Below are 115,343 nucleotides of genomic sequence, written 5' to 3'. Positions count from 1 at the left end.
GATAGCCATTCCGTATTCCTACCACTCACCGGATACTTATGTGGATACAAATATTAAGGGAACATTAAATGTACTTCAAGCTGCCAGGGATTTGGGCGTACAGAAAGTGGTTCACACTTCTACAAGCGAAGTATACGGAACTGCACAATATGTGCCAATAGATGAACAACATGAACTGCAAGGTCAATCTCCTTACTCTGCGTCCAAAATTGGCGCTGATCAAATGGCGCTGGCTTTTCATCGTTCTTTCCAGACTCCGGTAAGTATTATTAGGCCTTTTAATACTTATGGTCCCAGACAGTCTGCGCGTGCTGTGATTCCGACCATCATAACCCAAATAGCAGCAGGAATGGATGAAATCAAGCTGGGGGCCGTTACCCCCACCCGGGATTTCAATTATGTACAAGACACAGTATCCGGCTTCATTTCCATACTGGAAAATGAACGTTCGGTAGGTGAAGTTATTAATATTGGCAGCAATTATGAGGTGTCTATACAAGAGACCGCGGAAACAATTGCTGAAATTATGGATACAAATATTCAAATCACCAGTGACGAAATAAGGCTGCGCCCGGAGAAAAGCGAAGTGGAGCGGTTATGGGCCGATAACAGCAAGGCGAAGCGCTTGTTGAACTGGGAACCGAAATTTGGCGGGAAGGAAGGGTTTCGGCAAGGCTTAAAATCAACCATTGAATGGTTTTCAAATCCCTCTAACTTAGCACGATATAAAGCAGATCAGTACAATATTTAAGTGGAAGGTTTGTGTGAATATGATGTACAGCAATGATTTGCCGAACCAAGTTGTTTCTATATTCAGAGGAATACTATCTAATGAAACCCAAAATGTCTCTTTGCATGAGCCTACATTCAAAGGGAATGAATGGAAGTATATCAAAGAATGCTTGGATACTGGCTGGGTATCGTCTGTGGGAGCATATGTAGACCGTTTCGAAAGAGATTTGGCGGCTTTTACCGGTTCCGCCAATGTTGTTGCAGTAGTCAACGGAACGGCAGCCCTGCATATTTGCCTGCTTGTTGCAGGGGTCCAGCCTGAGGATGAGGTACTCATTCCTTCTTTGACATTTGTAGCCACTGCTAACGCTGTGACTTATTGCGGTGCAATTCCACATTTGATTGATGTTGCTGGAGATACTTTGGGAGTGGACGCTAGTAAATTGGGAGAATACCTGAAGGAAATTGCAGTTATACAACAGGATGGACGTTTTTATAATAAAAATACGGGTAGAAGACTTAGTGCTGTAGTGCCGATGCACACATTTGGCCATCCGGTAGAGTTGGAAGGATTAATGGAACTATGCGAGAAGTATCGCCTGGTTCTCGTGGAGGATGCGGCTGAGTCTTTAGGATCCTACTACAAAGGGAAACACACAGGGACTTTCGGACATATAGCAGCGCTGAGTTTCAACGGGAATAAGATTATTACTACCGGGGGCGGAGGGGCAATACTGACTGCAAACCAGGAGTGGGCCAGGAGAGCCAAACACTTAACGACTACGGCCAAAATACCGCATCGCTGGTTGTTTATACATGACGAGACAGCTTACAATTACCGACTTCCGAACTTAAATGCTGCACTGGGCTGTGCGCAGCTCGAACAACTCCCATTGTTTTTGGATCAGAAAAGGAAGCTTGCTGCTCAGTATGTCCAGAAATTCAGTGGAATCCCGGGGATAAGCGTTGTCCAAGAACCGGCGCATTCGACCAGCAATTACTGGTTAAATGCGCTAAGACTTGATGCTCCTGATATTAATTTAAGAGATAGCATCTTAGAGAGAACTAATGGTTCGGGTTTTATGACCCGGCCAACCTGGACACCTATGCATAAACTTGAAATGTATAAAGCTTCACCTCAAATGGACTTGTCAATGACTGAAAAAATTGAGTCAAGCGTAATTAATATCCCCAGCAGTCCTACCCTTGTTAATTCATTTTATAAGGAAGAGTAGATGAATATGTTAAGAACCATTTGTGTGGTCACTGGGTCACGCTCGGAGTATGGCTTATTATTGCCGCTGTTGAAGCGCATTGTTGCGGACCCGGATTTGTGTCTGCAGATTATCGTAACCGGCATGCATCTTTCCAATGAGTTTGGTCTGACATATCTTGAAATTGAACGCGATGGTTTTTTTATCAATGAAAAAGTTGAAACGGTGTTGTCCTCTGACACACCAACCGGAATCCTTAAATCTATGGGCCTGGGGTTAATTGGATTTGCCGATGCCCTTAACAGACTCAAGCCGGATATTATGGTTGTTCTAGGAGATCGATATGAGATTATGGTGGCTGTACAAGCTGCAATGATTCTGTCTATCCCGACTGCTCATATACATGGCGGAGAAATCACAGAAGGTGCAATTGATGATTCCATCCGTCACGCGATTACAAAAATGTCCCATCTTCATTTTGTATCTACATCGGATTACCGCAACAGGGTTATCCAATTGGGAGAATTGCCTGAGCGCGTATTTAATACAGGGGCTATCGGGATTGACAATATAATTGAATTGAAGCTGCTGGATCAAAAGGAATTTGAAGAATCGATTGGATTTAAACTGGGGGAACAAAACTTTCTGGTCACTTATCATCCTGTAACATTATCCGATTCTAACTCCGATATGTTAATTAAAGGATTGTTGTCGGCCCTGGATTCATTTCCGGAAGCGACAATTATTTTCACAAAACCCAACTCTGATACAGATGGACGTATCATTTCCCAGATGATTGATGAATATGTACAGCGGAATACCAAGAGAGCCGTTGCGTATACTTCACTTGGACAATTAAGATATCTTAGTGCCATTCGTCATGTAGATGTGGTAATTGGAAATTCTTCTAGCGGTATTATAGAGGTTCCTCTATTCCATAAACCTACAGTCAATATTGGTCCAAGACAAACAGGGAGAATAAAAGGTGCTTCCATAATTGACAGCGGTGAATCAAGTGAAGCGATTGCTGAGGCGGTCGCCAAAGCGTTATCGGGCACTTATTGTGAAGGCGACAGCCAATTGCAACCCTCTCTATATGGAAACGGGAATACAGCTGTTCAAATCATGGATATACTAAAGCATGTTACATTAGAGGGGATAGTTTATAAAAAGTTTTACGATCTTAAAAGAACTGATAGAGAGGAGGAATAATCATTGTACTTTGTAGAGAATGACACAAATAGGCAACCAGTTTATATTATTGCAGAAGCTGGTGTAAACCATAATGGTTCAGTGGAAATTGCCAAAGAGTTAGTTAACACAGCTGTTAAAGCAGGAGCGGATGCAGTTAAGTTTCAAACCTTTCGGGCAGAAAAGCTGGTAAGCCGAACAGCCTTGAAAGCAGATTATCAGAAGATGACAACAGGCAGCGAGGGCTCGCAGCTTGAAATGCTAAAAAAGCTAGAGCTGACCTACAGTGATCACAGAATCCTTTATGAATATTGCAATCAAGCGGGGATTGAGTTTTTATCTACTCCTTTTGACATAGAAAGCTTGGGATTCCTCACTACACAGATAGGTTTAAATACAATAAAAATATCGTCTGGAGATATTACTAATCTTCCCTTATTATACGAAACAGCAGGTACAGGAGCTAAGATTATTCTTTCCAGTGGCATTTCTACATTGGGTACTTTAGAAGACGCGCTGGGAGCCATTGCTCTGGGTTACACATTGTATGAAGGCAATCCAACAGTCAAAGGTATGGAAGAAGCTTATTATTCCAGAGCAGGACAAGAGATGCTCCGTGCTAAAGTGACTCTCCTTCATTGTACTACCGATTATCCGACTCAGTACAATGATGTTCATTTAAATAAAATGCTTACCATGAAGCGCGCTTTTGGACTACCCGTAGGGTATTCAGATCATACAATCGGTCTGGAAATATCTCTTGCAGCTGTTGCAATGGGAGCAGAGGTTATCGAGAAACATTTTACACTTGATAAGCAAATGGAAGGTCCTGATCATAAAGCTTCCATTGAACCAGAGGAATTAACTCGGCTGGTGAAGCAAATTCGAAACATTGAGCAATCCTTGGGTATATTCACCAAAATCCCGGCCTTCAGTGAGATGAAAAATGCTCATGCAGCCCGCAAAAGCGTTGTTGCTGCAAAAACCATTCAACAAGGAGAGATTTTCAGTAAGGATAATCTTACCATAAAGAGGCCCGGCAATGGATATCCGCCATCTTCATATTGGGCCTTATTGGGACGTAAGGCGGAAAAAACATTTGAAGCGGATGATTTAATTGAATGAGCTCCCTTCCGCTTATTGTACTAGGTGGCGGAGGGCATGCCAAGGTTTGTCTGGATCTGATAAGTCGACAGAATTTACGTTGTTTGGGGTATGTTGCTCCAGCCCCCTCTCCGGAACTTGATGCCCGGCATACCTACATGGGAACAGATGAAATCATTAATAACTTCCTTCAAGAAGAAATTCTTCTGGTGAACGGGGTCGGGAAGATTTCAGGGTCAGCTGTAAGAAAAAGGATTTTTGAGAATTTTAAAAGCAGGGGATACTCATTTGCTACGATTATCCACGATTCTTGTATCATAGCTGACGATACATTGATTCAGGAAGGCGCCCAATTAATGGCTGGAGTTATTATTAATACGGGTTCAATTATTGAAGCTAACGCGATTATCAATACACGAGCTGTAATAGAGCATGATTGTTTTGTAGGAAGACATTCTCATGTGTCACCAGGTGCTGTAGTTTGTGGTGGATGCTATATAGGCAGTCATGTCCATGTCGGTGCAGGCAGTACTCTGATTCAAAAAATCAAGGTTGGGGATGAATCAATAATAGGTGCAGGCTCTTTAGTTTTAAGGGATGTTAAAGAGGACTCTCTTGTTTTTGGTGTGCCGGCCAAAGAGGTGATTACATGAAAAACGTTCAGCATCTTTTACTATCACCGGAATCTAAGATTATTGAAGCACTAGAGGCCATTGACCGCGGAGCTGTTCAAATTGTTCTTATAGTTGATAGAAATAATCGGTTGTTGGGTACGGTAACTGATGGAGATATTAGACGCGGAATACTGAGTGGTATCAAACTTGAACAGGAAGTCCGTCTAGTTATGAATTCGCACCCTTATACTGCTTCCCAGGATGAGAGTAGAGAGACTATTCTCACCAAAATGAAAATAAGCAGTCTACGTCAAATTCCAGTTATTAATGATGAAGGCATCATTGTTGGTCTAGAGCTCTTTAATGAGCTTTTGGAGAATAGAAAAAGAGATAATTGGATCATACTCATGGCTGGAGGACTTGGCACCAGGCTTGGTGAACTGACTAAAGATACTCCTAAACCATTATTAAAAGTCGGCAGCAAACCTATCCTGGAAGTTATTATGGAAAATTTTATATCCAGCGGATTTTATCGGTTTTATATTAGTGTTAACTATAGAGCCGATATGATTATGGACTATTTTGGTGACGGGGCCAAATGGGGAGTAGAAATCAGATATATTAATGAGAATAAAAGAATGGGAACCGCTGGTGCTCTAAGTTTGATGTCGGAGCTGCCGGATCAGCCGTTTTTTGTAATGAATGGAGATCTTTTGACCAAAATCAATTTTCAGCATGCTCTTCAATTTCACCTGGAGAATGATTCTATGGCAACTATGTGTGTACGTGAGTATGAGTACCAAGTTCCATATGGAGTCGTAAAGGTTGATAGGAATCAGCTCTGTTCAATTGAAGAAAAGCCGATCTATCGTTATTTTGTTAGTGGTGGAATTTATATTTTGAATCCCGATGTGCTTTCATACGTGCCGAAAGATACATTTTATGATATGCCGACATTATTTGATGCGATAATGGCTGACAAGCAAACAACCTGCGCTTTTCCTATTCATGAATATTGGTTGGATATAGGGCGAATAGATGATTTTAACAAGGCCAACGGTGAATATCCAGAAGTGTTCAAATTGCCATAAATATCCACTTAAGCAAAAATATATTTTGATGAATTTTATCGGTTTTTAGGGATTTTTGGAAAGAACTTCATCAGATAGGCAAAGAAAACTGAGGGATGGGTGAGAGATGTCGAGAATATGCACTATTTGCGCACGTGGAGGCTCGAAAGGAGTTCCTAATAAAAACTTGAAATTGCTTGCGGGGAAACCGTTAATTTCGTATAGCATTGAACAGGCACAACAAACCGGACTGTTTGAATATATCGCAGTGAGCAGTGATTCAACAGATATTTTAGAAGTATCGAGGCAGGCCGGAGCAGATTTTATGATCCGCAGACCTGAAGAATTAGCCCAGGATACTTCAGCAAAGTTGCCGGCTATTCGTCACTGCCTACTGGAAGTGGAAAAAAAGCTGAATACAACCTTTGATGTAGTGGTGGATCTGGATGCAACTTCTCCATTGCGATTTCCGACAGATATCTCAAATGCTCTGGAATTATTAAGCTCAGCAGAAATCAATAATGTAATTACAGGGATGAACTCTAGACGTTCGCCGTACTTTAATTTAGTTGAGTTGAATGAACAAGGATATGCACATATCTCTAAGAAGCTAGAGGGTCCTGTCTACAGGAGACAAGACGCCCCAAAATGTTATGACATGAATGGCTCCATTTATGTATGGAGAAGAGATGTCCTGTTGAATGAGGAGAATGATACGGTGTTTAACTCCTCTACTTTACTCTATGAAATGCCAGAAGAACGATCCATAGATATCGACAGTGCATTGGATTGGAAAATCGTAGAGTTGTTAATGTCAGAAAGACTAAACAAGAAATGGGAAGAAATAGTTTAAAAGATTTTGTCGGATCCATGCGCGAAAATTGTCTTATTTTCTTGTACCATGTGTGTTACCAGTTTGATGATTTTTAAGTTCAAAATTTCTGTTTCACATGAGGAGTAAATGGGTACTATTTTACCATCTGCTCCTTTTTGCTTCGATATATTACTTTCAGAATGCTTTTACGTTAGTTATTAACGTATGGTAAATTATTGCAAGTAATCATTTGCTATTCCAATTGACAATGGAGAAGCAGCGGTGGTATAGTCGATTTGTGAGCAAGACTCACGTTCATCTGATGACGAAGGGAATGTTTAGTCAATGGAAGGTAAAGTTAAATGGTTTAACGCAGAAAAAGGTTATGGTTTCATTGAAACTGCCGATGGTGGCGACGTATTCGTACACTTCTCCGCGATTCAAACTGACGGTTTCAAGACTTTGGATGAAGGCCAATCCGTAGAGTTCGATATCGTTGAAGGTGCACGCGGACCACAAGCAGCTAACGTCATCAAATTATAATCATCCGGCGCAGCCGACCTACATATATGGTAGATGGTTAGCAATTGAGACAACGCTAGCGTAGACTCTGGGGATTATCCCTGGGGTCTTTTTTAATGCTGTTTTTTTACAATAAGTCATTCTGGATATAGCGAAATTGAGATGAGGTTAGACAAAGTGTAAAGTTTATTGTCAAGAAAACGTTAACAACCTCCAAAAATTGGGTAATAGAAGACGTTGGGCTTTCTATCTTGCCTCGACGTACATTCTTTATGCTTAGGCGTATGGCTTTCCCAAAGAGATAGTTGTAAGAAGCGATACAGCAAGCCTATGCCCATCAAACACTCAGGAGGATGAAAAGCAAAATGAAGAAAACATGGCGTGGATTAATGACAGGAATACTGGGTGCCAGTATGCTGCTAGGGACTCTTGGCGGTGTCTCTGCCGCGCCTGTGCCGAAGGATATTCAAGGACATTGGGCGCAGGCACAATTGCAGGACTGGCTTAACAAGGGTTATCTGGGCGGTTATCCTGACGGCACGGTGCAGCCTAATAAAGCGATTACCCGCGGTGAATACGTGGCGCTGATTAATCGTCTGTTCGGGTTCACGGATACGGGATCGGTCAGCTTCACCGATGTCAAAAGCAACAGCTGGGTATACAGTGAAGTAGCAAAAGCCGTAAAGGCCGGTTATATCGGCGGATATGAAAATAATACGTTTCGTCCTGCTAATGCGTTAACCAGACAAGAAGCAGCGGTCATTGCCGCCAAGGTGCTTAGCCTGAATACAGCTTCGGCTTCCACGGCATTCAAGGATAATGCTCAAATTTCCGCCTGGGCAAAGGGCGCAGTGGCTGCGGCTGCCGACAAAAAAATCATCAACGGCTATCCGGACGGAACCTTTGGTCCAAAGAGATCCCTGACCCGGGCTGAGGCGGTGGGGATTATCAGCAATTCGGTTGTGTTTAAACCGTCAAATCCCGGAGGTACAGTAACTCCTACCCCGACTCCGGCGGCAACCCCTGCTCCTACAGCAAGTGCAACACCAACTCCTACACCAACTCCGGTTACAGGCGGCGGTGGCGGCGTTATTACTGCTCCAACCGTGAGTGGTCTTACCTATGGACATGTCGGTTCAGTCACGGCGGACGTGTATCTTACTCCTTCGGTAACCGGCGCAGTGTATTATGTGGTTGCGCCTTATAGCAGCAGTGCAGCGTTGCCGAGTGCAGCACAGGTCCAGGCAGGCGTGACCAGTACTGGAACTGCAGGTGTGAATTACGGGACAACAGCTGCGTCAGCCGGAACAATTGCGGCTTTCTCCATCTATGGTTTGTCTGCTGATACGGAGTATGCGGCCTATATAGCGGTTGTGGATACCGCAGGGAATTGGTCGGCTGTGTCATCACTTCTTTTGACCACTGCTCCAAGCAGTACAACATCGATTACACTTGTTGAGCCAGGGCAACCGGGAACAGTAACAGCGGATGTTTATGTAACCTACGGACAGGCAGGCGGTCCTGCAGCACCGGTAAGATATGTTGTATTGCCGGCTTCTTCCGCTGATCCAACTGCAGTGCAAATCGCTGACGGACAAGACAGCTCGGGCACGCAGCTTACAGCTCCTTGGACAGGCTGGATCACTCCAGCGCCATCGCCGGCGGTAAGGCAGACACTAAGTCTGACTGGGCTGACAGCCAACACCAGCTACAAGGTTTACTTAATTACAGGTTCCGGCAGTATCTGGTCACCAGTAGAAATTCTGCGTATCCAGACGAAATGACTGGAGAGCACTTCCAGTGTGTCTTGAAGTGAAATTATTCGGGTGGTGAATATTAATCTCTTGTCATAATCATCGCCGAAACAGCAATACTAAATGTGGCTATACTTGGTCCGGTCAGGGCGGTTTAAGTTTCTCTGGCCGGACTTGTTTTGTTGATCAGGAGCTATGACATCTTTTGTTAGCTGGATGTAAAGGCTGTAATGATTTGTTTTTTACTTAGCCCTGACAATTTGGTATAATGGCAATGTAAACAAAGGAGGAGTGCCCATGCAATTTAGCATTCGAGGTCAACAAATTGAAGTGACCGACGCTTTGAGAGACTATGTTGATAAGAAGCTCAGCAGACTTGAGAAGTATTTCGATGCACCCCCTACCTCAGAAGGATATGTGACGCTTGGCGTTGTTCGCGGCCTTCATACGGTGGAAGTTACAATCCCGCTGGCAGGTGTAACGCTTCGTGCGGAAGACCGCAGCGATGATATGTATGCATCCATCGATGCCGTAGTGGACAAGCTGGAACGCCAAATCCGCAAGCATAAGACCAAGCTCAATCGTAAATTCCGCCAGGAAGGAAGCCTGAAAACGCTCTTTGTGGAGGGAGCGCCAAGCAGCGTTGCTGTAGAGGAACAGGATTACGATGATTTGGAGGTCGTGCGGAACAAGCGCTTCACCTTGAAGCCTATGGACGTAGAAGAAGCGATCCTGCAAATGAACATGGTTGGACACAATTTCTTCGTGTTCTCCAACATTGACACTTCTGAAGTTAGTGTTGTTTACAAACGCAACGACGGCAAATACGGTCTGATCGAACAGGACTAGGTTTGATGTCTCAAGCTGGACCAAGACCTTGACCTGGTGAAGAAGATTTGCTTCAGTCTGACGTTGAAAATTAACCGAGTCCCTATTCGCCTGAAGCGAATAGGGCTCTTGTGCGTGTATATGAGTGTGTATATTGAGTGCTTATGTCAAAATAGCGTCACTTTACCTGCAATGAGCCAACTTGCAAAATAAGGTTGCGGTTGCTTGTATTGCGGCTTCTCTTACAAACTGTTACAATTTATGAAGCAGCGGAATCGAAATAATATATGGCCCTTTCAATATTAGTGAGGATGGGCTCGGTTCCACCATCTGTGTTGCATGAAAGGGGTTAACCATGCTAGGACTTGTTAAAAAAATATTCGGCGACACCAACGAGCGTGATGTCAAACGTCTCATGAAGACGGTCGATGTAATTAATGGGCTTGAGCCTGATTTCGTATCACTTTCGGATGAAGAGCTCAAAGCCAAAACCAATGAATTCCGTGCCCGGATCGAGAAGGGTGAAACCCTTGAAGAGATTCTCCCCGAGGCATTTGCAACCGTACGCGAAGCTTCCAAACGGACGCTGGGCATGCGGCATTTTGACGTTCAATTGGTTGGAGGCATGGCGCTGCATGAAGGCCGGATTTCCGAAATGAAAACGGGTGAAGGCAAGACGCTGGTAGGCACACTGCCGGTCTATCTGAACGCATTGCTCGGCAAAGGCGTGCATGTGGTAACGGTCAATGACTATCTGGCTCAGCGCGACAGTGCGCAAATGGGACAAATCTACAACTTTCTGGGCATGACGGTTGGGGTGAACCTGAACGGCATGGACCATGCTGATAAACAAGAAGCTTACGCCTGCGATATTACGTATGGCACAAATAATGAGTTCGGCTTTGACTACCTGCGCGACAACATGGTGCTCTATAAAGAGCAGATGGTTCAGCGTCCGCTCTATTTCTGTATTATTGATGAAGTTGACTCCATTCTGATTGATGAAGCGCGGACTCCTCTTATTATCTCCGGACAAGCTGAGAAATCGACTGAGCTGTACTATGCGGCAGACCGTTTCGTCAAAAGACTGACTGCGGAAGAGGATTATACAGTTGATATTAAGGTGAAATCCGTGGCTTTGACCGAAAAAGGTGTGGCTACGGCTGAGCGCGCTTTTGGAATTGAGAACCTGTATGACCACAGCCATGTAACCTTGAATCATCACATTGTACAAGCACTCAAGGCAAACGTAATTATGCGCCGTGACGTAGACTACGTAGTGAATGAGGATGAGGTTGTTATCGTAGATGAGTTCACTGGCCGGCTGATGGCGGGTCGCCGTTACAGCGATGGACTGCATCAGGCCATTGAAGCCAAGGAAGAAATTCAGGTGCAGAACGAGAGCATGACACTGGCAACGATCACGTTCCAGAACTATTTCCGCATGTACCGCAAGCTTGGCGGTATGACGGGTACAGCGAAGACCGAAGAAGAAGAATTCAAGAAGATCTACGGCCTGGAAGTTTTACAGGTGCCAACCAATAAACCAAATCAGCGTATTGATATGCCGGACGTCGTGTACAAAAGCGAAAACGGCAAGTTTAACGCGGTCGTAGCGGAAATTGTGGAGCGTCACAAAAAGAACCAGCCCGTGCTGGTGGGTACGGTTTCCATTGAGAACTCGGAACGTGTCTCCGAGATGCTGAAGCGCAAAGGTGTCAAACACCAGGTGCTGAATGCCAAGCATCATGCTGCGGAAGCTGAGATTATCTCTTATGCCGGTCAACCCGGAACGGTAACCATTGCTACGAATATGGCCGGACGCGGGACAGATATCGTGCTGGGTGAAGGCGTGACCGATCTCGGTGGTCTGCATATTATTGGTACAGAGCGCCATGAATCCCGCCGGATTGACAACCAGCTGCGCGGACGCGCGGGTCGTCAAGGCGATCCGGGCTCCACTCAGTTCTACTTGTCGCTCGGTGACGAGCTGATGAAGCGTTTTGGTGCTGACAACGTGCTGAACATGATGGACCGTCTTGGTTTTGAAGAGGACCAGCCGATTGAGAGCCGCATGATTACGCGCGCGGTTGAATCCGCCCAAAAACGTGTCGAAGGCAACAACTTCGATATCCGCAAGGTTGTCCTGCAATATGATGATGTAATGAACCAGCAGCGTGAGATTATCTACAAGCAGCGCCGCGAAATTCTGGAGTCTGACAATATCAAGGATATCGTGCTGGAAATGATCAAGCCGGTTATTGACCGCATCGTTCATGCCCATTGCAGTGACGATATTCCCGAGAACTGGGAGCTGCAGGAGGTTGCTGATTATGTGAACAGCAAGCTTTTGGAGGAAGGCCAGGTTACCCGTGATGAGCTGTGGGGCAAGGAAGTTGAAGAGATCGTTGAATTCATCTTCGCCCGTGTGCTGGAGAAATATGCAGCCCGTGAAGAACGTCTGGGCTCTGAGCTGGTACGCGAATTCGAGAAGGTTATTGTACTGCGCTCCGTAGACAGCAAATGGATGGATCATATTGATGCGATGGATCAGCTTCGCCAAGGGATTCACCTGCGTGCTTACGGCGGTACAGACCCGCTTCGTGAATATCAATTCGAAGGCTTTGAAATGTTCAATGCCATGACTGCAAGCATTCAGGAAGAAGTAGCGACCTATATTATGAAGGCGCATATTGAGACCAACCAGGAACGGCAATCCGTAGTGGAAGAGAATAAAATTTCCACCAACGGGGAGCCTGCCGAGAAGCAACCGGTGCATGTGCAGGCTGCTGTCGGCCGTAACGATCCATGCCCATGCGGAAGCGGGAAGAAATACAAGAACTGCCACGGCCAGAACGCGTAAGAACAGGCGCACTTCGGTTTTGGCGTTGCGTTCTTAGTGACCCAGAGAGCAGGCATTCAGCTGCAAGCGCTGTTTACACTGTACACCTCATGTCTTGTTCAACAGTTCATGGGCTATAATGACAATAAAAAGCGGCTCGGCCCGGGGATTCCCCGTTTGCGGCCCGGCCGCTTTTTTGGGCTTTGGGAGCTCAGGTTATAATGGCGCGGAGCAGGAGCTGGGTTTGGCAAGATGATTTTATTTTGAAAGGTGAAGTGATTCCACATGATTGATCCTAATGTGAAGCAAGACCTGCGTGAAATAGGCAAGAAACTAACCGACCTTAGGGGGTCTCTTTGACTTAGATCTTAAGCAGGAGATGATCGCGAACTTTGAGGAGAAGATGGCTGCGCCCGGCTTCTGGGATGATCCGGAGAAGGCGCAGAGCGTAATCGCCGAGATGAATGCGGTGAAATCCTCCGTGGATCAGTACGAGAAGCTGCAGCAGGAATATGATGATGCGGCGATGATGGCGGAGCTGGCGGATGAAGAGGGCGATGCGGACCTTGCGGCAGAGGTTGCCGGAACGATCCGCAGTGTGGCCGGCAAGGTCGATGACTTTGAGCTTCAGCTGTTGCTGAACCAGCCGTATGACAAGCTTAATGCGATTCTGGAGCTGCATCCGGGTGCCGGCGGAACGGAGTCCCAGGACTGGGGGCAAATGCTGCTGCGCATGTACACCCGCTGGGCGGAGAAACGCGGCTTCAAGGTTGAGGTGCTGGATTATCTGCCAGGTGACGAAGCGGGCATTAAAAGTGTTACTTTACTGATTAAAGGATACAATGTCTATGGTTATCTTAAGGCGGAAAAAGGGGTACACCGGCTGGTGCGCATTTCCCCGTTCGATGCTTCGGGCAGACGGCACACCTCCTTTGTGTCCTGCGATGTTGTACCGGAGATAGCGGATGACGTTGAGGTGGATATCCGTACAGAGGACTTGAAGATCGATACGTACCGGGCCAGCGGCGCAGGCGGACAGCATATTAACACGACGGACTCTGCGGTGCGGATTACCCACTTGCCGACAGGTGTGGTGGTGACCTGCCAGAATGAGCGGTCCCAGATCAAGAACCGGGAGCAGGCGATGAAGATGCTGCGTTCCAAGCTCTATGAGCGCAAGCTGCAGGAGCAGCAGCAGCATCTTGATGAGATCCGCGGCGAGCAATCCGATATTGCCTGGGGCAGCCAGATCCGCTCTTATGTATTCCATCCCTACAGCATGGTGAAGGATCACCGCACTTCTGTAGAAACAGGGAATGCGGGAGCGGTAATGGACGGCGATCTGGATGCTTTCATTGATGGATATTTGCGCAGCCAGATTAAGACAGAAGCTGAATAAGGGTATACTAATTCCTACGCGTCTTCGGAGGTGTAGGGATTTTTTTCGAGAATATAAGGATGTATATGCTTCAGGCATATTGTTTAAGGAGAAGCGCATGCGAAAAATCAATTCACGAAACAAACCCCCGCTGATTCCCCTGAACGGGCCACTGCGCCATACGGTGGATATTTTGCTGATCCTGGCGGGTTCGCTGATTACAGGGCTTGCTTTTAATTTGTTTTTTCTGCCCAACAGAATCGCTTCCGGAGGGGTATCCGGCCTGTCGGTGCTTGCAGAAGCCTGGTTGGGGGCTGAACCGGCGTTTACCCAGTGGGCGCTGAACATTCCGCTGTTCATCCTGGGCGTTGTATTCCTCGGCAAACAATATGGAGTCCGTTCGCTGCTGGGAAGCTTTGTGCTGCCGCTGTTTATCTTTTTGACCAGAGATGGACCGGTTCCGACCACAAATCCGCTGCTTGCTTCTATTTATGGGGGGATTGGCGTGGGGCTGGGTCTTGGGCTGGTATTCCGCGGCCGCGGCTCCACGGGCGGCTTGACAATCCTGGCGCAGATTATTCAGAAGATTACCGGCTTCAGCTTCTCGCTGTCTGTCGTGCTGCTGGATGGTACGGTGATTACGCTGGCTGCTTTTGTGCTGGGTATGGAACAGGCGATGTATGCCCTGATCGGCTTGTTTGTTACGGGCAAGGTGATCAATGCGCTGGAGGTAGGCTTCAGTACTACCAAGGTAGCCTACATCATTTCCGGGCAGACGGAAGAGATCTCACAGGCGATCTTGAACGATCTGGACCGTGGCTTGACCAAGCTGAACGCGCAAGGCGGATATACAGGCGATAACCGTACGGTGCTGATGGCGGTTGTGGGCCAGAATGAAATAACCCGTCTCAAGGCTATTGTCCGCTCCGTAGACCCGGGCGCCTTTGTGATTATTACCGAGGCGCATGAGGTGCTGGGCGAGGGGTTCAAAAGAGAAGCGCAGTCTCCTTAGGGGAGTCTGCGTCTTTTTTTGCAAATCTTAAAAAAAGACGGTAAAAACCGTTCCTGCTCGATCTAGTGATAATCCAATAAAGTTCACGCTATGTGTTGTATTTATATTAATTCGGTCGTATAATAATACATATTTCCAAGGACGGTATTCATCATATCCATAAGAAGCAGGAAGCGGGGATGACAGTGACAGGCAAGCTGAGAGCGGCAATTGTTGGATCAACGGGTTATGGGGGCGTGGAGCTGATCAGGCTGCTCCAGGGCCACCCTGATATAGAGATTACTTCAGTGATTTCTTCTTCAAGCGCGGGTGCGCCTATTGAGGAAGGCTTTCCGCATTTGACGGGGATTGTGCAGCGCAAGCTGGATGGGGTGGATGCGGCGGAGATCGCCGGCAGGGCGGATGTGGTGTTCACGGCAACCCCGTCCGGGGTAAGTGCGAAGCTCGTGCCGCAGCTGCTGGAGGCAGGCCTGAAGGTTGTCGATCTGTCCGGTGACTTCCGTCTGAAGGACGGCGCGGAATATGAGCAGTGGTATAAGCATCCGGCTCCGCCTGAAGCGTACCTGCAGCAGGCTGTATACGGATTATGCGAAGTATTCGGGGAACGAACGGCCGGGGTTGGGTTTGTCTCCAATCCGGGCTGTTATCCGACAGCTACACTGCTGGGACTGGTTCCTGCGCTTCAGGCGGGCCGGATCAAGCACGATAGTATTATTATCGACGCCAAATCCGGTGTGTCCGGCGCTGGCCGGGGAACGAGCCTGATGGTCCATTACGCCGAGATCAACGAGAATTTCAAAGCCTACAAGGTGAATAAGCACCAGCACATACCGGAAATTGAACAGACCCTAACGGAAATTGCCGGAGAAAAGGTAACGGTAACGTTCACCACTCATCTGGTGCCGATGACCCGGGGGATTATGAGCACAATGTACGCCGGGATGAACGGGGAATATACCGAGCAGGATCTGGTGGAATTATATCGTAAGTATTATGCAGGCCGCCCGTATGTGCGGGTTCGTGATGCAGGTGTGCTTCCGGCGACCAAGGAGGTCAGCGGCTCCAATTATTGTGATATCGGCTTCGCCACAGATGCCCGTACAGGTCGGGTGACCATTGTATCCGTCATTGACAATATCGTTAAGGGCGCAGCAGGTCAGGCGATTCAGAACCTGAATTTGATGATGGGATGGGAGGAAACCCGCGGCCTGGGTTACACACCAGTGTATCCTTAAGGCGCAGCGGTCAACAATACAATGACTGAGAAGCAAGCTTTTACCGTCGTGGAAGGCGGAAGTGTCACCACACCCAAAGGATTTACGGCTGGAGGGCTGCACTGCGGCCTCAAAAAGACCGAGCGCAACGACCTTGCGGCCATCCTCTGCGAAGTGCCGGCTACGGCAGCGGCGGTGTATACAACGAATGTGTTCCAGGCTGCGCCGCTGAAGGTGACGCGGGAGAGTCTGGCAAATGGTACACTGCAGGCGGTAATCGTGAACAGCGGAAACGCCAATGCCTGTACGGGTGAGCAGGGCGAAGCCGATGCCTATGAGATGCGCGGAGCTGCTGCAAGCCACCTGGGAGTGAATGAACAGGATGTCGCGGTTGCTTCTACCGGCGTCATCGGCGAGCTGCTGAAGATGGACCGTGTGCGCAGCGGAATCGCCGGGTTGCCGGAGAAGCTGGACGGCGGAGCCGCCGGGGCGGAGGAGTTCTGCCAGGCGATACTCACAACCGACCTGGTCAAAAAGGAATGCTGTGTGAAAGTCATGGTCGGCGGTGAAGAAGTAACGGTTGCCGGAGCGGCCAAGGGATCAGGCATGATCCATCCCAATATGGCGACCATGCTGGGTTTCATGACCACGGACGCTTGGATTGACGGCGAGGATCTGCTGAGCCTGCTGCGCACGGCGACCAATTCGACTTTTAATATGATTACGGTGGATGGGGATACGAGCACCAATGACATGCTGGTCACGATGGCGAGCGGGCTGGCGGGAAATGAGAAGCTGACAAGGCTGCATGCGGACTGGGATGCTTTTGCCGCTGCGTTTACGCATGTCTGCAAGAGTCTGGCGATGGCAATCGCCCGTGACGGTGAAGGGGCAACGAAGCTCATAGAGGTCCGGATCAGCGGTGCGGTGCACGACGAGGCTGCCGGGGCGATTGCCAAGACGGTGGTGGGCTCAAGTCTTGTGAAATCGGCGATTTTTGGTGCGGATGCCAACTGGGGAAGAATTATTGCCGCAGTCGGACGGGCCGGGGTGCCGGTATCGCCGGAACAGGTGGATATTTCACTTGGCGGGATCGAGGTGCTCAGGCAGTCGCGTCCGGTGGCTTTTGATGAAGAGCAGGCCTTGCATTATTTGCAAAAGAGCGATACCGTGCTGATCACCGTAACGCTGTCTGACGGAGACGGGAAGGCTACCGCCTGGGGCTGCGACCTGACGTATGACTATGTGCGCATTAATGCCGCATACCGTACCTGATTCACGGCCGGCACTCGGCTTACTGGGAGGATTTTGATATGATGGCGTTAGAACCTATTGAGGATCGCAAGGCGGACGGTTTGTTCGTGATGAAATGCGGCGGCAGTACGCTGGCGGCGCTTCCGGATTCATTTTTTGACGATTTGCGGGTGCTGCAGGAGAACGGTGCCCAGCCGGTCATCGTACACGGCGGAGGGCCTGCGATATCCGGAAATCTGGAGAAGCTTGGCATTGAGAGCAGCTTCGTGAATGGCCTGCGGGTGACGACCGAGGAAGTGCTGGATGTGGTGGAGATGACGCTGGCCGGAAGCATTAACAAGGCGATTGTCCGAAGGATTCAGGGCAGCGGCGGGCAAGCGCTCGGATTATCCGGTGTGGATGGACGGCTGATTACGGCCCGGCAGGTTGCAAATGGCGGCGAAGTGGGGCTGGTTGGTGAAGTGACCGAGGTTAATGCGGAGATTGTAAAAGGTGTACTGGCCATGGGGTATATTCCTGTAATTGCGCCGGTCGGTGTGGATGCCGGGGGCCAGCGCTACAACATTAACGCGGATACGGCGGCTGGCGCAGTGGCTTCTTTTGTCGGATCGTCCAAAATGATTGTCGTCACGGATGTGCCCGGCATTATGCGGACGCTGGACGGCATCAAAACCGTGCTTCCGTCAGTGACGGTAGGACAGATTGAAGACCTGATTGCGAACGGTGAAATTTACGGCGGGATGATTCCCAAAGTGCGTGCCGCGATAGACTGCATTCAGGGCAGCGTGTCTGAAGTAGTGATCGTTGACGGCAAGGAGCCGCGGGTGCTTAGCCGGGTATTGCAGGGTGAAGAGCTGGGAACACGGATTATTCGTTCATAATTAAATGACAAGCGCTGACGGGAATACCGGAAGCAGCAGGTGGGAGAGTGACTAAGAATGAGTGAGCTTACGCAAGCGGAAAAAGATTCTTTGACAGGGGCGCCGCAGGACCGTCCAATAGAGACGGAGGTTCAGGGGGCTGCTCCTGCCAAGCTGACTGCGGTATTCCCGTCCTACGCCAGATACGGCATCAGCCTCGTCAAGGGCAAGGGCAGCTGGGTGTGGGATGACCAGGGCAACAAGTATCTCGATTTTATGTGCGGTCTGGCCGTAACGAGCCTGGGGCACGCCCCCGAGAAGGTTGGCGCGAAGCTGAAGGCGCAGATTGATACGCTGTGGCATGTTTCGAACCTGTTCCACATTCCGGGACAGGACCGGGTGGCGGCGCTGCTTACGGGCAACAGCTGTGCGGATCAGGTGTTCTTCTGCAACAGCGGGGCGGAAGCGAATGAAGCGGCGATCAAGCTGGCGCGCCGTTACCACCAGAAGGTGAAAGGGACAGGCCGCTATGAAGTGATTACGTTCGAGCAGTCATTCCACGGACGTACACTGGCTACGCTGACAGCTACCGGGCAGGACAAGGTTAAGGAAGGCTTCCTGCCGCTCCCGGCAGGCTTCAAGACCGTGCCTTTGCATGATCTTCCGGCGCTGAAGGCCGCCATTTCCGAGAATACTGCAGCAATTATGCTGGAAATGGTATTGGCTGAAGGCGGCGTGCTGGAGGTGCGGCAGGAGTTCCTGGATGCGGTGGTGGAGCTGTGCAAGGAGCATGGCCTGCTGCTGATCGTGGACGAGGTGCAAACCGGCATGGGCCGCACAGGCAAGCTGTTTGCGCATCAGCACTACGGCATTGAGCCGGACATCTTTACCCTGGCCAAAGGCGTGGCCAGCGGGTTCCCTGCCGGTGTGATGCTGGGCAAGGGATATCTGCGCGACGCGTTCAGCCCGGGTGCTCATGCGAGCACCTTCGGCGGGACTCCGCTGGCCGCAGCGGTGATGGAGGCAACGATTGAAACGATGCTCGAAGACGGGCTGCCGCAGCGTGCCGCCGACATGGGCGGGTATCTGAAGGGACTGCTCGGAGAGAAGCTGGCGGATACGCCGTTTGTGAAGGAAATCCGCGGCAGGGGCCTCTTGATTGGCATCGAATGTGCAGCTCCGGTGGCCGATATCGTGCTGGCCGGACAGAAGCGCGGACTGCTGTTCGTGCAGGCCGGACCGAATGTCATTCGGCTGCTGCCGAACCTGTATGTAAGCGCCGATGAGATTCACCAGGCGGTGGACATCCTTTCGGAACTCATTCATACTTATGCTAATAATGGAAAATGGGAGGCAGGTTCATGAGCCAGGGAGTACAAAGCGATACCGGGAAGCTTGCGCAGCAGCTCAAAGGCCGTGATTTGCTGGAGCTGAACGACTACAGCCCGGAGGAAATCACGTATCTGATTGATTTGGCGGTCGAGCTGAAGCGGAAGCAGAAGAGCGGGGAAGCCTTCCAGCCGCTGAAGGGCAAGACGATTGGCCTGATTTTTGAAAAATCCTCGACCCGCACACGCGTGTCGTTTGAAGTGGGCATGTACCAGCTTGGCGGTCATGCGCTGTTCTTGAGCAAAAATGATATCCAGCTTGGACGCGGTGAAACGGTAGGCGATACAGCTCAGGTAATGTCGCGTTATCTGGACGGGATTATGATCCGCACCTTCGGCCATGACAAAGTAGAGGAGCTGGCCCGTTATGCTTCGGTGCCTGTCATCAACGGACTGAGCGATCTGGCGCATCCGTGCCAGGTGCTGGCCGATTACCAGACCGTCTACGAGCACAAAGGCAAGCTCAAGGGCCTGAAGCTGGCCTATATCGGCGATGGCAACAACATGGCGCATTCTCTGCTGATCGGCGGTGCCAAGCTGGGCGTGCATGTCTCCATTGCCGGGCCGGAAGGCTATGAGCCGGATGCGGCTGTAGTGGCGGAAGCGCGGGAGATTGCCAAAGAGAGCGGCTCTGCCATTGTGGTTACCCGCAGCCCGCAGGAAGCCGTGCAGGATGCCGACGTGATCTATACGGACGTGTGGGCGAGTATGGGCTTCGAAGCGGAGCAGCTGGCGCGTGAGGCGGCTTTTAAGGACTATCAGGTCAATGAGGAACTGGTCAAAGGCGCGAAGAGCGACTACCTGTTCCTGCACTGCCTGCCGGCCCACCGCGAGGAAGAGGTCAGCACCGGCGTGATCGACGGCCCGAACTCGGTCATCTTCGATCAGGCGGAGAACCGTCTGCATGCGCAGAAAGCGCTGATGGCCGCTTTGATGGGCTGAGCCAAGTTAGCTTAGGGCTTAGAGTAAATCAGGATTGATCTTGCAAGGCTCTTGCTGGGTCTTATACTATATAAAATACTATATAGGTTGAACTTAAGCATGGGCGTTAGAATTCCGGTGCGGAGCAACGGAGTGAAGGTTTGGAACTGCAGGAGCGTAGCGTTCGCCTTTGTCTGCGGATTTCAACCGCGAACAGCGGTGCAAATCAGGAAATCTGCAGACAACAGCGGCCGGAAGTCCACACATTTCACGCAGTTGCTCGCTCTCTATCACCGGTATACCCCCACACGAAAGGAAGTTGCACCCCCCATGGCAAAAGAAAAAATCGTGCTCGCCTATTCCGGCGGGCTGGATACCTCGGTCATTCTGAAGTGGCTGAAAGAAACCTATGACGCGGAGATTATTGCTTTTACAGCCGATATCGGCCAGAAGGAAGAGCTGGAAGGCCTGGAGGAAAAAGCCCTCGCCACCGGCGCTTCAAAGGTCTATATCGACGACCTGCGCGACGAATTCGCAAATGACTTCATCTACCCGATGTTCCAGTCGGGCGCTTTGTATGAAGGCCAATATTTGCTTGGTACAAGCATCGCCCGTCCGCTGATTGCGAAGCGTATGGTCGATATCGCCATTGCCGAAGGCGCTACGGCGATTGCCCATGGCGCGACAGGCAAAGGCAACGACCAGGTGCGCTTCGAGTTGAATGCGGCGGCCTTGTCCCCAAGCATCAAGGTGATTGCGCCTTGGCGGCTTGAAGAGTTCCGCAACCAGTTCCCGGGCCGGGCGGAAATGATCGCTTACGCGGAAGCAAACGGCATTCCGGTACAGGCCTCGGCGGCCAAGCCGTATTCCATGGACCGCAACCTGCTGCACATCAGCTACGAGAGCGGCGTGCTCGAAGATCCCTGGTTCGATCCAAGCGCACCGGAGAACAAAGAAATGTTCCTCCTCAGCAATGCGCCGGAGGATGCCCCGGATCAGGCGGAATACCTGGAGCTGGAATTCCTCAAGGGTGACTGCGTCGCGCTGAACGGCGAGCCTCTGTCTCCGCTCCAGGTCATGGAGAAGCTGAACGAGCTCGGCGGCAAGCATGGCATTGGACGCGTCGATATGGTGGAGAACCGGTTTGTCGGCATGAAGAGCCGCGGGGTGTATGAAACCCCGGGCGGAACGATCCTGTTCACAGCCCACCGCAAAATGGAATCCATTACGATGGACCGTGAAGTAATGAATCTGCGCGACAGCCTGATTACCCGTTACAGCACACTTGTGTACAACGGCTTCTGGTTCGCGCCCGAACGCCTTGCGCTGCAGGCACTGGTGAAGGAAAGCCAGAAGAACGTTACAGGGACCGTACGCGTCAAGCTGTACAAGGGCAACATTATCGGAGCCGGCGTGAAGTCGCCGGTCAGCCTGTACAATCCGGACATCGCCACAATGGAAGCCGATCCGACCCAGGCCTATGATCAGGGGGATGCTACAGGCTTTATCCGCCTGAATGCCCTGCGTCTGAAGGTTTCGGCAGGCGTTGCGGAATCGAAGAAATAAGTCATCGTATGTATGACAGCAGGCAGGGGCTATACCCGTAAACATAACCAGACAGCCGAAGGCCGTTCCTCCCGTCAGGACAGGAGCGGCCCTTCTAACGTCAACAGAGGAGGATACAACAGGTGAGCAAGCTGTGGGGCGGTCGATTTACCAAAGGAACGAACAAGCTGGTGGAGGAATACACAGCCTCCATCGGATTCGATAAAGCTTTGGCCGAAGAGGATGTGCAGGGCAGTCTGGCCCATGTCACGATGCTGGGCAAATGCGGCATTCTTCCGCAGGAGGATGTAGAGACGATCAAGAACGGACTGAACAAGGTACTGGACAAGGTTCGTGCAGGCGAGATTATTTTTACAGTGGCGGACGAGGACATTCATATGAATATCGAAAAGAATCTGATCGAGGAAATCGGTCCGGTCGGCGGCAAGCTGCACACGGGACGCAGCCGCAACGACCAGGTGGCGACCGATATGCATCTTTACCTGCGGAACCGGGTGGTGGAGCTGGTTGCCCTGCTGCATGAGCTGCAGGAAGCGCTGATTGGACAAGCCAAGGACAATGTCGGGACGATCGTTCCGGGCTATACGCATCTGCAGCGTGCACAGCCGATCCTGTTCGCCCATCATCTGCTTGCCTACGTGTCGATGTTCCGCCGTGACGCAGAGCGCCTGACAGACAGCTACAAACGGATCAACGTGCTGCCGCTGGGAGCCGGAGCGCTCGCGGGAACGACATTCCCGATTGACCGTCATTTTGTGGCGGAGCAGCTTGGCTTTGACAGTGTCTATGAGAACAGCCTGGATGCCGTCAGCGACCGCGATTTCATCGTCGAGTTCCTGGCGAACGCTGCGCTCGTTATGACTCATCTCTCCCGGCTCAGCGAGGAACTGGTGCTGTGGAGCAGCACGGAGTTCAGCTTCGTGGAGCTGGATGATGCCTTCTGCACAGGCAGCAGCATCATGCCGCAGAAGAAAAACCCCGACGTGCCGGAGCTGGTGCGCGGCAAAACCGGACGTGTATACGGGAACCTGATCGGCCTGCTGACCGTGCTCAAATCCCTGCCGCTGGCCTACAACAAGGATATGCAGGAAGACAAGGAAGGCATGTTCGATACGGTAGCTACCCTGACAGGAGCACTGCAGCTGTTCGCGCCGATGATCTCCACCATGAAGGTCAACAAGGGGCGGATGCGCGAAGCGGTCAACACGGACTTTTCCAACGCGACCGACATCGCCGACTTTCTGGTGGGCAAAGGCCTTCCCTTCCGCCAGGCGCATGAGGTTATCGGCAAGACGGTGCTCTACTGCATCAACGAAGGCAAATTCCTGCTTGATCTGACACTGGAGGAGTTCAAGCAGTTCTCCCCGCTGTTCGATGAGCAGATTTATGCCGTGCTGGAGCCGGAGGCTGTGGTGAACGCCCGCAATGTTTACGGCGGCACGGCCGCCGTCCAGGTCCAGGCCGCGATTGAGCGGGCTGAGGCTGCTCTGCAGGCAACCGGTGCATGGATTGGGCAGCATGTGAATACTGTGGGCTAAGAGCCATTGGGCAGAACAGAAATGGCCTGCTGAAATAAGTAGAAACGGCTAACGCCGTCCTTGTGAAGGACGGCGTGTTTTAATGAGAAACAGGATCATTTCATGTGCCGAGCCTATACATTCTGCCTGTGTCAGCACGTATCTGGGCCGCTGCTATCACGCGGCCACAGACAGTTCGTTCCCCAGCGGCGCCGCACAGGGCTTTACCGGTTACTTGCCCAGCGGCAGCCATTTCAGCACATCTTGAATTTTAGTATCCCAGTAGCCCCACTCATGTTCGCCTGGACCTTCTTCATAGGTCAGTGACAATGAAGTCTTGGCGCAGGCCTTGCGGAAGCTCTGATTGTCTTCATACAGGAAATCCTCCGTGCCGCAGCATTGGTAGAGAAGCGGTTTGGCGCCTTTGGAGCGTTCGGCCTCCCTCAGCAGCCAGAGCAGATCATTAGGGGTTCCGGCGATATCCTCTTGACCAAAGATGAGTTCGTATTCCTTCGATTTCTTTGCAGGGTCTTCCCCGTTCATGAAATGATGCGCCATATCCAGCGCCCCGGAAAGACTCGCAGCCGCAGCAAAAGCCTCAGGCTTGCGCAGCCCCAGCTTGATCGCTCCATAACCGCCCATTGACAGACCGGCCACAAAGTTATCCTCACGCTTCGGCGACAGCGGGAAGAATGAACGGGCCAGCGCCGGAAGCTCTTCACTGATAAAGGTCCAATACCGTCCTCCCTCCGCCATATCCGTGTAGAAGCTGCGGTGAACCTGCGGCATGACCACGGCAATCCCCATTCGCGCCACATAACGTTCAATGGAGGTCCGGCGCAGCCAGATCGAGTCATCATCGGACAGGCCATGCAGTAAATACAGAGTCGGGTGCAGACTTCCGTGTGTTACATTTTGCATGCCGATTTGCGTTGTGGTCTGCTGCGGCAGAATAACCGTCATTGAGGTACTCAGTCCCAGCACTTCTGAATAAAACTTGCATTCTATCAAAGCCATTAACCTCGCCCCTTTCCAGCACAAATCATAGCACAGCACAAAATGGATATAAATTGTAGAAAACTCCAGAATTATTACGCGCAAGGATTGCTGGGTGCAGAGCGGAAAGAATATAATGGAAGTAGGTAGAAAGATTCAGAGAGGCGGAAGCAGAACCGGGACTGTAGACCGGGGTTTCCTTTTGAATACATACATCAGAGTAACGGAAAAGACAGAGCCGCTGGATAAGAATGGATGACAGCCAATATAGCGCAGGGGGCGAACAGGATGCGTTGGAAGGAACGGAACATGTTCAAATGGAACATGCAGCAGGGCTTCACCTTAATCGAAGTGCTGGCGGCCATCGTCATTCTCTCGATCGTCTCTCTGGTGCTGACCTCCTATTTCACCAATGCCATGTCCTACTCCAAATCGAACCAGAACAAGACAATTATGGTCAACCTGGCGCGGAATGCGCTGTTTTATATGGAGAAGCAGGATTTTGAGAGCTTAAGCGAGTATTTTCAGAAGGATGGCAATGAAGAGATCGAATGTGCAGCAGCAGATCCTACAGTATCGGCAGATCCAACAACTGAACCTCCGGCAGTATCGGCCTGTACGGTGTTTGAAGGCATTGCCGGAGATCCCGAAGTTCTGGAGAAGGTGCTGAACCCAAGCATTAATGGGATCGATTATCATATCCGAATCGTGTATCAAAGAGCTGTATATAACGATTTGCGCACGAGTACGGATCCTATTGATATTGCGACTGCCGAGTATTTGCTGCCTGTTGAGGTTATGGTTTCGGATGTCCGGGATACCAGCCTGGTTAAACAGACGGTTGTGGAGGGATATATCACCAATGAAGAAATTCGTTAATTCTCTCCGCAGTGAAAAAGGGGTTACCCTGATTGAGCTTGTCGTAGCTATAACGCTATTTACAACGGTTGCCGGATTAATTTACGGAGTTATGATGTTTGGAATACGCAGCTATAACCAGATTACTGTTGAAAATAGGCTCCGGGATGATGGCGATTTGCTTATGTCGGCGATCATTACCGAGATCTACACGTTTGCCCCGGATATGATCTCCAGTGACAGTGGACTGGATTCAGACGGGAACAACTGGAGTCTTATTACTTTACGGCATAGCGGTTCAGGCGCCGATGATAAAGACATTGTCATTAGGGAGGGAGCGCTGTACATCGTTCCTTCCGGGTCGGTAACCGGAGAACAGGATTCCAGGATAAGTATTGATGCCGAGCTATCACCAACTTCCAATATTATTTTAAATTGCAACGATGTGGGGACCTGTGAAAGCGGCCTGATTAATATTAATTTAAATCTGCTTAAATTGTATGGCGGCAAAGACTACACGTTGAACTTGGAGAGCACATTCGGATTCTAGGAGGGAAGCTTGTTGTTCAAGAAAAGGTTAGATCTTATGCACCTTGGAAAAATAAAACGAAGCTTACAGCTCCACAGCGAGAATGGCTCGGCACTCTTGTTGGTAATGTTTCTGGTTCTGCTGCTCTCCGTTCTCGGAATGGCTGTAATGGGAGCGGCCATCGGCGGGGCAACAAGAACAGAAACGCGGGAAAGCGACATACAGAGCCTGCATCTGGCTCAAAAGGGATTAAACGAAGCAACGGCTTATGTAGCCTCTCAGCTTCCTGAGAATATCAATCCGGACCAACTGGCGGGTATTTTAGGAGAACTGACTCTTCCCAATGATACCGACCATATGATTTCAACAAATCTGGGAACGCTGGGCAATGATGCGGAAGGGATTATTACTTCAATTACGGGTACACCCGATGTACTGAACAGCAGAATTTATTATATCGACGTTACTGCTACAGCTGAAGTGAATGGTGTCAACCGGAATCTAAGACAGCGTATTACACTCGACAGCTATCCTGACTTTTTGAAATATGCATTTGGCTCAGAGCATAATTTGATCCTTAACGGTGCACCTCATCTTCAAGGGAATGTTTATGCAGGAAACCAGCTGATTATCCGGAACATTGCGAACTATACGTATAACGGCTTCGACAATCAGAAGCAAACCTCGTATCCACAGATCTCCGCCAATAGTGTGTCAGCGGGTGAGGTGCATGTGCAGTCATGGGATAGCATTAGGCATGGGATAAGCCAGACACCTTTGGCAAAGGAAGCGGGAAATTTAAACGACACATTGAAAGAGATCCTTGACATTACTCCTGACCGGGTAAAGATCAAGGAGAAAAAGAAGTTTGTAGAAATCAACGTTACACAATCATTTGGAGACAAGCTGGAGGAGGCAGGAGTGCTCTCGCCAGAGGATATGGCGAAAGCCAGAGCATTCATTCAAAATAAAAATATCTCCGGTTTGAATGGTCTGCTGATAGGGGCACACCCTACAGAGGGACATCTGGAAACTCCGGTTTTGTTGCGCAGAGATTATCCTGAGGGTGATCAAGATCATGATTTAATCAAAGAGATAGATGATTATAATGAAACGGAATTAAGGATTTACAACAGTAAGCTTGCGATGCTGAGCACTCTGTATGACTCAATGATATTTGATAAGGATTTGACCGTAGATAAGATTGGTTACAAATCATTGGAATATGCTTCTGAGGACATCAAGAACGGTGATGCGGCTAACCCTCCGAAATGGCTCATTGTTGCCGGGGATTTAAATCTTGCGAACAATTCAGCGGATTTTTTAAATGTTCGCGGCAATATTTTGGTCACTGGAGACGTAACGATCAAAGGCAAGGTAGCCTTCAATTCCACAATGCTTGTACTGGGGAAAACAACAATTGAGGACGCTGAAATCGAGCGGATGGATGGCAAAGAATTGGTCCTTATCTCCAGCGGGAGGGTTTTAGTGAACCGGTTTGACGCCTTTAAGGAAGTAAGTACTGCGGAGGGGACTTCGGCTTCTGAAATGAAAATGAAGGGTTTCTTCTATACAGAAGCAAACGGGATTCTCTACGGGGTTGGTTCGAAGTTCTGGCTGGAGGGAGGTTTTTTTGCCAAAGGCGATTTGGAGGTCAATGCAGTTACAGGATCAGTTAATGCTTCTCTAGTTTCTGAGTTGGATATTGCAGAGGATGCAAAGAGGAGGAGATTCTTCGTAGACTATAATAATAAGGTATATGAAGACCAGAAAGCTAGTCTGCCACGTGTAACCAATGTAAGCGTCAGTGTAGGGCCGGTGGAACTGCTGAAATGATATGTTTGGATGACAAAATAGGAGCTTGCCTACAATCGTAGGTAAGCTCCTATTTTTAGTGTGCGTTAATATTTATCACCGTTGGTGCTGATATCTACGACCTGAATATCTACGGTACCCTCCACATAATGATCAGCTGAAATTTGATAGGTTACTGTCACTTTAACGATCCCCGGCTTCTTGCCTTTAATCTCTCCGCGGTTAGAGTCGTTAACCGGTTTATCAAAATCGGCGATAGACGGATCGGAACTTGTCCAGTTCAGCTTATCTTTTGGAATCGTGACCGGGTACAACTTTAGAAGATTATTCAAATTATAGGCAGGACCGCCGGCGGCTACAGGTTCAGGTGAATTAAACCGGATGTACATTGGCGAAATGGTGACTGCATATTCTGCCGTATCTGACCCGATCTGGGCAACGGCAGTAACCGCAGTCTCAATGGGGATATCTTTGTCAGCAGTCAGAGAATAGTTCCTGCCGGTAGTGTCAGCAGCTTGCAGGCCGGCGTAATCCTTGCCATTTCCGGATAAACTCCAGGTAATGTCCTCTGGTTTCACAGCGGCGCTCGCAGGGGTTATCTCTAAAGAGAGGTTTAGACTCTGGCCCGCGTAAATCTTAGTGCCTGTCCCTGTAATTTTAAAGCTTATCACCGTAATGATTTTGGTCTGTGCTACAGGTATAGGATATTGATCACTCTGGGCGGTTACTTGAATTGTGTATACGCCTGGAACCCCGGCTTTGAAAGACGTAACCGGTGCGTCAGCTCCGCCTGGAAACCTGCCGCCCTCAGGACCATCTAGTATGGTCCAGCCATAAGTGAGATTAGTCTCCACAGAAGACCCGGTGTAAACGGCTTTAAGATCCAAAGGAGTGTTTTTAGCTGTCCAGTCAGAGTATGTCACAATGTCAAGGGTTCTGATCGTTGTCGGCGTCGGTGATGGAGAAGCTGAAGGTGATGGCGATGCTGAGGGTGAAGGTGCCAACACGGTCAGCGTCAGCGGCGGGAACGTCAGCGATGGATGCGGCACTGCAGTCGGCGCCGGTGTTGCAACTGGCGATGGCGTTACAGCCGGAGCCGGCGTTGGCATAACCGGCAATTGACCTTTATAAGGCAATATACCAATGGTTGAGGATGAGTTGATCGATGCAGCGATGATATTGCCGTGAATCTGGCCATTTGTGAAGCTGATTGCGGCTTTTGGCGCCAGAATGGAGCCTCTGTATTCACCGCTCGAAATGCTTACCGATGTGGCATCCGGAAAATTATAAATAACATTGCTTCCGCTGACTCCGTTTGGCAGAGCGAAGGCCTTGGTGAAATTAACAGTCGTGCCGCGGATATTAAAGATTAATGAAGCGCCGGAAGGAGCCGTTAGATTGGTCCAGCCTGCTTCATTGTAAAAGTCGGATGTAAAATCGAACACGCTCACCGCCTCAGTTGCCGTAGCATAGAGTCCGCCCCATTTCAGCTCAGTCGTTGTTCCTACGGCTTGAACAGAGGCCAGACTGGCGGAGTAAGCCTCATAATAGCTGCGTGCGGCATTAAAATCTATCAAGGTCCCCTTGTTATAGGTTCCTCCTACGATGTTACCGGGATCATTTTTGAGATACTCTCCCTGATGAAGGATATTTCCATAGACTGTACCGTTGGTGAAGTTAAGATCTCCGCCGGTGACGATGGCGTAGGGAACGTTAAGCCCGTTGCCTTGGTTGAGGGAAACCCCGCTTGTGGTTGTAGTGCCGCCCGAAGCAAGATTGCCCGCAAGCGAAGCGGATATTTTGGCATTTCCGAAGACAAATACATTGTAATCGCCCGCTACTCCAAGTAACGAATTGGAGGTTGAGGTGCCCGGATTAAAGGTAGCTGTAGGTACTGGAGTTGCAGTAGCAGCTGGTACAGGGATGTCAGTTGCCGCAGGAACAGCATGGAGGTCGTCAAACTGGACTGCGGCACTGCTGAAGGTATATTCCCCCGTTTCATCGACTTGCGCGGGAATGGAGAAGAAAATGATTTTTTGCGTTTGGTCCGGATCAGGATTTGCAGTATAGGCTTGCTTGTCATTACTCCAGGTATAGGTAATGTCAGCCAGATTGCCTGAAATAGTGTATCCCCCAATCAGTGTGCCGCTCATGCTAAACCCTGCAGGCAGGTCTGTATTTTTAATACTGACGCCGGCAGGAAGCTTCTCAGTAAAGACAATATTAGAGACAACCTGCTGCTGAATGGCAGCTGCATTGGTATCAGCTATATTCTGGGGTGTAATGGTGTAATTCAGATGGATCACTTCGCCGCTCTGAATGCTGGCTGTTACAGCTTCACCTGAATAATCTGTGATGGAGCGGCTCATTTGCAGACTTGCTTTTGCTATAGTGCCGGTTGTTTGATCTGCAAACACATTGATTACAAGATGCCGCAGAGAAACTATCAGCACAGCCAACAGGACAAGGCCTGAAATGAAAGCCAATCTTTTCTTCTTTACAAGCATCATCACATCACTCCCTGGCCGATATATATTACGCATAATATGTAAAATTCGGATTAACAATGTAAAATTATAGTAATTATTGACGGTGTTTTCATTGTAAATATATCCAATCTATGCTATATATCATTCTAGGACATATTTAGTAGATAGGCAATTAAAAGATGTGCGTATTTTCCTGAAAATTGAGTCTATATAACTATAAAATTTGAAATATTTTTACAATATACATAGATTGATTCCGCAAAACTGCAAAAAATTAAGCATTTTGGAGTGAGAATGAGATGGCTATCATGAAAAAGAGGCTGGGAGACCTACTTGTTGAGAATGGAATTATCTCTCAGGAACAGCTTGAAGAAGCGTTGGTGGAACAACGCAGATCCAAACGCAAATTAGGGGACCTGCTGATCACCCAAGGCTATATCACCGAGCAGCAGCTGATTGAGGTGCTGGAATTCCAGCTTGGCATTCCTCATGTCAGCTTGTTCAAATATCAGATTGATCCTGCTATTACGCAGATTATTCCCGAGAGTATGGCCAAGCGTTACCAGGTGCTGCCGTTCATGAAAGAAGGAAGCAAGCTGATGGTGGCTATGGCGGACCCGCTGGACTATTTTGCAATTGAGGACTTACGCATGAGTACAGGATTTCGCATTGAGCCTGCCATTTCCAGCCGGGATGAGCTGACCCGGGCAATTGCCCGCCACTATGGCATGCGTGATTCGATGAGCCAGATGATGGTAGAGCTGCCTACGCAGGAAGAGATTGAAGAAACTGAGATTACTGATGAAGACTCGCCGATTGTGCGGCTTGTGAACCAGATGATCCAGCAGGCCGTCTCGCTCAGAGCATCGGATATTCATGTGGACCCGGGTGAGAACAACCTGTCCATCCGTTACCGGATCGACGGAACGCTGCGGACCGAACGGATCATCCCAAAGCAAATGCAGGGTTTCATCACAGCTAGACTGAAGATTATGGCCAAGCTGAACATCGCTGAGCGTCGTTTGCCTCAGGATGGACGGATCAAAATGCAGTTTGATTACAAAATGGTTGACATCCGTGTATCCTCACTGCCTACCATGCATGGAGAGAAGATTGTGCTGCGGCTGCTCGATTTGAGCGCCGGAGTGAAATCAGTCGATAGCCTGGGCTTCAGTGATGGGAATGCGGAGGCTTTTCAGTCAATGATCGGCAAGCCTTACGGAATTCTTTTGATTACGGGGCCTACAGGAAGCGGGAAAACCACAACCTTATATGCGGCGCTTAACCAACTGAACACCGAAAGCGCGAATATCATAACCATCGAGGATCCGGTGGAATATCAGCTTGAAGGCGTTAATCAGGTGCATGTGAACCCGGCAATCGGCTTAACCTTTGCGGCCGGGCTGCGTTCAATTCTACGGCAGGACCCTAATATCGTCATGGTGGGTGAAATCCGAGATACCGAGACGGCTGAAATAGCCGTGCGTGCCTCACTCACAGGGCATCTGGTATTATCAACTCTCCACACAAATGATGCCATCAGTACGATTTCGAGACTGCGGGACATGGGAGTTGAGCCTTATTTAATCGCATCCTCTTTGCTGGGAGTTGTTGCCCAGCGTTTGGTGCGCAAAATCTGTCCGGACTGCCGGGAAGAGCATAAGCCAGCCGAACAGGAATCCATTATGCTGCGAAGACACGGACTGCCGGATCATGTGATTTATCATGGCAGAGGCTGCGGCAGCTGCAACAATACAGGCTATAGAGGACGGATCGCCATTCATGAGGTACTGGCGATTAATGGCCGGCTGCGCCAGCTGATTACGGATTCGGCGTCGATTGAAGAACTCCGTGCAGCGGGGGATGCGCAAGGTATGGTGCATTTGATGGAAGATGGCTTCCTCAAGGTCTCCAAAGGGATAACCACATTGCAGGAAGTTATGCGCGAGACGGTTTCGCACTAGATGTTAGGGGGAGACGAGGGTGCAATCTTTTTCACGGGATATTGTTCAATTGCTGCATCTGGCGTTTGCTTCCAAAGCCTCTGACTTGCATGTTTCCGTTGCTTCACCGCCAGTCATGCGTATCGATGGGAAACTTCATCCGGTGGACGGCGGAAATGTCAGTTCTGAAGAAGCGGCCGCTATGGCCGGGGTATTGCTTGGCAGCGACAAAAGCAAAGAGTTCCTTCGTTGCGGGGAATTGGATTTCTCCTATCCGCTGGACAGCGGAGTAAGGTACCGTGTCAACGTGTACCGCCAGCGTGGCGAGGTAAGTATTGCGGCACGGGCTATTCCGGTTGAAATTCCAACCATGGAGCAGTTGTCTTTGCCTTCAGAGTTGTCCAGTCTGGCGATGAGGCCCCAGGGGCTGATTCTGGTGACGGGGCCAACGGGGAGCGGAAAATCATCGACGCTTGCCGCTATGCTGAATTACATTAACCGCACTGCAAGCAAACATATTGTTACGCTGGAAGATCCGATAGAATTTCTGCATAGCCATGGAACCTGCCTGATCGAACAGCGCGAAGTGGGCAGTGATACAGGCAGCTTTGCCAGCGGGCTTAGAGCAGCGCTTCGCCAGGACCCGGATGTCATCCTGGTAGGCGAAATGCGTGATCTGGAGACCATCTCCGCTGCCGTTACCGCTGCCGAAACCGGCCATCTTGTGATGGCTACCCTCCATACCACTGATGCGCCGCAGACAATTGACCGGATTATCGATACTTTTCCGGGACATCAGCAGGGACAGATCCGGTCGCAGCTGGCTTCTGTTCTACTGGCAGTTCTTTCGCAAAGACTATTCCCAAGAGCCGGAGGGCGGGGTCGCTTATGTGCAACGGAGCTGCTGATTAATACACCCGCGGTAGCCAATCTTATCCGGACCGAGAAAACCCATCAGCTCAAAAATATAATGCAAACCAGCCGTTCGCTGGGCATGCACACGCTGGAGATGAACATCAGGGAACAATTGCAGCTGGGACTGCTTCAGCCTGAGGCCGCCAGAGGCTACCTCCCGGAGGTGAATAGCTGATGCCCCAGTTCGAATATCAGGTTAGGACCAATGCCGGGAAGCAGTTGAAAGGCAAGCTTACGGCTTCGGACAAGTCATCGGCGATGGACGAGCTGCGCAAGCGGGGACTCACAGTGTTCTCGCTTGTAGAGCAGAAAACCTCATTCCTTTCAATGGAAATCTATATCGGCAATCCGGTGAAGACGATTCATTTCATTATTTATTGCCGCCAGTTTGCAACTTTGATGCGTGCAGGAGTGTCCATTGTGGATGCCACACGTATTTTGGCAGAGCAAACGGAGAGCAAACCGCTGAGCAAAGCGCTGCATGATGTGAATTCAAGTCTGCTGCGCGGAATTTCGCTGTCGCAGTCCATTCAGGATCATAAGAAGATTTTCCCCGCGCTGTTTGTCAGTATGATCCGGGCCGGAGAAGAATCCGGCGATTTGGAGGGGACGCTTGAGCGGCTGGCGGTGTACTTTGAGAAGCAGCATACGACTACGGAGAAAATCAAGTCAGCGCTGACTTATCCGGTCACGGTCGGCGTTATGGCAGTTGCTGCTGTAATATATCTGTTATGGGCAATTGTTCCGCAGTTTGTAACGATGTTTGAGTCGATGGATGCTAAGCTCCCTGCAATAACCAAAATGGTGCTGGCCCTCAGTAAAAGTATCCAGGGACAATGGTACATCTGGGTGATCGCCGTTATCCTGCTCGTGGCTGCTTTTCAGGTGGCTAAGCGGACAGAAAAAGGTGCCTATGCACTCGATTATGCCAAACTGAAAATTCCGGTCTTCGGCAAGCTGAATCAAAAAGGCTCGATTGCCCAGTTCACCCGCACCTTCTCATCACTGTATGCCAGTTCCGTACCAATTCTGCAGGCGCTCTCCATTGTGGAAGAGGTTGCCGGAAATAAAGTGATCGGTGGTTATATCCGGAGTGCCAGTGAATCGTTAAGGCAAGGCAAGCCTCTTTCTGAGCCGCTCAAGAAAGCCTGGGTATTTCCGCCGCTGGTTACACAGATGATTGCGATCGGTGAAGAAACAGGGGCACTGGATCAAATGCTATCGAAAGTGGCGGACTTCTACGAGATGGACGTGGAAAACACCGTTGATCGGCTTAAGTCGCTGCTGGAGCCGCTGTTGATTGCCTTTCTGGCAGGCATAGTCGGCGTGATCGTCGCAGCGATTATGCTGCCGATGTTTAGTCTGTACAGCAACATGTGAGCTATGTGCTCCTTGCACATAGCTTGAGAGGGGTGACGCCAAGCAGTCGGACAGGGAGTGAAGAAAGCGTCCCTGGCTTGCCGGGATAGGGCAAATACATTTCCATTAGATTAGCTAAGAGGCATGAGAATTTTAAAATGACGTAATGTCGGTCTTATCCAAAATCATTATTTCTAAGGGGGAAATGGCATGCTGGCACAAACGATTCGAAAGAAGCTGGGCAAGGCGGCGAAAGAGGAAAAAGGATTTACGCTGATTGAGCTATTGGCGGTTATTGTAATTTTGGGGATTATTGCGGTTATTGCGATTCCGATGATTGGGAATGTAATTAGCAATTCTAGAAAGGAAGCAGATTTGGCGACTGCGCGGCAATTATATGATGCAGCCCGTCTCTATGTAATAGGGGAAGCGAACGGTGATTATAGGGAACATACCAAGGTTACTCTAACAGAACTGAAAGCAGGTAATTATGTTGATCAGAATATTGTTCTTCCAAGCACTAAAGCCCCTCTCGTAGAGGCGACTACACTTATTAATTTTAATGATGATGGGACACTTCTGAATGTAGTGCTAGATCCCCATGCTGCTGATATTACTGATGGTACTTATACTGCAACTAAAATTCTAACTGAATAATAATGAAAATATATATTCGAAAAAAGGAACGAAATTCCCGAATCCTTTTTCAAAATCCACCGGATAGGAACCGATGATTCATGACGATTGTTCTCGCAGTTTACATCACCCTTACCGGCCTGATTCTGGGCTCCTTTTATAATGTAGTGGCGCTGCGGGTGCCAGTGGGAGAGTCGCTGCTGCGGCCTTCGTCGCGTTGTACAAGCTGCGGGACGCAGCTTACGGCGCGTGATCTGGTGCCGGTGCTAAGCTATCTGCTGTCCGGCGGCAAATGCAGGCACTGCGGGGCGAAGGTATCGCCGCTGTATATGCTGGGTGAAGCAGCTACGGGGTTGTTGTTTCTGGGGGTCTACATGCGATTTGGCCTGACCGGCAATGGGGTTATCGGCTGGATGCTCGTCAGTCTCTCCGTCATTGTAACGGTAGCCGACCTAAGGTTCATGCTGATCCCGAACAAGGTGCTGCTGTTTTTCCTGCCGCTGCTGCTTTGGTTGGTGATCGTTTTTCCAGGGGGTCCACTGTGGTCCCATTTGCTGGGTGGAGTAGTTGGCTGTGTAATTGTGCTGCTGCTAGCCTTGTTGGGGGGAATGGGCATGGGGGACGTGAAGCTGTTCGCGCTGCTGGGCTGGGTAGTCGGCTTTCCCAATGTATTATTGGCCTTCTTGATTGCTTGTGCGCTGGGAACGGTAGCTGGAGGCACGTTAATGCTGCTTGGCAGGGTGAAACGCAAGCAGCCGATCCCGTTTGGCCCCTGGCTGGCAGCAGGCTCAATGATTGCTTTCTCTTACGGTTCACATCTTATCAGCGGTTATCTCGCGCTCATCCGTTAGGAGGAACTTTATAGCATGTTTGGAATGGGTCATAAAGCGGCCGGTGTCTCCATTGAGCAGACTGGAATCCGCTATATCAGCTTCAAGAACATTCAATCAAAACAAGTTCATAAAAAAAGATTCATGCCTCTGCTGCCGGGAATGATCGTGGAGAACCAGATTGCCGACAGTGAGGCGCTTTATGACCGGTTAAGACAATGGGTGAAAAATAAAGGATTACGAGGGAGTGCGGTGAATCTGTCGATCCCGCCTTCACAGATGATCATCCGTAAAATGGCCATTCCCAGCACGGCTGAGAAGCAGATCGACCAGTTGGTGAAGCTGGAGGTCGAGACCGGGCTGCATCTGCCGTTTGAGAATCCGGTATATGATTATGTCATTGCCGGGCAGGATGAAAATGAGAGCCAACTGATTATTTTTGCCGCACCGCGCAAAGTCATCCAAGACTATGTGGATGTGGTAGAGGATGCCGGACTTCGGGTCAAAAGTGTAGAGGTGTCGGCAACAGCACTGGCGCGCAGTATTGTGGCCGGGTATGGACATGCGTTCAACGAGACGATGCTGATCCATCTGGAACAGTCGCTACTCGATATTTATATGTTCCGCAGCGGTAATCCGGTATTCATGCGGACAATTAATTTGGTTGACCTGGAGCACGAGCTGCCGCCGAATCTGAGCAAGGAGCAGCCTTTACTGGCAGAAGCCGAGGTGGCTGCAGCCTCACAGGATTATTTGTCTTCCGAACAGATGCTGGAGATTACGGCGGAAATTTCGCGCATGCTAAGCTTTTATCAGTACAGTCTGCATGACGGGTCGACCCGGATCACAGAGCTGCTGATTACCGGCTTCCCGGGGTTGCGCAATCAGCTGCAACAGGAGCTGCAAGCCGCTCTTCCGGAGCTGGCCATTGCCACGCTCGCCGTTGACCAGTTCGCGGAAGGGGCTAAGACAGACCTCAGTCTGAACGATTACCGGGTAGCGGCCGGGGCGGCATTGCGCGATCACAAAATCCGCAACATCAATCTGCTGCCGCGCGAGGACCGCGAGACAATTATGTTTCCGTATATAGCTATTATGTTGACAGCTGTCTGGATATTGGGGATTACCGGTACAGGGATATTATATACCTCTGTCCATGGGGAGCTTAGTGACCGGACACAGCAAATTCAGAAGGTTCAGGATCGGAATATAACGCTTCAGTTGGAATTAAGCAGCTTGAACGTGAACTCTGGATCAGATAGTGTTGACCGGGCGGCTGTTCTCGAAGCTATAACAGCCAAGCGTGCCGATGCGGCTGCCATTCTGGATGAGCTGGAAGCAAAACTTCCTTACGGCGGGGTGATCCGGGAAATTAATTATACATTCCAAGGCAATTTGATACTGACACTGAACTTTACAGCGATGGAGCATAGCTCTGCTTATTTGGCGGCACTGCGCCAGATGTCCTTTGCGACGGAGGCCTCGATCCTGAAGCTGTCCCAAGGTGCCGCCAATTCCGCATCATTGGCTGCCGCAGGTATTTCTACGGCCATATTGCAATATACGGCTAATTATACGGTAGATATGAAGCCTAAACCGCGGCAAACGTCAGCAGATGTGCAGGCCTTTGCGGAAGGGGGAGAGGGAAGCAGTGGAACAAATTAATAAATACCGCTCCTCCATCGTTCTCGGTTTGCTGTTGATGTTTTTAATTTTGTTTGCTTTTTATATGTTGGCTATACATCCGGCCAATAGTGATCTGAATTCCCGAAATGTCGAATTGTCACAGCTTCAGCAGGAGCAAGCGCTGCTTGAGAACAAAATTAGCGAGCTTTCGGGAGCAGGCACAGTATCTCAGGATCAGGAACAGGCGATGGCTGCAATCACGCAGGGAGATGATACAGAGGGGCTGATTCTCGACCTGCAGCGGATCAGCAAGAGCACCTATGCCAGCGTAAGGGACATCAGCTTCTCGCTGGCCGATGCAAGCAATATTGCAGCCTGGACAGGTATTAAGCCAGCTTTGCTTGCGGGTCTGAAAGAGGTTAAAATGACAGCCACCGTTGAAGGCTACTACGCAGAAATTCACGAGTGGCTTAAACAGTTGAATGAGCTGCCGCGCATTATCAGCATTGATAGTTTTAACTTCCAGCAGCCTTATGAGCTGCGGACTCCGCAAAAGCCTGGCAGCGTCCTGACAGCCACAGTATCCTTCACAGCCTTTTATGAAGATATACAGCAGACAGAGGCTGCACAAATAGGGCAGCAATAAGATCACCTGTCATGAATATCGACGATATTGACTTCGTGTCCCGCTTGGAGGGGGAAGCGAAGTTTTTTTTACTGTGAAATCGCTAGTTATATTAGGGAGTAAGAAATTTGAAAAAAGATACAGAGTGGAAAACGCAAAATAACAGGGGAGGATTAACCGTAGAGACAGGTACTGCATCAGCTTCTGCCTTACATTAATGAATCAAATCTGAAGCATAGACAACCCCGGCAAATGTTCCGTTTTCAGTCACAATAATGCAGTCATTCTTCATCATTTCCGGGCGTTGCGAGGCTTTCAAGGCTACAGATTCCGGCGGGGCAGAGATGTCGGCAATCAGCGGCTTGCGGTTCATCAGCTTGGTGACTGATTCACGGTAGAAGTGATCCATGCCCATGCGTCCGGTAACCTTGAGGAAAAAGCGTTCGCACATCAGCAGTCCAACCGGCTCGTTGTCTGTATTGCAGACAACGATGCATTTGGCTTCCGGGTGCTGGAACATCACACGGAGGGTTTCGCGGCAGGTATAAGAGGCGGGGACGGATGGGGCGATGCGGACCATAGCGGAATATTCATTGGCAGCAATTGTGCTCATAGCAGTTCATCCTTTCTGATGCTGTTCTATCTTCAATGGTAATGCTCAATCGTAAACTGCAATGGCTGCAATGGTTAGCGCAATGTAAAGCGGGAGCGGAAACTTCTGCACCAGTTAAATTATATCCAAAAGACGGCCGGACAATGAATGTCCTGGCCGTCACTTGAAGCAGGCTTAAGGTTGCCGTATGTCCTGGAAGCGGTGTTAACTGCTTCATTCCGACAAAATCAGCCGCGTACGCCATCCTCCACCACCGGTGTTTTGCGTGGGTCAGGTGAAGTGGATTTGCCCATGCCGCCCCGGTTGATGGCAATGATGCGTTTCTGCGCGTAGTAGGTGTCGCGGGAGAGCAGCTTCTTCTCCACGGCTTTGCCGTCAACCAGCCGGGTGATGTGGGTTTCAACCACATAGCCGGTTTTCCCGTTCTGGATAACCCGGGTGCCGCCGTTCGGGAGCGAAGGGTCGCTCACGTACTTGTCGGTGGGCGCAAGCACCTCCACCGTCCGGGATTGGACGAGGAAGGTTACGTTCTTCGGGAATGTGCCGAACAGCTTCACGGTTAAGGTTCTGCCCTGGACAGCGGCATGGATAATCAGGTATTTGCCGGTATTGTTGCGGAAACGGAAATTGATATTGCCCTCGGAGAAGGTGGCATCCTGCCCTTTGGGCAGATAGCTGACCGGCAGGGAATGATTGCGCCGCTCCACAATCTCCAGGCCCGAGCGCAGTGCGGCGTTGTACAGGGTGCTGGATACCTGGCAGATGCCTCCGCCCGTACCGGGCTGCAGCTTGCCGTTAACGATGACCGGCGCTTCGCGGAAGCCGGTGTCCGCCTGGGCTTTTTGAATGGCCTTGCCGTAATCAAAGACGGCGCCCGGCGGCAGCATGGTGCCATTAACGGCCTCTGCGGCGGCGGCAACGTTGAAGGTGCGTCCGGGTCCGCTTGCGCCGAGAGAGGTGCTGAACTGCGAGATTTTGCGCTCAACGCCCTGCTCCTTCAGCGCCTTCAGAGTCACATCCGGCTGTTTGATGCTGAGCGGAACCTCAAGGACAATCCTCTTGCCCTCAAGGCTGTCCGCACTGCTGAGCGACATCGGTACAGCCGCCCGCAGGGTAAGCTCCAGCGCGCGCCAATCCACCTCATAGGAGGTTTTCTCGGGCGTGTATTCCACGCGGTCATCAGCGGTGATGCGCCGCACGGCATCTACAGGATCGCCGAAGGTTTCTTTTTCCCAGGCCGGACTCAGGCTTTTCCGCAGCTGTGCAAGGTCCAGATGAACCCCGAGCTCCCAGGTGCGGGGAAAGCTCCGGCGGGCGCGGACCCGTTCAAGCAGGCTTCCTTCCGTCAGCGTGCTCAGCCCCTGGAGAAATTCCTCCGCGTCATACGACATTCCTGCCTGCTGCAGCGTGACCGTCAGCTCGGTGTTGGTTTCCGCCTTGAGCACCAGGGGGACTGCTTCCAGCGCTTTCAGCCTGGAAGCTAGTCCGGTGCGGACCTCGGAAATCTCTATGCCCCCGACATCCCAGCCGGCCACAAAGGTCTTTGCCGGCAAGGTGTGCTGAGTGCCATATAAATGAAGCCCTCCGGCTGCAAGCGAGCCGGCTAGGATCAGGCCAATCACCGCAATCAGGGCGGCGTGAATTTTTTTCATGGATAATCTCCTTCTGCCTGGGCGGAATTTGCGCTGGGGTGGCGCAGGCCAGGGGGCCAAGCTTAATGAACGGCTTCGCCAGCCGATATAATAGATAGAACCGGCGGAGAACGGGCGCACTGGTTTCAGCGGTGCCGGGGATTCTTTTATGGGCAATTATCGAAGCTTTTTATGTATATGTGCGATATCGGTAAAACTTTCGGGTACTCAAGCAGTTACGGATTTGTTACAATAGATACACTTGCGGTATTCATGCAGTTTATGGAAGCTTCCGCGGTTTACTGCGGAATATGTCAGAATCGGGAAGTGATGAATTGATCGAAATGCAGGATGTCTGGAAGACCTATTCCAACGGGACCCATGCGCTTCAAGGCGTATCCGTCAAAATCGACCGCAATGAGTTTGTCTATGTCGTCGGACCATCCGGGGCAGGTAAATCAACGTTCATGAAATTAATCTATAGAGAAGAAACACCGACCAAAGGACAAATTTCAGTGGGCGGGTTCAATATAGGCAAGCTGAAGCCGCGCAAAATTCCTTATGTCCGCCGCAATATCGGCGTGGTATTTCAGGATTTCCGCCTGCTGCCGAGGATGACGGCCTATGAGAATGTAGCATTTGCGATGGAGGTTATTGAGGCTCCGAAAAAGATTATCAGGAAGCGTGTTCCTGAAGTGCTCGAATTGGTCGGCCTGCGCAGCAAAGCGAACCGTGAGCCCTCGCAGCTGTCAGGCGGGGAGCAGCAGCGGATTGCAATCGCCCGGGCGATTGTCAACAATCCTTCCGTCATTATTGCGGACGAGCCTACCGGCAATCTGGACCCCGAGACCTCATGGGGAATTATGCAGCTGCTCGACGAAATCAATTTTCGCGGGACAACCATTGTCATGGCTACACACAACAGGGATATCGTCAACAAAATGCGCAAGCGGGTACTGGCCATTGAAAACGGAAGTATTGTCAGAGACCAAGTGAGAGGGGAATATGGCTATGAGTTTTAAAACCTTCTTGCGGCATGTGCGGGAAGGCTTCAAAAACGTATTCCGCAACGGCTGGATGTCGGTGGCTTCCATCACCTCCATTGTCGTCTCCCTATTCGTGCTTGGTGTCTTTATATTGCTTGTGCTTAATGTGAACGCGGTAGCCGACAAAGCGGACAGCCAGGTGCAGATCAATGTGCATCTGACGCTGAATACCGACCAAAGAATGCGTGAAACGCTGGAGAATGAAATCGGCAGCATGCCGGAGGTCAGCAAGGTGGAATTCGTCTCCAAGGAGCAGGGGCTGAAGGAATTCCGCGAGGATATGGGGCCGGATGCCGCCGAGCTACTGGAAGGCTTTGATGAAGATAACAACCCGCTGCCGGACAAGCTGCTCGTGGAAGTGATCGAGCCGACAACGGTTCCCTTCGTGGCGGAGAAGATAGAAGCACTGAACCAAACCCATGAAGAGCAGCCGATTTACAAAGTGAACTACGGCAAAGGCTCGGTGGAAACGCTTTTTAAGGTGACGAAGGCTGTAAGGAACATTGGATTTATTTTTGTAGCGGGTCTGGCACTGATGTCAATGTTCCTGATCTCCAATACGATCCGGGTTACGATTCTTGCCCGCCGCAAGGAGATCGGCATTATGAAGCTGGTGGGTGCGACGAATTATTTTATCCGCTGGCCTTTCTTTGTTGAAGGAGCACTGATTGGCCTGATCGGCTCGCTGGTCACCTCGGGTGCGCTTTATGTGGGCTACAGCAGCCTGGTATCTTCCGTGCAGGGAGACCCGATGCTGGGGCTGCAGCTGATTCCCTTTGGGGATATCTGGCTTCTGCTCTGCGGGCTGCTTGTTGGCCTGGGCGTGCTGATTGGTGTATGGGGCAGTACCGTATCGATCCGCAAGTTCTTGAAAGTATAATCCATTTATGCGGGTGCAAGATGACCATCATATAAGACAAAGGACGGGGAGTGCGAGTTGAAGAAGATTGCCGCAGGATTGGCCGCTGTGTTGCTGGCTGCCACACTATTCCAGCCCTCTGACGGATATGCCAAAAAAACTACGCTCGAAGAAATCGACAAGCAGCTGAAGCAGCTGCAGCAAGAGGTGCAGGAAGCCAAGGCCGCGCAGGAAAAGGCCGCTTCACGCAATCAGGAAGCCAAGCATTATTTGAATAAAACGAATCTTAATCTCCAGTATGTTCTGGAGCAAATTGATCAGGTGAAGGGCGAAATGACGGTAATCTCCGGCAAGATCGCCAGCACAGAGGAATCTCTGAACGTTACAGCGACCGAGCTGGATGAGGCGGAGGCACGTGTGGCTTCCCGCGAGAAGCTGCTGGAATCCCGGATCCGCCTGATGTATACCGATGGTGCCGTTTCCTATTTGGATGTGCTGCTCTCATCGACAAGCTTTTCCGATTTCCTGGACCGGGCGGACTCGCTCAAGATGATTGTGGATCAGGACCAGGACCTGCTGGTGCAGCACAAGCTGGACAAGCAGACCATCATTGCCAAGAAGCAGGAGCTGGAAGGGCAATACGCCCAGGCCAAGCAGCTCTATACGGATCTGGAATCCCAGCGCAGTGTGCTGAAGGAGAAGGAGGCGGAGAAGCAGGAGCTTATTGCTTACTATGACAAGGAGATTCAGGAGACCGACGGCCTCACGGAAGAGCAGGATGCCAAGCTGGTGAAGCTTGCCAGCGAGCGTTCGGCGCTGGAGAATCAGAAGGACCAGATCAAAGCCGAGGAAGCCGCTCGCAAAGCGGCGGCAGCCAAGGCCGAAGCGGATCGCAGAGCGGCAGCGGCCGCCGCGGCGGCCAAGGCCCGGGCCTCCAGCAGCAGCTTGAGCTCAGTCAGCAGCGGCAGCTCCGCCGAATATGCCGGAGGGAACGGACCGTTCCTGCTTCCGGTGGGATCGGCGCGGATCTCTTCTCCTTACGGGGTGCGGACGCATCCCGTAACAGGTGAGACTGGCAAAATGCATACCGGGGCGGATTTTGCTGTTCCGCAAGGAACGAGCATTCATGCTGCTGAAGCCGGTACAGTCATTGTGGCTGAATGGTGGAGCGGCTATGGATATGCTGTGGTAATCGACCATGGCGGCGGAGTGTGGACGCTCTATGGACACATCCGCGAAGGCGGCATCAGGGTTCAGGTGGGCGACCGGGTGTCACGCGGCCAGACCATTGCTGAATCGGGAGCCACAGGCCGTGTCACCGGCCCGCATCTGCACTTCGAGGTGCGGATCGACGGCAAAACGGTCGATCCGATGCCTTATCTTTGATTTTATTGATTCATAAATATTAATCTGGTTTGCGGCATATACTGGAAGAGATACCGTTCTTTGTGGAACGGGCAGACTCCAGGCTTCATGAGATGGACAAGAAGGGACGGTGGGAGCATCATGTTGAAAAAAAGCACAGCGGCGTTTATGATTGTCGCCGCCTTGCTGTGCGGCAGCCTGCTGACCTTGGGCGTCACCGGCTATGCGAGTATATTCGGACAAGCTGCGGGTGAGGGAGCGGCGGCAGTCGTGGCGGCCGGCGGCCTGCAGGAGAAGGAGTCGCAGAAGCTCGGTACCGCGCTGAGTCTGATAGAGGGCTACTATTACGAAAAGGTAGACCGGACCAAGCTGATCGACGGTGCCGTCAACGGTATGATGGAGGCACTGGGCGACCCTTATTCGAATTATATGGGCAAGGAAACAGCGGAGAAGTTTGAAGAGAGCATCGAAGGCTCCTTCTCGGGAATCGGAGCGGAGGTCTCCTCGGATAACGGCAAGGTCGTCGTGGTCTCCCCGATTAAAGGCTCACCCGCCGAGAAAGCCGGTATCCAGGCCAAGGATGTAATTCTGTCGGTGAATGGAGAAACGCTCGAAGGCATGGAGCTGAATGCTGCAGTAGCCAAGATTCGCGGACCCAAAGGAAGCAAGGCCACGCTGAAGATTCAGCGTACCGGAGCTGCGGAGCCGCTGGAATTTGTGCTTACACGTGATGATGTGAAGCTGGAAACCGTCTACGCCAGGCTTGAGAAGGATGGCGTGGGCGTTATTGAAGTCACCCAGTTCTCAATGAATACCGCCGAGCGGTTTAAGGAAGAGCTTGGCAAGCTGGAGAAGCAGGGGATGAAGGGACTTGTCATTGATGTCCGCAACGATCCGGGCGGTGTACTGCCGGTGGTGATTGAGATGGCGGAACAGTTCGTTCCATCGGGCAAGGTCATTGTTCAGGTGGAGGAAAAAGATAAAAAGCCTGAAGTCAGCACCTCCAAAGGCTCAAGCAAAGATTATCCGGTCGTTGTGCTGATGAACAAAGGCAGCGCCAGCGCCTCGGAGATTCTGGCCGGAGCCCTGCAGCAATCCGCAGGAGCCAAGCTGGTCGGAGAAAGCTCCTTCGGCAAAGGTACCGTTCAGACGAGCTTCGACAAGCAGCTTGGGGACGGCAGCCTGCTGAAGATCACCATTGCCAAATGGCTGACGCCAAACGGCACTTGGATCCACGGCAAGGGCATTAAGCCGGATATAGCGGTAGCCCAGCCGGATTACTTCTCGGTGGCGCCGATTAACAAAAGTGCAACCCTGCAATACAACATGAACAGCACGGATGTCAAAAGCGCGCAGACAATGCTGGACGGTCTGGGCTATAAGCCGGGCCGCAAGGACGGATACTTTGATGCCGCGACGAAGGATGCGGTTAAGAAATTCCAGAGCGCGTCCAGGCTGCAGGCGACCGGCATTATTGACGCCAAGACTGCCGAGGCGCTGGAGCTGGCGCTGATCAAAATCATTCAGGACCCTGTCAACGACAATCAGCTTAACAAGGGAATTGCCGAGGTTCAGAAGGAAATTCAGGCGGCGGCGTCGAAAAAGTAAGAAGGCTGATTCCAGCCTTCTTTTTTTAAAAATATAGAATTTATATGCTTAGCACACTAAATGATCCTTCTATTTCTCGCTGAAACACCCCGTCCCTTATAAGGACGGCGAAGCCGTTTCCACTTGAATAGTATTACAGAGTGAACTTAACCCTTATATAGAGCTTATTTGCTTCAACGTCATAAATTATCCTTACCGGACTTTAAAGGAGTGTGACGAACGGTTTGAATGGGATGCTGGAACTGCTTACTAGCTGGGGCTCGGCGGTATTACATCTGCTGATTCAGCCCTATTACTATATAGCCATTCTCTTTATTGCTGTCTATTACCGCAGGCAGGTGGCGCTGGAGCGGAAGCTGATTCATGTGAAGCTGCACAGCTGGGGCCGGGAGACCTGGCGCACCGTCTGGAGCGGCCTGGTGATGGGGCTGGCTGTTTCTCTCGCTGCGGTGGCGCTGGGGATTTCGTTAACGGGCACGGCGGTGGCCTGCATTTGGGTCGTCAGTCTGGTGCTCATGCTGTTTCGTGTGCGCTATTTGTGTTTTGCCTATTCCATAGGTCTGCTGGGAGTAGTGCAGTTTATCCTGTCCTTTTTTCCCGATACGCTGCAGGGCGGACCGGCAGGAACTGTTGCCGCTGCGCTGCGCGGAATGGATATTCCGGCGCTGCTGGTGCTGGCCGCGCTGCTGCATCTGGCCGAGGCGCTGCTGGCGCGCTGGCAGGGCGCAGGGCTGGCTACGCCGCTGTTCCTCAAAGGCAAGCGCGGCAAGGTTGTCGGCGGCTACCAGCTGCAGGCCTTCTGGCCGCTGCCGCTGTTTCTGCTGATTCCCTCCGGCGCGGGAATCGGCGATTTGCCCTGGCAACCGCTGCTTGGCGGCGGGCTGGGCGTGGTGTCCCTGCCGGTCATCATCGGCTTCAGCGAGATGACCCAGGGCCTGCTGCCCGGGCGCAAGGCGGCCCGCACAGCAGGACGGCTGCTGCTGTACAGCAGCGTCCTGCTGTGCCTGAGCCTGCTGGCCGCCTGGTGGAGCCCGCTCACCGTGCTCGCGGCGCTCGCCGCGGTACTGCTGCACGAAGGGCTTGGCTGGTACAGCGCTCTGGAGGAGCGCAGTCTAAGCCCGGTCTTCGTGCATCCCCCGGCCGGCCGCAAGGTGCTGGCCGTGCTGCAAGGCAGCCCCGCGCAGGAGCTGGGCATCCTGCCGGGCGAGATCCTGCTGAAGGTCAACGGGGTCCTGTTGACCGAGGCCGCGCAGCTGCATGAGGCGCTGCGCATGAATCCTGCATTCTGCAAGCTGGAGGTGCAGAACCGCGAAGGCGAGAGCAAGTACCTCCAGCGGGCGATCTATGATGGTGACCACCATCAGCTGGGCATCATTCTGGTGCCCGAGCCGGATGAATCGGTCACCGCAGAGGCCAAGCCCTCCAGCATCTTCAGTATTATTGCGATGAAGACCGGGCAAGGCCGCCGGAGCCGTCCGTCCGGCGGGCTGGGACGCGCCAAAGGCGCGGCTGCGGACGGCAAGCAGGAATCTGCCGGAGTCTAGTCTAGTGAGTCAGGATTTTTCAGCCTCGGACAGCGGGCAATTCCACTTTTGCTGCCCTTGAGAGAGAAGAGTCCAATCGAAACAAGCCAAAGGCCAGTGCCTCCTGATATTCAGGAAGCACTGGCCTTTTTCATGGAAGATAGGAGAGGTGCAGCCATAATCCTTACAGCCCGTCTCCACGCTGGTTCTTCAAATAGAAGATAGCGATTTGTGTCCGGTCGCGCAGGCCGAGCTTGCTGAGGATATCGGTGATGTAATTTTTGACGGTGCCTTCGCTTAAGAAGAGCTCTGCGGCGATCTCCTTGTTGGTATGGCCCTCCGCGATGGAGGACACGACAGCCAGCTCGGCTTTGGTCAATCCGTACGTTTCCAGCGCCTTGGGCGGAACGTCTTTCGGACGCGCGGCCGGCTGCAGAAAACCCGCCAGCTTGCGGGCAATGTCGGGGTGGATGAGCAGATTGCCTTCATGTACAGTTTTGATGCCCTGGATAATCCGGTCCGGCGGAATATTCTTCAGCAAATACCCGCTGGCCCCGTTCCGCAGCGCTTCGATAATGTATTCGTCGTCGTCGAAGGTCGTCAGCATCAGCACGGAGATATCGGGGAAGAATTCCTTGATGGATTTCGTACCCTCGACACCGCCGCAGTTAGGCATCCGGATATCCATCAGCACCACATCGGCATGAGGCAGCTGCTTCAGCAGGGCCAGAGCTTCATGGCCATCGCCCGCAGAGCCCACAACCTCGATGTCCGGGTCCAGTGCGACCAGCACCTTGAGACTTTCGCGGATAAATGAATCATCGTCAACGATTACTACTTGGATCATAAGAGGCTTGTCTCCTTTACCCGGAATGGACATTCATATAAATTTTATACCGCTATATAAATTGAACTTGTGATTGTTATAGTTTAGGTTCGGCCGTGACTTCTGAAACGTTGGAAGAAATTTCCTCTTGGTAACATAAGGGAGGAGCTTTTGCGACACTGCACTAGATGGATTGAACCTGCAAAAGATATCCACCGCAGAACCCTGAATCTGCAAGGGGAGGGCATAGCGGATAATTGCATTTCCTGCAGTTAACAGACGGGAAGATAGCAGTTTAAGCCATACCCATATACATATGTTTTACAAGTTCAGAGCGGGCGCTCTCTGGGCTGACTAAGCAATGGCACCCTGGTGATTACAGTGAACTCCGGGTCAAGCCGGAGCTCCAGTGTCCCGCCGACCCAGCGGGTCCGCTCGCTCATTCCCTGCAGGCCCATGCCTCCCTTGCCCCGGAGCCTTGAAAGAAGCGGGTTCTCTTCCGGCTGCTCTCCGTTGTTGCCAACCTCCATAACCATCTCGTGCTCGCTGAAACACATTTTGATCCATACTGCGGTGGCATGACCATGGCGGAGAGCGTTGGTGAGCGCTTCCCGGGCATTTTTGAAGAGTGTGACCTGAACACTGGGATACAGCGGATATGGCATGCCGTGTACCTGATAGGAGGTGTCAATGCCGGTATCGCGGCCAAGCTCCTCCAGCAGCCGGTCCAGCGCATAAGCTCCTTCGAGCTGCGGGGCATGGTTGATCCGCCTTACCGCTGTACGCATATCATCCATACTGGCGGCGAGCTGGTCACGGATCTGGCTCATCATGTCCATTCCAGTCTCCGGCGAATGCGGCAGAGTATGGATGGCTGCCTCGGTCATCATTTTGACCCGGATCAGCCGGTGACCGATATCGTCATGCAGCTGGCGGGCAATCCGGACCCGTTCCTCCGCCTGCGCAGCTGCTTCGATCTGGGAGTTGAACTGAAGCAGGCGGCTGCGGGCTTCCTCCAGCTCGAAATGCTTTTTGCGCAGCTCATCATAGAGGAACAGGGTATCGGCGCGTCCGCGTCCGGATTTCAGCAGCAGCCTGTTCAGGGCGGCGGACAGCAGGAAGGTGAGATTCATATAAGCCGTGACCCTTGGCGTTGAGCCGATGAATGCCGCATTTAGCGCCGCCAGATGAAGAATCAAGAAGACAAACGCCACAGGCCTTCGCTCCAGTCTGGAGTAATAGATCAGCGCAGAAACCGCCGGGAAAATCATCAGCTCCCCATACTGCCCGCAGAGCCAGGCGGTGTAGAGCAGTTCAACAGCTCCTGCCAACGCGGGAAGGAAACCCGGCAGACGCCCGCCCAGAGTCACAATCAGCAGCAGCAGCAGGAAATGAAGGGTGAACAGCTCATAGTCGGCATAGTCATAGACGTATATGGCTATCAGTGCAGGAAGGATAATGAGCGCGTAGCGCAGGACGTTCGTTTCTCTGTTCAAATGGGGGTCATCCTTTATAGAGTTGGTATGCTTATCTTAGCATAAGAAGCCGCTGCTTCAGGAGATGACTTAAGTCACCTCCAAAGAATGACCTTTCGTACCTTCGGCCGGACCGGTCTTTAAGCTACAATGAATCCATAGAAGCCTCAGGGAACAGGAGAGATGGACGATGGCGTTTGCGGTTCTAAATAATGTAGTGAAACGGTATGATCAAAAACTGACGGTGGATCACGTGAATTTCAGCATACAGGAAGGCGAGATCTTCGGCCTGCTCGGCCCGAACGGAGCGGGCAAAAGCACCACAATCAGCATGATCTGCGGTTTGCTGAAGGCCGACGGCGGCGATATCATGATTGACGGACTGTCGGTAATGAACAAACCGCTTGAGGTGAAAAAGCGGATCGGTCTTGTTCCCCAGGAGCTGGCTTTATATGAAAATATGACAGCGGCGGAAAATGTGAGCTTTTTCGGCAAGCTCTACGGGCTGCGCGGCAGGCTGTTGAAGGAAAGGGTTGGGGAGGCGCTGGCCTTTACCGGACTTAGCGAACGGTCCAAGGACAAACCGTCCACGTTCTCCGGCGGAATGAAAAGAAGGCTGAACATCGCCTGCGCAATCATGCACCGTCCCAAGCTGATTATTATGGATGAGCCGACCGTGGGAATTGATCCCCAGTCACGGAATCATATCCTGGAATCGGTCAAAGCGCTGAACAAGCTGGGGTCCACGGTGATCTATACAAGCCATTACATGGAAGAGGTAGCCGCCATTTGTGACAGGGTAGCGATTATGGATCAAGGCCATATCATCGCCTGCGGCACCGAACGCGAGCTGCGGGAACGGGTAGCCCATGAAGAAAAGATAGTTGTGAAGGCATCCCATATTACACCTGCCCTGATCCGGGAGCTGGGGCAGCATCCGCGGATAAGCCGGGTTGAGCTGAATGAAGATACGGTAGAGCTGTACCTGCCTTCCTCACAAAGTGAACTGCAGGATATTTTATTTATCTTTGCCAAGCATGAAGGGATTATAGCTTCACTGAACATTGAAGAGCCGGATCTGGAAACGCTGTTTCTCAGTCTGACCGGACGGACCTTGCGGGACTAGGGGAGAGAGGAAGGCTTATATGAACATTTGGACGATTATGAGCTATGAACTGCGCAGATTATTCCGCTCACGCTCCTTGCTGATCAATTTGTTTTTGCTGCCGCTGGTGCTGATCTTTCTGCTTGGGACTTCACTATCCGGAGTGGTCGGTGTCAAAAGCGCGGCCAAGATAGAACCCGTACGGGTGGCGGTAGTCAGTCCCTCAGGCGGAGAGGCTGGGCCTTCGGCCATGATTGCAGCCTTTCTGGAGTCGCCGGAGGTTCAGGAAGTGATTATTCCGCATGAAGCAGAGAGCCGCGGGGCGGCAGAAAGCGGTCTGCGTACCGGAAAGTATGGTTATGCGATAATTGTTCCATGGGATTTTGACAGCAAGGTGCAGAACGGCGAAAAAGCTCAGCTGGAATTTATTCTCGGCAAGGACCATACTGACAATATGGTGGCGGGAACAGCCTTTGACAATTTCCTCAGCACAATAAATTATAAGCAGGCGGCAGCGGCGGCGCTTGGACCGCAAGCACTGGCGGTGACTGCATCCTCTTCCGCAGACCATGAAGCGGTCAAGCTGGGCGATCTTAGCAATGGGGGCAGAACCTATACGGCTTCCCAGTTCTACGCCGCCTCCATGCTGCTGATGTTTCTGCTGTACAGCGGAATAACGGTAACCAGCTCTCTTTTCAGCGAAAAGGATAACCATACCCTCCACCGCATCAATTCGATGCCGGTCAAGGGCTCCGAGCTGTTTACCGGTAAAGTCCTGGGCATCGGCCTTGTGTCCATTGTTCAATGCCTGGCGATTATTCTGCTCAGCGACTGGCTGTTCGGAGTATACTGGGGCAACCGCCCGGGACTGCTGCTGCTGTTCTGCCTGCTGATGATTATCGCCTCGATGATGCTCTCCATTGTCATCTGCTTGTTCAGTAAAACCGCAGCAAGCGCAAGCAGCGTCATCAGTGTAATCACGGTATGCATGACGTTTCTCAGCGGGGGGATGGCTCCGCTGCCCGACTCCTTAGTGAATACTATCGGCGCGGCTACCATTAATCACTGGGCGCAGCAGGCGATAATCCGTATGATGCTGCATGCTGAACTGCCGCAGCTGCTGCCGAATCTGCTCGTCCTGTCTGTCATCTGTCTAGTGATGCTCAGCGCAGCGATGTTCTCATACCGGAAGGTGGGGTACCATGAATAATATTCTGACGATTGCCTGGAATATGGTCATGCGGTCTATCGCTTCCCGCAGAGGAATGCTTACGTATATTCTGCTGCCGAGTATCGTAGTCGCCATAATCATATTTGTCACCGGAGGCGTGGAAGGCAGCACGCCAACCGTATTATACACCAATATGGACACTGGAGCGGCTGGGAAGCATTTACTTGCTGAACTGGAGAACACGGGGGATTACAAGCTTGTATCACGAAGTGATGAGGCGGCGCTGAAGGAAGGCATCACCCAGCAGGAAGGGGAAGCGGGAATATGGATTCCTGCCGGGTATACCGCACAGCTTGCGGGAGGACAGCAGCCCCAGCTGAGTATCTATGAGCTTAGAGCAACAGAAGCTTCGATTATGGTCAAAATGAAAGTGAATGCCATCGCAGGCGAAATGCTCGGAACTGCTCAAACGGTGCAGGCTGCCGGCGGAGGAACGGGCGATGCTGAAGCCGGGCTCGGCGCGATTCTGAAGCAGGCGGAGCAGCATAACGTAGGAAGCACACGCACGGATTATGACTTGTATCCGCGGGAGACGCTTGGCGTGATTACAGGCCTGACGCTGATGTTCCTTATGGGGCTGGTAACTAGTACCGTATCCCTGATTATGGACGACCGCAAGGGGCGGACAATGATGCGGATGTTCAGCGCTCCGGTCCGTTCTTACGAAATTGCCCTGGGCAATTTTCTGGGCAGCTTCATGATGGGGGTCATTCAGATTGCCGTTGTGCTTACGCTTGGGAAATGGGTGTTCCGCTATGATTATGAGGTTCCTATGTACCTGTATTTCCTTGTCCTGGCAGCCTTTATGCTCGTATCCATGGGAATCGCCAGTACAGTAGCGGGACTCGTCCGCAATCCGCGCAACGCCGGCATGCTGAACTCGCTCATTCTTACACCGACCTGCATGCTGGGCGGCTGCTTCTGGCCAATTTCGCTGATGCCTGACTATATGCAAAAAGCGGCCAACTTCATGCCGCAGAAATGGGCAATCCAGGCGGTGGATATCGCGGCAACCGGCGGCGGCTGGGATGAGCTGTGGCTGCCTTTTGCCATCCTGGGCCTGATGGCCGTGGTTCTGCTGGCTATCGGGTCTGTCATTCTCCGGCCAAATGAGGCCGGAATCAGCGCGTAGGCATGCAGCCGCTGCGCAGTATAATCAGCCGGCTGTATCCGGACACAAGCCGGAGCGGCCGGCTGATTTTTGCAGAAATCAAGAATAGGACAGCCAAGCCATTTCTGCTTGTAATGCAAAGTAAGGCAATTATGGTATAATGCTTGCAAAGGTAGATTCAGAAATCGATTGCGGAAACACAGTTGTAAGCGATAACATAGCGAGGCTTGTTCGAAGCTTAATTAAGGGAAGCTATGCTCACAAAACCTTTAGGAGGATGAGAAGATGGGCAGCAACAAATTGGCTTGGACCTGGCGGGTGAAAGAGGAGAGCCTGCAGGAGTACGTGCAGCTGCATCTGAACCCCTGGCCGGAAATTTTGGAGGAGCACTCCAAAGCGGGAATTACGAATTATTCGATTTTTCAGAACGGCAATCAATTCTTCTATTGCTTTGAATGCAATGACCCGGAAGCGGCTTTTGCCTACATAGCGCAGAGCGATGCCTGCAACAGATGGAACGCCATTACCTCGAAGATGGTCGAAGGCTCTTTTGACTTCAATGACGAAGCGCCGATGGTGCCGCTGCGGGAGGTGTTTTATCTGGAGTAGATCAGTTTACAGTCCTCTTATTTATAGTTATAATTTAAACAATGCATAGCTGAATACGTAAATGTTTTTTGGAGGATCCTGTCACCAAGGCTCCTTTTTGTTCAAAGATAAGAATTTATATGTTTCACGCTATAAATTAGCCTTATCTTTCTCGCTGAAACGGATACCGTCCTTATAAGGGCGGCGCAGCTGTTTCCACTTGAAAGATAAGATTTTATCCTGAATTTCGAAATTAAGTATCCACAAACCCTCTAAAAAGCTCTATGCGAAGGGATGTCTTGCTACAAACAGCTTGCACCCAATGGGTGAAGGAAAAAGGGGGGTTATCCCTTGTCCGATCTGGATGGGTTCCATTCACTTTCGGAATTCAGGATGAATTGAACCGGAGAGCCTGAACAAGCTGATGAAAGGCAAGGAGTTCATAAGGAACGAAAGCGAAGTGGAAAAAGTAACACTAATGGGCTGGAATCCTGGCTTGAACGGGCTTTAGTGGGATTTTGTACACCTAATGGAGGCCCGCTCCCCCCATATGCCTGATTTCAGCCGGATTAGGTGTACTTTTTCCCACTAGGGATGATCCAGGAGCCGAATATGTTGGATTAGTTATACTTTTTACCACTAAAATGGCTGCCCTTTGAATGAATGGTTCAAGTTCCATCTTAATGCAGGCGAATTCCTCTGCAAGGGAGAGAACCGGATCGATGAGCCTTTTTCCCGCTAACCCTTGCGAAATAGCGGCTGGGGGAATATGAAGTGACCGTTTCCACCTGGCTTCCCGCCTGGCTTCAGCAGCCAGCCTTACACCTGAAATGCAAACAGCTGCGCTGCCCGGTCAGGGAAGGCGCAGCCGTTTCCACTTGTTTTTTAGCCTTTAGGAAGCTTTGGGGGCGGGTCCTTGCACAGAGAAAAGGAGTGGAGAAACAAGTTATGGAATTTATTTTATATCTGATGCTGATTCTGCTATTTACCAAGCTGGCGGGGGATTTATCCGTACGTCTGAGGCAGCCTGCGGTGCTCGGCAAGCTGATTGTCGGCATTCTGCTGGGTCCGGCCGTGCTTGGCTGGGTGAAGGACAGCGACTTTATTCATTACATGTCGGAGATTGGCGTGCTGCTGCTGATGTTCATTGCCGGGCTGGAGACGGACCTTGCACAGCTGCGCAAAAACTGGAAATCGGCATTCGCAGTGGCAGTCGGCGGCATTCTTTTGCCGTTCTTCGGCGGGCTGGCGGTTGGGGAGTGGTTCGGCCTGGCCTATGCCAACGCATTGTTCCTGGGGGTTGTGCTGAGTGCGACCTCGGTCAGCATCTCCGTACAGGTGCTGAAGGAGATGGACCGGCTGAACTCGCCGGAGGGATCGACGATTCTCGGTGCGGCGGTAGTGGATGATATTCTGGTGGTTATTCTGCTGGCAGTGCTGATGAGCTTTCTTGGGACGGGGACAGAAGTGTCCTTGGGCCTGATGATCGGCAAAAAAATTGCATTCTTCGCCGCAGCCGTTCTGGCGGGATGGCTGGTTGTGCCCCGGGTGATGGGCTGGCTTGCACCGCTCCGGGTGACGGAAGCCACGATTACGGCGGCTTTGGTGCTGCTTTTCGGCTACGCTTATTTTGCAGAGCTGATGGGAATGGCCGGTATTATCGGCGCTTTTGCCGCCGGCATTGCCATCGCCCAGACGTCCTTTAAGCATGTAGTGGAATCCAAGGTGGAGCCGGTTGCCTACTCACTGTTTGTCCCGGTGTTTTTTGTGGGTATTGGACTTAGTGTCACTTTTGGGGGCGTAGGCAGCCAAACCGGATTCGTGGCCCTGCTGACTTTGGTCGCCATCCTGGCCAAACTGCTTGGGGGCGGATTGGGTGCCCGGCTTACCGGCTTTGGCACACGTTCTTCAGCGGTGATTGGCGCAGGAATGATCTCCAGAGGTGAGGTTGCGCTGATTATCGCTGCTGCCGGACTGGAGAACGGCCTGCTGCCGGAGCAGTATTTTACCCCCGTCATTATTGTTGTGATTCTGACCACGCTGGTAACGCCGCCTTTGCTGAAAGCCGTGTTCCGGTAAACCAGGTGCATACAGCTCTCCATCGGATGAAGGAGGGCTTTTTTGTTATTTAGGAAATTATGAATTGCTTTTTCTGTGGATAAGGTGTGTATAGAGTTTAGGATAAGTTGAAATATATGGGCATCGTGCTGAACCTGTGGATTGCGCTTTGCAGGAGGAACAGCGGAATTTGAGGAGCTAACCGGGATCGCGGGATGGGGAAGTGGAGTATAATGAAGTGAAGTGGAATTCCCCTAATTTCCTGTACTCTCATACTTTGAAAGCCCATAGCGGAACACGCCGTAGGCTGCCGCTGCACTGGCAGCTGCTGCGGCGGGGGCCAGCATCCACCAGCCGGACCACTCGCCTTTGCCGAAAACATATGTCGCCGGATAGAAGCTGATGAACGCATAAGGCAGCACGGTGGAAATAACCACCCTTATCGCCTGCGGAAACAGCGTGATCGGGTACTTGGCCAGATCGGCCAAATTATGCACCATCAGCGGAAAGGCGTTTCCGGCATTGCGAATCCAGAAGGCCGCTGAATTACCGGCCAGATTGATCGACACGCGGATAATGACCGCCGTCACGAGTAATAGTATAATGATCGCAGCCTTGGACAGGCTCCAATGGATATGGCTGTGGACCAGCGATTGCCAGACAATGACTCCGCCGATCAGCAGATTGCCAAGACCGTTGATGCCGATGCCGCTGCAGAATACCTGGAGTACAACAGGCACCGGCCGCAGTAAATATCGGTCCAGCTCTCCCATGTTCACCAGCCGCCCGAGCCGCCAGGTGCCTTCGAAGAACAAAGAGCTGATCCCCTCCGTAAGAAAGATCATCGCATACATGAAGGTGACCTCCCAGAACTGCCAGCCTTTAATGTCGGGAATCCGGTCATAAATCACCCAGAGGAATATAAAACCAAGCACCTGTGTCAGCGCAGCCGAACACATTAATATGTAGAAATCCTTGTTGTATTCCAGAATCGCTTTCAGTTGCTGGATATAGAACCTTTTATATAGATAGAACATTCGTGCTAAAGTCATTGTATCTTCTCCTCCCGGCTAGCCTCCATGAATTGTCACCTGGCGAACGGCCCAGCTCCACATGAATTTCCCGGCGATCCAGAGCGCCGTTCCCCAGAGGCATTGAATGCCGATCAGCTTAAGACTCTCCAGGGTTCCCGCCTGTTCCAGAAATATCATCGTCGGCGTATGGATAATGCTTTGAAATGGCAGCAGCAACGCTGTCCGCTCCAGCCAGTCCGGGAAAAAGGCCAGAGGCACCAAAGCCCCCGACAGCAGATTGGTTACGGCAATCCGGGTCCAGACAATGCCCATCGAGCCAGTGGACCAGAAGCAGAGCAGGGCTGCCAGATAAACCACGCCAAATTTCACCGCGATGGCACCAAGCAGGCTAAGCATGAACAGCACGTAGACCAGCGAGGAATGCGGAAGCGTCAGGCCAGTAATGAAAAAGGAGAAAATCACAACCAGAATCGCACCCATTCCTCCTTCAAGCAGACTTGCGCCCAGTGTTTCGGAAAAACGGGCAGTTTGAAAATCAATCGGCTTCAGCAAATCCACGGCGACGCTTCCATCGAGGATCTTTCCGGAAATTGCGGTTTCGGAATACCAGGACAGCACCGAATTGGCCAGGAAAGTAACGAGCAGATAGGTTTTCATCTCATCCCAGGTATATCCGCCCACGGCATCACGGCCGCTGTAAATTCCTGCCCACAAAAAATAGATCGCCAGCAGACTGATCGTATTGGATAAAAGGGTGACGACGTAGGAGAACCGGTAGGAGAGCACATTTTGCAAGGATCGGTTGGCAATACTGCGGTATTTCTTAAGCTTGGCTGCTGGCACGGCTGCCGTCCTCCTTTCTTACTTCCCGGCTTGATTCAGGTCCAAATTGCCATCATAGACCGCTTTGATGACCTGTTCGATATTGGCATCCTCCATGCGGAAGTCAATCACCTCGCCAATCTTCATCACCCGGCTGACCACCTCGCTGGCTGTATATTCATACCGGTCGAAGGAGACGGAGAACTCCCGGTCATTTTGCCGGTCCAGCTTCATTCCGGCGGTCCGGGACAATTGCGTGTACAACTCCGGTACGGGCGAGCCGACCTGAAAGAAGATAACGCGGTTTCTGGCAAAACGGGATTTCACCTCGCTCAGACTTCCGTCATAGATGATGGAGCCGTGATCAATAATGATCAGTCGTTTGCACAAATCCTCAATATCGCCAAGATCATGGGTGGTCAGCATGACTGTTGTTTGCTGCTCCTGATTGATCTTTTTGATGAATTCGCGGATTTTTTGCTTCACGGATACGTCCAGACCGATGGTGGGCTCGTCCAGATAGAGGATCGGCGGATTATGTAATAGGGCAGCTGCCAGGTCCGCACGCATGCGTTGGCCCAGAGACAGCTTGCGCGCGGACAGGTGAATGAATTCATTCATGCCCAGCAGCTCTGTGAACTGCTCCAGGTTAGCCTTGTAGACGGGCTCTGGAATCTGGTAAATATCCTTCAGCAGCGAAAAGGATTCTACAATCGGGATGTCCCACCACAGCTGTGTGCGCTGTCCGAACACGGCTCCGATCTGCGAAGCGTTCTCCATCCGTTTCTTATACGGATTAATACCGTTTACAGAAATGCTGCCTGCCGAGGGCATGAGGATGCCGGTCAGCATTTTGATCGTGGTGGACTTGCCTGCGCCGTTCGGGCCGACATAGGCTACCGTCTCGCCGGCTTCCACACTTAGATCAAGCGGCTGCACCGCAACCTTTTCAATATGCTTCGGGACGAACAGATGCCTGACCGCTCCCGCAAGTCCGGGCGCCTTCACCGCCTGCATGAATGACTTGGACAGCCCGCGGGCTTCAATAATACTCAAGAATAGACCTCCTTCATCACAAGCTTCCAAAGACGTATAAATAAATATAGCACCAGGCGGATGTCGAAAACTATCACTTTAGCTCGAGCGGCATAAATAACTTTATAAGATTATGGCGAATTTTGAAAAAGGGGGCTAAATGCAGTTTTGCTACAGACATGATGCCCGTGAAAAAAGCGGCTGCCCTTGAAGCCGGAAATGACTTCGGGGATAGCCGCTTTTAGTCGGGTGCAATGCTACTGGCCCTTGGAGGGGTTCTTATACTTGTACAGTCAGCTTAGCCGCAAGAGCAGTTAAGCACCGGCTTCCGCGCAGCCTGCGTCTCGTCGAGACGGCTGATCTCCGTGGTGTGGGGGGCATTAATGACGATCTCCGGGGTTTCCCGGGCTTCCCTCACGATCCGGATCATCGTTTCAATGAAGCCGTCGAGGGTTTCCTTGCTTTCGGTTTCCGTCGGCTCAATCATCATGCATTCCTCTACCGTCAGCGGGAAGTAGACGGTCGGCGGGTGGTAGCCGAAGTCGAGCAGCCGCTTGGCTACGTCGAGCGTACGTACCCCGTACTGCTTCAGATTTCTGCCGGACATGACGAATTCATGCTTGCAGACACCCGGATATGGAATTTCGAAATGCGGCGCCAGCCGGTGCATCATATAGTTGGCGTTCAGCACGGCGTTCTCGGAAACCTCGCGCAGACCGTCCGGTCCGTAGGTGCGGATATAAGCATAGGCACGGACCAGGATGCCGAAGTTGCCGTAAAAAGCCTTGACGCGCCCGATAGATTCCGGCCCCCCATAGTTCAGCGAGTAACTGTTGTCCTGTGCTTGAACCACGGTTGGCTGCGGCAGGAACGGAATCAGCTTCGCCTTCACGCCGACCGGTCCGGCTCCCGGACCGCCGCCGCCGTGCGGGGTGCTCATCGTTTTGTGCAGATTCAAATGCACCACGTCGAAGCCCATGTCGCCGGGGCGGGTAATGCCCATAATCGCGTTGGAATTCGCTCCGTCGTAATAGAGCAGACCGCCGGCCTCATGCACGATCTGGGCGATCAGGGTGATTTGCGTCTCGAACAGCCCTAATGTGCTCGGGTTGGTCAGCATCAGGGCGGCGGTGTCGCTGCCGACAGCCGCTTTCAGCGCTTCAAGATCAACCATCCCTTTGTCGTTGGAAGGGATCGTTACGGTTTCCAGTCCGGCTGCGGACGCGCTGGCCGGATTGGTGCCATGCGAGGAATCAGGCACGATGACCTTGGAACGGGTCTCGCCGCGGCTCTCATGGTAGGCGCGGATCATCATCAGCCCGGTCCATTCGCCATGGGCGCCGGCAGCCGGGTGCAGGGACACGGCATCCATGCCTGTCAGAGCGGTCAGGTCCTTTTGCAGAGTATACATAAGCTCGAGCGCGCCCTGGATGCTCTCTTCCGGCTGGTAGGGATGAATCTTGGCCAAGCCGGGGAAGCGGGCAACGTCCTCGTTGATCTTCGGATTGTATTTCATCGTGCAGGAGCCGAGCGGATAGAAGCCGTTGTCCACGCCGAAGTTGCGGCGGGAAAGTGCAGTATAGTGGCGGATGACATCCACTTCCGATACTTCCGGCAAGACTGCCGGCTCGCGGCGCAGCAGCCCGGCGGGAATCAGTGCATCAATGCCCTCTTCCTGCGGAACATCGCACTGCGGCAGGGAATAGGCCGAGCGGCCGGGGCGGCTAAGCTCAAAGATCAGACTTTGTTCCGGATTCATATACAGCCCTCCAGTGCGCTTGCAAATTGGTCGATTTCCGTTTTGCTTCTTTTCTCCGTGACGGCAACCAGCATATGTCCGGCCAGCTCGGGATAATCCCGGCCCAGATCATAGCCGCCCAGGCAGCCTTCCTTCAGCAGCCTGGAATTGATCCCGCTTACGCTGCTGCCTTCCGGCAGCTTCAGGACAAATTCATTGAAGAACGGTGCGGTGAACGCAGGGGCAGCACCGGCTAACCCGCCAAGCTTGCCTGCTGCGTAATGGCTCTTGCGGATGTTCAGCTCCCCAACCTCGCGCATGCCCTCCTTGCCCATCACGGACAAGTAGACGGAAGCGCACAGCGCCAGCAGCGCCTGGTTGGAGCAGATGTTCGAAGTCGCCTTCTCGCGGCGGATATGCTGCTCGCGGGCTTGCAGCGTAAGCACGAAGCCGCGCTTGCCGCTGCGGTCAACGGTCTGGCCGACGATCCGGCCCGGCATGCGGCGCATGAGATGCTCGGCTACAGCGAAGAAGCCGCAGGTTGGTCCTCCGAGGGATGCAGGAATGCCGAGCGGCTGGGCATCGCCGACTACGATATCGGCACCGAGCCTGCCCGGCGTTTCGAGAATGCCGAGGGCGAGCGGGTTGGCGCTGACCACGAACAGGCCCTTGACGGCATGAATCAGCGGCTCGATGGCTCCAAGGTCTTCGATCGCGCCGAAGAAGTTCGGAGACTGCACCAGCACGGCGGCAGTGCCGCCGTCAATCGCTGCGGCGAGCTTGGCCTGGTCTGTTACTCCGTCTTTGTAGTCAATTTCTATCACATCAAGGCCCCATGCATTCGCAGAGGTGCGCAGCACCTGGCGCGCTTCAGGATGCACGGTGCGGGAGACAATCAGCTTCTTGCGTTTTGTCGCACCGGCGGCAAGCACAGCGGCTTCCGAGAAGGCGGTCGCACCGTCGTACATGCTGGCATTGGCTACCTTCATGCCGGTCAGCTCACAGATATAGGACTGGAATTCAAAGATCGCCTGCAGCTCGCCCTGGCTGATTTCCGGCTGGTAAGGCGTATAGGCGGTATAGAATTCCGAGCGGGAAATGACATGGTTAATGACGACGGGAATATGATGGTCATAGAGGCCTGCGCCAAGGAAGCTGGCATGGGTGTCGAAGCTGGCATTTTTATCAGACAGCTCTTTCATATGGCGCAGCAGCGCGTACTCATCCAGCGCCTCCGACATCGGCATCGTTCCCTGATAGCGGACAGCTTGCGGGATGTCGGCGAACAGCTCCTCCAAGGACTGAATTCCGACAGCCTCCATCATCTCCTTGCGGTCCTGCTCGGTCATCGGCAGATAACGGTGCTTCATTGCGGCTTCACTCCTTGGCTCTTTTTATAAAATGGCGCTTTGACCACGGCCGCCTTAAGCTGCTTGCCGCGGATTTCCACGTAAACCTCTGTTCCAATCTCAGTGTAGGCGGTATCCAGCAGGGCCAGGCCCAGATTGCGTTTCAGCGTCGGGGACTGGGTGCCTGTGGTGACCTCCCCGATCTTCACTCCGCCCGAATAGACCGGATAATGGGAGCGCGGTATGCCGCGGTCAATCATTTCCAGGCCCGCGAGGCGGCGGGACAGTCCGGCTTCCTTCTGTTTCACAAGAGCGTCCCTGCCTAGAAAATCGCCTTTGTCCAGCTTCACGAAAAACTGCAAACCCGCTTCCAGCGGCGTGATGTCCGCCGACAGCTCCTGGCCGTACAGCGGCAGCTTGGCTTCGAAGCGCAGAGTATCGCGCGCGCCAAGACCCGCAGGAGTCAGGCCGTGCGGAGCACCGGCAGCGAGCAAGCCATTCCATAGCGCAGCGGCCGTTTCCGCCGGGGCGTACAGCTCAAAGCCGTCCTCACCGGTATAGCCGGTTCGGGAGAGCAGCACTTCCACACCGCAGACCGCGGCGCGCTCGATGAAATGGAAGGGCGCAAGCCCCGCGATGGGTGCTGTGGTCACTTCGGCCAGAATGGTCTCGGCCAGAGGGCCCTGCAGCGCAAGCAGCAGGGTTTCCTCCGAGACATTCTTCAGCGTTACGCCGCTGAATTCAGCGGTGAGATGCTCCTGCAGCCATTGAAAGTCTTTGTCGATATTGGAGGCGTTGACGACAAGCATATAGCGTTCCTCGCCGAGGCGGTATACCAGCAGATCATCGACAACTCCGCCGCCGGGGTAGAGCATCAGCGTATACTGCGCACCTCCGTCGGCCAGGCGGGTGACATCGCCCGTGGTCATTTGCTGCAGAAAGGCCTCCGAGCCGCGGCCGCTGACCATGAATTCTCCCATATGCGACACATCGAACAGTCCGGCCTGCCGGCGGACCGCCTCATGCTCCTTCACGATTCCGGTGAACTGCACCGGCAGCTCCCAGCCGCCGAAATCAATGCATCTGGACTCCGCATAGGCGGAGTAGAGGTCGTAAAAAGGCGTTCTTTTCAAAGCATCCATCTGCTCACTCCCTTATCTGATTACATGCGAAAAAGGACAGGCGGAAGACAAATATGCATACACGCATAAATAGCCTTCCGCTCTGTCCTTTGTACCTGAGAGTTACCCTGCTGTGAGGCACGCAGGTTTCCCCGTTGGTGATCCGAACACTGCTATACAGGTTCAGACAGCTCTCCAGAGATGCGTCCGGCAAAGGTCCTTTTGCCTGAGAGATTCACCCTCCCGGGCTTACTCCTTCGGCGCTGTCTTCCTGTGAGACAGTCTCTCCCTGTGCCATCATTCGCAAACCGTATTGTTTTCTACTGTCTCCATTAAACCGGGTATACAACTCTGCTGTCAACAAAAAAACGTCAAAAAGATGACAAATTTTATTTTCCTGTCAGTTATATTGACATTGAGCGGCGCGATAACTTAGTCTATAACTAAATTTACAACTCCTAATTTGGAAAAGAGGCGGCTTAAGAATGAGTGAGGTGCTAGACAACCTGCTGTACAGCGAGGAGCACGAGTGGGCACAGCAGGGCGAAGGACGCGTAGTACGTGTTGGGATTACGGATCATGCCCAGCATCTGCTTGGCGATATCGTATTTGTGGAATTTCCGGAGATCGGTGCGGCCATAGCGGCAGGCGAGAGTGTGGGCAGCATCGAATCCGTCAAAACCGTTTCGGAGCTCTACTCCCCGGTATCGGGAACAGTGACCAGAGTCAACGATGCGCTGGAAGCCAGCCCGGAGCTGATCAATGAACAGCCCTATAGCGGCGGATGGATTTTTGAACTGGAAATCACTGGCGGATTCGCTGAGGCGACCTCCGGACTGCTAGACGCGGCGGCTTACCGCGAATTGGTCGGAGAATAAATCAGCCGGAACGCAGCAGGTTTCGGTTTTCTTTAAAGGCAGATCTCACATGTAACATTTGGCGTTACTAATGTGTGAGTTCTGTCTTTTTGTGATTTTTAATGCGTCTCCTGGAAAAAAAAGCACACACAGCCGGATCAATTCGCCCGTCGTATACGTATTTGCCCTTTTCCCCGGAAGATGGAGGAGGGTGAAGACAGCAGCAGCGCCAAAGCGGCGCAAAACCTATCAGTGGGGAAGTGAATAATTGGCAAAAAATTAAATTAAAGGAAAATACAGTATTAAACCATCTGCCGGGCTCTGCGCTGAAAGCTGAGGCTATTCCTCATCCTGAAGCTGCCGCAGCACCGTGATTTCGACGCGGCGGTTCTTTTGCCGTCCCTCTGCGCTGGAATTGCTTGCAGCAGGGCGGGTATCCGCATAACCAGCATATTGAAAAGTATTCGGATCGAGTTTCCCGCTGTCCAGAAAGAAGCGCAGCACCGAGAGGGCGCGGGCGCCGGACAGCTCCCAGTTGTCGTTATAGCGTGAGCCGGCCGACACCGGGGTGTTGTCCGTATGGCCTTCGATGCTGATGGTCGCGCCGATTCCGCGGAACAGGCCGGACAGCTGCCGCAATGCGGGAAGCGCAGGCGGCTTCAGATCGGCCTGGCCCGCATCGAAGAGAAAACGGTCGCTGAGCGTGATTGCAATCCCCTGCGGCTTGTCTGTCACGAAGATCTGATCCTCCAGATTATTGTCGGCAACATATTGGGTAATGACGCCCATCAGTGCGGCCAGCCTGGCTTCCTGCTCGCGGAAGGCCAGCTCACGCGCCGTGGGCTGGCGGTCTTCCGCCGCATCTGAAGGGGGAGCGCTGGCCTGTGAACCGTCCCCTGTGTTTCCCTGTCCGGCTTCAGCATTGTTTCCGGTCCCCGCGTCCTCTGCTCCTTGTTCGCCGTCGAGCACACCGTTTCCGCCATCCAATACAGAGCTCCCGGTTTTAAAGGTGTCCGATAAGGAGCCTGTAATAATATTGAATTTTTGTGTGTCCAGGCTGCTCATGGCATATAATACCACGAAAAAAATCAGCAGCAGTGTAATAAGATCCGCATAAGTGATCATCCAGCGGTCGCTGCTCTCCCGTTCCCCCCAACGCGGCTTTCTCCGGTTTCTATGTCTCATGAGACGCCTCTTGAGTCCTCATTGCTGCGCTGCCGGGCGGACCCGGCCAGGAAGGAGCGGAGCTTTTTTCGCACAAGCTGCGGATGATCCCCATTTTGCAGGGCAAGAATGCCTACCATAAGCATTTCCATATTGCCAAGCTCGCTCTGGCTGCGGGATTTGATTTTGGAGGCAATGGGTAAAAATATTAAATTAGCACTGGCAACTCCATACAGCGTCGCCGTAAAAGCTACCGCGATGGAAGCTCCCAGATTGGAGGGATCGGTAAGATTGCCGAGCACGCGAATCAGACCCATGACCGTGCCGATGATGCCCATGGTAGGCGCATAGCCGCCTGCGGCTTCAAAGATCTTGGCATAGCCTTCATATTTCAGCTCCTTGGCGTCCATCTCCAGCTCCAGAATCTGCCGGACCTGCTCGGGGTCCGTTCCGTCAACAATGAGCAGAAGACCTTCGCCGGTGAAGGGATCGGGATGCTCTTCGGCCCGTTTCTCCAAGGTCAGCACGCCGCTGCGTCTTGTAACGGCAGCCATGGAAATCAGCTCCTCGGCCTGTTCTTCCGCAGTGTCCGCATGCTTGCCAAAAGCCAGGCGCAGCGCCGCCGGTACGGAACGCAGCCCGGAGGCAGGGAAGCTGATCAGCACGGCGCCGAGCGTGCCTCCGAAAACGATTAGCGCGGCATTCAGCTGCAGAAGGCCGGAGAGGCTTCCGCCTTCCCAAAAAAAACCGCCGACAAGCGCGGCCAGACCGGCCAGCAGGCCGATAATTGAAGTAATATCCATGGGTTCTGGCTCCTTAAATTTCTATATATTATGGTTTGCATGAATCTGGGCAACACTGTATAATAAACGGGAACAAGCATTCTTATCTTCCATATATTTCAGTTTTTTATGGAGAGAGAATTATCTGGGCCACAATTATAATATATTCATATATTTTAGACGATAGAGGGGAGACGGGCAAATGAATGATCTTGTCGTCAGTACGCAGACTTTTCAATTGGAGTCCGAGTATACACCCCAGGGCGATCAGCCTCATGCCATACAAGAATTAGTGGACGGCATCCGGCAGGGCAAGAAGCACCAGACGCTGCTGGGAGCGACCGGTACCGGGAAGACCTTTACCATCGCACAAATGATATCCAAGCTGAACCGGCCTACGCTGGTTATCGCGCATAACAAGACGCTGGCTGCGCAGCTGGCTAGTGAATTCAAGGAATTTTTTCCGAACAATTCGGTAGATTACTTCGTCAGCTACTACGATTATTACCAGCCAGAGGCGTATATTCCTTCCTCCGATACCTACATCGAGAAAGATTCCAGCATAAATGAAGAGATAGATAAACTGCGCCACTCCGCAACCAGTTCTTTGTTCGAACGGCGTGACGTCATTATTGTAGCCAGTGTGTCCTGTATTTACGGTCTCGGCTCGCCGCAGGAATATGGAAGCCTGCTGCTGTCGCTGCGCGTAGGGATGGAGAAGCCGCGCAACCAGATTCTGAGCCGGCTTGTGGATATCCAGTATCAGCGCAACGACATTAACTTTGTGCGCGGCACATTTCGTGTCCGCGGCGATGTGGTGGAGATCTTCCCCGCATCCCAGGGCGAGCATGCGATCCGTGTGGAGCTGTTCGGTGATGAGGTAGAACGGATCACCGAAATTGATGTATTGACCGGCGAGTTGATCGGTGAACGCGACCATGTGGCGATTTTCCCGGCTTCGCACTTTGTGACCAAGGAAGAAACCATGCGTGTGGCCCTGGTCAATATTGAGCGCGAGCTGGAAGAACGTCTGGCTGTCCTGAGGGACGCCGGCAGGCTGCTGGAAGCCCAGCGGCTGGAGCAGCGGACCCGTTACGACATCGAGATGATGAAGGAAGTTGGCTTCTGTTCCGGGATTGAGAACTATTCCGGACCGCTCACCTTCCGTGAGGCCGGAGCAACCCCTTATACACTCATGGATTATTTTCCGGACGATATGCTGATTGTCATCGATGAATCCCATGTGACCCTGCCGCAAATCCGGGCGATGTACAACGGTGACCGTGCGCGCAAGACGGTCCTTGTGGAGCATGGCTTCCGCCTGCCGTCCGCACTGGACAACCGGCCGCTGCAATTCGAGGAGTTCGAAGACAAGGTGAACCAGATCGTATATGTGTCTGCGACACCCGGACCTTATGAGCTTGAGCATTGCGACACCATGGTTGAGCAAATTATCCGTCCTACCGGTCTTTTGGACCCGGTTATTGAGGTGCGTCCGACTGAAGGGCAGATCGATGATCTGATCAGTGAAATCCGTGACCGGGTGGAGCGTGACGAGCGTGTGCTGGTTACGACCCTGACGAAGAAAATGTCCGAGGACCTGACCGATTATTTCAAGGAAATCGGCATTAAGGTGCGTTACATGCACTCTGATATCAAGACACTGGAGCGGATGGCGATCCTGCGCGATCTCCGGCTTGGCACTTTCCATGTGCTTGTGGGAATTAACCTCTTGCGCGAAGGGCTGGATCTGCCGGAGGTTTCTCTCGTTGCAATTCTCGATGCCGACAAAGAAGGCTTCCTCCGCTCCGAGCGGTCGCTGATTCAGACCATCGGACGCGCGGCCCGCAACTCCGGCGGCCGCGTGATCATGTATGGCGACCGTATCACTGATTCTATGGAAAAGGCTATAAGCGAAACCCAGCGCCGCCGGGAAACTCAGATGGCCTACAACGAGAAGCATGGCATCACACCGACAACGATCAACAAGAAGGTGCGGGATATTATCGAGGCCACTAAGGTTGCCGAGTCCAAGGCCGAGTATCTCACAGGCGTGGGCGGCAAGATGAGCAAGAAGGACCGCCACAGCCTGCTGCAGCGTCTGGAGGCCGAGATGAAGGACGCCGCCAAGAACCTGCAATTCGAGCGCGCCGCCGAGCTGCGTGACGCCCTCCTGGAGCTGCGGGCCGAATAGCGCCCCTTTCCTGCACTTGATCCGCCAGGCAAGAACAGGACGGCGCTGTTCCAGGCCGTTCTTTTTGAATAAATTACTCGTCACCCAGCGTATCCCGGAGGGACAGCGGTTTTTCTTTTTGGAGCGTCTGCATTCCAGCGGTCCCGTCAGGGACAAGCGCTCCTCGCACCACAGCAACTAAGTCCGTTCCCGCCTAACTTCTACGATAACGTTGCGGGTGTCCAGAGGGTGCAACCCTTGGGGCCCTCCCTTGGCTAAGGGAGGGTTTGGGAGGGATCGAAAATATTTATAAAGGAGAGGTACCGTTGGCGAACGAAAATATTGTAATCAAAGGTGCGCGAGCGCACAATCTCAAGAACATTGACGTAACGATTCCGCGTGACCGTTTCGTCGTGCTGACGGGACTTAGCGGCTCCGGCAAATCATCGCTGGCGTTCGATACGATCTACGCTGAAGGACAACGCCGTTATGTGGAATCCCTGTCGGCGTATGCACGCCAGTTCCTTGGCCAGATGGAAAAGCCGGATGTCGATTCCATTGACGGGTTGTCCCCGGCAATCTCCATCGACCAGAAGACAACAAGCCGCAACCCGCGTTCCACTGTGGGTACGGTAACGGAGATTTATGATTATCTGCGCCTGCTGTTCGCACGGGTGGGGCATCCGCATTGCCCGGATCATGGCATAGAAATCACTTCCCAGACGGTTGAGCAGATGGTAGACCGGATTATGCAGTACCCCGAGAAGACCCGTCTGCAGATTCTGGCACCTGTGATCTCCGGCCGCAAAGGCGAACATAAAGGTCTGTTCACCGATATCTCCAAGCAGGGCTTTGTCCGCGTGCGCGTAGACGGTGAGCTGCGTGAAGTTACCGAGGATATTGTGCTGGAGAAGAACAAGAAGCATACCATTGAGGTTGTGGTGGACCGGATCGTCATCAAGAATGATGTGCAGACGCGCCTGACGGATTCGCTTGAGACCGCTCTGAAGCTCTCCGGCGGCCAAATTCTGGTTGATGTCATCGGCCAGGAGGAGCTGCTGTTCAGCTCGAGCTTTGCCTGTCCGGTATGCGGGTTCAGCATCGAGGAGCTGGCGCCGCGGATGTTCTCCTTCAACAGCCCTTTCGGTGCCTGTCCGGAATGCGATGGACTGGGCGTGAAGATGGTTGTCGATCCGGACCTGTTAATTCCGGATCAGGAAAAAACGATTGAAGAAGGCGCGTTCCTGGCCTGGACAGGAAGCACCTCGAACTACTACCCGCAATTTCTGAAATCGGTATGCGAGCACTTCAAAATTCCCCGGAATGTTCCGGTCGGCAGTCTGTCACCGGAGCATATGAACAAGCTGCTGAACGGCACAGGCAGCGAGAAAATCCGGTTCCGGTATGAGAATGACTTCGGCCAGCGTAAGGATGCGCTCGTGGCGTTTGAAGGGATTATTCCCAATCTGGAGCGGCGCTACCGTGAGACGGCTTCAGAGGGCATCCGCGAATTCATTGAAGGCTTCATGAGCGCCAAGCCTTGCCATGTGTGCAAGGGCAAAAGATTGAAGAAGGAAATTCTCGCGGTAACGGTCAACGAACGGAATGTGGCCGATGTTACCGATCTGTCGATTGGGGATTGCATGCAATTCTTCGAGAATATCGTCCTGAGTGAGAAGGAAACGGCCATTGCCCACCTGATCCTCAAAGAAATCAGCAGCCGTCTGGGCTTCCTGGTGAATGTAGGGTTGAATTACCTGACGCTAAGCCGTGCGGCGGGCTCGCTCTCCGGCGGGGAAGCGCAGCGGATCAGGCTGGCGACCCAGATTGGCTCCAGTCTGATGGGCGTGCTGTACATTCTGGATGAGCCGAGCATCGGCCTGCATCAGCGGGATAATGACCGTCTGATCTCTACACTTGGCCATATGCGCGATCTGGGCAATACCCTGATCGTGGTTGAGCATGACGAGGATACGATGATGGCTGCGGACTACATTATAGATATTGGTCCGGGTGCCGGAATTCACGGTGGTCAGGTCATGGCGCAAGGCACGCCGCAGGAGATTATGAATGACCCGAATTCCTTAACCGGTGAATATCTCAGCGGACGCAAATTCATTCCGGTTAGCTCCAGACGGCGGGCAACCGATGACCGCTGGATTGAAATCCGCGGCGCCAAGGAGAACAACCTGAAAAATGTGAATGTCAAAATTCCGCTCGGCGTGTTTACGGCAGTAACCGGCGTATCGGGTTCAGGCAAGTCGTCTCTCATTAACGAGATTCTCTACAAGAGTCTGGCCCGTCAGCTGAATAAGGCCGTCAAGGTCCGGCCGGGTCAGCACAAGGAAATCCGCGGACTTGAGAACCTGGACAAAGTCATCGAGATCGACCAGTCGCCAATCGGACGCACGCCGCGTTCCAATCCGGCCACCTATACCGGCGTTTTCGATGATATCCGCGATTTGTTCTCCAAGACAAACGAGGCCAAGGTGCGCGGCTTCCAGAAAGGCCGCTTCAGCTTCAATGTCAAGGGCGGGCGCTGTGAGGCCTGCCGTGGAGACGGTATTATCAAGATCGAGATGCACTTCCTGCCGGATGTTTACGTCCCCTGCGAAGTGTGCAAAGGCAAACGCTACAACCGCGAAACGCTGGAAGTGAAATATAAAGGCAAAAGCATCTCCGATGTACTGGAGATGACCGTGGAAGACGCTACTGAGTTCTTCAAAAACATTCCGAAGATTCACCGCAAAATGCAGACCCTGCTGGATGTTGGACTGGGCTACATCAATATTGGCCAGCCGGGAACAACCTTGTCGGGCGGTGAGGCACAGCGCGTCAAGCTGGCTTCCGAGCTGTACCGCCGCAGTACAGGCAAGACATTGTACATTCTGGATGAGCCGACAACGGGGCTGCATGTGGATGATATCGGCCGCCTGCTGGAGGTGCTGCACCGTCTGGTGGACTCGGGCGAATCCGTTCTCGTCATTGAGCACAACCTTGATGTGATCAAGACCGCCGATTATATCATTGATATGGGACCGGAGGGCGGCAGCGGCGGTGGGACGGTTCTCGCTACAGGAACACCGGAGAAGCTGATTCAGGTGAAGGAATCCTACACTGGTAAATACCTGAAGCCGGTTCTGATCCGCGATACGGAGCGGACCAAGGCTCTGGAGCTGCAGACCTCGAACATAGGGTAACAGACATCACTTTCTGTGCGGAGAGGGATAAGCGTTCTGCCGGGGAACAGAAGAACACGAAGGGCCGTGGCAATACACCGCGGCCCTTTTACATACTATACAAGCTTGCGATTTAATGGCTGCTGATTCCAATACGCATCCAGATTCTTATATACAATATATTTCAGAAGACCTTGATCCGCATTGTGAGATTACAGCTCGGCCGCCAATATCGCGGTAAGCCGCTCTTGAAGAGCAGGCACTCCCACCCGGCCTGTAAATGCGTGGAAATTCTCCTGCTCCTGCCGCTGTTCAGTATAGAACGAAATCAGCTGCTCCAGAACCGGTCCCACCCGGTCCCCCTTCACGCGTCCTTTTAGAGGGCGGGCGAATTCGGCCGCAGGGCCGCGGTCCCCGCAGCCCAGTGTACCGCCGACGGCGATGTCGAATGCATCGGTCATGCCGTCCGGTGTCTTGATCAGTGTGCCCTGCAGGCCGATATCGGCAACCTGCTTTTGCCCGCAGGCATTGGGGCAGCCGATGAAATGTATCCGCAGCTTCTCTTCAAGCCGGACATGCTCATCCAGGTATGCGGCAACGCTGATAGCGCGCTGTTTGGTCTCCACGATGGCCAGGTTGCAGAATTCATTGCCTGTGCAGGCGACGGTGCGGCTGATGAAGTTTTTGGCTGTTGGAGACAGCCGCTTCAGAACCGGTGCTTCCAGGAGTGCTTCAAGCTTCGCATCCGGTACACCGCTGATGATTATATTTTGCGACATGGTAGTGCGGAGTTTGCCTTCGCCATATTGATCGGCAAGCCCGGCAAGCTGTACCAGCTCATCGCTGTTCAGCCGTCCGACTGGAACATTCAGCCCCACATAATTGAGGCCTTCCTGAACCTGCGGATGGACTCCGTCAAAATAAGCGGCCTGCCAGCCAATCGTCTGATCTTCACCGCGCGTGGGCAGCTCGCCGACTGCTTCAATAAGCTTCTCTCTGAATTTCTCCGCGCCCCAGTCGGCGACGAGGAATTTCAGACGGGCATGATGGCGCTTTTCACGGTAGCCGTAATCCCGGAAGAGCGTGATTACCCCTGCCGCAACCTTAAGCGCTTCTTCCGGCTTCACGAAGACATCAAGCTTTTGCGCCAGATGGGGCTTGGCCGACAATCCGCCGCCCACCATCAGATGGAAGCCGGGAACTTCCAGGCCGCCGATGACTTTTACAGCGGGGGTATAGGCCAAGTCGTTAATTTCCGCTTGCGCATTGTTGTACTTGTTGGCCGACACAGACATTTTGAATTTGCGCGGCAGGTTCGAGAAATCGCGGTTCAGCATGAAGAAGTCATTCAGCTGCTCCACAATATCCGTTGTGTCGAACAGCTCATCTTTATCAATGCCTGCCAGCGGGTTGCCGACAATCGTCCGCGGACAGTCGCCGCAGGCTTCGAAGGAATAGAGTCCGGCAGCTTCCAGGCGCTTGAAAATATCCGGCAAATTCTCAACGGTCAGCCAATGGAACTGGATAGCCTGGCGTGTAGTCACATCAATCAGGCTGCGTCCGTAGAGTCTGGCAATTTCGGCCAGCGCTCTGGCCTGAACTGAGCTCATAATACCGGTGTTGATGCGTACACGCATCATGAAATAACCTTCACGCGGCTTTTGCTGGTACACCCCTGCCCATTTGAACAGATCCATATCATCGGGCGGGATGGAGCTGTAGCCCTCCAGGGCATATTTTTCAATAATGGTACGGATCACATCGAGTCCGTCCTTTTGCAGTTTGACGAATTCGAACTTGCCCAATTTCTCGGGGCTGGCACTCCACAACGGTTCGTAAGCCATACCTAACATCCTCTCTGCTTATGTAGTTATCCTGCGAAATATCAGCTGCTGATGGTTCCGCGAAAAGAGCGGGGTATCTGCCCAAGCCAACAGGCAATTAGGATCACAAGCCCGATGGTAACATAGCCGGCAGCCGCCCGGCAGTGAGGGTTGTAGCAAACGGTATAACGATTGTTTATAAATAAATAAGGACTTGCTGATAGTTCAGACAGGCATATGCAGAGCATGTCCGCCGTAAGATTCAAAGAGAGGCATTTTCGTTGAATACTTAATAAGGACTTCAAAGCCTCTGACCCATGGAGCCAGCCCTTTGATAAGAATGCACAAGCGTAAGTATCAATGATAAAAATCGCTGATGTGCAGCATATACACACCGGGAAAAATATTTTTCGTGACAATTACATAATTTTTTAAGGATTTTCTATTGCGTCACTGAAATGGTAGCGATAACATAGAAGAAGATATGGATTAGATGAACTTGCTTGACAATACTCTCGGGGAGGTAATGCCATTGCTGCTTGCTGAAGCTGCCGTGCAGGAGCCGTCTAAATTTCATACCTTCGATGTATTTATGATTTTGTTCACCATTCTGATCTTCATTGGAGTGGTCCGGCTGCTCCGGGCGCCCCAGAAGAACAAATTCGCCATTGCCTTTGGAGTGGTGAGCCTGCTGGTGTTTGCGGTTTCCGACTACGCGATGGTGATGAACTGGTTAAGCTAGTACGCAAGAGACAATCGCAGAGCTTCACATTTCCCAAAGACACCTTTAACCGCCGCTGGCGCTGCTGAAGGCGTCTTTTTATCATTACTGGAGAATTCCGGTTTATATTTCAGTTATTTATAGATTATGAAAGGGAGGTGAAGGCGGATGCGGAAGGATCGTTTGTATAAAAGATGCCTTGGCTTGCTGCTGAGCGGATTGCTGCTGTTAGGTGCGGGAGGCGGTACATCTTCAGTGCTTGCTGCGGCATATTCGGAAGGACGCCCGGCTGCGGCCGGCGGCTTCAAGGACGGGGTTATCAGGCAAGCAGCCGCTACAGCAGCCGCCGGCAAAAAGAATGCGGTGGTCACAGCTGACCCTGTGCCGCAGATTATCAGGGAGGTGTCCCCGTCAGTAGTGGGCATCATCGGCAAAGATAACGGCGGCCGCAGCAGCGGACCGGATGACCGGTACAATCTGACCCATGGCTCGGGAATCATTGTCAAAGCGGACGGCTGGATTATTACCAATGCGCATGTCATGAAAGGATTGCAGAACGCCGTAGCGGTAACTTCAGATGGAAAAAACTACAAGATTACCGCTTCCTATTTCGATGAGGTCAGTGATCTGGCACTGGTTAAAATCAACGCCAAATCCCTGAAGCCTGCCAAATTTGCCGGCTCACCGGACAAAATCCAGGTGGGGGAAAAGGTGATTGCCATCGGAACTCCCATATCTTTTGCGTTGCGGAATTCGGCTACCGTGGGTGTGGTCAGCGGGCTGAACCGTGCGGTGGATGCCGCCTACAGGCTGATTCAAAGTGATACGGCGATTAACCCCGGGAACAGCGGGGGGCCGCTGATCAACATGAAGGGGGAAGTGCTTGGCGTGAACAGCCTGAAATACGCTGCGGTTGGTGTGGAAAATATGGGCTTCTCCATTCCGGCGGATACGGTGCAGTATATTATGAACCAGCTGTTCAAATACGGCGAGGTGAAACGTCCAAGTCTGGGTCTGGAGCTGGAGGAAAGCTGGTCCGCCATTGTCAGCCTGCCTGCCCAGGACCCGTTGACTGTAACGAAGGTCGTATCTGCGGAAGCCCAAAAAGCAGGCGTTGCCGCAGGTGATGTGCTGTATGCAATTGACGGCCACCGTGTCGTTTCGCTGGTAGATATAAACGAATGGTTCAAAAGCTACAAGCCGGGCGCAGCAGTGACGCTGCTGATGCAAAGTGACGGGGATATCGTGACCCGCAGGCTTGTGCTGGGACAGGGTGATCCGCTGCTCGGCGGAGAGGAGGCGGAGGGCGATGAGGCTGCAGAGTCACCACAAGCAGAGAAGTAACACGTTTCCGGCGGCAAAAGGAATAATGGCTGCATGCCGCAGGATGCGGAGAGGGGTTTGCGCATTGCTCGCATTGCTGCTGCTTGCGTCCTTGCTGCCGGTGCGGGAAGCGCAGGCGGCGGAGCAGAAGCTGCTGCAGCTGAATATTAAGGTCGGGAGCACAGCCGCCACCGTGAACGGGGAGAAGATCGTGATTGCTAAGCCCATAGTGGACAACGGGACTGTACTCGTGCCGCTGGGCGTGTTCAAAAAAGCCTTCGGCAGCGCCGTTTCCCTTGAAGGGGACGATGTGGTCAAGGTGATGTACGGTCCCCATACCGGGGCGATGACCATAGGCAGCACGACGGCCTGGAAGGATGGAACCAAAATTACGCTTGACGCTCCGCCGCGTATGGTTTCCGGAACACTGCTGGTTCCGCTGCGTTTCGTGGCCGGGGTGCTGGGAGCGCGGATAGCCCAAGGCAGCGGCGGCGGACTGCTGGTGACGCTGGCGCCTGAGGAGAGTGGTGAAGAGGATACGCCGGAGACCGGCGGCATTGACAGCGGTGCCGGCAAAACACGGATAGGCAACAGCTACTTTGAATGGAGCCTGAATTATCCGCCCGGTCTTGTTGTCGGCGACAGTGGCGGCAATGAGAGCGTAGCGACCTTTATGAGCGCCGAGAATCTGTATTATCTGGAGATTCATGCTTCACCGCTGGAAACAGCGGCAGATCCCGATGAATTGCAGGAGAGGCTGGTCCGTGAGGCGGAGGAAGGCGGGGAGACCATTCTGGACCGGGCGACTTTTCCGGATGCGGCGTTTCCATACGCGCGTATTGTCAGCAAGGATACCAGCGGCGCATTGTGGGAAGGCCGGCAGTATTACAGCGGCGGAAGATTATACGAGCTATATCTGACTGACGATACTGCCGCCAATTACAAGGATCTGAACAAATACGCGCCGCTGCTGGACTCATTCACCCCTTCGTTTAACGCCGGTGACCGAAGCATCCGCGACCTTTCCACCGTCAAAAACGGAATGCGTGAGGGCTACAACGACGATTACGGCATATCGCTGCAGATCCCTGCGGACTGGAGCATGGATGATCAGCGCCTATACTATGAGAGCAGCCAGGGAAGCCATCTGCGTGTAAAAGTTTCTTCCGCCCCTTCCGGAGCTGCGCTGGAGAGCTGGAGCAAGGACCTGGAGGCGCAGCTTAAAGACAGCTATGTGCCGGATGCCTATGCGCTTCAAGAGGATGTGAGGTTTGAGGTTTCCGGCGAACCGGTTCTTGTGAAGGAAACGCGGCTGAATCCCGGCAGCGGCTGGAGCACGCAATACCAGATTCTATTGCAAAAATCCGGCTACCGCTACTATATAGAGTATCTGGCTGCGGCGGGACAGGATGAGGATAAGGAGAGATTCGGGACGATCTTAAGCTCCATAGATATTGATTTTGCCATGGTTAAGGAGAATTTCGGCAGGCTGGAGACGGATGACTACACTGCGCTCCGCAGCAAGGCTGCAACCAAAAGCTCCAAAGCCTACGGCTACAGCATCGACATTCCCCGGCTATGGACGCCTTACCAGGATATTTTCGAGACCCAGACTGTGGAATACCGCTTCCCCGGCGGGCGGTTCCAGATCAATGCAAGCCCGGAGGGGTCGGTGGAATACGCCGTGAGCTTGCTGCAAAGCTACTACAAGAACAGCAAAAACGATCCCAAGGGTCCCCGTGTAATCCGTATGGAAGAGACTCTTTTCGCGGGAGTTCCGGCTACTGAGCTGACTGTCCGCCAGACCAGGGGCGGCATTTCCGGCCAGACCCGGCAAATCATTTTTGGCAAAAATGATCTGGTCTACACCCTCACCGCCACCCTGAACGATGCCAACGCGACTCCTGCGCAGCAGGCTGTTCTGGAGCAGACGCTGAATTCCTTCCGACTGGCGGAGGGTGGGGAGTAGATTTAAAAAGGTCAAACGTAGAACGTCCCATTGCCATTTTGGCAGCCGGGCGTTTTTTTTGTGAATTTGTGAAAAGGCAGCCAGGCTGCTTTGTATTCTATATAAATCTTGGCAAACCGATGGCGCGGAGGTGTGATATTTGATACAATTAATAGGTTAAAAAGCTTTAAATGACCCGCCGGCAAGGCGGTTTGGGAGGATATAAATGAACGAGCAAGGAATACGCAGGGAAGACGTGGAGCTGCTGGCACCGGCGGGCGACTGGGACTGCATGCGTGCGGCGGTGGCGAACGGGGCGGACGCTGTCTTTTTTGGCGTAGAGAAGTTTAATGCACGGGCGAGAGCGAACAACTTCCGCATGGACGAGCTGCCGGAGATTATGGCATTTCTGCACAGCTACGGCGTGAAGGGGTTCCTGACCTTTAATATATTGGTGTTTGAGAATGAGCTGTCTGATGCCAAGGAACTGATCGGCGCTTGTGCGGATGCAGGTGTGGACGCGGTGATTGTACAGGATTTGGGGCTGGTCAAAATGATCCGCGAGATCTCCCCGGACTTCCCGATCCACGGTTCCACGCAAATGACGATCACATCGCCGGAGGCGGTGGAATTTACGAAGCCCTGGGGGCTGGAGCGCGTAGTGCTTGGCCGCGAGAATAACCTGAAGCAAATCCGCACCATTGGGGAGCAGGCCCGCCTGCCGATGGAGGTTTTTGTGCATGGCGCGCTGTGCGTCTCCTATTCAGGCCAGTGTCTGACTTCGGAAATGTGGGGCGGACGCTCCGCCAACCGCGGTGAATGTGCGCAGGCCTGCCGTCTGCCGTATGACCTGATGGTGGATGGCGAGATTAAGCCGATGGGCGATGTAACCTATCTGCTGTCGCCTAAGGATCTGGCGGCAATTGATCTCATGCCGGAGCTGATCGAAGCAGGAGTAACCTCCTTCAAAATTGAGGGCCGTCTCAAAAGCCCGGAGTATGTGGCGAACGTGGTGGGCAAGTACCGCAAGGCGATTGACCGGTATTTTGAGGGGAATTGGTCACCTGCCTCCAGGGAAGACATCCGTGAGCTGCAGCAGAGCTTCTCCCGCGGCTTCACACATGGGTTCCTCGAAGGAACGAATAACAAAAAGCTGGTGGACGGCACTTTCCCGAAAAGCCGGGGTGTGTACATGGGGACCGTTGAACAAATTCTGCGCGATGGTGTAGTTTGCCGCATTCATGCTCCGCTGAAGCGCGGGGACGGCATCGTGTTTGACGCCGGTGATCCGGCGAAGAAAGAAGAAGGAGGCCGTGTCTACGATCTGCGCCGCAAAGGCGTGAAGCTGGAGGGCGAAGCCGGGGAAGGCTGGATCATCGATATCGTGCCTGGCCGGAGCGATGTGGATCTGCGCCGTTTGCATGTGGGCGACCGCATCTGGAAGACGAATGACCCGGCGCTCGACAAGGCGCTGCGTCAGACCTATGAGACCGGGAAGCCCTACCGGGTCTTCCCGGTGCATGTGAAGGTGGAGGGGCGCGCAGGCGCGCCCCTGGCCACCTGGTGGACGGACGTTCAGAAGAACGTCACCGTCCGTGTGGACTCGGAGCTTCTGCTGGAAGCCGCGCAGAAGCGTCCGATGGATGCCGCCCTGCTGGAAGAGCAATTCGGCCGCCTGGGCGGGACCGTGTTCCAACTGGAGGCATTGGAGCCGCACCTGGAAGGCGGCGTGATCGTGCCTATGCGCGAGTTGAACAGCATCCGCCGCCGCGCGGTGGAGCTGCTTGCGGGCGAGCGCCCGAAGCCTCCCGTGTACGTGAAACGGGAGGTGGAGGTCTACAGCGGCGCCTCCCGCAGGGGCGCCGCGGGCCTGCGCGGTGAAGCGGAGCTTACCGCGCTGTGCCGCAGCCTGCCGCAGGTGCAGGCTGCGCTCGAAGCCGGCGTAACGAGTATTTACGCCGATTTCGAGTTCATCAAGCAGTTCCCGGCAGCGGTGGACGCTGTACGGGCTGCGGGGGCCAGCATTGCGCTGGCCACGCCGCGCATCCATATGCCCGGCGAGAACGGGTACCATGCCAATATCCTGCGGTTGCAGCCGGATGCGGTCCTGGTACGCAATACAGGCGCGCTCTATTACTATCTGAAGCGCCGCATGGAGCAGCCGGATGCCGTGCATCCGCGCCTGATCGGCGATTTCTCGCTGAATATCGCCAATCACAAAGCGGTGGACCTGTTCCTGAATGCGGGCTGCGATGCCGTAACGCCGTCCTATGACCTGAACATCCAGCAGATGGTAGACCTGCTGGAACACAGTGATACCTCGCGTATGGAGGTCGTGATCCACCAGCATTTGCCGATGTTCCACACGGAGCACTGTGTGTACTGCACCTTCATGAGCGAAGGCACCGACTACACGAACTGCGGACGCCCCTGCGAGGAGCAGCGTGCTTCCCTTCAGGACCGGATCGGCATGGCTCATCCCGTCCGCGTAGACGAAGGCTGCCGCAACACCGTGTACAACGCCGTAGAGCAGTCCGGTGCGGAATACCTGAACAATTTCCGCGAGCTTGGGGTTTCCTCTTTCCGGGTCGAGTTTCTGGAAGAAACGCCGGAGCAGGTCGCTGAGGTTATCAGCCTCTACAGCCGTGCGCTGCGCGGGGAGATTTCCGGCACGCAGGTATGGAAAAGCCTGAAGGCAACCAACCAGCTTGGGGTAACCCGCGGACAGCTGGTTAACGCGAAGTAGCCTGAAACTATTGCACAGCGGCGCCTTGCCGTTTTTGCCATTGGAATTTCGCCGGCACTGGCACTATCGCTGCTGAATTTCTGTCCATGGCCAGTGTGCCTGGAGGGCCTTGCAGACAAGCCCCCGGCACATTGGCCCTTTTTGCAATATAGCTGTCTCGCTATCATTATCCTTCAATCCTCACTGGAACTGTACATGCAAGTCTTGCAGATTATTGCAATTCCGGAAGAAGCGCTCTGCCAAAAATCGCCCATAACTGCTATAATTAAAATAAATATGCCATTTTCCTATTACAATTGCTGATCCGGAAATGAGAAGAAGATTATAGAAGGAGCCATGTCATGAAGATCCGTAAAGCCATTATTCCCGCCGCCGGTCTTGGGACCCGATTTCTGCCCGCTACCAAAGCTATGCCCAAAGAAATGCTGCCGATCGTAGACAAGCCAACCATCCAGTATATTGTGGAAGAAGCGGTCGCTTCGGGGATCGAGGATATCATCATCGTAACGGGGAAGGGCAAACGGGCGATCGAAGACCATTTCGACAATTCTTTCGAGCTGGAGTTCAATCTGGCGGAGAAACAGAAGTGGGAGCTGCTGGAGTCTGTACGCAAATCCTCGGAAATGGCCGACATCCACTATATCCGCCAAAAAGAACCGAGAGGCCTCGGACATGCCATCTGGTGTGCCCGCAAATTTATCGGCAATGAGCCGTTTGCCGTTCTGCTCGGAGACGACATCGTAGAAGCGGACAAGCCTTGCCTTAAGCAGATGATTGAAATTTACGAGCAATACAAGTCGTCCATTGTCGGAGTTCAGCAGGTGCCCTGGGAAGAGGTTTCCCGTTACGGGCTGGTGGATGGTTCGGTATTGGCCGACCGGGTCTATAAGGCCAACCGGCTGGTGGAGAAGCCGAAGCGGGAGGACGCGCCTTCCAACCTTGCCATTCTGGGACGGTATATCCTGACTCCGCGTATTTTTGACATGCTCGGCGAACAGCAGGTAGGCGTCGGCGGAGAAATCCAGCTTACGGATGCGATCTCCCGATTAAGCGAGGTTGAACGAATTATTGCTTATGACTTCGAAGGCAAACGCCATGACGTCGGCGAGAAAATGGGCTTTATTCAGACGACCATCCACTATGCGCTTCAGCATGAGGAGCTCAAGGAGGGCCTGCTGGAATACCTCAAAGAGGTGATCGACAGCGAGGTGGAGAAGGCGGCCCCCCATCCAATTGTTGTCGAATAAAGAGCGCTTCACTGAAACCGGTAAGCGGAGCGCTCTATGACTGTACCTGTCCTCTTATCGTTTCACAAAAACGGAGCCATCCTTTAATAAAGGACAGCTCCGTTTTGCTTATAATCGCAATGATTCAGTACTGTGTAGCCGCAATGGCATCAATCTGGGCGGCTTCGGCAGGGTCTGCTGCAATCAGCTTGTCATAAACCGTCTGGTCTTGAGCGAGGTTAGCCTTCTTCAAGGCCGCCAGGTACCAACGGGCAATCTCGCGGTTAGCGGCATCATTATAATCCTCGCTTAGCCCAAACTTCAAGGTCTCCGCCGCAGCCTGGACCTGACCGGCCATCAGCTGGATTCTGCCTGCGTTCAGCGCAATCGCCGGTGGAAGGGATGACTGTCCCTGCAGATCTGCGAGCAGCTGGTTATAGGCGTTAAGGCCGACATTAAGATATGCAGTCTTACCGTCGGCATCCTGGTTCGAGAAAGCCTGCTGGGCCAGCTCATACGAGCGGGCAATGAACGCACTGTACCACTCCGCATCCCACAGGGTTCCACTGCTCAAGACATCGGCATAATTGTCACCTAGTCCAAGCTGCAGGGTTGCAACTATATCATCTTCTTGTCCCGACAGCTGCTGCAATTTGGCGGCATTCAGCGCAATCGTTGGCGTTACCGAGAAAGGACGGCCTTGCAGCTGTTCAGGAGGCAATGTTTTCAGATGCTCTACACCGTCTGCCACATGTTTGAATGCATCCAGACCAGTCGTCAGGTACTCCTGCTTCTTGGCATCGTCATTTTGTGTGATTGCTGCATTGGCCAGAGCGACGGAACGGCTGATCAGAGCATCGTACCAATCGATATCCCAGTTGAACTTAGCTGCATTATCACGATAGAGGGCGAAGGCGAGCTCGCTTTGGTTTTTCAGATCGTAATAACTTGCCAGCTGCTTCAAAAGATTTTTATTGTAAGGCTCATCCTTGAGCGCGCGGGTCAATACACTGTAAGCTTCTTCCAGGTACTGCTCATCTTGGGTCTGTCCATATACCTGCTGATCCATAGCAGAGAGATACGCCGCCGCCTCAGGATGGTAAGGACGGTCCTTTAAGGTGTCTATCAGAGGCGCCTTAAGCTCTTCATAGGATTGGCTCACACCCATCAGCTGCTTGGCCTTCACAGCGGCGCTGCCGGAGCTGATCGCGCTGATCGACAGGAACAGCATGAAGGCCGTGCCAATCGCAAGCACCGCAAGATAACCGAAGCGAAGGCCAGGGGTGTTCCAGTTACGGCGCAGCGGTCTGCTGTCCATCGCTACACCGATTCCGGCGAGACCGACGAAGACGAGGATGCCCATAAACGCATAACTAAGGTTGAAATCCAGCAAGCTGTGCAGAAGAATCGATAATGCAATGATGAAGAAAAAGAATCCATTATGGAATTCGTCCTTCTCACGTTTCAGATACGCTCGGATATATTTATAGAAGATGTAGCCGATAAAGCCCATGAACACAATAAATCCGACAATGCCGACCTCAATCAAATACTGCAGGAAGAAGTTATGCACCTGGCGGCTGGTATAAGGGTTGTTCTGGTATTGCTCGTAGAGTGAGGTCCAGCCTCCGCCCCCGGCGCCAAGAATCGGATAATCTTTGATCACCTTCATGGCATCTTTATAAAAAGTAATACGCTCCAATACACTGTGCTGCTGGAAGTTGATGTTCTCCAGACGCGTCTCCATATTGGCAGGCAGTATGCTGCGGACGCTTGTTCCAATCAGCAGGAAGGCAATGATTCCTACCAGCACCACAGAGAGCAGGGGGAGCCATAGTCCTGCAAGCTTCCGTGTTTCCCAGCTGCCGAGCTTCTTTTGCAGCCAAGGCGCTACAAAGCGCTGTACAAGCCACCCCAGCACGGCAACAACGGCGGAAGCCCCGAGCAGGTATGCCCAGCCTTTGAGTGCAGCGGAGGAAGTGAAGGCGGCGTTCAGCTCAGTTCCCAGATTGGTCAGGGGGCTAGTGACAGCCAGCGACCCGATACCGGCAATACCAAGCTGGATGATCCATAGAATCTGCTGTGCTGGCTTCAGGAACAGCAGCAGCACGATGAACACAACAGGCAGCATGACAAGTCCGCCGCGTGACAGGGTCAGCAGCAGGGACACAATAATTGGAACGAGCATAAAGCCGTGAGTCAGCGTCCCGTACCATTTTTTAGAGCGGACCAGTGCGAAGACAGCCACAAACAAGAAGGCCATCAGGAAGGCGGCATACGTATTCGCATACTGAAAAATCGAGGTCAGACGCAGGCCGTTGGAGTCCGTCATGACCGCATCCAGATATTTGCCGCCGCGTACGGTGTTAGAGAACCAGCCCACCAGCCCGCCGGCCAGTTTCCAGCTGCCCAGCCAGTTCAGCAGCCCGAAACCCACAATAAAATAAGAAATCGCCAATATAGCATTTTGAATGACAACATTTAGTTGCTTTTGCTTCAAGAGATATAACGCTATAATGAATATTGCGATGTACATACTCTGAACAAAGAGAATATTCATCGCCATATAATGCGAAACAGCGACAAACAGCGACAGAGCATAAGTGACAGGCAGCAGAATCGAAGCCGCAACCACCAAATCGCGCTGTTCCTCCAGCTTGAACTTCTTATAGTACAAGCCCATCCAGACCAGCAGCATCAAGCCGCTGAGCAGTGCAGACACATACAAAGGCTTCTCAAAATCAATCTGCTGGCCATTAAACAAACCAACCTGAAACGGGGTCCAAACCAAGAAAACAATGAAAGCAACAACCAACGCCCACACCGGGCCGGATATCTTTTCTACATTTCTCGACTGAGCTGCATTTTTACCGTATACTGGTTTCGACACGTTTTAATCTCCTTTTCCTGTAGGTACGTGGATATTTTAACATATACATAGATCTCCGACCACTTTCTAACTGTAGGTAATATGTAGGGAAGCTAATAAGTAGCTCGTAAATATATTTGGCCTAAGAACCTATCGTTCCAATTGGAACAATAATTCTTAGGCCAATTTCATTGTAATCAATATGTGAAATTCAAATTTGCATCCTTTAAAAGCGGAGCTGTCTCATCTTTAGCCGATAACACTGGCACAACATCAATAGGCCATTTAATTCCTATCGATGGATCATTCCACAGTATTCCTCCATCACAATTAGGCGCATACAGCTCATCGCACTTATATTGAACTTCGACATCTTCAACCAAAGTCATAAAGCCATGAGCAAAACCTTTTGGAATTAGTAATTGCTTTTTATTTTCCGCAGATAATTTAATACCAAACCATTGCCCGTAGTTAGGGCTACCCTTCCGAATATCGACAGCTACATCAAAAATAGAGCCTTGTGTGCAACGCACCAGCTTGCTTTGTGCTTTAGGGTTTAACTGATAGTGAAGGCCGCGCAGTGTTCCTTTGGTTGCTGAGAAGGATTGATTATCCTGAACAAAGTCCAGTGAGATTCCGTGGTTTTTAAATTTGCTCGTACTGTAAGTCTCCATGAACCAGCCGCGGTGATCGCCAAAGACTTGAGGCTCTACAACCCATACATCCTTCAACGCTGTTTCTGTGAATTTCATCTTCTCCACACTTTCTGTTATTTAATATTGTATTTTTCCGGTTGCCACTTTCATGAGGTATTGCCCATATCCGGTTTTACTTAATTTTTGCCCACATTCCCACAAAAGCTCTTTAGTAATCCATCCATTAATATATGCAATTTCCTCTGGGGCTGCAATTTTAATCCCCTGATGATCTTCTATCGTTCTTACAAAGTTAGTAGCGTCAACTAGACTTTGGTGAGTTCCTGTATCTAGCCATGTAAATCCCCGGCCAAGAAGCTCAACATCCAGTTCCCCCATTTTCAGGTATTCCTCGTTAATGGTAGTAATCTCCAGCTCTCCACGTGAAGAAGGTTTAACTTTCTTGGCAATCTCCACAACACGGTTATCATAAAAATATAATCCAGTAATGGCGTAATTTGACTTCGGATGCTGAGGCTTTTCCTCCACACTAAGTACTCTACCTTCATCATTAAATTCAACTACACCAAAACGCTCGGGATCCTGAACATGATACCCGAATACAGTTGCTCCTTGCTCCTTGGTGGAAGCGCGATTCAAGATTTTACGAATTCCGTTTCCATAATAGATATTGTCTCCGAGAATCATGGCAACCGCATCATCACCAATGAATGATTCGCCTAAAATGAATGCTTGAGCTAATCCATCCGGATAGGGTTGCACAGTGTACTGAAGCGATATTCCAAATTGCGAACTCTCCCTAAATAAAGTATGTTTCGTAAATTGATAAATAAAAAACGCTTGAGCACTTCCTTTTCGTTAAATAATCCCACTTGATAGTCTGTCAATAATAAAAATACAATAGTACTATATCATAAAAATCTGAAGGGGAAGGCATGTCTCGACTGAAAGGTTTTTTTGCCGTATACTAAATTCGACTGCTAAATAAGCTGATTTCCATTATTTTACTTTCTGGTATTTATATATAATTTTCTTTTAAGTTTTTTTAAGATTGATAAGAATAAATAAATGAAAGTTGGAAAAAAACAAATGTTCAAAATTTGGTTTCGATCTTTTATTAAACAGCAAAAATTCATTATTCAAATGTCGAAGGATGATTTCAAAAGGAAATATGCAGGATCTTATCTCGGTATTGCTTGGGCATTCATTCAACCCACTATTAATCTTTTGATCTTTTGGTTTGTTTTTCAATTTGGGCTTAAAAGTCAGCCTGTAGACGATGTTCCATTTATTTTGTGGCTTGCAGCTGCTATGATTCCATGGAATTTTTTTTCGGAGGCGTTACAATCAGCGACGAATGCAATAGTAGAAACAAGTTTTTTAGTTAAAAAAGTTCTGTTCAAAGTGGAAATTTTACCAATGATTAAGATTTATTCATCATTATTGATACATTTCTTTTTTATATTATTTTTATTTGCTCTTTTCTCCATTTATGAGTATTATCCAGATATTTATTATTTACAGATACCATACTATTTAGTTTGTTTGTTTGTATTACTTTTAGGTTTATCTTGGATAACCTCTTCTTTAGTGGTGTTTTTGAAGGACATAGGTCAATTAATATCTATGTTGTTGCAGTTCGGGTTCTGGTTAACTCCAATTTTTTATTCATATACAGCATTACCCGAGAAATTTGAATTTCTAATTAAATTGAATCCACTTTACTATATTACAGAAGGCTATAGAGGGATTTTTATTTATCATTTCTGGTTTTGGGAACGCCCACAAATATCAATATATTTTTGGATAATTGCTCTAGTTATCCTTTTTATAGGGCGCTTATTATTTAAAAGACTTCGTCCTCATTTCGCCGATGTTTTATAATAGGGAGGTAAACAATGAACAATATCAATGCACAGGATAACAATAACTCCATATATGAAGGAAAAGAAGTTGCTATTAAAATAGACTCTGTCTCAAAAGTTTATAAACTATATGAGAGTAATTCAGATCGTTTAAAGGAAGCAATCATCCCAGGGAAAGCTAAACGACATAAAGATTTTTATGCTTTGAGAAATCTTTCTTTAAATATTTATAAGGGGGAGTGTATTGGCGTCTTGGGGAAAAATGGTGCTGGCAAATCAACTGCATTGAAAATAATAACTGGAGTTCTCAGCCCATCAAGTGGGAAAGTCAGTGTAAATGGAAAAGTTGCGGCGTTATTAGAACTTGGAGCAGGTTTTAATCCTGAGCTAACTGGGTTAGAGAATATATACTTCAACGGTCATATTATGGGTTTTTCTAGAGAAAATATGAATAATCGTTTGGAATCAATCTTAAGCTTCGCAGACATTAATGACTTTATCAATCAGCCTGTTAAAACTTATTCGAGCGGAATGTTTGCTCGATTGGCATTTGCAGTAGCTATTAATGTTGATCCGGATATTTTGATTATCGACGAGGCATTGTCTGTTGGGGATGTTGCATTTCAGACTAAGTGCTTCAGAAAGATTAACGAATTTATTGAGCAAGGGAAAACAATAATTTTTGTTACTCATTCAATGGACACTATTCTAAAATACTGCACCAGGGCTGTAGTAATACACAATGGTGAAAATGTAGCCGAGGGTACAGCAAAAGAGATGGTTGATGTATATAAAAAGATTTTAGTTAACTTATATGATATAAGTGAAGAAATGAAGATTAACAAAAATACAAAATTGTCTGAAGAAGGAGAATGGAAAAGCAACTTTTCTCTGAATAAGACATTATTAGAATATGGAGATAAAAACGCTGAAATAATTGATTTTGGAATATTTGATTCGGATAATTATCCTTCATCTAAGATTATTAGTGAAGAGCCCGTTGTAATTAAAATGAGGGTCGTTTTTAACGAATATATCAGTGAACCGATTTTTGCTTTTACAATTAAAGATTTAAAAGGCAATGAACTTTGCGGTACAAATACAATGTATGAGAATGTTATAATGTCACCAATTAACCCGGGTGAAATTGTAACAATAGCCTTTACCCAAAGTTTTAAATTACAAAGTGGATTCTACACTCTTTCGCTAGGTTGTACAGGTTTCCATAATGAAGAGCTAGTAGTTTATCACAGATTATATGATGTTCTCTCTTTTGAAGCATCTATTTTCAAGAATATTGTTGGAGTATATGATGTTGAATCATCAGTTGAGGTTTATAAAAATGAAAAATTGAGGGTCATGTTATGAAAGAAAAGATTGGAAATGTATATCTGAACCTGGATTTTTATACAGGGCAAGATGAATATAGTGACGGAGAAATTGAAGATGAATTGCTCTCTATAGTCAAAAAGGGTAAGAGTGAGATTAATAATGTTCTTATTAGTGACCACAGATGGCCAATACTATACCACTTAACTCCCTATCGATACAACTTACTGGAATGGTTTCCTTTTAAAACTGAAAGTACACTTTTAGAGGTAGGTGCGGGTTGTGGTGGAATAACTGGAGTATTATGTGAAAAAAACAAAAAAGTAGTTGCTGTAGAACTGTCTAAGAAAAGAGCTGAAATAAATGCTCATCGAAATAGTGAGCGGGATAATCTTGAAATTATCGTTGGTAATATGGAAAATATGATATTCGAGCAAAAATTTGATTATATCACTTTAATAGGTGTACTGGAATATGCAGGGAAATTCACAAAAGCTCATGATCCATATTTACAGTTTATCAAGAATATAAAAAAATATTTAAAGCCTGGCGGAGAACTAATTATAGCTATTGAAAACAAATTCGGTCTTAAATATTGGGCTGGAAAAAAAGAAGATCATACAGGAATAAGTTTTGAGGGTATTGAAGGTTATGTAGATGACAAAGGGATTAAAACATTCAGTAAAAATGAACTGAAGAAATTAATAAAAGAAGCGGGATTTATGGAAAATGAGTTTTATTACCCAATGCCAGATTATAAAATCCCAACACAAATATTTTCTGACGAGTACCTTCCCGGTTTTGGTGACTTAGATAAAGAATTTCACAGTTTTGATTCCGATCAAGTGACAACTTTTCAAGAATATTTAGCATTTAACAATATTATTGAAAATGCGCAATTTGACTTTTTCGCCAATTCATTTTTAGTGTTTTGTAAAAATTGTGAGGAGTACCCAGTATGAAAATCTTATATTCTAAATTTAGTCGAAATAGACTTCCTTGTTTTCAAATAAAAACTAGTATCCTTAAGGATCAAGGAATTATCTATGTGGAAAAACAGGCTTTAAATAAAGAGGCGTATGCTCATATTCAAAATATATATAACAATTATACTTTATTGCATTCGAAGTATCAGAATGTGGAATTTGTCAGAACAACTAAACTGGGGGAAGATAAACTTCGTTTTGAATTTATTGAAGGAAATACATTGGATGGATTGTTACTGTCATCAATAAGATCTCATGATATGAATCGTTTTTTTAAATATCTGAGAGAATATATTGATCTTTTAAAATCATTTGGAACAAATGTAATTCCAAAATTTCAAGCAGATAATGAATTCCTAAAGGTTTTTAAATTTCAACCTGAATTAGAGAATGTTGAGTGTTTTTCAGAAACAAACGTAGATCTCACCTTTGATAATATTTTAGTAAATAAATCTAATTCTAATAAGGTAATTATTGATTTTGAATGGATTTTAATTGCAAATACTCCAATGGATTATATTATTTTCCGGAGTGTTAGTCGATTGTTTTGGAAGTATGGCAATTATTTGAGAGGGTTCTTGAAGATTGAGGAAGTTTTTAGTGAATTAAAAATTTCAAATATTGAGCAATATCAAAAAATGGAGAGAGGCTTTCAAACGTATGTTTTAGGAAATCGCGAATACGAAATAGGCAGTCAATATCGTCGGCAAACTATCAATTTGTCTGAATTAAAAAATCAAGCTAATGAGTATCTTGTTAGTATAGAGAGAAACGAAGCGTCATTATCAGATACTTTAATGAAAAACGAAGAACTAAAGAGAGAAATTGATTTTGTTAAGCAACAACAAAATGAAATTAACTCGAAGCTCATACATGCTCAATTTCAATCTGAAGAATTCAGAAATAAAGTTAAAAATTTAGAAGAAGTTAACAGCAATCTTATAAGCTCTATACATCAAGCAAAGAATGAAATAGATATTTTAAGTAACTCATTACTAACTGCGGATGTTCATATTTCCAGTATTCTTGAGGAAATAAGAAGGATTGAAGGGACTTGGAGAGGAACTGTTGTAAAGAAAATTATAGGCATCGAATATTTTGGCAAAAGTCAAGAGCTTGAAAAGTCTAATGAAGTTAGGATAGAAGAATATCAGTCGAAACTCGTTCTTAAGAAAAATGAAGAAATTATGGATCTACAAAGCAGATTACAAGAAATGGAACTTAAACTGGAGCAGGTTGGAAAAAGTAAATTATCGGATCAGCTGGAAATTAATCATTTGAAGACTCATTTAACTGAAATATTAGATAGATATCATAATGTTGACCTGCAAAACAAACATTTAGCACGACAAAATCATGAAAATACGGTTAAAAATAAAGAGTTAGTAGATGTATATGAAAGTATTCAAAAAGAATTCCATCAACTGAAACATCAAAATGAGAACTTATTAAATCAGATTTATAAAGGTCTTGGAGAGGAAGGAAATCATTGACTAAACGAGTGCTTGTCTTAAACCCGTATTTACCTACATTAGGAGGCGGGGAAAAACATATGGGGTATCTTTGCAAATTCATAGAATCTTACTATGAGGATGTCACCATAGACATTATGGTTCATAACTATAATAATGTGAATATACATTCCATTGATTATCCTACAATTAATGATTTAGAAGAAAGGTTCGGCATTAGATTGGAGAAGACAAAAATATTGAAAATGGATCTACCTCCGGCTAACACACTGACTAGCCATTATAAAAATAAACGGTATATTGAAAGGATTACAAAGAAATATGATTTGTTCATTAATTTCATGTTCCTTAGTAAACATGTGGGGAAAGCCGAAAAAAACATTTATTTCTGTATGTTTCCTCCTCAAAAATATAAGTTCAGTAAATTTCCACAGAATATAATTGGTAGTTCTTTAGATTTTCAATTCAAGAATAGTTACGATTATTTTATTACCAACTCATTATTTACGAATCATTGGCAGCAACATTATTGGGACACTGGTAAAAAGAACAAACCAATATATCCACCAGTTTTTTCAGAAACTGAAATGGTTAAAGCTGATTTATCGAAGAAGGAAAATGTTATTTTGTCAGTTGGAAGGTTTTTTGTTGGTGCGCATAATAAAAAACAAGACACATTAGTGGATTTTTTCATTGCCAATCATACAATGTTTGAGGGGTGGGAATTACACTTAGTCGGCGCACTATCTAACAATCCGCATGATGTAGATTATGTTAAAAGTATTAAAAATAAGATTAAAGATTATCCTGTACACCTTCATATAAATATACCATTAGTTGAAGTTGATGAGTTATACAGTAAAGCAAAATTATTTTGGCATGCAACAGGACTAGATGAAGAAAGTGACATGTTTCCAGATAAAATGGAACATTTTGGAATTACTACAGTTGAGGCAATGAGTAATGGTGTTGTCCCAATCGTCATTAACAAAGGTGGACAAACAGAGATAGTGAATCATCGAAAAGACGGGTTCTTATGGAATAGTAGGGAGGAACTCCTGGAATATTCCCTTGAATTAATTTCCGACTCCAACAAACGTGAAATATTAGCTTTGCAAGCTATAGAGCGTGCGGAGTTTTTCTCAGTTGAAAATTTCTATAAACATAATGAGGAGATATTCAATGCCTTATAATATTTCAATAGTTATTGTTAATTATAATGGGAAAAAGTATATTGAAAATTTATTTAATTCTTTAATCAACTTAGACAATAAGGAAGTTACATTTGAAATCATTTTTGTTGATAATAATTCAAATGATGATTCAGTATCTTTTTTAACAGAGAAATATCAAAATTTATTACCCTCTTTAAAAATCATTAAATCAGAGATCAATTTGGGCTTTGCTGGTGGGAATAATTATGGAGTTCAATTTGCGGAAGGCGAATATATAGTATTTTTAAATAATGATACGGCTGTTTCCAAAGATTGGATAAAGCAGTTGTGTGATTTCACCAATACGCATTCTGAGGTTGGAATAGTATCCTCAAAGTTAATATTCTTTTATGACTTTATTAAATTAAATATTAAGACGCAAGATAAAGTGTTTTTGTCTAAAAGTGTAGAAATTAACGGTGAAAAATATAAAATCGATGCGAAATTTACAAATAACGTATTATACGGTGAAAATGAAATTACCTGTTTTGGACATACTACTATTTACTTACCACTTATTAACTACAAAGAAACAGGCTGCAAAATTAAATTTGATTATGTGAAATTGAATAATTCAGAAACCGATTTTTGGGTTATTGAAGATGAAAATTTCCCCATGACAGAAGAGCTTGAGTTGGGAGACGACCGGATATCTTCTGGTAAACTGACGCTTATTCAAAACGCAGGTTCTGGTTTGAATGAGAGATATGACGGGTACGATATTGGATTTTGTGAAGTCGATAATCAACAATACAATAAAGTTTATGAGTTGGATTCGTGTTGTGGTGCTGCAATGATGATGAATAGAAAGCTGTTTAATGATGTTGGTGGATTTGACGAACGCTTTTTCATGTATTATGAAGATACTGATCTTGCTTATCGTGTAAAGAATCTGGGACTTAAATTATATTTCTGTCCAACGGCGGTTGTAAGGCATATTCATACAGGAAGTAGCCAAGAGTGGTCTCCTTTTTTTGTATACCATATATATAGAAATAAATTATTATTCATATTCAAAAATTTTTCGTTCTCAATATTTATTAAACAATTCATACGGTATACTCTTCAAGTTTTGAAAGAAATAATTACGACGCGGCAAAAGTATGCTTTGAAGAAATCTAAAGTTAAGGCGATATTTGGTTGTATTAAATTATTACCGTTTTACATGAAAAAAGGAAAAAATAATCGAGGTGTAGTATGAAATTGATTTTGCTCTCTGGAGGTTCTGGAACCAGATTATGGCCTTTATCTAATGACTCAAGATCTAAGCAATTCCTAAGGATATTGAAAAATGATGATCTTAATTATGAGTCAATGGTGCAAAGAGTTTGGAGACAAATAAACAAAGTAGGTTTACAAAATTCAGCTTTTATAACAACTAGTAAGTCTCAGGTGGAGATGCTACAATCTCAGATCGAGAAATGTCCTCCCCTAATTATTGAACCGGAAAGAAAGGATACATTTCCTGCTATTGCACTTTCTGTCTCATATTTATTATCAAGAACAAATATACAAGAAGATGAAATTGTTGTTGTTCTACCAGTTGATATGTATGTAGAGGATGATTTTTTTATTCATATAATTAAATTGGAAAATATGATGGTGAGAAATAAAGCTAACATTTCATTGCTTGGAGTGACACCATCATCTCCAGCCGAGAAATATGGTTATATTATTCCATTAGTTTCTTCTACACTTGATGAATTAATTGAGGTTGACTATTTTGTAGAAAAACCACCAGCACAAGAAGCGCAAAAATTAATTGGAAAGTCTGCGCTATGGAATTGTGGAGTATTCGCGTTTAATTTAAAGTACTTAAAAGATATTATGGAGGATCGTAGTATTCCAAGAGAGTACGAACAACTCCTCTTGGAATATAAGGATCTGAAAAAAATCAGCTTTGATTTTGAAGTTTTAGAAAAAGAGAATCCGCTTTTTGTTGTACCCTACAATGGTGCTTGGAAAGATTTGGGTACATGGGATGCATTAGTAGAAGAAATGGATTCTAAACTTTTGGGTAAAGGTAAAATCTCCAATTGTTCAAATGTCAATTTAATAAATGAATTAGACATACCTATTGTATTAGTGGGATTACAGAATACAATAGTAGCTGCAAGTCCAGATGGTATATTGGTATCAGATATCTCAATGACTCCAAATCTCAAAGATACACTTAGTTCCATAAAAACAAAACCAATGTATGAAGAGCGTAGATGGGGATGGTTTAGAGTTTTGGACTTTACTATAAACGCTAAAAATGAAGAAGTCTTAACAAAAAGAATCTGTATAAAAAAAGGTAAATGTTTGAGTTATCAGAAACATCTCAAGAGAACTGAAACTTGGAATATCATAGGCGGTGAAGGGGAAATAGTATTGGACAATCAACTGATACTAGTAAATGAAGGAAATGTTATAAAGATAAACGCTGGACAGAAACATAGTATTAGAGCCAATGAGGATTTAGAGATCATTGAGATCCAACAAGGTGAACTGGTTGAAGAAGATATCAACAGATATGCTTTAACATGGGAAGAAATAATGAAAACAATTTTATAAGACTTTACGACGAGATAATTTTAAATTGTGAAAACCCATGAAATGCGGAGGTATTTTTAGTGAATAAACCTCGAGTCTTAGTGTTGCTTTCCACATACAATGGAAAAGATTATTTAGAGGAACAACTCGATAGTCTACTGAGTCAAGATGAGGTTCAGATAGAAATCCTGATAAGAGATGATGGTTCTGCTGATTCTACATTGGACATTATACAGCGGTATCAATCGAGATATCGTGGGAGTATCTCCTTATATAGAGGAGAAAATCTCGGAGCGAAAGGTAGCTTTTTTGAATTGATAAAGTACGCATTTGAAAAGGGAATCGATTATGATTATTTTTCATTTTGCGATCAGGACGATGTGTGGAAGAAAAATAAATTGTTTCAAGCCATTAGTTTAATGAATGAAAAAGGGTATGATAATAAGGAAGAGCCCTTAATGTATTGCTCTGTTACACAGATGGTTGACAATGATCTTGCTCCTTTAGCTACCTGGCCTAAAGTTCCTCGTAAGCCATTGACTATGTATAACGCAATGGTAGAAAATGTGGCTGTTGGTTGCACGACTGTGATAAATCGCAGTACTCTGGATCTTATTGCGAATCATCTCCCTCTGAACCAGGATCATGTCATTATGCATGATTGGTGGATGTATCTATGTGTTTCTGTCTTCGGAAAAGTTGTTTTTGACAAAGATCCATATATTCTTTACAGGCAACACTCTGCTAATGTGTTAGGAGGAGAAAATGGATCATTGAAAGCAAGGCTCAAAAATAAATATCAAAACTACACTGCAGGTAAAAATCTTTATATACGTAAGAATCAGATCAGTGAATTTATTTCCTGCTTTTATTCTAAACTAAATTCTGACAATATCAGAATTATTGAGACCTTATTGGAGAAACTTGAAAGACACTGGATTCATCGTATAATGTATACTAGATCATTTCCCTTTTACAGACAATCCTTTGTAGATAATATAATCTTAAAACTCACATATGTTACGGGTAAAATTTAAAGAATGAACCATATAGCTTTCGGCTTTCCTGATTCCTGGTTATTTTACCAAGGAGAGGCGTATATACTGGGATTTATATAATATTTGGATTTATTGGACATGAATAATTACATTTATATCAAAACCCTTGGAGGGAACATGAACTTTAGCTTATTAAATAAAAAAAATTATATTATCACTCTTTTTATATTAATTGTTGTTCTGATTTTTGGCTTGAAGTATGGTGCTGTGTATACAGCTCTAGGTCTTTCATTACTAATAAGTGTTTTTTTTCTTTTTTTTGAAAAAGCTATTCTTCAAGACAAACACTATACTTCTATTGGATTAATAATTAGTAGTGGACTGGGAGCAGTTTTTTTTATTAACGTTTTAAGTCCCAAAGTATTGGATACATCCGCTATAAACTGGCTTTTAAAGAGAGGTGATCCTGCACAGCATTTTCTTGGATGGCATTTTTTTAGAAATGACCCATGGAGCTTTCCACCAGCAGTAATAAATTCATTGAATACTCCTATCGGAACCACTGTTACTTATACAGATTCTATTCCTCTTTTGGCGTTTATATTTAAGGTTTTTAATATATTCCTACCTGATACATTTCAATATTTGGGTTTATGGATTTTAATTTGCTACATTTTACAAGGTTTCTTTAGTTTATTGCTAATGAGAAAATTGACTCGAAACATATCACTACAGATTCTCGGAACAATGTTTTTTATAATGAGTCCCATAATGTTATGGCGTGCATATGGACATGAAGCATTGATGGGCCACTGGATAATTTTGGCTTCATTATATCTTCATAGGTCTCCCTATAATCATCTGAAATGGCTTTTACTATTGTTTATTAGCCTTCTAGTACATCCATATCTATTCATTATGTGTTTTTTAATTTTTGTAGTAAAGGTGTTAGAGATGTTAGTCTCCAAAGATTTAAATTTGAGGATGACTTTTTTATATCTTTTCACCGCAGGAAGTCTAATCATAATTACTCTTTGGTTGATTGGATACTTTTACATAGGTTCATCTGGAACAGCCGATGGTTTTGGTGTTTATTCGATGAATCTTAATTCGTTATTCAATCCTCAAGGATGGTCACATTATTTTTTAAAGGATCAACTGACAGCAACACCTGGACAATATGAAGGGTTTAATTATTTAGGGAGTGGGGTAATCCTGCTACTAATTTGCTCAATGTATACAACGCTTAATAACGGGAAAATTAATATGAAAGGTAAAAAAGGGTTAATAATAATTATTATAATATTTACAGTGACTGCATTAAGTAACGTAATAACCTTTTCGGGGAAAACATTATTTGTGATTCCATTGCCTGAAGCGCTACTGAAATTATGCAGCATAGTAAGAGCATCGGGGAGATTTTTTTGGCCCGTATATTACATGTTACTCTTATTTATATTGTCCTCATTACTAAAAACTATGAAAACCAAGGGGGCTTTAGTTTTTTTTGCTTTAGCCCTATCCATCCAGTTTGCAGATCTTTCGGGAAAATTCAATGATTTTCATAATATGTATGCGAGTGATACAGCATGGGAAAGCCCTCTGAGAACAGATGTATGGGAAAAGATAAATAATGATACCTACCGAAACATTGTTTTTGTTCCTGCGAATGTAAGTAATAATTATGTTGCTTTCTCAATGATAGCAGCTCAAAAAGGTATGACAATAAATGCTGTTTATACCGCAAGAGATGATTTTAAAAAGAAAGAACTTTATAATAACAAGCTAGTGGAGAATTTTAGAAATGGTATTTGGGATTCGAAAAGTGTTTATATAGTTGATAATTTTTTATTTGAACAAACTATTCTAAACAAAAAAGATAACGATTTATTCTTATCAGCGGATGGTTATAATTTATTTATACCAAATGGTGCACTTGATCCACAACTAAATAGCTTGAATATGAATTTATACGGCTTTGATTATAAAGTTGGAAGCATTATAAGTTTTGGTGCTACTGGGAATTCGCATTTGATTAAAGCTGCAGGGTGGAGCTTTGCTGAAGAAAATGCTACATGGACAGAAGGTAAACAAGCGGATTTATTGTTTACCCTAAAAAATCCCGAGACAGATCTTGTATTATCTATGAAGATGTCGCCGCTTCTTGGAGGAGAGATAAAAGAACAACGTTTAATTGTGTATGCAAATAATCAAAAGATTAAAGAACTAAGCATTACGTCGAATGATACTTATCAATTTAGTATTCCAAAAGAAATAATAAGCGATCAACTTAAGATATCGCTGATATTACCAGATGCTTCATCTCCTCAAAGTTTGAAAATGAATGAAGATGAAAGAATACTAGCTCTCTCTGTTGAAAACCTTAGATTAGATCCTGTATCACCCTAACTACATTTGAGGTTAATATAGGGTGAACAAACCTAAAGTATAAATTAAGCTTATATAAAGTAACTAAAGGCTATTAAAAAATTTGTTGTGGTATCTTGCCAGCTTAACATCACAATGATATTGAATACGAAGTATCCGCTTTTATCTTCACCGCTTATCGATGTGGAAAAGTGTATCTCTAAATAGGAAAGGAAATGAACAAAGGTAACGACTTATTAATACCTTTCGGGTGTATTTCTGCGGTATAATAGTCTTGTTAATTAAATAGTGTTCTTACGGAGAGGATTAAGGTATGCAATCAACTGGCTTTAATTTATCTATTATTGTTCCGATGTATAATGAAGGTGAAAACGTCTCCCTTTTTTATGAGAAAATTACTGGTGTTCTAGAGAGCCATAATTATGATTATGACATAATATGTATAAATGATGGTAGCAAAGATGATACGATGGAAAGACTTCGCATAATAGCAAACCAAGATTCACGAATTAAAGTTATCAATTTATCCAGGAATTTTGGCAAGGAGATTGCAATGTCTGCAGGCTTAAATTATTCTAAGGCTGATATTGTGATTCCTATTGATGCTGATCTACAAGACCCCCCAGAGGTAATACCATTACTTATAGAGAAATGGATGGAGGGTTATGATGTGGTATATGCAACTCGTCTAAAGAGAGACGGAGAGACATGGTTGAAAAAAGCAACTGCGCATACATTTTATAGAGTAATGGGCAAAATGACAAGATTTGAAATTCCTGCCGATACCGGTGATTTTCGTCTAATGACTAAGCAAGTAGTTGAAGCATTAAATCAACTCCCTGAGCAACATAGATTTATGAAGGGATTATTTAGTTGGGTAGGCTTCAAACAAACCAGTGTTTCTTATTATAGAGAAGCAAGATATGCAGGTAAAAGTAGTTTTAATTATTGGAAACTTTGGAATTTTGCAATTGAGGGGATAACCTCTTTTTCATTTGCTCCTTTACAGATCGCTACTTATTTAGGACTTATAATTGCCGCCTTGTCATTGGTGTACGCAACCTACTTGGTTATAGCTACAGTTACAATGGGGAATCCTGTACCTGGATATCCATCTCTCATGGTTGCTATCTTATTTTTTGGTGGAGTGCAACTTATCACCTTAGGTGTAATAGGAGAATATATTGGTAGAATATATAATGAGTCTAAGAGAAGACCCCTTTATCTGGTTAAAGAAGAGTTGAATATGAATGTTGAACCGAAGTCGACTCAATTAAAAATTATTAATAAGTAAATATTTCCCATGTAATATAGAGGTCGGGTGTTTTTAATGAAAGTTCTTGGCACTTTGACTGGTAGAATAAATTTGTGGGCTCTGACCGCGGTGTATTTACCCTTTGGGGATAAAGTATTTGAAGAGGACCTTTCGCAATATGTGAAGAATTTTGAGACCCGAGTTAGAGCTGAAAATTTTATTATTTAAAAGCTCTATGATCCGCGGCATTTCGTAGTCTATTGGAGAGAAACCACAAAATCCTAAGAGCAGTTTTGCGGCGACCGGCATATATATGTTTGGAAGCAGGGGGTTAAAAAGGCGCTTCCCACTTATTTCGTGGCGCGCTTCAAATAACAAATGTTAAATCATGCGTAGATCAAAAGAAATCAGCTAACTTATAGCGTTCTAAATGGCTGGTGGATAGATGCTGACACACATACTTCTTACTACAAATACGAATTGGCTAAGGATATCACATTTAATGAAATGCTGAAAAATTGAAACTGTAGAAAAGAGGAGGAGCTCCAGAATGAATGTCACTCCTTTAAAACTTCAAGGCGCAAGCCTTCTCGAACCCGTGGTCCATGGCGACAACCGGGGTTTTTTTATGGAGAGTTACAATGAAGAAGTTATGCATAATCTCGGCATAAACTATAAGTTTATCCAAGACAACCAATCCCTCTCAGCAGAGGTGGGTGTGCTGCGTGGTTTACATTACCAGCTAAATCCCAAGGCACAGACGAAGCTGATTCGTGTGCTCACAGGGGCTATTTATGATGTAATCGTTGATATTCGGCGTAATTCACCTACATTCGGCCAATGGGTCGGTGTTATTCTCAGTGAATATAATAAGCGCCAGCTGCTGGTGCCCAAGGGCTTTGCACACGGCTTCTGTACGCTTGTGCCAAACACCCAAGTCTTATACAAAGTGGACGAATATTATTCCCCGGAGAATGACCGCGGCATATTATGGAATGATCCGGCGCTTGGCATTGACTGGCCGACGTCTGCTCCTGTGTTGTCGGATAAAGACCAGCGTCATCCGCTGTTAAAGGATGCGGAGTTGAACTTCGAGTTGTAAGGTTAATAGGATACGATGGACATCATATTTTAATGAACAAAAGGTGGGCTAAACACATGAAACTGCTTGTTACCGGCGGGGCCGGGTTTATCGGCAGCAATTTTGTAATATACATGCTGCAGCAGCATCCGGAGTATCAAATTGTCAATGTAGACGCGTTGACGTATGCGGGGAATCTGGAGAATTTGAAGTCGGTTGAAGGGAATCCGAATTATACGTTTGCCAAGGCGGATATTACCGATGCGCAGGCGATGGATACACTGTTCAGCCAGGGAGTTGATGTGGTAGTCAACTTCGCGGCAGAGTCGCATGTGGACCGGAGTATTTTGGAGCCGGATGTGTTTGTGAAGACGAATGTAATGGGGACGCAGGTGCTCTTGGATGCGGCAAAGAAATATAGTGTGACCAAGTTTGTTCAAGTCTCGACAGATGAAGTATACGGAACCCTGGGAGCGACGGGACTTTTTACTGAAGAAACTCCGCTGACTCCGAACAGTCCTTATTCCGCCAGCAAGGCGGGCGGGGATTTGCTGGTGCGTGCATATCATGAGACTTTTGGCTTGCCGGTAAATATCACCCGCTGCTCCAATAACTATGGGCCTTACCAGTTCCCTGAAAAGCTGATTCCGCTCATGATCTCGCGTGCGCTTGCAGATCAGGCATTGCCGGTGTACGGCGATGGGATGAATATCCGCGACTGGTTGTATGTTGAAGATCATTGCAGCGCGATTGATCTGGTTGTTCATAAAGGTGTGAATGGCGAAGTCTACAACATTGGCGGCAACAATGAACGTACAAATGTGCATATTGTGAATACGGTGCTGCAGGAGCTGGGCAAGCCGGATTCGCTGATTACCTATGTTCAGGACCGTCCTGGACATGACCGCCGTTATGGCATTGATCCAACCAAGATCACGAACGAATTGGGCTGGAAGCCTAAGCATACTTTTGAAACGGGCATTAAGGAAACTATTCAGTGGTATCTGAATAACCGTGAATGGTGGACCCGCATCCAATCCGGGGAATACCAGGAATATGCCGCGCTCCAATACGGCAGCCGTTTGGGGGATTCTCTATAATGTCGAAGATGAAGGTTCTGGTAACAGGTTCAGCAGGACAGCTTGGACGGGATCTTGTGCTTTTGCTGCAGGGACAGGGTCATGAGGTTCTGGGCTGCGACCGGCAGGAGATGGACATTACTGATCTGGATCAATGTACAGAGATCATCGGCGGCTTTGCTCCGGATGCTGTCATTCATTGTGCCGCTCATACTGCGGTGGATGCTGCCGAGACCGATATAGATGCCGCTTATCTGATCAATGCTGCCGGAAGCCGGAATGTAGCTCTTGCCGCTGAGAAGGCGGGGGCGAAGCTGGTGTATATCAGCACAGATTATGTTTTTGACGGTATGGGAAGCCACCCTTACCATGAATATGATAATACTGACCCGCAGAGTATTTACGGCAAGTCGAAGCGGGCTGGCGAGATTCTGGTACAGTCATTGTCCTCTAAGTTCTTCATTGTGCGTACTTCCTGGGTATACGGCAAGTATGGCAACAACTTTGTGAAAACGATGCTGAAGCTCGGGCAGGAGAAGCCGCTGCTTCAGGTAGTAGACGACCAAAAAGGCTCGCCGACCTATACCGTCGATCTGGCCAACTTTCTCTTGGAGCTTATCCAGACGGAGAAGTATGGCGTATATCATGCGTCGAATACTGAGTTCTGTACCTGGTACGAATTCACTCAGGCAATCTTCACTGAAGCCGAAGAGATTCTGGGGCTGAAGTTTACAGCCAAGCTGGAGCCATGTGCAACCGAGCAGTTTCCCCGTCCGGCACCGCGCCCGCGTTATTCGGTAATGGAGCATCTGTCCATCCGTACGAACGGGTTTCAGGATATCCGGCCATGGCGTGAAGGGCTGAGGGACTTTCTGCTTGAGCTGAAATGAATTGAACCTAGAGACTTCTGAACCGCAGCTGGCGGGTCAGGAGTTTTTTTAAAAAAGATAAGAATTTATATGTTTCACGCTATACATTAGCCTTATCTTTCTCGCTGATTTGGGGTCCCCGCAAAGTACCTGAGTCATCATCGAAGCCAAGGCCCCACTTTGTGGGGTTATTTTGTGAGGATATTTATTATGTCATCATAATTTTCACTTTTCTAAAAGAAGACGGTCGCCTCTTGTTTCTGTTTTCGGTATAATTAGGAGCAGCTGATTCTGTTCTTTGATCAATTACTAACCTGTTTTCAACCAGAATTTGAGGATATTGAGGATACTTATGAATAACTATATGAACAACAAAACAGTCAGTGTACATATTGTTGCCTATAACAGCGCAGATGACATTATTGATTGTCTGACGGCAGTGCTCGCCCAGGACTATCCCATAGAGCAGATCGTGGTAGTGGATAATGCATCGGGAGACGGCTGTGCGGACAAAGTGAAGGAGTTCTGCCGTCAGCTTGAAACGGGTGTTCAATCGTATGAGCAGGAAGCTACAAATAAGGGGACGGGGCTTGGTGCCTCTATTCCATACCCTTCCTTTATTATTCTAGAAAACCAAGTGAACACGGGCTTCGCACCTGCCCACAATCAGGCAATCGCCGCTACGGATACAGATTATGTGCTGGTGCTTAATCCCGATCTGACACTGGAACCCGGCTATATCTCCCGTCTGATTGCGCAGATGGAAGCCGGCTTCCGGACCGGCAGTGCGACAGGCAAGCTTTTACTGAAAGCGGATCACTCACTCATAGACAGTACAGGACTGCGGATGAACAGGGCGCGGAGGGCTTTTGACCGTGGTGCGGGAGAGGCTGCTGCGAGCTGGCCGGAGTCCGGGGCTGTGTTTGGGGTATCCGGTGCAGCTGCGATGTATTCCAGGCGGATGATTGAGGATATCAGCGTGAATGGCGAGTTTTTTGATGCGGATTTCTTTGCTTATAAGGAAGATGTGGACGTAGCTTGGCGGGCGCGTCTGTTCGGCTGGCAGGCTTATTACGATGCGGAAGCGGTGGGCTACCACGAACGGGGCTGGAAAACGTCGGGACGCAACGGCAAGCCGATGTTCATCCGGAGGATTTCGTACATTAACCGGTACAAAATGATTTATAAAAATGAACCGGCCCGTACACTGCTGCCGACTTTACTCTATTCGTTGCCCTACGAGGCAGCAGCACACGCGTATATGCTGTTAAAGGAGCCGAAGCTGATTAAAGCCTGGAGCTTGTTTTGGGCACAGCGGAAGAACCTCCAAGCCAAACGGAAGTACATTCAGGCGAAAGTGAAAAGACTGGAAGGCGTCAACAGCAACTGATATAAGCAGAACAAGGAACTTTATATAAATAGAACTTGGAAAATTCACTATATCATTTGAACTTGAAACAGTGAAGAATGGCCTATCAAGTTACGTATGGCAATTCGAAGTTCATTCAAAGGAGGGTTCGGGTGCATTCTATCCTGAAATAACATTGTCCGGAGTGAGGGCATTGTGATGGAAGCCTCGAATTTAGCGAAGCCCAATTGAGGGCCTTCCCCGAAAATTTCATCGTCTGAAGCGCAGCGATAGAGCGGCATGGATGTCTGTTGCACAAAGTACAGTCAAACAACCAATCCTCGTTGGTTATTTAAATTACATGCTCAAGAATTTAAGTTCAATTCATATAGTGGAGAAAAGTGAAGGATGAGAAGTTTGGACCTGTTAAAACCTCCCTGACCAGGCCGCGCCTATCAGGGAGGTTTTTGTGTTATAATAATTGTCGATAGATTACTATATTTGTCAGGAGCGTAGTGCAGTGAGTGTAGATGTAAGCATAATAATTCTCAATTACAACACATGCCGCCTGACGATGGATTGTCTGAGGTCGGTGTATGATTCCGAAACGAAGTTTTTCTATGAAATTATTCTAATAGACAACAACTCCCGGGATGATTCGGTAGAGAGGATCAGCCGGGAATTTCCCGATGTGCTGTTAATCGCCAATTCAGAAAATGTCGGGTTCGCCCGTGGCAATAATCAGGGGATGGAAGTGGCCTCCGGCCGTTACGTGCTGCTGCTCAATTCTGATACGGTGATACGGAAGGATACGCTGGAGACGATGCTTGAATTTATGGACAGCCGGCCGGATCTCGGGGCTTCGGGCTGCAAGGTGATTTTACCGGATGGCTCGCTGGATAAGGCCTGCAAGAGAGGTTTTCCGACTCCAGCCGCGTCCTTTTATTATGCGTTCGGCTTCAGCAAGCTGTTCCCCGACCGTCCGAGATTCAACGGTTACCAGTTGGGATATCTCGATCCCGATCAGGCTTATCCGGTTGATTGCCTGGTGGGTGCGTTCATGCTGGTGCGGCGGCAGACGATCGACCAGGTGGGCGGATTGGATGGGGAGTTTTTCATGTACGGTGAGGATTTGGACTGGTGCTTCCGGATTAAGGAGGCCGGCTGGGGGATTTACTATTATCCGCAGACGTCCATTGTGCATCTGAAGGGGGGCAGCGCGCGGCGCAGGCCGTTCAGGATCGTCTATGAGTTTCATCGGGCGATGATTTTATTTCACCGTAAGCATTATAGCAAGCGGTACAACAGTATGATAAATGGAGCGGTCTACGCCGGCGTGGGCGTGAAGTTCGCGCTCTCGCTGGTGCGCAATGCGCTGATCCGTCCCCGGGCAGTGCCTTCCCCGGCGCAGAGCCTTACAGTTCCAGGGGAAGCGGGTTCAAGAACGGAATCGAATGCTGAGGTGAGATTATGATTCGCCGTAATCAGAAATTTTTAACACAGCTGTATATGGTAGCCGATTTTTTAGTTATTCAGCTGTCCTTTCTGGCTGCTTGGTGGCTTAAATTTCGAAGTGGTCTGCTGGAATCCTATAACACATTGCCGGTGGAGTCTTATGCGTATTGGAGCTTTATCTATGGTGCTATCTCAATATTAATAGGAATTGTACTGTCACTCTATTTACCCAAGCGCAAAAAGCGTTTTGTCGATGAGTTCCTCAAGATTTTCCAGGTGCACATCATGGCCATCTTTATGCTGCTCGGCTTGATGTTTTTCCTGAAGGAAATTGATGTATCCCGTCAATATCTCGCGATTTATATGGGCTTTAATATTCTTTCCATTATGCTGTACCGTTATGTGCTGAAGAAGATGCTGAAGTCCTTGCGTGAAAAAGGCTTCAACCGCCAGTTCGTACTTATTCTGGGTGCCGGTACATTGGGCAAGAGGTTCTACAACAATCTGGTGCAGTATCCGGAGCTTGGGTATGAGGCCATTGGATTTCTGGATGATTTCCATACCTGGGATGGCATTGAAGGGGAGTGCTACAAGCCGATTCTGGGAACGGTGGATGAGCTGCCGGGGATGCTGGAAATGCTGCCGGTGGACGAGGTGATTCTGGCTCTCCCGCTGGATGCCCACTCCAAATATCCGGCAATTATCGCCGCCTGTGAGAAGGCCGGAGTGCGTACGCTGATTATTCCCGATTTCTTTGACTACCTGCCCGCCCGGCCGTACTTCGATAATTTTGCCGGTATGCCGATGATCAATGTGCGCGACATCCCGCTGGATATGACCGGCAATAAGCTCGCTAAGCGGTCCTTTGATATTATTTTCTCGCTGTTCGCCATTATTATGCTGTCGCCTGTAATGCTGATTGTGGCACTGGGTGTGCGCCTGACGTCCCCGGGCCCCGTTATCTTCAAGCAGGAGCGGGTAGGGCTGAACCGGCGCAATTTCATGATGTACAAGTTCCGCTCCATGAAAATGCAGCAGGACGGCGAGGAGGACACGGGCTGGAGCACTCCGTTGGACCCCCGCCGCACCCGGTTCGGAACTTTTATCCGCAGAACCAGCCTGGATGAGCTGCCGCAGTTTTTCAATGTGCTGTTCGGCCAGATGAGCGTGGTGGGCCCGCGGCCGGAACGTCCCTTCTTCGTGGAGCAGTTCCGCGATGAAATTCCGAAATATATGGTCAAGCATCATGTGCGTCCGGGAATTACCGGCTGGGCACAGAGCAACGGCCTGCGCGGAGACACCTCGATTGAAGAACGGATCAAGCATGATATTTTCTATATTGAAAATTGGTCGCTGCTGTTCGATATCCGGATCATCTTCAAGACCATCCGCAACGGCTTCAAAAATGCTTACTGAACTTTTACAGTTAAGTTATATTTCACTTCTGAAACGGTTGCCGCCCTTTGTTTGAAGAAGGACTTGGCCGTTTCTTCTTGTTTCTACTCCAACTTATTGCAAAGGAAACCGCACATATGGATAAGAGAAAAACCATTGCCACAGCCGTCATGATCGGCGCTTTGGCCCTTCTGCTTGTGATTGCTCTGGGGGAGGAGGACAAAGAACCCGCAACCGGCTTTGCGTCCCACCGGATTGTAGCCCATGCGATGGGAGGAATCAATGGCTATACGTATACGAACTCCCTTGAAGCTTTTGTAGCCAATTACGAGCAGGGAAGCCGTGTGTTTGAGGCCGATTTACTGCTCACAACAGATGACCGGCTGGTTGCCCGCCACGAGTGGACCATTAATATGAGCAAGCTGCTGGGCCAGCAGACGGTGCTGCCTGCCGCCAAGCAAGGGACAGTGCTGGAATATGCCCAGTTCATGGACAGCCCTATTCTGGACATCTATTCTCCGCTGGATATTGAGAAAATACTCGATCTTATGCAGGCCTATCCGGATGCCTATCTCGTTACGGATACTAAGGAGACTGAGGCCGGGCTGGTAACGGAGCAGTTCAAGCTCATTACAGAGGCTGCCGAGCGCCGTGATCCGGCTTTGCTTGAGCGGGTGGTTCCGCAGATTTACAGCCGGGATATGCTGGATGTGGTTAATAAGGTGCATGTTTTCCCGGAGATATTGTATACCCTCTACCAGTCTCAGGACAGTGATGAGCAGGTGATTGACTTTGTACAAGAGAGCGGCGTGGATATTACCATGCCGGCCGCCCGGGCCACCAAGAGCTTTGTGCAAAAGCTGAAAAAGGCCGGAGCCCGCGTCTACGTGCACACGATCAATGATGAAGATGAGATTGTGAAGCTGTCACGGATGGGGGTTGACGGGTTTTACACGGATTTTGTTTCGGAGGTTGATTTAAGCAGCTTCAGAAGGCTTCGTTAAGGCGTGAAAAAGGCGAAAAAATGTTCGCATTTTTCTGCTCTTTAAATTGACACCCCCCGCTGTGCTGGCATAGACTAGAGATACAGCTTTTGCGGCAGCGGAAGTGTTTTTGGCATGAAAGTGAGGCCTGCAGAGGCGTCAATCAGTAGACTAATAGAGGATGGGCGAAGATGAATGAAATGCGGCAAAAGATACGGCCGTGGCGGCATGTATTCAAGCTGGACCCCGACCGCGAGCTCGGAGAGACAGAGCTGGAGGCGGTCTGCTTATCCGGAACGGATGCTGTACTGATCGGCGGTTCCACCGGGGTAACATATGAGAATACGGTCGCATTGTTGGCCAGAGTCCGGCAATATGAGCTGCCCTGCGCCCTTGAGATCTCAGATCTTGAGGCGGTTGTGCCGGGTTTTGATCTGTATCTGATTCCAATGGTGCTTAACAGCCCGGATACAGACTGGGTATTGGGCCATCACCGCCGGGCTATTGAGCGTTACGGGAGCCTGATTCCGTGGGAGCAGGTGCTTACAGAAGGATACATCGTGCTGAACGGGGATTCTTCCGTTGCCCGCCTTACAGGAGCAGACAGCTCGCTGGGCGGGGAGGGGGCAGCGGCCTATGCGCAGATCGCGGACAAGCTGATGAGCCTGCCGGTTGTTTATCTGGAGTATAGCGGGGCCTTTGGCGATATGGAGACGGTGCGTGCAGTAAGAGAGACTGTAGAGCACAGCCAGCTTTTTTATGGCGGCGGAATTACCGGTGAAGCTGAAGCCGAGCAAGCTGCTGCGCTGTGTGATACGGTGGTGGCCGGCAACATTATATACCAGGATGTGCAGCAGGCGCTGCTCACTGTACAGGCGGTTAAGAGAACGCCGAAGATTGATTTTACAATATAAGGATCTATATGTTTTGCAATATAAAAGGACGGCAAAGCCGTTTCTGCTTAATTCGTGATATTCAGAAAGGAGCATGCCACACATGCAACTTGTTAACATACAGGATGCCGTAAACCGGCTGAATCCTCCGCAGCGTCAGGCTGTAGAATTTACTGAAGGGCCTTTGCTCATTATGGCTGGAGCCGGCAGCGGCAAGACGCGCGTGCTTACCCACCGCATTGCCTGGCTGATTGCGAACCGCAAAGCGCCGCCTTGGGCGATTCTGGCGATTACCTTTACCAATAAGGCTGCACGGGAGATGCAGGAGCGTGTCTCGAGGCTCGTAGGGCCGGAGGGGCGCGATATTTGGGTATCCACCTTCCACTCGATGAGTGTGCGGATATTGCGGAAGGACATTGAGCGGATCGGCTTCACCTCCAATTTTTCCATTCTGGATTCTACGGACCAGCTGTCGGTTATCCGCAACTGCATGAAGGATCTGAATATAGATACGAAGAAATTTGAGCCCAAGGCTGTACAGTCCATGATCAGCACCGCCAAGAATGAGCTTATAACGCCGGCGCAATATGAGCAGAAGATCGGCGATTATATGGAAGGCCTCGTTGCCAAGGTGTATACCATGTACCAGAAGCGGCTGAGGGCCAACAACTCGCTGGACTTCGATGATCTGATTATGAAGACAATTGAATTGTTCAAGGAAGTGCCGGAGGTGCTGGATTTCTACCAGAAGAAATTCAAGTACATTCATGTGGATGAGTATCAGGATACGAATAGAGCGCAATACATGCTCTGCCGGATGCTGGCGGACAGCCATCACCGCATATGCGTCGTCGGCGACAGTGACCAGTCCATCTACCGCTGGCGCGGGGCGGATATTACGAACATCCTGAATTTTGAAGAGGATTATCCCGAAGCCAAAACAATTATGCTGGAGCAGAACTACCGCTCTACCTCCAACATTCTGAACGCGGCCAACGGCGTGATCGCGCTGAATACCGGACGCAAGCCCAAGAAGCTGTGGACGGATTCGGACGAAGGCGAGAAGATTAAGGTTTTCCGCGGCGATTCCGAGCATGATGAAGGCTATTTTGTGACCGGAGAGATCAGCAAGAATGTCAAGCAGGGCCAGGCGTATCAGAATCATGCGATTCTGTACCGCACCAATGCGCAGTCACGCGTAATAGAAGAAATTCTGATCAAATCGGATATTCCCTATCAGATTGTCGGGGGGATCAAGTTCTACGACCGCAAAGAAATCAAGGATCTGCTGGCCTACCTGCGCCTCTTGTCCAATCCCGATGACGACATCAGCTTAACGCGGATCATCAACGTTCCGAAGCGGGGGCTTGGGGATACGACAGTCGGCAAGCTGGCCGCTGCGGCTGCTTCGCAGGGAGTCTCCATCTTCCGCGCGCTGCAGACCGTGGATGATCTGGGCTTCGCCGGACGGACCCGCAATTCGCTGGTAGAATTCTACGATATGATCGAGGCGCTGCACCGGATGGTGGAGTTCCTGTCCGTGACGGAGCTGACGGAGAAGATTCTGGAACTGTCCCAGTACCGGCTGGAGCTGCAGAATGAGAATACTCTCGAATCCCGGTCCCGTCTGGAAAATATCGACGAATTCCTGTCGGTAACCATGGAATTTGAGAAGAACAATGAAGACAAGTCGCTGGTCTCCTTCCTTACGGATCTGGCGCTGATCGCGGACATCGACAGTGTGAACGATGAAGAGGAGCGCAGCGATGCTGTAGTGCTGATGACCATGCACAGTGCAAAGGGGCTGGAGTTCCCGACCGTCTTCATTATCGGGATGGAAGAGGGCGTGTTCCCGCACAGCCGCGCCTTCCAGGACTACGACGAGCTGGAAGAAGAGCGGCGTCTGGCGTATGTGGGGATCACCCGTGCGGAGAAGCAGCTGTTCCTCAGCTGTGCACGGATGCGCACGCTGTTCGGGCGGACGGCGGCGAATCCGCCGTCGCGCTTCCTGGAGGAGATTCCGGAGGAGCTGAAGGAAGATGCCGGCGGTGCCTCAGACCGCTTCCGGCGCGGCGCGAAGGTTGGCGGTGCCTATGACGGCCGCGGCTTCGGCGGGGGCGGCCGGGGGAACTTCGGCAGCCGCAGCGGCGCTGCCGGAAATGCGCCGGCAGGCGGCGGGTCCGCCGGCTTCGGCGGCAGCACTGCGTCCGCGGCAGCCGGTACAGGCCGCGTGACCGTGACCACCGGAGGCGCACAGCGCGCTCCGGGGGCTGGGACTGCGGCGCCCGCCGATTTCAAGGCGGGCGACAAGGTCTCACACGGCAAATGGGGCATCGGCACCATTGTGTCCGTGAAGGGCAGCGGCAACGATACGGAGCTGCAGATTGCTTTTCCTGCACCGGTTGGCGTGAAGCGGCTCTTGGCGGGCTTTGCGCCGATTACCAAAGTCGAATAAAAGACTGCGGTTAACGATTGCATTTTTAGAACACGCTAACCGTAGGAAACTTATTGACGGAGGGATGTGCCCGGATGGATGCCATGCACACTATGGAGGAGCTCGTAGCCGAGCTGAATCAATATAATTATCATTATTACACGCTGGATGCGCCGCTGATCAGCGACAAAGAATATGATGCGCTCTACGATCAGCTGGCAGCCCTTGAAGCTGAGAGCGGCATTGTGCTGCCACATTCTCCAACTCAGCGTGTGGGCGGGGAACTGCTGAAGGGCTTCACGCCGCATCGGCATCTTGCCCCGCTATGGAGTCTGGATAAAGCGCAGAATATTGAACAGCTTCGGAGCTGGAATACCCGGGTGCTGAAGCTGGTGAATGACTACAACACGAAGAATCCTGAAATGCCTCTTCCGGAGCCCTGTTATGCGGTAGAACTGAAGTTTGACGGATTGACGCTGAACCTGACCTACCGTGACGGGGTGCTGGTACAGGCGGCGACACGGGGCAATGGAGTAACCGGAGAAGGCATTCTGGCGCAGGTGAAGACGATTAAGTCGGTTCCCTTAACCATTCCTTTTAAGGAAGGGATTATTGAAGTGCAGGGCGAAGGAATGATGAATCTGTCCGTTCTGGCCGACTATAATACAAGAGCGGCTGAACCGCTGAAGAATGCCCGGAACGGGGCGGCGGGGGCGCTGCGCAACCTTAATCCCAAGACGACTGCCGAGCGCAGGCTGAATGCGTTCTTCTATAATGTGGGCTATGCGGAAGGCATCCAGTTCTCCGACCATCAGGGAATGATGGATTTCCTGCGGACCAACCGCTTTAAGGTCAATCCGTATCTTACTTATTTTGATAATTTTGATGATGTGACCGGACAGCTGGCCGAGATTGAAGAGAGCCGTTCCGGCCTAGACTATCTGATAGACGGCGCGGTCATCAAGGTGACGGATTTCCGCATCCGCGAAGTGCTGGGCTATACAGACAAGTTTCCGCGCTGGGCAGTGGCTTACAAATTCGAGGCGGAAGAGACCACGACGGTTCTGGAGTCGGTAAGCTGGAACGTGGGCCGCACCGGAAAAGTCACCCCGCTGGCCCGTGTGGAAGCGGTTGAGCTGGCGGGAGTTACAGTCCAGAATTGCACCTTGAACAATGTTGGCGATATTGAACGCAAGAATCTCAAGCATGCCCTCGGTACGCGTGTGTTCATCCGCCGGTCCAATGATGTTATCCCGGAGATTCTCGGCAAGGTAACGGAAGAGAGCGACGGCGGAGAGATTATTTTCCCCGGGAATTGTCCGGCCTGCGGCTTCCCGCTGGAAATGCGCGGCGCTCATCTCTTCTGCAACAACAAGCTGAACTGCAAGCCGCAGATCATTGGGCGCATTACCCACTTTGCTTCGCGGGATGCGATGGATATTGAAACCTTCAGCGATAAGACAGCCGGACAGCTGCATGAGGAGCTGAATGTGCGCGAACCCGCAGACTTATATGAGCTGACCTTTGAACAGCTGGTGAAGCTGGAGCGTTTTGGGGAAAAGAAGGCAGAAAATCTGATTAAGGCGCTCGAAGAGAGCAAAGGCCGGGATCTTGCCTCCTTCCTGTTTGCCCTCGGAATTCCGAACACAGGCAAGGCAACCACCAAAATGCTGGCGGATCACTACCGCAGCCTGGAAGCGGTCATGCACGCAACGGCCGAAGAATTGTCCGGGCTCCCCGACATTGGAGGCATTGTAGCGGAGAGTATTGTAAGCTTCTTCGCCGACCCGTTTGTGGTAACCAGCATTAAGCGCATGCTTGAACTCGGGGTAGAGGCGAAGGCACCGGAGGCTCCGCGCCAGGTGAGCGCCGATTCCTTCTTCAGCGGCAAAACAGTAGTACTGACCGGTTCGCTGCAGAAGCTTACCCGTGAGGAAGCCGCAGAACGTCTGGAGGCGCTCGGCGCCAAGGTATCCGGCAGTGTCTCCAAAAAAACCGACCTCGTCATTGCCGGCGAAAAAGCAGGCAGCAAGCTGGCCAAAGCACAGCAGCTCGGCATTCAAGTGATTGAGGATGAGGAAGAGCTGATCCGGCTGTTAAAAGGTTAAGCCGTATTTAGACTTTTGCCTCTGTGTAAATAGTAAAATGCCCGGCTCCCGCATTCACGGGACCGGGCGTTTTCGTATGATTTACATCCCAGCGTTTTTCAATCAAGCCCGCAACAGATTGTTGCCTCAGGATGGCTGCTGCATGAAGCCTACACGCGCTTTGCATTCGGCAGCCAGGCATCCTTATCGTACCCGCGCTGCTCCCAATACCCGACATGGTCCTCTTCGATCAGCTCAATCCGGTTCAGCCATTTCACCGATTTGTACGCGTACATTTGCGGAGTGACCAGGCGGACAGGTCCGCCAAGCTGGTTGGGGATAGGTTTGCCGTCATGCAGCACGGCGACCATTACATCTTTCAGCCGTGCCTGAGCGAGTGTCAGTGAATCGGTATAGACTCCGTCACCGGAATAGAATTTTACCGTCGCCGCCCGTTCCTGTACACCGGCCATATCGAGCAGCTTTACGAGGGGGAGGCCTTCCCAGGTGTTTTTATATACCGACCAGCCCGTCACACAGTGAAAATCACTAACCTGCACCTCGCGCTGCAGCTTGACGAATTCCTCCCAGTTCCAAGTGAACTTCTTGTCAACGAGGCCGTCGATAGTGAAGGACCAATTGCTGTTATCGAAGGCGGGGATCTCTGTTACGGTATAGACCCGGAAGCTCCCTTCCGCTCCACCGCCAATCGGGGGGGCAGAATCGGCCAGAGGAACCGGATCGGGAAGGAGAGCATTGGCATTGCTCGCCGCATAATCTGCGGCACCGGGGAGCTGAAAGGATTTTCCGATCCAGCGGACAAAGGTTGGACCGAGCGTAATGGCCAGTCCTGCGCCAACGGCAGCTTTAATGAAACCGCGGCGTGAATACATCGGCTGAGGGCCTTGTGCTGCTGCCGGCTGTTGAGTACCTCCTGCAACCCTGTCCTCCCCTTCAGATGCTGTTTCCGGTACGATTGAACGCTTCCTCGGCTCCTTCAGCCATTTGACTCTGGTAATGGAGTGGTAGATAATGACCGGCAGCCCCACCCATGTGAGCAGATCATGAATGAACAGCGCCGTGTTGGCCGCTCTAGGCCCGGCAAGCCGGAACTGCCAGAGGACAATCCCTGATGCAATCCAGCCGATCAGCAGAACCAGCACAAAGATGACATTGGCTTTCTGCGAGTTCTTGCCTTTTAACCTCTTCCAATGCTTTGCCGCAAGCAGTAAATAATAGATGACCGGTATAAGCAGAACCAGCCCAAAAGCGATATGCGCCCATTTCAGCCATACTCTGCCCTCGCCCAGCAGCTCCCGCCAGAAGCCTCCTACCAGCAGTAAGCCGCTTACCGCGAGAAACAACACCAGCCATGCATTCCACATGTGAATAGAAACCAGCTTTTTCCCGTACCCCTTGCGGAGTCTGGCCAATGCTTTTTTCAATGCTGTCCCTCCTTCGAACCTTAAGCCATGACAAGCATTTCAACTTTTAACTAATTGTACCGCAAAATACGGCTGTTGAATAATTCGCTGTCCGGCTGCCTTCATGGCCTTATGGTTTGGAGCAACGAAGACAAGGCGGCGAGGTCGCATATTTATTAAAAAGTCCATCCTGCCGACCGGCGAAAAGGATGGACCAAGATAAAAGGATGGACCAAGATAAAAGTAAGTTTTAGTTGTATAACAAGCCGTTTATTCAGCTGCCCATTCCTCAAGCTTTTTGTCGGCAGGGAGCAGCAGGGCCAGAAGACCAAGCAGAGGCAGAAACCCACAGGCTACGAAAACTGCCGTAATGCCGATACGGTCAATAAGCTCACCGATAACAACAGATCCGATGCCGCCAAGACCAAAGGCTAGTCCGGTAATCAATCCGGAGACCGTCCCGATATTTCCCGGATACAGCATCTGCGCATAGATTACAGTAACGGAGAAGCTGGACAGCAATACGAACCCTGAGATCACCAGCAGCACCGCTGCCCAGCCCTGATGTACAAAAGGAAGCGCCAGTGCAAAAGGGACTGTTCCGACCATGGAGATCAGGATAAGATTGCGCCGCCCAAAGCGGTCGGCGAGCGGACCTCCAAAGAATGTGCCGACCGCGCCGGCAGCCAAATACATAAAAATATAGATCTGCGCATTGTCTATCGTCATCCCGTAATTCTTCATTAAATAGAAAGCATAGTAGCCGCCAATGGAGGCACCGTACCAGGAACGGACAAATACCAGGAAGACCAGAATAATTGTGGCGGTCAGAATGCTTTTGCTGCGTGCAGGGTCAAGGGTGCGTGCGGTTGATTTTTTACGGAAGGTATATCCCTGGTCGAGCATTGTCCGGTACCAGTTGGCCACGTAGGTCTGAACGGCGATGCCGGCTGCGGCAATCACAGTGAACCCAAGCGCCCCCATCTGTCCAAACGGGATGAATACCCACTTCATCAGAAGCGGCCCCAACGACTGTCCGGCATTGCCGCCAACCTGGAAGATGGATTGGGACAACCCCTTGCGCTGACCCGCTGCCATGTGGGCTACACGCATGCCTTCCGGATGGAAAGCGGCTGATCCAAAACCAACGAGCATAACTGAGAATATAACCAGCGCGTAATTACCGGCAAAAGCGAGCAGGAACACTCCGGCGAAGGTGCAGCACATTCCCAGAGGCAGCAGCATAGGTCTGGGCTTGCGGTCAGCGGCATAGCCGACCACGGGTTGAATGACCGAGGACGTAATATTCAGGGCAAAAGCGATCCATCCCACCTGAGCATAAGAGAGCAGCATGTTGTCCTTCAGAATCGGAAACATGGCCGGGATAAGCGCCTGAATGGAATCGTTAAATAAATGAACAAAGCTGACCGCCAGCAAAATACGGTAAATGGTAGCCTGCTGCAGGTGCTTCTGTTCGTCATTTGCGGCTGCCGGAGTGGCTGTTATGGAAGTGTTGTTCATCGGAGCTCCTTTCCAAACTGGTTATTAAAAATAATAATACTGGCTGTATTAAACGTTATTTTAGATTATAAGGCTTTCTACGCTTCGCGTCATAAATTTCCTGCTGATTTCCTCTGAAATGTATTGTCTTTTAATTATGAAAAGTTCAGCCATACGCGGATTGGATTCGCTTTTTGCATTTCGCTTCCGTGCTATAACATTGCATTATGAAAATCAATTTGTACCCTATAGGCACTAATTATGCGTGAGTACATTTATTTCTGATAAAAGCTTGCAAACCTCAAATCAGCATGATATATCATTTCTCGTGCTTATGAGGCATCGACGCTGGGCAAGCGGGCGAAGAAGAAATAAGTTGACAGGAAATATGGGTACATGATACATTCTAATTCCTGCGCTTGATACATAATGTTGAAATGCCGGGAGCAAGTTCTTTGAAAACTGAACAAATGGAACGCGTTAATTTTTACAAGATTCATTAATGAATCGTCAGTTTCAACGTGAGCAATCGCTCTTTCAATACGTTTTCGGATGGTTATTTTTCGCGGAGTAATTCGGGAGAAGTAAGCGCTTGAAAAAAACCGATTTGGAGAGTTTGATCCTGGCTCAGGACGAACGCTGGCGGCGTGCCTAATACATGCAAGTCGAGCGGAGCAGGAATGGAAGCTTGCTTCCATTCCTGCTTAGCGGCGGACGGGTGAGTAACACGTA

General features: G+C 49.8%; 87 protein-coding genes, 1 rRNA gene, 1 pseudogene and 1 riboswitch (1 of these 90 running past the window's edge). Of the genes and pseudogenes, 69 read left to right on the top strand and 20 right to left on the bottom strand.

The annotated features are described in order from the left end of the window. From HYD27_RS09735 to argH, 20 genes are all read left to right on the top strand, one after another. Positions 1-751 carry the 3' portion of an NAD-dependent 4,6-dehydratase LegB gene (locus HYD27_RS09735; RefSeq protein WP_309242043.1) on the top strand. The gene continues 260 nt to the left of window position 1, outside the view, so 751 of the gene's 1,011 nt are visible here — the last part of the coding sequence; its start codon lies off the left edge, out of view; the stop codon is at positions 749-751. Positions 752-773: 22 nt separating this feature from the next. Then, entirely contained in the window at positions 774-1,967 is a 1,194-nt protein-coding gene (locus HYD27_RS09730; RefSeq protein WP_375373905.1) for a LegC family aminotransferase, read from the top strand. A 6-nt stretch (positions 1,968-1,973) separates the two neighbouring features. Next, complete coding sequence (gene neuC, locus HYD27_RS09725) at positions 1,974-3,158, top strand: UDP-N-acetylglucosamine 2-epimerase (protein ID WP_309242042.1); 1,185 nt, start codon at positions 1,974-1,976, stop codon at positions 3,156-3,158. 3 nt (positions 3,159-3,161) lie between these two features. Continuing rightward, entirely contained in the window at positions 3,162-4,262 is a 1,101-nt protein-coding gene (gene neuB, locus HYD27_RS09720) for an N-acetylneuraminate synthase (protein WP_220101564.1), read from the top strand. Then, a complete protein-coding gene (locus HYD27_RS09715) occupies positions 4,259-4,894 on the top strand; it encodes an acetyltransferase (protein WP_219214225.1) in 636 nt (211 codons plus the stop codon). The genes neuB and HYD27_RS09715 overlap by 4 nt, the downstream gene beginning before the upstream one ends. Further along, positions 4,891-5,946 (top strand): nucleotidyltransferase family protein, encoded by a 1,056-nt coding sequence (locus HYD27_RS09710; protein ID WP_219214222.1) that lies wholly within the window; start codon positions 4,891-4,893, stop codon positions 5,944-5,946. Before HYD27_RS09715 ends, HYD27_RS09710 begins: the two co-directional genes overlap by 4 nt. Positions 5,947-6,052: 106 nt before the next feature. Then, entirely contained in the window at positions 6,053-6,778 is a 726-nt protein-coding gene (locus tag HYD27_RS09705; RefSeq protein WP_219214217.1) for an acylneuraminate cytidylyltransferase family protein, read from the top strand. 306 nt (positions 6,779-7,084) lie between these two features. Continuing rightward, positions 7,085-7,282 carry a cold shock domain-containing protein gene (locus tag HYD27_RS09700; protein ID WP_019915069.1) on the top strand — a complete coding sequence of 66 codons (198 nt, stop codon included), beginning with the start codon at positions 7,085-7,087 and terminating at the stop codon, positions 7,280-7,282. A gap of 344 nt (positions 7,283-7,626) precedes the next feature. Further along, positions 7,627-9,045, top strand: a complete 1,419-nt coding sequence (locus tag HYD27_RS09695) for an S-layer homology domain-containing protein (RefSeq protein ID WP_219214215.1) — start codon at positions 7,627-7,629, stop codon at positions 9,043-9,045. A gap of 267 nt (positions 9,046-9,312) precedes the next feature. Next, the gene (hpf, locus tag HYD27_RS09690; RefSeq protein WP_020431975.1) at positions 9,313-9,864 is read left to right on the top strand and encodes a ribosome hibernation-promoting factor, HPF/YfiA family; all 552 of its coding nucleotides are present in this window, start codon (positions 9,313-9,315) and stop codon (positions 9,862-9,864) included. Between the two features lie 334 nt (positions 9,865-10,198). Further along, positions 10,199-12,706: a preprotein translocase subunit SecA gene (gene secA, locus HYD27_RS09685; RefSeq protein WP_219214213.1), complete on the top strand. Its 2,508-nt coding sequence runs from the start codon at positions 10,199-10,201 to the stop codon at positions 12,704-12,706. A gap of 264 nt (positions 12,707-12,970) precedes the next feature. Then, positions 12,971-14,084 (top strand): peptide chain release factor 2 gene (gene prfB / locus HYD27_RS09680; RefSeq protein ID WP_219214210.1). Its coding sequence is split into 2 segments (ribosomal slippage): positions 12,971-13,042 and positions 13,044-14,084, totalling 1,113 coding nucleotides; the frame shifts between segments, so codons are not numbered across the junction. A 97-nt stretch (positions 14,085-14,181) separates the two neighbouring features. Further along, positions 14,182-15,075: a YitT family protein gene (locus HYD27_RS09675; protein ID WP_219214206.1), complete on the top strand. Its 894-nt coding sequence runs from the start codon at positions 14,182-14,184 to the stop codon at positions 15,073-15,075. A gap of 179 nt (positions 15,076-15,254) precedes the next feature. Beyond that, positions 15,255-16,310, top strand: coding sequence for an N-acetyl-gamma-glutamyl-phosphate reductase (gene argC / locus HYD27_RS09670; RefSeq protein ID WP_220101563.1), 1,056 nt, complete (start codon positions 15,255-15,257; stop codon positions 16,308-16,310). A 21-nt stretch (positions 16,311-16,331) separates the two neighbouring features. After that, positions 16,332-17,564 (top strand): bifunctional ornithine acetyltransferase/N-acetylglutamate synthase, encoded by a 1,233-nt coding sequence (gene argJ / locus HYD27_RS09665; protein WP_219214203.1) that lies wholly within the window; start codon positions 16,332-16,334, stop codon positions 17,562-17,564. Positions 17,565-17,602: 38 nt separating this feature from the next. Beyond that, positions 17,603-18,424: an acetylglutamate kinase gene (gene argB / locus HYD27_RS09660; protein ID WP_228745066.1), complete on the top strand. Its 822-nt coding sequence runs from the start codon at positions 17,603-17,605 to the stop codon at positions 18,422-18,424. 57 nt (positions 18,425-18,481) lie between these two features. Then, entirely contained in the window at positions 18,482-19,768 is a 1,287-nt protein-coding gene (locus HYD27_RS09655) for an aspartate aminotransferase family protein (RefSeq protein WP_228745065.1), read from the top strand. After that, the gene (gene argF, locus HYD27_RS09650; protein ID WP_219214200.1) at positions 19,765-20,733 is read left to right on the top strand and encodes an ornithine carbamoyltransferase; all 969 of its coding nucleotides are present in this window, start codon (positions 19,765-19,767) and stop codon (positions 20,731-20,733) included. Before HYD27_RS09655 ends, argF begins: the two co-directional genes overlap by 4 nt. Positions 20,734-21,042: 309 nt before the next feature. Next, positions 21,043-22,278 carry an argininosuccinate synthase gene (locus HYD27_RS09645; RefSeq protein ID WP_219214197.1) on the top strand — a complete coding sequence of 412 codons (1,236 nt, stop codon included), beginning with the start codon at positions 21,043-21,045 and terminating at the stop codon, positions 22,276-22,278. A 122-nt stretch (positions 22,279-22,400) separates the two neighbouring features. Continuing rightward, positions 22,401-23,816 (top strand): argininosuccinate lyase, encoded by a 1,416-nt coding sequence (gene argH, locus HYD27_RS09640; RefSeq protein ID WP_219214195.1) that lies wholly within the window; start codon positions 22,401-22,403, stop codon positions 23,814-23,816. 210 nt (positions 23,817-24,026) lie between these two features. Here argH and HYD27_RS09635 read toward each other — a convergent pair whose 3' ends face one another. Next, positions 24,027-24,812 carry an alpha/beta hydrolase gene (locus HYD27_RS09635; protein ID WP_219214191.1) on the bottom strand — a complete coding sequence of 262 codons (786 nt, stop codon included), beginning with the start codon at positions 24,810-24,812 and terminating at the stop codon, positions 24,027-24,029. 267 nt (positions 24,813-25,079) lie between these two features. Here HYD27_RS09635 and HYD27_RS09630 point away from each other — a divergent pair, with 267 nt between their 5' ends. Genes HYD27_RS09630 through HYD27_RS09620 form a run of 3 tightly spaced genes read left to right on the top strand, consistent with a single transcriptional unit; the run spans position 25,080 to position 28,014 of the window. Then, entirely contained in the window at positions 25,080-25,670 is a 591-nt protein-coding gene (locus HYD27_RS09630; RefSeq protein ID WP_219214188.1) for a type II secretion system protein, read from the top strand. Beyond that, positions 25,654-26,199, top strand: coding sequence for a PulJ/GspJ family protein (locus HYD27_RS09625; RefSeq protein ID WP_219214185.1), 546 nt, complete (start codon positions 25,654-25,656; stop codon positions 26,197-26,199). The genes HYD27_RS09630 and HYD27_RS09625 overlap by 17 nt, the downstream gene beginning before the upstream one ends. A gap of 12 nt (positions 26,200-26,211) precedes the next feature. After that, positions 26,212-28,014: a hypothetical protein gene (locus tag HYD27_RS09620; protein WP_219214182.1), complete on the top strand. Its 1,803-nt coding sequence runs from the start codon at positions 26,212-26,214 to the stop codon at positions 28,012-28,014. Between the two features lie 65 nt (positions 28,015-28,079). Here HYD27_RS09620 and HYD27_RS09615 read toward each other — a convergent pair whose 3' ends face one another. Continuing rightward, positions 28,080-30,503, bottom strand: coding sequence for a choice-of-anchor A family protein (locus tag HYD27_RS09615; RefSeq protein ID WP_219214180.1), 2,424 nt, complete (start codon positions 30,501-30,503; stop codon positions 28,080-28,082). 278 nt (positions 30,504-30,781) lie between these two features. On the opposite strand from HYD27_RS09615, the gene HYD27_RS09610 reads away from it, so the two are divergent. From HYD27_RS09610 to HYD27_RS09580, 7 genes are all read left to right on the top strand, one after another. Further along, positions 30,782-32,446 carry a GspE/PulE family protein gene (locus tag HYD27_RS09610; protein ID WP_219214178.1) on the top strand — a complete coding sequence of 555 codons (1,665 nt, stop codon included), beginning with the start codon at positions 30,782-30,784 and terminating at the stop codon, positions 32,444-32,446. Positions 32,447-32,465: 19 nt separating this feature from the next. After that, positions 32,466-33,515: a type IV pilus twitching motility protein PilT gene (locus HYD27_RS09605; RefSeq protein WP_219214176.1), complete on the top strand. Its 1,050-nt coding sequence runs from the start codon at positions 32,466-32,468 to the stop codon at positions 33,513-33,515. After that, a complete protein-coding gene (locus HYD27_RS09600; protein ID WP_219214174.1) occupies positions 33,515-34,720 on the top strand; it encodes a type II secretion system F family protein in 1,206 nt (401 codons plus the stop codon). The genes HYD27_RS09605 and HYD27_RS09600 overlap by 1 nt, the downstream gene beginning before the upstream one ends. A 189-nt stretch (positions 34,721-34,909) precedes the next feature. After that, positions 34,910-35,356 carry a type II secretion system protein gene (locus HYD27_RS09595; RefSeq protein WP_219214170.1) on the top strand — a complete coding sequence of 149 codons (447 nt, stop codon included), beginning with the start codon at positions 34,910-34,912 and terminating at the stop codon, positions 35,354-35,356. 80 nt (positions 35,357-35,436) lie between these two features. Further along, a complete protein-coding gene (locus tag HYD27_RS09590) occupies positions 35,437-36,186 on the top strand; it encodes a prepilin peptidase (RefSeq protein WP_219214168.1) in 750 nt (249 codons plus the stop codon). Positions 36,187-36,201: 15 nt separating this feature from the next. After that, the gene (pilM, locus tag HYD27_RS09585) at positions 36,202-37,830 is read left to right on the top strand and encodes a pilus assembly protein PilM (protein WP_219214165.1); all 1,629 of its coding nucleotides are present in this window, start codon (positions 36,202-36,204) and stop codon (positions 37,828-37,830) included. After that, complete coding sequence (locus HYD27_RS09580; RefSeq protein WP_219214161.1) at positions 37,817-38,437, top strand: hypothetical protein; 621 nt, start codon at positions 37,817-37,819, stop codon at positions 38,435-38,437. The genes pilM and HYD27_RS09580 overlap by 14 nt, the downstream gene beginning before the upstream one ends. A 193-nt stretch (positions 38,438-38,630) precedes the next feature. On the opposite strand, the gene HYD27_RS09575 is transcribed toward HYD27_RS09580, so the two are convergent. Both HYD27_RS09575 and HYD27_RS09570 read right to left on the bottom strand, forming a co-directional pair. Further along, complete coding sequence (locus HYD27_RS09575) at positions 38,631-39,029, bottom strand: CBS domain-containing protein (RefSeq protein WP_219214158.1); 399 nt, start codon at positions 39,027-39,029, stop codon at positions 38,631-38,633. 227 nt (positions 39,030-39,256) lie between these two features. Beyond that, positions 39,257-40,681 carry a VanW family protein gene (locus HYD27_RS09570; protein ID WP_219214155.1) on the bottom strand — a complete coding sequence of 475 codons (1,425 nt, stop codon included), beginning with the start codon at positions 40,679-40,681 and terminating at the stop codon, positions 39,257-39,259. A gap of 314 nt (positions 40,682-40,995) precedes the next feature. On the opposite strand from HYD27_RS09570, the gene ftsE reads away from it, so the two are divergent. The 5 genes from ftsE (at position 40,996) to HYD27_RS09545 (ending at position 47,082) form a co-directional block, all read left to right on the top strand. Beyond that, entirely contained in the window at positions 40,996-41,682 is a 687-nt protein-coding gene (gene ftsE, locus HYD27_RS09565; protein ID WP_219214152.1) for a cell division ATP-binding protein FtsE, read from the top strand. Then, entirely contained in the window at positions 41,672-42,586 is a 915-nt protein-coding gene (gene ftsX / locus HYD27_RS09560) for a permease-like cell division protein FtsX (RefSeq protein WP_219214149.1), read from the top strand. Before ftsE ends, ftsX begins: the two co-directional genes overlap by 11 nt. 57 nt (positions 42,587-42,643) lie before the next feature. Beyond that, positions 42,644-43,951, top strand: a complete 1,308-nt coding sequence (locus HYD27_RS09555; RefSeq protein WP_219214146.1) for a murein hydrolase activator EnvC family protein — start codon at positions 42,644-42,646, stop codon at positions 43,949-43,951. Positions 43,952-44,071: 120 nt separating this feature from the next. Beyond that, positions 44,072-45,538: a S41 family peptidase gene (locus tag HYD27_RS09550; protein WP_219214143.1), complete on the top strand. Its 1,467-nt coding sequence runs from the start codon at positions 44,072-44,074 to the stop codon at positions 45,536-45,538. Positions 45,539-45,771: 233 nt separating this feature from the next. Further along, entirely contained in the window at positions 45,772-47,082 is a 1,311-nt protein-coding gene (locus HYD27_RS09545) for a PDZ domain-containing protein (RefSeq protein WP_219214417.1), read from the top strand. A 163-nt stretch (positions 47,083-47,245) separates the two neighbouring features. On the opposite strand, the gene HYD27_RS09540 is transcribed toward HYD27_RS09545, so the two are convergent. Together HYD27_RS09540 and HYD27_RS09535 are read right to left on the bottom strand one after the other, a co-directional pair. Continuing rightward, the gene (locus HYD27_RS09540; protein ID WP_219214141.1) at positions 47,246-47,908 is read right to left on the bottom strand and encodes a response regulator transcription factor; all 663 of its coding nucleotides are present in this window, start codon (positions 47,906-47,908) and stop codon (positions 47,246-47,248) included. A 308-nt stretch (positions 47,909-48,216) separates the two neighbouring features. Next, entirely contained in the window at positions 48,217-49,383 is a 1,167-nt protein-coding gene (locus HYD27_RS09535) for a sensor histidine kinase (RefSeq protein ID WP_219214138.1), read from the bottom strand. A gap of 169 nt (positions 49,384-49,552) precedes the next feature. Between HYD27_RS09535 and HYD27_RS09530 the strand changes: the two genes are divergently transcribed. The 5 genes from HYD27_RS09530 to HYD27_RS09510 all read left to right on the top strand — a co-directional run bounded on the left by HYD27_RS09530 (position 49,553) and on the right by HYD27_RS09510 (position 55,476). Then, complete coding sequence (locus HYD27_RS09530; protein WP_219214136.1) at positions 49,553-50,488, top strand: ABC transporter ATP-binding protein; 936 nt, start codon at positions 49,553-49,555, stop codon at positions 50,486-50,488. Positions 50,489-50,507: 19 nt separating this feature from the next. Further along, on the top strand, positions 50,508-51,677 hold the full coding sequence (locus HYD27_RS09525; protein WP_219214133.1) for an ABC transporter permease: 1,170 nt from the start codon (positions 50,508-50,510) through the stop codon (positions 51,675-51,677). Next, positions 51,670-52,830 carry an ABC transporter permease gene (locus tag HYD27_RS09520; RefSeq protein WP_219214130.1) on the top strand — a complete coding sequence of 387 codons (1,161 nt, stop codon included), beginning with the start codon at positions 51,670-51,672 and terminating at the stop codon, positions 52,828-52,830. Before HYD27_RS09525 ends, HYD27_RS09520 begins: the two co-directional genes overlap by 8 nt. 264 nt (positions 52,831-53,094) lie before the next feature. Continuing rightward, a complete protein-coding gene (locus HYD27_RS09515; RefSeq protein ID WP_219214127.1) occupies positions 53,095-53,418 on the top strand; it encodes an L-rhamnose mutarotase in 324 nt (107 codons plus the stop codon). A 927-nt stretch (positions 53,419-54,345) separates the two neighbouring features. Further along, positions 54,346-55,476 carry a cation:proton antiporter gene (locus tag HYD27_RS09510; protein ID WP_219214124.1) on the top strand — a complete coding sequence of 377 codons (1,131 nt, stop codon included), beginning with the start codon at positions 54,346-54,348 and terminating at the stop codon, positions 55,474-55,476. A gap of 233 nt (positions 55,477-55,709) precedes the next feature. Here HYD27_RS09510 and HYD27_RS09505 read toward each other — a convergent pair whose 3' ends face one another. From HYD27_RS09505 to gcvT, 6 genes are all read right to left on the bottom strand, one after another. Then, the gene (locus tag HYD27_RS09505; RefSeq protein ID WP_219214120.1) at positions 55,710-56,507 is read right to left on the bottom strand and encodes an ABC transporter permease; all 798 of its coding nucleotides are present in this window, start codon (positions 56,505-56,507) and stop codon (positions 55,710-55,712) included. An 18-nt stretch (positions 56,508-56,525) separates the two neighbouring features. After that, positions 56,526-57,332 carry an ABC transporter permease gene (locus HYD27_RS09500; RefSeq protein ID WP_219214118.1) on the bottom strand — a complete coding sequence of 269 codons (807 nt, stop codon included), beginning with the start codon at positions 57,330-57,332 and terminating at the stop codon, positions 56,526-56,528. 18 nt (positions 57,333-57,350) lie between these two features. Next, positions 57,351-58,367, bottom strand: a complete 1,017-nt coding sequence (locus HYD27_RS09495; protein ID WP_219214116.1) for an ABC transporter ATP-binding protein — start codon at positions 58,365-58,367, stop codon at positions 57,351-57,353. A gap of 277 nt (positions 58,368-58,644) precedes the next feature. Next, a complete protein-coding gene (gcvPB, locus tag HYD27_RS09490; protein WP_219214114.1) occupies positions 58,645-60,105 on the bottom strand; it encodes an aminomethyl-transferring glycine dehydrogenase subunit GcvPB in 1,461 nt (486 codons plus the stop codon). After that, positions 60,102-61,454 (bottom strand): aminomethyl-transferring glycine dehydrogenase subunit GcvPA, encoded by a 1,353-nt coding sequence (gene gcvPA, locus HYD27_RS09485; protein WP_219214112.1) that lies wholly within the window; start codon positions 61,452-61,454, stop codon positions 60,102-60,104. Before gcvPA ends, gcvPB begins: the two co-directional genes overlap by 4 nt. Then, positions 61,451-62,575, bottom strand: coding sequence for a glycine cleavage system aminomethyltransferase GcvT (gene gcvT / locus HYD27_RS09480; protein ID WP_219214110.1), 1,125 nt, complete (start codon positions 62,573-62,575; stop codon positions 61,451-61,453). The genes gcvPA and gcvT overlap by 4 nt, the downstream gene beginning before the upstream one ends. 183 nt (positions 62,576-62,758) lie before the next feature. After that, positions 62,759-62,855: riboswitch (glycine riboswitch) on the bottom strand. A 184-nt stretch (positions 62,856-63,039) separates the two neighbouring features. Between gcvT and gcvH the strand changes: the two genes are divergently transcribed. Continuing rightward, a complete protein-coding gene (gene gcvH, locus HYD27_RS09475; RefSeq protein ID WP_219214108.1) occupies positions 63,040-63,432 on the top strand; it encodes a glycine cleavage system protein GcvH in 393 nt (130 codons plus the stop codon). A gap of 318 nt (positions 63,433-63,750) precedes the next feature. On the opposite strand, the gene HYD27_RS09470 is transcribed toward gcvH, so the two are convergent. Continuing rightward, entirely contained in the window at positions 63,751-64,596 is an 846-nt protein-coding gene (locus HYD27_RS09470; RefSeq protein ID WP_219214106.1) for an OmpA/MotB family protein, read from the bottom strand. Then, positions 64,593-65,378, bottom strand: coding sequence for a flagellar motor protein (locus HYD27_RS09465; protein ID WP_219214103.1), 786 nt, complete (start codon positions 65,376-65,378; stop codon positions 64,593-64,595). Before HYD27_RS09465 ends, HYD27_RS09470 begins: the two co-directional genes overlap by 4 nt. 181 nt (positions 65,379-65,559) lie before the next feature. Between HYD27_RS09465 and uvrB the strand changes: the two genes are divergently transcribed. Beyond that, the gene (gene uvrB, locus HYD27_RS09460) at positions 65,560-67,551 is read left to right on the top strand and encodes an excinuclease ABC subunit UvrB (RefSeq protein ID WP_219214102.1); all 1,992 of its coding nucleotides are present in this window, start codon (positions 65,560-65,562) and stop codon (positions 67,549-67,551) included. A 305-nt stretch (positions 67,552-67,856) separates the two neighbouring features. Then, a complete protein-coding gene (gene uvrA, locus HYD27_RS09455) occupies positions 67,857-70,730 on the top strand; it encodes an excinuclease ABC subunit UvrA (RefSeq protein ID WP_219214099.1) in 2,874 nt (957 codons plus the stop codon). A 191-nt stretch (positions 70,731-70,921) separates the two neighbouring features. Here the strand turns inward: uvrA and HYD27_RS09450 are convergent, their stop codons facing one another. Further along, complete coding sequence (locus HYD27_RS09450; RefSeq protein ID WP_219214096.1) at positions 70,922-72,553, bottom strand: nitrite/sulfite reductase; 1,632 nt, start codon at positions 72,551-72,553, stop codon at positions 70,922-70,924. Between the two features lie 505 nt (positions 72,554-73,058). On the opposite strand from HYD27_RS09450, the gene HYD27_RS09445 reads away from it, so the two are divergent. The 5 genes from HYD27_RS09445 (at position 73,059) to galU (ending at position 80,517) form a co-directional block, all read left to right on the top strand. Further along, the gene (locus HYD27_RS09445) at positions 73,059-73,274 is read left to right on the top strand and encodes a hypothetical protein (protein WP_219214415.1); all 216 of its coding nucleotides are present in this window, start codon (positions 73,059-73,061) and stop codon (positions 73,272-73,274) included. Between the two features lie 147 nt (positions 73,275-73,421). After that, a complete protein-coding gene (locus HYD27_RS09440) occupies positions 73,422-74,597 on the top strand; it encodes a S1C family serine protease (protein ID WP_228745063.1) in 1,176 nt (391 codons plus the stop codon). A 64-nt stretch (positions 74,598-74,661) separates the two neighbouring features. Next, on the top strand, positions 74,662-76,545 hold the full coding sequence (locus tag HYD27_RS09435; protein WP_219214093.1) for a stalk domain-containing protein: 1,884 nt from the start codon (positions 74,662-74,664) through the stop codon (positions 76,543-76,545). Positions 76,546-76,750: 205 nt separating this feature from the next. Continuing rightward, entirely contained in the window at positions 76,751-79,270 is a 2,520-nt protein-coding gene (locus HYD27_RS09430) for a U32 family peptidase (RefSeq protein ID WP_219214090.1), read from the top strand. 341 nt (positions 79,271-79,611) lie between these two features. Continuing rightward, complete coding sequence (galU, locus tag HYD27_RS09425) at positions 79,612-80,517, top strand: UTP--glucose-1-phosphate uridylyltransferase GalU (RefSeq protein WP_219214085.1); 906 nt, start codon at positions 79,612-79,614, stop codon at positions 80,515-80,517. Positions 80,518-80,641: 124 nt separating this feature from the next. Here the strand turns inward: galU and HYD27_RS09420 are convergent, their stop codons facing one another. The 3 genes and pseudogenes from HYD27_RS09420 to HYD27_RS09410 form a co-directional block, all read right to left on the bottom strand. Next, entirely contained in the window at positions 80,642-83,386 is a 2,745-nt protein-coding gene (locus HYD27_RS09420) for an O-antigen ligase family protein (protein WP_219214082.1), read from the bottom strand. A gap of 176 nt (positions 83,387-83,562) precedes the next feature. Next, entirely contained in the window at positions 83,563-84,117 is a 555-nt protein-coding gene (rfbC, locus tag HYD27_RS09415) for a dTDP-4-dehydrorhamnose 3,5-epimerase (protein WP_219214078.1), read from the bottom strand. 21 nt (positions 84,118-84,138) lie between these two features. Continuing rightward, positions 84,139-84,828: pseudogene (locus HYD27_RS09410) on the bottom strand (sugar nucleotidyltransferase); the annotation flags it as partial. 261 nt (positions 84,829-85,089) lie between these two features. Between HYD27_RS09410 and HYD27_RS09405 the strand changes: the two are divergent. From HYD27_RS09405 to ligA, 20 genes are all read left to right on the top strand, one after another. After that, positions 85,090-85,905, top strand: a complete 816-nt coding sequence (locus HYD27_RS09405) for an ABC transporter permease (RefSeq protein WP_228745062.1) — start codon at positions 85,090-85,092, stop codon at positions 85,903-85,905. A 14-nt stretch (positions 85,906-85,919) separates the two neighbouring features. Next, a complete protein-coding gene (locus tag HYD27_RS09400; RefSeq protein ID WP_220101562.1) occupies positions 85,920-87,254 on the top strand; it encodes an ABC transporter ATP-binding protein in 1,335 nt (444 codons plus the stop codon). Continuing rightward, positions 87,251-88,177, top strand: a complete 927-nt coding sequence (locus tag HYD27_RS09395) for a class I SAM-dependent methyltransferase (RefSeq protein WP_219214075.1) — start codon at positions 87,251-87,253, stop codon at positions 88,175-88,177. The genes HYD27_RS09400 and HYD27_RS09395 overlap by 4 nt, the downstream gene beginning before the upstream one ends. After that, on the top strand, positions 88,174-89,694 hold the full coding sequence (locus tag HYD27_RS09390) for a coiled-coil domain-containing protein (RefSeq protein WP_219214071.1): 1,521 nt from the start codon (positions 88,174-88,176) through the stop codon (positions 89,692-89,694). The genes HYD27_RS09395 and HYD27_RS09390 overlap by 4 nt, the downstream gene beginning before the upstream one ends. Further along, positions 89,691-90,866, top strand: coding sequence for a glycosyltransferase family 4 protein (locus tag HYD27_RS09385; RefSeq protein WP_219214069.1), 1,176 nt, complete (start codon positions 89,691-89,693; stop codon positions 90,864-90,866). The genes HYD27_RS09390 and HYD27_RS09385 overlap by 4 nt, the downstream gene beginning before the upstream one ends. Next, the gene (locus HYD27_RS09380) at positions 90,856-92,088 is read left to right on the top strand and encodes a glycosyltransferase family 2 protein (protein ID WP_219214066.1); all 1,233 of its coding nucleotides are present in this window, start codon (positions 90,856-90,858) and stop codon (positions 92,086-92,088) included. Before HYD27_RS09385 ends, HYD27_RS09380 begins: the two co-directional genes overlap by 11 nt. After that, positions 92,085-93,443: a sugar phosphate nucleotidyltransferase gene (locus tag HYD27_RS09375; RefSeq protein ID WP_219214063.1), complete on the top strand. Its 1,359-nt coding sequence runs from the start codon at positions 92,085-92,087 to the stop codon at positions 93,441-93,443. Before HYD27_RS09380 ends, HYD27_RS09375 begins: the two co-directional genes overlap by 4 nt. A gap of 59 nt (positions 93,444-93,502) precedes the next feature. Beyond that, complete coding sequence (locus HYD27_RS09370; protein ID WP_219214059.1) at positions 93,503-94,459, top strand: glycosyltransferase family 2 protein; 957 nt, start codon at positions 93,503-93,505, stop codon at positions 94,457-94,459. Between the two features lie 99 nt (positions 94,460-94,558). After that, positions 94,559-96,829 (top strand): DUF6311 domain-containing protein, encoded by a 2,271-nt coding sequence (locus HYD27_RS09365; protein ID WP_219214056.1) that lies wholly within the window; start codon positions 94,559-94,561, stop codon positions 96,827-96,829. A gap of 292 nt (positions 96,830-97,121) precedes the next feature. Continuing rightward, positions 97,122-98,102, top strand: a complete 981-nt coding sequence (locus HYD27_RS09360; protein ID WP_219214054.1) for a glycosyltransferase family 2 protein — start codon at positions 97,122-97,124, stop codon at positions 98,100-98,102. A gap of 511 nt (positions 98,103-98,613) precedes the next feature. Next, a complete protein-coding gene (rfbC, locus tag HYD27_RS09355; protein ID WP_219214052.1) occupies positions 98,614-99,165 on the top strand; it encodes a dTDP-4-dehydrorhamnose 3,5-epimerase in 552 nt (183 codons plus the stop codon). A 56-nt stretch (positions 99,166-99,221) separates the two neighbouring features. Further along, positions 99,222-100,244: a dTDP-glucose 4,6-dehydratase gene (gene rfbB, locus HYD27_RS09350; protein ID WP_219214049.1), complete on the top strand. Its 1,023-nt coding sequence runs from the start codon at positions 99,222-99,224 to the stop codon at positions 100,242-100,244. Positions 100,245-100,252: 8 nt separating this feature from the next. Next, a complete protein-coding gene (rfbD, locus tag HYD27_RS09345; RefSeq protein WP_219214407.1) occupies positions 100,253-101,113 on the top strand; it encodes a dTDP-4-dehydrorhamnose reductase in 861 nt (286 codons plus the stop codon). 331 nt (positions 101,114-101,444) lie between these two features. Then, entirely contained in the window at positions 101,445-102,482 is a 1,038-nt protein-coding gene (locus HYD27_RS09340) for a glycosyltransferase family 2 protein (RefSeq protein WP_219214047.1), read from the top strand. 532 nt (positions 102,483-103,014) lie between these two features. Then, the gene (locus tag HYD27_RS09335) at positions 103,015-103,914 is read left to right on the top strand and encodes a glycosyltransferase family 2 protein (protein ID WP_220101569.1); all 900 of its coding nucleotides are present in this window, start codon (positions 103,015-103,017) and stop codon (positions 103,912-103,914) included. After that, positions 103,911-105,311 (top strand): undecaprenyl-phosphate glucose phosphotransferase, encoded by a 1,401-nt coding sequence (locus tag HYD27_RS09330; RefSeq protein ID WP_219214043.1) that lies wholly within the window; start codon positions 103,911-103,913, stop codon positions 105,309-105,311. Before HYD27_RS09335 ends, HYD27_RS09330 begins: the two co-directional genes overlap by 4 nt. A gap of 116 nt (positions 105,312-105,427) precedes the next feature. Then, positions 105,428-106,294 carry a phosphatidylinositol-specific phospholipase C/glycerophosphodiester phosphodiesterase family protein gene (locus tag HYD27_RS09325; protein ID WP_228745061.1) on the top strand — a complete coding sequence of 289 codons (867 nt, stop codon included), beginning with the start codon at positions 105,428-105,430 and terminating at the stop codon, positions 106,292-106,294. Between the two features lie 179 nt (positions 106,295-106,473). Beyond that, positions 106,474-107,187: a heptaprenylglyceryl phosphate synthase gene (gene pcrB, locus HYD27_RS09320; protein ID WP_219214401.1), complete on the top strand. Its 714-nt coding sequence runs from the start codon at positions 106,474-106,476 to the stop codon at positions 107,185-107,187. Between the two features lie 82 nt (positions 107,188-107,269). Next, entirely contained in the window at positions 107,270-109,621 is a 2,352-nt protein-coding gene (gene pcrA, locus HYD27_RS09315; RefSeq protein ID WP_219214041.1) for a DNA helicase PcrA, read from the top strand. A 74-nt stretch (positions 109,622-109,695) separates the two neighbouring features. Continuing rightward, complete coding sequence (ligA, locus tag HYD27_RS09310; RefSeq protein ID WP_219214039.1) at positions 109,696-111,708, top strand: NAD-dependent DNA ligase LigA; 2,013 nt, start codon at positions 109,696-109,698, stop codon at positions 111,706-111,708. 149 nt (positions 111,709-111,857) lie between these two features. Here ligA and HYD27_RS09305 read toward each other — a convergent pair whose 3' ends face one another. Beyond that, positions 111,858-113,132: a molybdopterin-dependent oxidoreductase gene (locus tag HYD27_RS09305; RefSeq protein ID WP_219214037.1), complete on the bottom strand. Its 1,275-nt coding sequence runs from the start codon at positions 113,130-113,132 to the stop codon at positions 111,858-111,860. A 249-nt stretch (positions 113,133-113,381) separates the two neighbouring features. Further along, positions 113,382-114,632: an MFS transporter gene (locus HYD27_RS09300; protein ID WP_219214035.1), complete on the bottom strand. Its 1,251-nt coding sequence runs from the start codon at positions 114,630-114,632 to the stop codon at positions 113,382-113,384. Positions 114,633-115,215: 583 nt separating this feature from the next. Between HYD27_RS09300 and HYD27_RS09295 the strand changes: the two genes are divergently transcribed. Further along, positions 115,216-115,343: ribosomal RNA gene (locus tag HYD27_RS09295) — 16S ribosomal RNA — on the top strand; the annotation flags it as partial.

Origin of the sequence: Paenibacillus sp. S150, assembly GCF_019352175.1 — a bacterium.
Lineage (GTDB): Bacteria > Bacillota > Bacilli > Paenibacillales > Paenibacillaceae > Paenibacillus_AQ.
Note: the sequence above shows the minus strand (reverse complement) of the source record. Positions and strands in the feature narration are given on the sequence as shown.

Coding starts and splice junctions, on each gene's coding strand:
- HYD27_RS09635 (WP_219214191.1), bottom strand. CDS start 24,812: ATGGCTTTGATAGAATGCAAGTTTTATTCAGAAGTGCTGGGACTGAGT.
- HYD27_RS09630 (WP_219214188.1), top strand. CDS start 25,080: ATGCGTTGGAAGGAACGGAACATGTTCAAATGGAACATGCAGCAGGGC.
- uvrB (WP_219214102.1), top strand. CDS start 65,560: ATGAATGATCTTGTCGTCAGTACGCAGACTTTTCAATTGGAGTCCGAG.
- hpf (WP_020431975.1), top strand. CDS start 9,313: ATGCAATTTAGCATTCGAGGTCAACAAATTGAAGTGACCGACGCTTTG.
- HYD27_RS09610 (WP_219214178.1), top strand. CDS start 30,782: ATGGCTATCATGAAAAAGAGGCTGGGAGACCTACTTGTTGAGAATGGA.
- rfbB (WP_219214049.1), top strand. CDS start 99,222: ATGAAACTGCTTGTTACCGGCGGGGCCGGGTTTATCGGCAGCAATTTT.
- rfbD (WP_219214407.1), top strand. CDS start 100,253: ATGAAGGTTCTGGTAACAGGTTCAGCAGGACAGCTTGGACGGGATCTT.
- galU (WP_219214085.1), top strand. CDS start 79,612: ATGAAGATCCGTAAAGCCATTATTCCCGCCGCCGGTCTTGGGACCCGA.
- HYD27_RS09325 (WP_228745061.1), top strand. CDS start 105,428: ATGGATAAGAGAAAAACCATTGCCACAGCCGTCATGATCGGCGCTTTG.
- HYD27_RS09380 (WP_219214066.1), top strand. CDS start 90,856: ATGCCTTATAATATTTCAATAGTTATTGTTAATTATAATGGGAAAAAG.
- HYD27_RS09540 (WP_219214141.1), bottom strand. CDS start 47,908: ATGATCCAAGTAGTAATCGTTGACGATGATTCATTTATCCGCGAAAGT.
- HYD27_RS09730 (WP_375373905.1), top strand. CDS start 774: ATGTACAGCAATGATTTGCCGAACCAAGTTGTTTCTATATTCAGAGGA.
- HYD27_RS09600 (WP_219214174.1), top strand. CDS start 33,515: ATGCCCCAGTTCGAATATCAGGTTAGGACCAATGCCGGGAAGCAGTTG.
- HYD27_RS09360 (WP_219214054.1), top strand. CDS start 97,122: ATGCAATCAACTGGCTTTAATTTATCTATTATTGTTCCGATGTATAAT.
- argF (WP_219214200.1), top strand. CDS start 19,765: ATGAGCCAGGGAGTACAAAGCGATACCGGGAAGCTTGCGCAGCAGCTC.
- HYD27_RS09710 (WP_219214222.1), top strand. CDS start 4,891: ATGAAAAACGTTCAGCATCTTTTACTATCACCGGAATCTAAGATTATT.
- HYD27_RS09705 (WP_219214217.1), top strand. CDS start 6,053: ATGTCGAGAATATGCACTATTTGCGCACGTGGAGGCTCGAAAGGAGTT.
- HYD27_RS09675 (WP_219214206.1), top strand. CDS start 14,182: ATGCGAAAAATCAATTCACGAAACAAACCCCCGCTGATTCCCCTGAAC.
- HYD27_RS09330 (WP_219214043.1), top strand. CDS start 103,911: ATGATTCGCCGTAATCAGAAATTTTTAACACAGCTGTATATGGTAGCC.
- gcvT (WP_219214110.1), bottom strand. CDS start 62,575: ATGGATGCTTTGAAAAGAACGCCTTTTTACGACCTCTACTCCGCCTAT.
- HYD27_RS09625 (WP_219214185.1), top strand. CDS start 25,654: ATGAAGAAATTCGTTAATTCTCTCCGCAGTGAAAAAGGGGTTACCCTG.
- neuC (WP_309242042.1), top strand. CDS start 1,974: ATGTTAAGAACCATTTGTGTGGTCACTGGGTCACGCTCGGAGTATGGC.
- ftsX (WP_219214149.1), top strand. CDS start 41,672: ATGAGTTTTAAAACCTTCTTGCGGCATGTGCGGGAAGGCTTCAAAAAC.
- HYD27_RS09570 (WP_219214155.1), bottom strand. CDS start 40,681: ATGAAAAAAATTCACGCCGCCCTGATTGCGGTGATTGGCCTGATCCTA.
- ligA (WP_219214039.1), top strand. CDS start 109,696: ATGGATGCCATGCACACTATGGAGGAGCTCGTAGCCGAGCTGAATCAA.
- HYD27_RS09515 (WP_219214127.1), top strand. CDS start 53,095: ATGGGCAGCAACAAATTGGCTTGGACCTGGCGGGTGAAAGAGGAGAGC.
- HYD27_RS09300 (WP_219214035.1), bottom strand. CDS start 114,632: ATGAACAACACTTCCATAACAGCCACTCCGGCAGCCGCAAATGACGAA.
- HYD27_RS09595 (WP_219214170.1), top strand. CDS start 34,910: ATGCTGGCACAAACGATTCGAAAGAAGCTGGGCAAGGCGGCGAAAGAG.
- HYD27_RS09465 (WP_219214103.1), bottom strand. CDS start 65,378: ATGGATATTACTTCAATTATCGGCCTGCTGGCCGGTCTGGCCGCGCTT.
- HYD27_RS09520 (WP_219214130.1), top strand. CDS start 51,670: ATGAATAATATTCTGACGATTGCCTGGAATATGGTCATGCGGTCTATC.
- HYD27_RS09525 (WP_219214133.1), top strand. CDS start 50,508: ATGAACATTTGGACGATTATGAGCTATGAACTGCGCAGATTATTCCGC.
- HYD27_RS09365 (WP_219214056.1), top strand. CDS start 94,559: ATGAATAATTACATTTATATCAAAACCCTTGGAGGGAACATGAACTTT.
- HYD27_RS09700 (WP_019915069.1), top strand. CDS start 7,085: ATGGAAGGTAAAGTTAAATGGTTTAACGCAGAAAAAGGTTATGGTTTC.
- secA (WP_219214213.1), top strand. CDS start 10,199: ATGCTAGGACTTGTTAAAAAAATATTCGGCGACACCAACGAGCGTGAT.
- HYD27_RS09405 (WP_228745062.1), top strand. CDS start 85,090: ATGAAAGTTGGAAAAAAACAAATGTTCAAAATTTGGTTTCGATCTTTT.
- gcvPB (WP_219214114.1), bottom strand. CDS start 60,105: ATGAATCCGGAACAAAGTCTGATCTTTGAGCTTAGCCGCCCCGGCCGC.
- HYD27_RS09375 (WP_219214063.1), top strand. CDS start 92,085: ATGAAATTGATTTTGCTCTCTGGAGGTTCTGGAACCAGATTATGGCCT.
- HYD27_RS09510 (WP_219214124.1), top strand. CDS start 54,346: ATGGAATTTATTTTATATCTGATGCTGATTCTGCTATTTACCAAGCTG.
- HYD27_RS09505 (WP_219214120.1), bottom strand. CDS start 56,507: ATGACTTTAGCACGAATGTTCTATCTATATAAAAGGTTCTATATCCAG.
- rfbC (WP_219214078.1), bottom strand. CDS start 84,117: ATGAAATTCACAGAAACAGCGTTGAAGGATGTATGGGTTGTAGAGCCT.
- HYD27_RS09645 (WP_219214197.1), top strand. CDS start 21,043: ATGGCAAAAGAAAAAATCGTGCTCGCCTATTCCGGCGGGCTGGATACC.
- rfbC (WP_219214052.1), top strand. CDS start 98,614: ATGAATGTCACTCCTTTAAAACTTCAAGGCGCAAGCCTTCTCGAACCC.
- gcvH (WP_219214108.1), top strand. CDS start 63,040: ATGAGTGAGGTGCTAGACAACCTGCTGTACAGCGAGGAGCACGAGTGG.
- HYD27_RS09335 (WP_220101569.1), top strand. CDS start 103,015: ATGGATTGTCTGAGGTCGGTGTATGATTCCGAAACGAAGTTTTTCTAT.
- HYD27_RS09445 (WP_219214415.1), top strand. CDS start 73,059: ATGCCATTGCTGCTTGCTGAAGCTGCCGTGCAGGAGCCGTCTAAATTT.
- pilM (WP_219214165.1), top strand. CDS start 36,202: ATGTTTGGAATGGGTCATAAAGCGGCCGGTGTCTCCATTGAGCAGACT.
- HYD27_RS09440 (WP_228745063.1), top strand. CDS start 73,422: ATGCGGAAGGATCGTTTGTATAAAAGATGCCTTGGCTTGCTGCTGAGC.
- pcrB (WP_219214401.1), top strand. CDS start 106,474: ATGCGGCAAAAGATACGGCCGTGGCGGCATGTATTCAAGCTGGACCCC.
- HYD27_RS09695 (WP_219214215.1), top strand. CDS start 7,627: ATGAAGAAAACATGGCGTGGATTAATGACAGGAATACTGGGTGCCAGT.
- pcrA (WP_219214041.1), top strand. CDS start 107,270: ATGCAACTTGTTAACATACAGGATGCCGTAAACCGGCTGAATCCTCCG.
- HYD27_RS09550 (WP_219214143.1), top strand. CDS start 44,072: ATGTTGAAAAAAAGCACAGCGGCGTTTATGATTGTCGCCGCCTTGCTG.
- HYD27_RS09615 (WP_219214180.1), bottom strand. CDS start 30,503: ATGATGCTTGTAAAGAAGAAAAGATTGGCTTTCATTTCAGGCCTTGTC.
- HYD27_RS09590 (WP_219214168.1), top strand. CDS start 35,437: ATGACGATTGTTCTCGCAGTTTACATCACCCTTACCGGCCTGATTCTG.
- HYD27_RS09400 (WP_220101562.1), top strand. CDS start 85,920: ATGAACAATATCAATGCACAGGATAACAATAACTCCATATATGAAGGA.
- HYD27_RS09395 (WP_219214075.1), top strand. CDS start 87,251: ATGAAAGAAAAGATTGGAAATGTATATCTGAACCTGGATTTTTATACA.
- argJ (WP_219214203.1), top strand. CDS start 16,332: ATGACTGAGAAGCAAGCTTTTACCGTCGTGGAAGGCGGAAGTGTCACC.
- HYD27_RS09655 (WP_228745065.1), top strand. CDS start 18,482: ATGAGTGAGCTTACGCAAGCGGAAAAAGATTCTTTGACAGGGGCGCCG.
- HYD27_RS09470 (WP_219214106.1), bottom strand. CDS start 64,596: ATGAGACATAGAAACCGGAGAAAGCCGCGTTGGGGGGAACGGGAGAGC.
- HYD27_RS09340 (WP_219214047.1), top strand. CDS start 101,445: ATGAATAACTATATGAACAACAAAACAGTCAGTGTACATATTGTTGCC.
- argC (WP_220101563.1), top strand. CDS start 15,255: ATGACAGTGACAGGCAAGCTGAGAGCGGCAATTGTTGGATCAACGGGT.
- HYD27_RS09450 (WP_219214096.1), bottom strand. CDS start 72,553: ATGGCTTACGAACCGTTGTGGAGTGCCAGCCCCGAGAAATTGGGCAAG.
- gcvPA (WP_219214112.1), bottom strand. CDS start 61,454: ATGAAGCACCGTTATCTGCCGATGACCGAGCAGGACCGCAAGGAGATG.
- HYD27_RS09575 (WP_219214158.1), bottom strand. CDS start 39,029: ATGAGCACAATTGCTGCCAATGAATATTCCGCTATGGTCCGCATCGCC.
- argB (WP_228745066.1), top strand. CDS start 17,603: ATGATGGCGTTAGAACCTATTGAGGATCGCAAGGCGGACGGTTTGTTC.
- HYD27_RS09390 (WP_219214071.1), top strand. CDS start 88,174: ATGAAAATCTTATATTCTAAATTTAGTCGAAATAGACTTCCTTGTTTT.
- HYD27_RS09545 (WP_219214417.1), top strand. CDS start 45,772: ATGCTGGAACTGCTTACTAGCTGGGGCTCGGCGGTATTACATCTGCTG.
- HYD27_RS09715 (WP_219214225.1), top strand. CDS start 4,259: ATGAGCTCCCTTCCGCTTATTGTACTAGGTGGCGGAGGGCATGCCAAG.
- HYD27_RS09530 (WP_219214136.1), top strand. CDS start 49,553: ATGGCGTTTGCGGTTCTAAATAATGTAGTGAAACGGTATGATCAAAAA.
- HYD27_RS09430 (WP_219214090.1), top strand. CDS start 76,751: ATGAACGAGCAAGGAATACGCAGGGAAGACGTGGAGCTGCTGGCACCG.